Here is a 113942-nt window from a genome sequence, read left to right as displayed (position 1 = left end):
GACGTAGTCCGCGCCCTCGCCCCCGAAGAGGGAGTCGTCGTCGTCCCCGCCGTTCACCGTGTCGTCGCCGCCCGCGCCGTAGAGCTCGTCGTTCCCCGGCCCGCCGTAGATCGAGTTGCGGCCCTCGCTCCCCTCTGCGTAGTCGACCAGAACGAAGTCGGCGTCCGCCGGCCCCAGCCCGCCGCCGTAGACGGCCGACGCGTTGCGGATGATCTCGATCGAGATCAGGTCGGTGAGGCCGTCCGCGGCCGTGCCCCTGCGCGCGAGGCCCGGCGTCTGGAAGGTGACCACGCCGCCTTCGGCATCGAAGGTGTCGCGCCCCGCGCCCCCGTCGACGATGGCGTATTGCCCCGACAGCGGCATGACCGAGAACTGGTCGTCGCCTTCGCCCCCGAACAGCCGGTCGTTCCCCGTGCCGCCCCGCACCAGGTCGCGCCCGGCCCCGCCGTAGAGCGTGTCATCGGAATAGTCGTAGATGAAATAGATCCCCGGGGCGCCCGAGACGCGGTCGTCCCCCTCGCCGCCGTAGACGGTGTCGTCGGTGCGCTCGCCCCCGCCCACCACGTCGTTCCCGCCGTAGCCGCGGACCACGTAGGGCTCGTCGCGGTTCGCGGGATCGCCGACGAGCGTGTCGGGCCCTTCCCCGCCGGTCAGGGTGATGGTCATGGCGCGTCCCTCCCCAGGGTTTCCGTTACGATACCCAAACCCTCCCGAGAAATCGACCGTCCCCAACCTGCGGGCTTTGGTTCACGCCCGGGATCGGCCAGACTGGGGCTTGGGGAGGACGTGGCATGAGCATCGCAACGCAGCCGGTCGAGACGCTGGACGTGCTGATCGTGGGCGCGGGCCTGTCGGGCATCGGCGCCGCCTGCTGGCTGACCCGCGAGGCGCCGTCGAAGGCCTGGGCCATCGTCGAGGCGCGCGAGGCGCTGGGCGGCACCTGGGACCTGTTCCGCTATCCGGGCGTGCGCTCGGACAGCGACCTCTACACCTTCGGCTACGACTTCAAGCCCTGGACCTCGCCCAACGCCATCGCCGGGGCCGAGGAGATCCTGGCCTACCTGCGCGAGGCCGCCGACGAGCATGGCGTGACGCCGAAGATCCGCTTCCGCCGCCGCCTGCTGCGCGCCGACTGGTCCTCGGCCGAGGCGCTGTGGACCGTGCGCCTGCGCCACGAGGAGGACGGGAGCGAGAGCGTGCTGCGCGCCCGCTGGCTGTTCGGCGCGACGGGCTACTACGACTACGCCGAGGGCCACCGTCCCGCCTTCCCGGGCGAGGCGGATTTCGCCGGCCCGATCCTGCATCCCCAGTTCTGGCCCGAGGCGTTCGACGCGGCCGGCAAGCGCATCGCCGTGATCGGCTCGGGCGCCACCGCCGTCACCCTGGTCCCGGCGCTGGCCGAGACGGCGGCCCACGTGGTGCAGGTCCAGCGCACGCCGACCTACGTGCTGCCGATGCCCTCGGGCGATCCTCTGGCGAACCTGTTCCGCCGGCTGCTGCCCGCGAAGACGGCCCATGCGCTGGCCCGGCGCAAGAACATCGCCCGCCAGCGCTGGGTGTGGCTTCTGTGCCAGAAGTATCCGCAGACCGCGCGGCGGATCATCCGCTGGGCCAACCGCAAGTCGCTGCCCGCGGGCTACGACGTCGACCGGCATTTCAACCCGCCCTACGGCCCCTGGGACCAGCGCCTGTGCGCCGTGCCCGACGGCGACTTCTTCGAGGCGATCAAGGCCGGGCGCGCCTCGGTCGTCACCGGCGCGCTGGAGCGGATCACCCCCGCCGGCCTGCGCATGGCCGACGGGACCGAGATCGAGGCGGACGTGATCGTCGCCGCCACCGGGCTGAAGCTGAAGCTCTTCGGGGGGGCGGTCCTGTCGGTGGACGGCGCGCCGGTCGATCCCGCGCAGCGGCTGGTGTTCAAGGGCATGATGCTCGACGGCGTGCCGAACTTCTGCTTCGCGGTGGGCTACACCAACGCCTCCTGGACGCTGAAGGTGGGGCTGCTGTGCGAGCATTTCTGCCGCCTGCTCGCCCACATGGACGCGACCGGCGCCGCCGTCTGCACGCCCGTGCGGCCGGAGGGCGAGATCGACACGCGGCCCCTGCTCGACTTCAAGGCGGGCTACGTGCTGCGCGCGCTCGACGCGCTGCCGCGCCAGGGCGACCGGGCGCCGTGGGAGATGACCTTCAACTACCACGCCGACGAGAAGCTGCTGCGCCGCGGGCCCGTCGACGACCCCGCCCTGCGGTTCGAGCCCGCCCCCGCCGGGCCGCGCGCCGAGGAGCGCGCCGCATGAGCCGGTTCGAGGGGCGCGTCTGCGCGATCACCGGCGCCGGCTCGGGCATCGGGCGGGCGCTGGCGCTGGAGCTGGCGGCGCGGGGCGCGCGCCTCGCGCTGGCCGACGTCGCGCAGGCGGGACTGGACGAGACCGCGGCGCAGGCGCGCGAGCGGGGGGCCGAGGTCGAGACCACCACGCTCGACGTCTGCGATCCCGCCGCGCTCGCCGCCTGGGCGGAGGCGACCGAGGCCCGCTTCGGCGCGGTCCACCAGCTCTACAACAACGCCGGCATCTCCCGCGGGTCGGGCCCGTTCCTGGAGATGCGCCAGGGCGCGTTCGAGCGGATCGTGGAGGTGAACCTGTGGGGCGTGATCCACGGGACCCGCGCCTTCCTGCCCCGCCTGGTCGCCAGCGGCGACGGGGCGCTGGTCAACATCTCCTCGCTCAACGGGCTGATGGCGCAGGCGGGGCTGTCGGCCTACTGCGCCTCCAAGTTCGCGGTGCGCGGCTTCACCGAGGCGATCCGGGTGGAGATGCTGATGGCGAAGGCCCCGGTGCAGGTGGTGGTGGTGCATCCCGGCGGCGTGGCCACCAACATCGCGCGCGCCGGCCTCGCCGACCTGCAGGAGGCGCCGGCGGCCGAGCGCGCCCGCGCCGAGGCGAGCGTGAAGGTTTACGAGGAGAAGCTCCTGAAGATGCCGCCCGAGACGGCGGCGCGGGTGATCCTGGACGGCGTCGCGCGCGGCCGGACGCGCATCGTGGTGACGCGCACGGCGGTCTGGCTCGACCGCTTCATCCGCCTGTTCCCCGAGCGCTATCCCGTCCGCGTGGCCGCCGAGCAGGCGAAGCTGTTCCCCGACCGCGGATCGCCCGAGGGCTGAGCCCGCCTCCTGGGCGCAGCCCCGCCGCGGACGCCCCGGCGGCACGGCGTCCGTGGCCGTTGAACACCGTCTCGCCGGGTCCCATCGTGCAGGATGCACGCCGACCCTTCTTCCCGCGGAGCCAGGACATGACCCAAGCCACCGCCGCCGCCCCCATCGCCTACACCTCCGGCCAGAAGATCCTGCACTGGGCGGTGGTCGTTCTGATCGCCGCGCAATGGCTGATCTTCGACTCGATGGGCCGCCCGTTCCACGCCTCGATGGACGCGGGCGCCCCGGTTTGGAGCACGATCCCGGTCATTCACCTCGGGATCGGCGTCGCGGTGCTGGCGCTGGCGCTGGCGCGTCTGGGCCTGCGCGCCCGCCACGGCGCGCCCGAGGCGCCCGATGACGAGCCGGAGCTGTTCCGCACCGCCTCGAAGTGGGCGCATCGTGCGATGTACGCGCTGCTGCTGCTGATGCCGCTGTCGGGGCTGGTCGCCTGGTTCGGCCTGGTCGGCTCGGTCGCCGAGGCGCACGAGATCATGATGAACCTGCTGCTGGCGCTGATCGCGGCGCATGTGGCCGCGGTGCTGGTGCACCAGTTCGTGTGGAAGACCGACCTGCTTCAGCGGATGAAGTGAGCCGCGCCCGGGCGGGGAGACGCGGCGCGCAGGCTCAGCCCCGCGCGGCCTCGCCCCGCCCGTAGGCGCGCAGCAGCATGTCCACGGCGGCGGCGACGGTGCGCGCCACCTCCGCTTCGTCCACCGGGCCGTGCTGGCCGCAGAACAGGCGGCGCCGCCACAGGCCCGCGGTCGCCAGCTCGATGAACTGGGTCGCGGCCATCATCGGGTCCGGGACCGCCAGGCGCCCCGCCTCGACCTCGCGCGCCAGCGCCTCGGCCAGGCGCGCCTTCATGTGGCTGGGGCCGACCTTGTAGAAGCGCTCCCCCATCTCGGGCAGGCGGGCCACCGCGCCGATCACGATGCGCTGGGCGGCGACCACCTCGTCCGAGCACAGGATCCGGCACAGCGCCTCGCCGAAGCGGGTCAGCTTCTCGTCCAGCGGCAGGTCCTGCTCCAGCACCGCCGAGAGGCCGGCGAAGATCCGGTCGCGCTTGTCGGCGATCAGCGCCTCGAACAGCTCCTCCTTGTCGGAGAAGTAGACGTAGATCGTCCCCTTCGAGACGCCGGCCGCGCGGCGCACGTCCTCCATCGAGGCGGACTCGAACCCCTTGTCCAGGAACACCCGCGCGGCGCCGTGCAGGATCTGCGCGCGCTTGGCGGGATCGGCGCCGGCGGCATGGCGGCGCGCGGGCGCGCCCTCGCCGGCGCGCGGGGCGGAAGCGTCTGCGGCGGCGGTCGAAACGGTCATCGGAGCTCCAGGAGCGTGGCGTCGGGGTTCATATATAATCGAACCGAGCGGTTCGATGAAGTCTTGATCCGGGCGCGCCGACCCACTAGATGAGATCGAACCAGCCGGTTCGACGGCGGACCCGGGCGGCGTCGACGCCCCCTCCCTCCGCCTCCCGGCCTGACCGAGACACGCCCGCCCGCGGCCCGGCCGCGGCGCGGAAGACCCCGAGGACGCCGAGATGTCGAAGCACGATCCCAGGACGGCCGAGGCCGCGCGCGACGCCGTTCCCGTCGCGCCCGCCCTGCGCGACGGCGCCGAGGCGCCCGCCGCGGCGGCCCGCGCGCCCGAGCCGCAGGCGCCCGCGAAGCCGAAACGCTCCGGCCGCCGCAAGGCGATCCTCGCGGCCCTCGGCCTCGCCGCGCTGGGCGCGGGGGGCTACGAGGGCTGGCATTACTGGACCGTCGGCCGCTTCATGGTCGAGACGGACGACGCCTACGTGCAGTCCGACATCACCCTGATCTCCAGCCGCGTGCAGGGCTACGTCGCGGCCCTGCCGGTGGACGAGAACACCCATGTGAAGGCCGGCGACGTGCTGGTGCAGCTCGACGACGGCGACTATCGCATCGCGCTCGCGACGGCGCGCAGCCGGGTCGCCACCGCCGACCGCACGCTGGCGCGCATCGACGCCCAGATCGAGGCCGCCCGCGCCGCCATCGACCAGGCCATCGCTGGCCAGCACGCGGCCGAGGCGACGCTGAAGAACGCCTCGATCAGCCTCGACCGGGCGAAGGACCTCGTCTCGCGCAAGGTGGCCGCGCAGGCGCAGCTCGACGCGGCGACCGAGGCCTACGACACCGCCTCGGCCAATCTCGCCTCCACCCAGGCCGCGGTCGAGAGCGCCCGCGCCCAGGTCGACGTGCTGGCCGCCCAGCGCGCCGAGAGCGAGGGCGCCAAGCACGAGCTGGAGCTGGCCGTCGACCAGGCGGAGCGCAACCTCGACCTGACCACGCTGCGCGCCCCGGTGGACGGGACGCTCGCGAACCTCGCGGTCGAGACGGGCGACCTCGCCGCCCCCGGCGCGCGGCTCGCGGCGCTGGTGCCCGACGACGGCTACTACATCGAGGCGAACTTCAAGGAGACGCAGATGCCCGGCGTCGCGCCGGGCGAGCGGGTGGAGATCACCTTCGACGCCCTGCCCGACCGCAGCTTCGAGGGGACCATCGCCTCGACCGCGCCGGCCACCGGCTCGATCTTCTCGCTGCTCCCGGCGGAGAACGCGACGGGCAACTTCACCAAGGTCGTGCAGCGCGTGCCCGTGCGCATCGAGATCCCGATGGAGGCGCAGGAGAGCGGCGCCCTGCGCGCCGGCCTCTCGGCCATCGTCTCGGTCGACCTGCGCACCGCGCCCGGGGGCGACGCCGCCGCGGCACGCCCGGCCTCGGCCCCCGCGGGGACCCCGGATGCGGAGGCGGCCCGGGTCGCCTCCGCCCGCTGATCGCCCGGCGCCTCGCCGGCGATCCAGCGGAAGGGGGGCGTGCCGGCCCCCCGTTTTCTTCGCGCCGCGCGCCGCCCGTTTCCTTCGCGGCGCGCGCGCGCCGCCCGTCGCCCGCACCCCGCGCGCGGGCGCATCCGTTCAGGGCTCCGCAGACCGGGCCCGCCCTTCGCCTCGGCCGACGCGACGCTCGCCGACCGGGACGTTCCGCCAGAGCCAGGGAACGCACCGCATGTCCGCCGCCGCGACCTCGTCGCCCGCCCCCCGCGTCGCCGAACCGGAGCTGACGCCCCGCCGGGTGATCAGCTTCCTGGTGATGGTCTTCGGGATGTTCATGGCGATCCTGGACATCCAGATCGTCTCGGCCTCCCTGCCCGAGATCCAGGCGGGCCTGGCGGCCGGCCCCGACGAGATCAGCTGGGTGCAGACCTCCTACCTGATCGCCGAGGTCGTCATGATCCCGCTGTCGGGCTTCCTCGGCCGGATGATGTCGACGCGGCTGATGTTCACCGCCGCCGCGGCGGGGTTCACCTTCGCCTCCTTCATGTGCGCGATGTCCTCGTCCATCGGCGAGATGATCCTGTGGCGCGGCGTGCAGGGGTTCCTGGGCGGCGGCATGATCCCTTCGGTCTTCGCCGCGGCCTTCACGATCTTCCCCCCCTCCAAGCGGCCCATCGTCTCGCCGATGGTGGGGCTGGTGGCGACGCTGGCGCCGACGGTGGGGCCCACGGTCGGAGGGTATCTGTCGTTCCACCTGTCCTGGCACTGGCTGTTCCTGGTCAACGTGATCCCCGGCATCCTGGTCGCGCTGGGCGCCTTCCTGCTGATCGACTTCGACAAGCCGGAGTGGAAGCTCTTCGATCGCTTCGACTGGTGGGGGCTGCTGGCGCTCGCGGGCTTCCTGGGCGGCATGGAATACGTGCTCGAGGAAGGGCCGTCGAACGACTGGCTGCAGGACGAGGCGGTGGCGGTGCTCGCCGTGATCATGGTCGTGGGCGGGATCGTGACCTTCTGGCGGGCGCTGACGCGGGAGGATCCGATCGTCGACCTCTCTGCCTATTCGGACGTGAACTTCACCATCGGCTCGGCTTTCTCGTTCGTGATGGGGATCGGGCTTTACGGGCTGACCTATCTCTACCCGCTCTACCTCGCCTCGATCCGGGGCTACGACAGCCTGCAGATCGGCGAGACGGTGTTCGTCTCGGGCCTGGCGATGTTCTGCTCGGCGCCGCTGGCGGGCATCCTCTCGCGCAAGCTGGACCTGCGGGTGATGCTGCTGATTGGGTTCCTGGGCTTCGCCACCTCGACCTGGATGCTGACCGGGCTGACCGCGGACTGGGACTTCGACGAGCTGCTGGTCCCCCAGATCCTGCGCGGCCTGTCGTTGATGCTGTGCATGGTGCCGATCAACAACCTGGCGCTCGGCACCCTGCCGCCGGAGAAGATGAAGAGCGCCTCGGGCCTCTACAACCTGATGCGCAACCTCGGCGGCGCGGTGGGTCTGGCGGTGATCAACACGATCATGTCCGACCGCGCCGACCTGCACTACGAGCGGCTGCGCGAGTCGGTGACCTGGGCCAACCCCGAGGCGCTGCGCCAGATGCAGATGCTGGAGGGGAACCTGACCTCGCACGGACTGGACCCGGCGGGGGCGCTGGCGCAGATGGCCGGGCGGCTGCACGGCCAGGCGACGGTGATGAGCTTCATCGACATCTTCTTCCTGATCGCGATCCTGTTCGGGGCGCTGGCGATGGTGGCGCTGTTCATGTCGAAGCCGCCCGACGGCAAGACCGTCGACGCCCACTGAGGCCGGCCACGCAGAAACGCCCCGGGATCGCTCCCGGGGCGTTTCGCGTTTCAGGCGGTGCGGCCCTCAGACCCCGACGGCGAGATGCGCCTTGCCGCGGCCGGAGCGGGCGAGGCGGCGGCGCAGCATCGCCTCGGTCAGCCTCGCCACCAGCTCGGGCATCTGGGGGGCGAGGTTGGTGGTCTCCTCCGGGTCCGTCTCAATGTCGAAGAGCATCGGGGGGAGGCTTTCGGCGGCGAAGCGGACCAGGCGCCAGCGGCCCTCGCGCAGGATCACGGCGCCGGAGTCCTCGAGGCCCGTGCCCCAATGGCGCTGGAAGCGGGTGGCGCGGCCCTCGGGCTCGGCGAAGTCGATCTCCATCAGGGCGCCGGTGCGCCAGTCCGCAGGCGTCTCGCCGTCGAGCCACGGGGTGAGCGCGCGGCCGTCCCAGGGGGCGGGGGCCTCGCGGCCCGCCAACGTCAGGAGGGTGGGGGCGAGGTCGACGCTCTCGGTGAACGCCTCCACCCGGCGGCCGGCCTGCGCCTTGCGGCGGGGGTCGCGGATCAACAGGGGGATGTGGAAAGCCTTCTCGAAGACCGCGTGCTTGCCCCACAGGCGGCCGTCGCCCAGCATCTCGCCATGGTCGCCGGTGAAGACCACCACGGTCCGCTCCGCCTGTCCGGTGGAGTCGAGCCAGTCGAGCAGGCGGCCGACGTGGTGATCCAGCTCCGCCACGAGGCCGAGGTAGACGGCGCGCAGCTGCTGCGCCGTCTCGACCGGCAGGCCCTCGCAGTCGCCGTTGAAGCCCATCCACAGGCCGAAGGAGTTCCGCTCGGAGAACCAGGCCTCGGTGAACGGATGCTCGGCGCGGTCCTCGCCCGGCAGGGGGATCGCGTCGGGGGAGACGGCCTCGTTCCACGGCGCGGGGGCCACGAAGGGCGGGTGCGGGCGGATGTAGGTCAGGTGCGCCGTCCAGGGGTGGTCCCGGCGCGCGTCGAGATGGGCGAGGGTCAGGTCGGTCAGCAGCGCGGTGTCGCTGTCCTCGGCCTTGTAGAGGGCCGGGCCGGTGATCCGGCCGCCCTGCGGGAGATACAGCTCGAACAGGCGCTGGGGCAGCGGGCGGGGGAGGTCGTAGCCCTTCGCGATCAGGTGCGCGAGCCAGGTGTACGGGCTCTCGAACCGCATCTCGACGATCTCGCGGAAGCCCGGCAGCAGGCCCTCGTAGGAGGCGAGCGCGGGGTCGGCGGGGTCGAAAGCATCGGGATCGGGGGTGGCGTCGGTGTAGCCGAAGAGGAGGGGCTCGCGCCCCGCCTTCCGCCACTCCTTGGCGAGGTTCGTCAGGCTCGCGTCCAGGGGCGTGCCGTTGCGCAGGCTGCCGTGGTTGAAGGCGTAGAGGCCGGTCAGCAGGCTCGCGCGCGCCGGGCCGCAGGGGGCGGTGACGGTGAAGTGGTTGTCGAAGCTGACGGACTCGGCCGCCAGCCGGTCGAGGTTGGGCGTGGGGACCAGCCCCGCCAGCCGGCCCCTCAGCACGTCGGCGCGCAGCTGGTCGGCGGTGATGAAGAGGATGTTGAGATCGGAGGGGGCGAGGTCGCCCTCCCCGCCGCTCACCCCTCGGCCTCCAGCGTCTCGATCAGGGCGGGCAGGTCGGCGACCGTGTCGATGACGTGATGGGCGCCCGCCGCGCGCAGGATGCCGGCGGCCTTGGCCCGCAGGGCGTCGCGCTCGTCCTCGGGAAGGGCGGCGAGGTCCTCGGGCGTCAGGCCGGCGATATTGCCCGACAGCGCCACGCCCACGGTGACGGCCCCCACCGCCACGCCCTCGGCGATGCCCGGCTCGGTGTCGTCGACCTTGAGGACCTTCGCGCCCTCGGGCAGGCCCATCTGGGCGAAGGCGGCCTGCATCTGCTCGGGCCCCGGGCGGCCGCCGGTCACGTCGTCGGCGCAGACGATGCATTCCGGCGAGAACCCCTGCTCGGCGGCCACGGGGATCACGCCCTTCATGATCGAGCGGACGTAGCCGGTGGTGGAGCCGACGCGGATGCCCTTCGCCGCCAGCGCATCGAGCGTCGCCTTCGCGCCCGGAACCAGGGTGGCGTACTTGGGCGCCACGGCCTCGTTCATCGGCACGAAGATGGCGTAGACCTCGTCGACGTCGGCCTCGGTCGGGGCGCGGCCGTGCTCGGCCTCCCATTGGGCCCTGATCGAGGGCATCGCCATCATCGCCTGGATGTGGGCCCGCTTGGGAGAGCCCATGGGGCCGCGGGCCTCCTCGATGGTGGCGGTCACGCCGAACCTGGCGAAGGCCTCGACGAAGACGCCCATCGGGGCGAAGGAGCCGAAGTCGATCATCGTCCCGGCCCAGTCGAAGATGGCGGCGTCGAATTTCATGGGGCGGCTCCGAAGGTCAGGAAAACAGGGCGGCGACGGTCTCCTCGCCGATCGCGAACGAGGTCGAGGCGCCGCAGCCGGCGGTGACGATGCACACCCGCGTGGCGTCGTCGGGCGCGTCGGTCAGGCGCCAGCGGTCGGGCGCCGAGGCGTAGGTGCCCAGCCAGCGCTCGGTCACCGCGTAGGGGCCGAGGTCGAGGGCCGCCTCCATCTCCCCCAGCATCAGCTGGTCAACCTGGGTCGAGGAGAACGGGTCGGGCGTATCCGCGTAGTGGTGGCTGTCGCCGACCACCAGCGAGCCGTCCTCGGACTGCACCACGATCAGGTGGACGCCGTTGGAGCGGTGATTGGGCTGCTCGGCGTCGAGGATGGTCTTCAGGGCCTGCGCCTCGGGCAGCTCGGCGTAGCCGAGGTAGCGGGCGAGGCCGAGGTCGGACATCACCGCGGCGCCCAGCTCGAAGCGCCGCGAGGGCGCCACGCGCAGCATCTGCAGCTTGCAGCGCGTCAGGCCGTAGGGCTTCAGGCGCTCGGCGAAGGGGCCGGTGTAGTCGTCGCCGGGGCACAGGATCACCGTCTCCGCCTCGATCACGCCGCGGGAGGTCTCGATCCGCGGCGCCTCGACGGCGTGAACCTCGGTCAGCCAGCGGAACTCGACCCCGTGGGCTTGGGAGAGCCAGGCGGCCAGTTTTGGAATCGCGGTCTTGGACTCGACGCGGAACTCGAGCGGCGAGTGCAGCGCGGCGGTCACGCGGTCGGAGACGGGGGCGAGTTCGGCGGCCTCGGCGCGGGTCAAGCGGCGGCACTCGGCGCCCATCTCGGTGGCGAGGAAGGCGTCGATCACGGCCTCGGCCTCGGGGCGGCGGGCGGTGACCAGCATGCCGGGGTGGTGGATGCCGATGCCGGCCTGGGGGGCGACCTCGGCCCAGACGTCGCGGGCGCGGCGCGCCATGGTCCAGCAGTCGCCGGCCTGCTGGCCGTTCACGGTGACGAAGCCGAAGTTGCGGATCGAGGCGCCGTTGGCCTGGGCGTCGCGCTCGATCACCACCACGCGCTTGCCCAGCCGGGCGGCCGCCAGCGCATGGGCCAGCCCCAGGATCCCCGCGCCGACCACGGCGACGTCATAGCTCATGCTCAGGCCCGTTCGTACTTTTCGAGAAACGCCTCGACGGGGAGGCTGCGGAAGTCGTCGAGCCTAGCGCGGAGCGTGGCGTGATCCCAGTCCCACCAGGCGAGCGCCAGCAGGCGCTCGGCCACCCGCGCGGGGAAGCGGGGCTTGATCTCGGAGGCCGCCACCCCGCCCACGATCGTGTAGGGGGCGACGTCCCTGGTCACCACCGCGCCGGCAGCGACGATGGCGCCGGTTCCGACGGTCACGCCCGGCATGATGATGGCGTTGTAGCCGAACCAGGTGTCATGGCCGATGGTCACGCCGTTGCGCCTGCGTTCCTCGAACACCTCCGCCTCGTCCTGCGCGTCGTCCCAGTAGTTCGAGGCGCGATACATGAAATGGTGCAGCGAGGCGCGCTGGTAGGGGTGGTTGGTGGGGCAGATCCGGCAGCCCGAGGCGATGTTGGCGAACTTGCCGATGCGCGAATAGGCGATCTCGTTCCGGCCGGCGCAGTAGGAATAGTCGCCGAAGTCGACCTCCAGCAGCCAGGAGCCGGCCATCACCTCGGTATAGGCCCCGAGGCGGCTGTCGATCACCCGGCTGGTGGGGTCGATCCAGGGGCTCTCGCTCAGCCGCGCCATTCAGCTCTCCCGCGCCTCCTTGCCCTGGATCAGGCGGCGGCGGAGCCAGCCGGACAGGGCGTCCATCGCGAACACCACCAAGATCGTCAGGACGATGATGTAAAGCGTGTTCTCCCAGTCGCGGGAGGTGCGCATCGTCTCGACCAGCATCAGGCCGATGCCCCCCGCGCCCAGCGCGCCGATCACGGTGGCCGAGCGGGTGTTGGACTCGAGGTAGTAGAGCGCCTGGCTCAGGAACACCGGCAGGATCTGCGGCAGCACCCCGAAGCGGTAGCGCTGGAGCTGGGAGGCGCCGGTGGAATGCACCCCCTCGATCTGCTTGTCGTCCACGTTCTCCAGCGCCTCGGAGAAGAGCTTGCCGAGGGAGCCCGTGTCGGTGAAGGCGATGGCGAGCGCGCCGGTCAGGGGCCCGAGGCCGAAGGCGCGGATGAAGATCAGCGACCAGATCAGCATGTCGATGCCGCGCAGCAGGTCGAAGAGGCGCCGCACGCCGAAGCGGATCGCGAGGCTGGGGGTGAAGTTGGCGGCGGCGAGGAAGGCCAGCGGCAGGCCCACGAAGGCCGCTACCAGCGTGCCCAGCAGGGCCATCATGATCGTCTCGAGCAGGGCCTTGAAGACCTCGCCGTGCTGCCAGTCCGGGTTGCCCCAGAACTGGTCGAAGACGAAGGCGGCGTTGGACATCGCGGGGTCGATGCGATCCTCGGACCAAGCGAGCGACCACACCTCTCCGGCGGACATCCCCCAGAGGGGAGAGCGGAACGGGAACCAGAAGTTCTCCCAGCCCCAGTGGTAGCGGTGGATCTCGAACTTGGCGCGGGAGGCCTGGACGCGCTTGCCGATCTCGGGGCGCATGTCGAATTTCACCGGGTCGGTGCGAAGCCACTCGGGCTGCGGGCCGGCGGGCAGGTCGTAGACCAGCTCGCGCTCCTGCGCGGTGACGACGACGGTCCCGTAGCCGGGGATCTCGACCGTCATGCGGGGGCCGTCGAGGGCGACGAAATAGCCGTCGCCCAGGTCCACGTCCCAGGTCCCGCCCTGCACGCGCACCCAGTCGGGCAGCGCGTCGGGGGCGTAGGTGGCGGTGCGCTCGCCCTCGATGGCGACCTCGACCTCGCCGGTGCGCAGGCTCTCCTCGACATGGGTCTTGTACATGACCGAGTCGGTGGCGAGGATCGCCGCCCGCTCCGGCCGCGCCGAGGCGATCAGGCCCGAGACGTCGAAGGCGACCCAGGCGTAGGCGAGGTAGCCCAGCGCCAGCGCGGGCGCGAGCATGGTCAGCAGGGCGCGCCGGCGCACCATGGCGCGGGTGCGGGCGACGCGGTTCTCATGACCATGGGCGGTCTGGGCCTCGGTCTCCTCGCCCTGGCCCTGCCGGCCGGCGAGGCGGGCGCGGCCCCAGGAGCTCAGCTGGTCGATCAGGAAGATCGAGACGATCAGCAGCACGAAGAGCGCGATGGTCTCGTCGCCCGAGCCCTGGCCCCAGCCGATGGTGCGGCGCAGCTCGGTCCCGATGCCGCCGGCGCCCACGAAGCCCAGGATGGCAGAGGCGCGCACGTTGATCTCGAGCCGCAGCAGGAAATAGCTCAGCCAGTTCGGCGCCACCTGCGGGATCACCCCGTAGCGGATCCGCTGGAACCACGACGCGCCGGAGGAGGCGAGCCCCTCCATCGGCTTCACGTCGATGTTCTCGTTGACCTCCGAGAAGAGTTTTCCCAGCGCGCCGACGGTGTGGAAGGCCACCGCGATCATCGCCGGAACGGGCGAGGTCCCGAGGACGAAGATCAGGAACAGCGCGATGATCAGCTCGGGGAAGGCCCGCATCACGTCCAGCGTGCGGCGGATCGGAATGCGCAGCCAGGCCGGCGCGCCCAGGTTCGGCGTCGCGGCCAGCGACAGGACCGAGGCGCCGAGCCCGCCCAGCAGGGTCGCCGCCACCGCGATGTTCAGCGTCTCGATCAGCGCGGGCAGGAAGCCCCACATCAGCTCGAGCATGCCGACCAGCCCCGTCTCCCACGCCTCGGCGAGGAGCCCCGCGGGATAGTCGAAGAACTGCCCGATGCCGTTCCAGAAGGACCCGGAGTTCATCGAGTTCGACAGGTCGAACCCCGCGATCAGCACCGCGGCGACGATCAGGACCGCGAGGCCCGAATACATCTGCCGCCGGCGGGTCTGCCGGACGATCTCGGATTCCAGGTCCGCAAGGGTCATGGGGGCCTCGGGGCTGCGATGGTGGGAAGGGGGCGCCCCGGACGCGATCCGGGGCCGCTCGCGGCCGGCCCCGGGGAGCCCCGGGCCAGGCCCGGGGCGCCCGCGGGATGGGCGGCGCGCAAGAGACGAGGCCCCGGATGAGCTCCGGGGCCTCGGGATCAGGCCTGGGCCTGGATCACTCGGATTTCGACTTGCGGGCGTCGATGATCGAGAGATAGGCGTCGTGGGTGATCGGCATGAAGCCCTTCGCCTCGCCGGCCATCACGCCGTAGGCGCACTCGGGGTCCATCGACTCGAGCGAGGCCATCAGCGCGGTCATCTTCAGCTTCACGTCCTCGGGCAGGCCCTTGGCGAGCACGACCGGACCCTCGGGGATCTGCTTCGAGGTCCAGATCTGCACCATCTCGGTCATGTCGACGAGGCCCGCGTCCACCGCCTTGCGCAGGGCGCCGGAGTTGTAGCCGTCCTCCCACTCGCCCAGGCCGTCGGCCCAGGTCACGCCGGCGTCGATGTCGCCGTTGTACACCGCGACGATGGTCTGCTCATGCCCGCCGGTGAACACGACGTCCGAGAAATACTCGCCCGGCTTCATCGAGTAGCCCGAGGCGGGGATCTCGATGGAGGGGATCAGGTAGCCGGAGGTCGAGTTCGGGTCGCCGAAGCCGAAGGTCTTGCCCTTCATGTCGTCGAGCGAGGCGATGCCGCTGTCCGCCCGGGCGAAGCCGATGGAATAGTAGCCGTAGGAGCCGTCGTTGTTGACCTTGACCAGCACCGGCTCCACCGCCTCGGGGTCGGTGAGGTAGACCTTGGCGTAGCCCGAGGCGCCCAGCCAGGCCATGTCCAGGTTGCCGCCCAGCAGGCCCTCGATCACGCCGTTGTAGTCGGCGGGGGCGAAGAGCTTCGTGGGCACGCCCAGCAGGGCCTCGGTCTTCTCGCGCAGGCACTCGTTCGAGCGCATGCGGTCCGAGGCGTTCTCGCCGCCCAGCAGGCCGATGCGGAATTCGGTGATCTCCTGCGCGGAGGCGGCCGTGAAGGAGAGCGGGGCGAGCGTGGCGGCCGCGAGCGCGGCGAGCGCGATGGTCTTCATGGTCTGGTCCCTCGGAATGCGTCCCCGGCGGGGATCGTGCGGGTGGAGGTTCGGGTCTCGGGCGCCCTCGGGCCGCGGGCGCGGCGCAGGCTCAGCCCGGAACGGAGACGGCGCTGCGGCCGGCCTCCGATGGGAAGGGGGTCGAGAGGCTGGTCGAGGTCGTGGCCTCGGAGAACTCGGCCCCCGCCCCGTAGATCTCGCGGGCCATGGACTCGGTCAGCAGCTCGGCCGGCCCGTCGAAGACGATGCGGCCCGCGCGCATGCCGATCACCCGGTCGCAATAGCGCCGCGCGGTGTCGAGCGTGTGCAGGTTGCAGATCACCGTCAGCCCCTGCTCGACGTGGATGCGGCGCAGGGCGTCCATCACCACCTGGGCGTTGAGCGGATCGAGCGAGGCGATGGGCTCGTCGGCGAGCACGAACTTCGGGTCCTGCATCAGCGCCCGCGCGATGGCGACCCGCTGCTGCTGCCCGCCCGAGAGCGCCTCGGCGCGCTTGAGCGCGTGCTCGGCGATCCCCAGCCGGTCGAGATGCGCCAGCGCCTGGCGCACGTCGTCCTCGGAAAAGACGTTGAAGGCGGAGGCGAGCGCCGAATGCCCGTTCAGCCGCCCCAGCATCACGTTGGTCACCACGTCGAGCCGCGGCACCAGGTTGAACTGCTGGAAGATCATCGCGCAGTCGCGCCGCCACCGGCGCAGGGCCGCGCCCTTCAGGGTCAGGACGTCGGTCCCCTCGACCAGGATGCGCCCGGAGGTGGCGGGCGTCAGGCGGTTGATCATGCGCAGGAGCGTCGACTTGCCGGCGCCCGAGCGGCCGATGATCCCGATCATCGCGGGCTTCTCGACCTTGATCTCGGCGGCGTTCACCGCGGTCGCGGCGCCGAAGGTCTTGGTGAGCGACTCGATCTTCAACAGCATTCGCGGCTCCCGTTGCGCTGGGGGCCGTCTAAGGGCGTTCGGCGACAGTCGGCCGACGGTTCCGATTCAGTTTTGCGACAATCGCCCCCGCCGCCGCCCGCGCCCCCGCAGGTCTCCCTCGCGAAGCGCCTGTTCTCCGGAGCCGTCTCTCGCTGATGCCGTAAAGAGCGACTCGGCGGGAGGGGTCAGGGATCGCGAAGCGACCCGCGCTTGCGCGGGCTTGTCCTTGACCCCTCCCGACGAGTCGCTCAGGCATCTTCAGCGAGAGACGGATCCGGAGGACGGGCGCGGCCCTGTTCTTGGGTGAGTCAGGAGCCCGCCGGAGGCTCCCGCCCTCCCCGATCCGGGCGCGCCCCACGCAAGAGGCCCAAGCCCGCCCGCAGGGCGCCTCCGTCCCCGCCTCCCCGCGCCGCTCGTCAGCGCCGCCCGAACAGCTTCTCGATCTGGGCGAGCGTCAGCGTCACGTAGGTCGGGCGGCCGTGGTTGCACTGGCCCGACATCGGCGTCGCCTCCATCTCGCGCAGCAGCGCGTTCATCTCCGCCGCCCCCATTCGCCGGCCCGAGCGGACCGAGCCGTGGCAGGCCATGCGCGAGAGCACCGCGTCGAGCCGCGCGCGCACCGCCGCCGTCTCGCCCTCCTCGGCCAGTTCGTCGGCCACGTCGCGCAGCAGGGCGGCGGCGTCGGGGGTTCCGAGCTCCGCCGGCGTCTCGCGCACGGCGAGCGCGCCGGGGCCGAAGGGCTCGATCACCAGGCCCAGCTCGGCCAGCGTGTCCGCGGCGCCCAGCAGGCGCTCGGCGTCGTCTGCGGGCAGTTCGACGATCTCGGGGATCAGCAGGGCCTGGCGGCGCACGCCGGCCTCGGCCGCCTGGCGCTTCAGGCGTTCGTAGACCAGGCGCTCGTGGGCGGCGTGCTGGTCGACGATGACCATGCCGTCGCGGGTCTGGGCGACGATGTAGTTCTCGTGCAGCTGGGCCCGCGCGACGCCCAGCGGCAGGTCCTCGGCGGCCTCGTCCGGCTCGGGCGCGGGCTCGGCGCGGGCGGCGCGCCAGGCCATCGGGTCCTCGGAGAGGCCGGGCTGCGCCTCGGGGGCCGGCGGAGTCCAGCGGTTCTCCCACGCCGGCGTGGCGGCGGCCCCGGGCGCCTGGAAGTCGTAGGCGCGGCGCACTTCGGCGGCCGAGGGGCGGTCCATCCGCGGGCCCCAGCCGGTCAGGCGCGGGGCGGCGGGGCTCTCGCTCTCCGCGCGGAAGGCGCCCAGCGCGGCGTCGCCCACGGTCGAGGAGGCGCGATGCCCGCCCTCCGCCAGCGCATGGCGCAGGGCCGAGACCACCAGCCCCCGCGCCACGCCGGGTTCGCGGAAGCGCACCTCGGTCTTGGCGGGGTGCACGTTCACGTCCACGAGCTGCGGATCGCACTCGATGTAGAGCGCCGCGGCCGGGTGGCGGCCGGAGTGGAGCACGTCCATGTAGGCGGCTCTCAGGGCCCCGGTCAGCAGCTTGTCGCGCACCGGGCGGCCGTTGACGAACAGGAACTGCGCCACCGCCGCGCCGCGCGAATAGGTGGGCAGGCCGGCAAGGCCCACGAGGCGCAGCCCCTCGCGCTCGGCCTCGATCTCGAGCGCGTTGTCGGTGAACTCGCGCCCCATCACCCGCGCCAGCCGGGCCCGGCGGGCGAGGCGCGCCTCCCCCGGCTCGGGGTCGGCGCGGAACAGGACGCGGCCTTCGGGCGAGGCCTTGGCCGCGGTCTCGGAGACGTCGCGCAGCACGAAGCCGACGCCGGGCGCGGCCATGGCGAGGCGGCGGACCATGTCGGCCACCGCCTGGGTCTCGGCCCGGTCGGTGCGCAGGAACTTCAGCCGCGCGGGGGTGGCGTGGAACAGGTCGCGCGCCTCGACCACCGTGCCGCGGGCAAGCGCCGCGGGCGCCGGCGCGCCCAGCCGCCCGGCGTCGCAGCGCAGGGTCCAGGCCTCCTCCGCGCCCTCGGCCCGCGAGGTCAGCGTCAGGCGCGAGACCGCCCCGATCGAGGGCAGCGCCTCGCCCCGGAAGCCGAAGCTGCGGATGTCGAGCAGGTCCGCCCCGTCGGTCTTCGAGGTCGCGTGCCGCTCCAGCGCCAGCGCCAGCTGGTCGGCGGGGATGCCATGGCCGTCGTCGGTCACCCGGATCAGGGTGCGCCCGCCGTCGGCGATCGCGATCTCGATCCGCCGGGCGCCGGCGTCGAGGCTGTTCTCCGCCAGCTCCTTCACCGCGGAGGCGGGACGCTCCACCACCTCGCCGGCGGCGATGCGGTTCTGGGCGGATTCGTCCAGCCGCTGGATCGGTCGATTTTTCGAGATATAGGGGCTGGGAGCATTCATGCCCCAAGGGGTAGCATGACCGGGTCGAGTCGGGAAGCGGGCGCCGCCGGTGGGAGGGCGCCTGCGGACCGGCGCGGGCGTGGCGCACAGGGCGGGCCGTGCGGCTGGGTGGTCCGTGCGTGGTCCTATTTGGCGAAAGCCGGGCGGGGACCGCGCCGCGGCCCGTCGATGGCGAAGCCGTCGCGAGACCGGGTCCGAGCTTGCCTCGGACCGGGCGCAGAAAGCGCCCGGGAGGGGGCGAGTGCGCCGGCCGGCCTCCAGGAGCCCGAGGCCGACGGCCCCGCGCCCGACCCGTTCGATCTCCCCGGCACCCGATCCAATGCCTCGCCGGCCCTCCCCCGCGCGTCCGGCCCGCCGCCCCTCGCCATTCCGAGCGCCGCCTCTGCGCGTCCCGCCCGCCCGGCCATCCCCGCCGTCGCCCCCAGGCGCCCCGGCGCAACGCCCGCCGGCCCGCTTGAAGCGCCTGTTCTCCGGAGCCGTCTCTCGCTGATGCCGTTAAGAGCGACTCGGCGGGAGGGGTCAGGGATCGCGAAGCGACCCCGCGCAAGCGGGGCTTGTCCTTGACCCCTCCCGACGAGTCGCTCAGGCATCTTCAGCGAGAGACGGATCCGGAGGACAGGCGCGGGCCCTGTTCTTGGGTGAGTCAGGAGCCCGCCGGAGGCTCCCGCCCTTCCAGAACCGGGCGCACCCTCAGCCGCCGGCCCAAGCCCGCCCGCAGGGCGCCTGCTTCAAGTGCGCCCCGAACCGGGCGCCGTCGGCGGGCGTCAGGCCGGCATGGCCGTGCCCCGCACCCACTCGCCGATGGCGAGCGAGGAGGTCAGCCCTGGGCTCTCCATCCCGAAGAGGTTCCACAGGCCCGGCACGCCATGGGTCTCGGGGCCGTGCAGGGTGAAGTCGGCGAAGCCGCCGGGGTCCTCGCCGATCTTGGGGCGGATGCCGGCATAGGCCGGCGCCAGCGCCCCGTCGGGCAGGTCCGGCCAGTAGCTGCGGATCGCGTCGTAGAACCGCTCCCCCCGCGCCACGTTCACCGCGTAGTCGACCGTCTCGATCCACTCCACGTCCGGGCCGAAGCGCGCGCGCCCCTGCAGGTCGAGCGTGAGGTGCACGCCCAGGCCGCCCCGCTCGGCCGGGGCGGGGTAGATCAGGCGGGAGAACGGCGTCGCGCCGGTCAGCGAGAAATAGTTGCCCCGCGCCAGCGTCAGCTTCGGCAGCGTCTCCACCGGGTAGCCGCGCAGCGATCCCGCGATGGCGATGGCGTTCAGCGCCGCGCAGTTGACCACCGTGCGCGCGCGTAGGGTCATGCCGGAGGCCTCGATGACGATCCCCGCCTCGCCGACCTCGCCGCCGGTGACCGCGGCCCCCAGCGCCAGCATCGCGCCGTGGTCCTCGGCCTCGCCCTGGTAGGCGAGCATCAGGCCGTGGCTGTCCACGATCCCCGTCTCGGGCGAGAGCAGCGCGCCCTCGGCGCGGAGCGCCGGCTCCATCTCCAGCGTCTCGGCCTTCGACAGGATCCGCATCCCCTCGACCCCGTTCGCCTCGGCCTTGGCCAGCAGGTCGGCGAGCATCGGCAGCTGCTCGGGCTCCGAGGCGACGATCAGCTTGCCGCATTTGCGGTGGGCGACGCCGCGCTCCTCGCAATAGGCGTACATCCGCCGGCGACCCTCGACGCAGAGCCGCGCCTTCAGGCTGTCCCTGGGGTAGTAGATGCCGGCGTGGATGACCTCGGAGTTGCGGCTCGACATCTGGGAGCCGATCAGGGTCTCGGCCTCCAGCACCACCACCTCGCGCCCCGCCAGCGCCATGGCGCGGGCCACCGACAGGCCCACGACGCCCGCCCCGATCACGAGGCAATCGACCTCTTCCATCCGCATCCCCCTCAGGCGCCGGCGCTTCGTCCGGCGGCGGCCCACAGGCCCGAGGCGCGCAGCGCAGCCGCGCCCGCCTCGGCCGAGGCCATGGTTTCGTGAAGGCCGAAGCAGGTGGCGCCGCTGCCCGACATGCGGGCGAGGCGGCAGCCGGGCTGCGCGGCCAGGGTCTCGATCAGGTCGGCGACCGCGGGCGCGACCTCGCGCGCCGGCGGCTCGAGCATGTTGGCGGTGCCCTCCAGCCACGCCGCCAGCGCGCCCGGCGTGGCGAACCCCTCCGCCGGCAGGGCGCAGGGCGCGCCGTCGCGGCGGCGCAGGCGGGCGAAGACCTCGCCCGTGGGCGTGGGGACGCCGGGATTGGCGAGCACGAGGGCGAGCGGCGGGACGCCCGGCGCGGGGCGCACGTCCTCGCCGATGCCGCGCATCAGGGTGGGGACGGGGGCGCGCAGGCAGACCGGCAGGTCGGCGCCCAGCGCGAGGCCGATCTCCGACAGCCGCTCCAGCGACAGGTCCAGGCCCCATTCCCGGTTCAGCAGATGCAGCACGGCCGCGGCGTCCGCCGAGCCGCCCCCCACCCCGCCCGCCGCCGGCAGGACCTTCTCGAGGCTCAGCGCGACGCCCAGCGGCGCGGCGGAACCCGGCCCCCTGCCCGCGGCCTCGGCCAGCGCCAGCGCGGCGCGCAGGGCGAGGTTGCGGGAATCGGCCGGGGCGCCGGAGGCGAAGGGGCCCGTGACCTCGATCGTGAAGGTGCCCGGCGGGGCCGGACGCACGGTCACCCCGTCGGCGACGTCGGGAAAGACGCAGAGGGAATCGAGCAGGTGCAGCCCGTCGTCGCGACGGCCCAGCACGTGCAGGTGCAGGTTGACCTTGGCCCGGGCGCGCGCGGTCGCCGGCCCGGAGCGGGCCGAGCGCGCAGGCCCGCCGGCCGCCGAAGCGGATCCGGCGGCCTCGGGCGCGGGGGCGGAGGGGTCGGCGTCGGCGGGCGCCGTCGCCTCAGCCGCCATCCGCCTTCGGCGCCTCGGCCCCCGCGGTGCGCGGCGGGCCCGACGCCTCCTCGGAGGCGAGCACCGCGTCCAGCCCCTTGGCGAGCTTGGCGCGGATGCGCTGGGCGTCCTTCTCCTCGGGCTCGAAGGACAGGGCGCGGGACCACTGGAACTGCGCCTCGCGCTTGCGCCCGACCATCCACAGGGCGTCGCCGAGGTGGTCGTTGATGATCGGATCGGTGGGCGTCAGCTCCACCGCCCGCTCCAGGTGCGGCACCGCCTCCTCGTATTTCGCGAGGCGATAGAGCACCCAGCCCAGCGAGTCGGTGATGTAGCCGTCGTCGGGGCGCTGCTCGACGGCCTTCTCGATCATCGCCTGCGCCTCGTCGAGGTGCATGTGCATCTCCACCCAGGAATAGCCCAGGTAGTTCAGCACCAGCGGGTTGTCGGGCGACAGCTCCAGCGCCTTCTGGAAGTCGCCCTCGGCGTCGGGCCAGTCGCCGGCACGCTCATGGGCGATTCCGCGCTCGTAGAACACCGACCAGTGGCGCCGCTCGATCGGGTCGATCAGGGCGAGCGCGCGGTCGTAGGCCTCGGTCGATGCGGTCCAGCGCTCGGTCCGGCGCAGGGCGGCGGCGAGGCCGAGCTGGGCGTCGAGCTCCTGCGGGTAGGCGGCCGAGAGGCTTTCCAGAACCACCACCGCCTCGTCCTCGCGCTCCAGCGCCATCAGGCTGTCGGCGCGGCCGAGCTCGGCGGAGATGAACAGCGGCGAGCGGCGGGGGACGACCTGGTAGGCCTCGACCGCGGCCTCCTCCTGCCCCTGCGCGTCGAGCAGGCCCGCGACCAGCAGGCGCGCCTCGTGCAGGTCGGGGCGCAGGGCGAGGGCGATGCGCGCGTAGAGCAGCGCCACGGCCGCGTTGCGGTCCGAGCCCAGCGCCGCGGCGATCGAGAACAGCGCCTCCGCCGTGCCGGCGGCGGGCGTCTGCACCGGCAGGATCGCGGGCTCGCGCTGGTCCATGCGCGCCAGCGCGGCGGCGGCGGTGCGCTCGTCGCGGCTGGTGGCGACCATGCTTTCATAGAGCGCGCGGGCGGCGTCGGCGTCGCCCGTCATCTCCATCACCGCGCCCAGCGCGATGGCGGGGCGGCCGGTGACGGCGCCTTCCTCGCGGGTGCGCTCCAGCGCCTCGCGCGCGCCGTCGAGATCGCCGATCACCGCCCGGGCGAGGCCCAGGTGGTAGTTGCCGAAGAGCTCGCCCATCGCGTCGCCGTCGAGGGAGGAGAACGCCTCCTCCATCGCCTCGCGGTCGCCGCGCCCGGCCTCGGCCCAGCCGCGCATCAGGGCGCCGACCAGGGCGTTCACCCGGCTGGTCTCGTCGCCCAGGATCTCGGCCGCGCCGTCGAAGTCGCCCGAGGCGACGTCGTCGGCGGCCAGCGCCAGCTCGGCGAGCTGGGTGGCGGCGTCGTCCTGCACCATCAGCCGCGCGATCATCGCGGCCCCGCGCAGGTCGCCGGTCAGCAGCTTGAAGCTCATGGTCCGTTCGCGCAGACCCGGATTCTCGGGGTCGCGGGCCAGCGCTGCGGCGAAATAGCGCGCCGCCTCCGCATAGTCGTTGCGCGCCGCGGCGGACTGGGCCGCGAGGTAAGAGCCCGAAAGGGTGGCGGCGGAAGCCTGGGCGCCGAGGGCGACCCCGCATCCCGCCAGCACCAGGCCGATGAAGGCCCCGTTCAGCTTGGCTCGCATCAGGGCGGTCACTCCCATCGCCGGAGACTGGAAGAAGGTCATCGTCGGAACATATCCACGCCGGAGCGCCGCGCCAACTCGCGGAGGGCGCGAAATCTTGACCCGCGGCGCCTCCACGCCGAGGACTCGCCCAAATTTGAACACCGGCTGTCTGTCAGGTACAGGAAGAAACCCGAAGAGGGCGCGACGAACGCGTGACGACGAGGCCATGACCGCGACGAACCGATTCTTGATTGCACTGGCGGCGATAGCGCCGCTGGCGACGGCTCCGCCGGCTCCGGCCGCGCAGGATTCGTTCGTGACCAGCGCCGGGGTTGAGATCCATCTCACGCCGGCGGCGCAATTGTCGTGCAAGCAGCTGCTGGCGAAGATCGACGAGATCGACGCGACCAACTACAGAGGGCTGCGGGCGGGACCGCGCGATCCGCGCGACCGGCGGCTGTTCGAGTACGAGGGCCGCGTCTCCAACCGCTACTATTCCTCCTGCGCATCGTTCGGCGCGAATCCGGCGAGCGCGACCGAGATCCTGCGCGGCGGCTTCAAGCCGCGCGCGGCGAGCAACTGAGACGGCGCTCCGGCGCCGGCGCGAATACCGGAGGGCCCATGCGGGCTGGCGTCGTTCTGGCCGCGGCGATCGCGGCCTTCGCGCTGGATCAGGCTAGCAAGTGGTGGGTGCTGGAGGGGCTCGATCTTCGCGATCGCCTGAGCATCGACATCGCCTCGCCCTTCCTGCGTTTCGTCATGGCCTGGAACACGGGCGCCAACTTCGGCCTGGGGGCCGACGTGGGGCGCGGCGTGTGGATCGCGGCGGCCGTGCTCATCTCCCTCGGCCTCGCGATCTGGTCGCGCCGGATGTCGCATCCCTGGCGGCGGGCCTCGGTCGGGCTGCTGATCGGGGGGGCGCTGGGCAACGCGCTCGACCGCGCGGTGCACGGGGCGGTGTTCGACTTCCTCAACATGAGCTGCTGCGGAATCAGCAATCCATACGCCTTCAACGTGGCCGACGTGTGCATCTTCGCCGGCGCCGCCGGCTTGATCCTGCTCGACGGTTCTGACAAGCAGAGGGCCTGAACGGGCCCCGGCCTCGCCGCCCACGCGCGGCGAAGGCCCCGCCGGGCCGACAGGAGACCGCGGGACATGACTCTTCCGATCGCCCCTTCCGCCGCGCGGACGACGATCCCCGGCGGCGCGCGCCGCCCCCTCGCCGGCCGCCTGCCGCGCGCGGTCGCCCTGCTGGGCGCAGCCGCCGCGCTGGCCGCGTGCAGCGGCGGGCGCGAGGCGATCGGCGACGCGATGGGGCTGAACTACGAATCCCCCAACCCGTTCAACGTCTCGCCCCACGCGCCCCTGCGCCTGCCTCCGAGCTTCGAGACCCTGCCCCCGCCCCAGCCCGGCGAGACCAGCCCGCTGGAGCCGCGCCCGTCCGAGGCCGCGCAGGCCGCGCTGGGCGCCGGCCCCGCCGCGGGCGCCACGGCGCCGACCCCGGGCGAGCTCGCCCTGCTCGACGCCGCCGGGGCCGAGGCCGCGGACCCCACGATCCGCCAGCGCCTGGTGGACGAGGAGCCGCCCGAGAAAGAGAGCATCTACGCGCTCGACAGCATTTTCGGCTACAAGATCAACGATCCGCTGGCGGCCGAGACCCTGGACGCGCGCGACGAGGCCGAGACGCTGCGCACCCAGGGCGCCCCGGCGCCCACGCCGAGCCCCGCCCGGCCCGAGTCGCCCAGCAACGAGATCACCATCCCCCTCGGCGGCTGACCCCGAGCGGCAGGACGATCCCGACGGCCCGCGCCCTTCCCGGCGCGGGCCGTCGCCGTTCCGGGGACGCGCGCGCGCCGGCTCCCGCGGCGAAAACGGGGACGTGAAGCCTGCGCGGCGTCGCGAACCTTGCGCCCGCGGCCCCCGGGCCTAGGTTCGGTCGACCGCCGTCGCCGCGCGCCACCGCGCGCGGGCGGCCCGTTCCGACGCAAGGGGAGCCCTGCATGACCCTTCCCGCCACCGGGCCCGCGCGCCTGCGGTCCCGCGGCCTGCGCGCCGCGCCGGCGCTCGCCGTCCTGGCCTCCGCCGTCTCGCTGACCGCCGCGCTGGTCGCGGCCCCCGCCGGGGCGGAGCCCCGCACCACCACCTTCGAGCTCGACAACGGCCTGCGCGCCGTGGTGATCGAGGATCACCGCGCCCCGGTCGTGACCCACATGGTCTGGTACCGCATCGGCGCCGCGGACGAGCCGCCGGGCAAGTCCGGCATCGCGCACTTCCTCGAGCACCTGATGTTCAAGGGCACGGACGAGATCCCGGACGCCGCCTTCTCGAAGATCGTGGCGGCCAACGGCGGGCAGGACAACGCCTTCACCTCGCGCGACTACACCGGGTATTTCCAGCGCATCGCCGCCGACCGCCTCGGGCTGGTGATGAAGATGGAGGCCGACCGGATGCGCGACCTGGTGCTGACCGACGCCCAGGTCACGCCCGAACGCCAGGTGATCATCGAGGAGCGCAACTCCCGCACCGACACCAACCCCGGCGCGATCTTCGGCGAGCAGCGCGACGCGGCGCTCTACATGAACCACCCCTACGGCATCCCGATCATCGGCTGGCGCCAGGAGATGGAGGGGCTGACCCGGCAGGACGCGCTGGACTTCTACAAGACCTATTACGCGCCCAACAACGCGATCCTCGTGGTCGCCGGCGACGTGACGCCCGAGGAGGTCGAGCGCCTGGCGAAGGAGTGGTACGGCCCCCTCGCCCCCACCCCCGACCTGCCCGAGCGCGCCCGCCCGATGGAGCCCCCGCAGCTTGCCGAGCGCCGGCTGATCTACGAGGACGCCCGTATCGGCCAGCCCTACGTGATGCGCGAGTACCTCACCATCGCGCGGCGCGACGACCAGGCGAAGGCGGCCGCGCTGCAGGTGCTGGCCGACGTGCTGGGCGACGGCATCAACTCCCGCTTCTCCCAGGCGATGGTGGTGGGCGGCGGCGTCGCCCTGCAGGCCGGCGCCTGGTATTCGGGCGACTGGCGCGACTACGGCGAGTTCGGCCTCTACGTCGTCCCCTCCCCCGGCCATACGCTGCAGGAGGGCGAGGACGCGATGGACGCGACGCTGGCCGACTTCCTCGCCTCCGGCGGCCCGACCGAGGAGGAGCTGGCGCGCATCAAGATGGGCTACCGCTCGGCCGAGGTGTACCGCCAGGACAGCCAGATGGCGCTGGCCCGCGAATACGGCCAGGCGCTCGCCTCCGACTACACGCTCGAGCAGATCAAGGACTGGCCGGACCTGCTGCAGGCGGTGACGGCGCAGGACGTGATGGCCGCCGCGCAGGAGGTCTTCGACAAGCGCCGCTCGGTCACCGGCTGGCTGCGCAAGCCCGCCGGCGCGGACGCCGCCCAGGCCGCGCCCGTCGCCCCCGTCGCCAGCCAGGAGGAGCAGGGATGAGCCGCCTCGCCCGCATCGTCGCGCCCGCGCTGGCGCTTCTCGCCCCGTCGCTGCTGCCGCTGCTGCCGGCTCAGGCGGCGACCGACGTGCAGATCGTGACCTCCCCCGGCGGCATCACCGCCTGGCTGGTGGAGGAGCCCTCGATCCCGATGCTCGCCCTGGAGATCAGCTTCAAGGGCGGCGCCTCGCGCGAGCCCGAGGACAAGGTCGGGGTGACCTCGTTCCTGTCCTCGATGCTGGACGAGGGGGCGGGGGAGCTGGATTCGGCCGCCTTCTCCGCCCGCGCCGACCAGCTGGCGCTGAAATACGGCTTCGACGCGGGGCGGGATTCGTTCTCCGTCTCCGCGCGGATGCTGACCGAGACCCGGGACGAGAGCGTGGAGCTGCTGCGCTCGGCCCTCGTCGAGCCGCGCTTCGACCCCGAGCCGCTGGAGCGGATGCGCGCCGCGATCCTCGCCAACCTGCGCGACGCGGCGACCGACCCGCAGGCGATCCTCGGCGAGGCCTGGCGGAAGGCGATGTTCGGGACCGATCCCTACGCCCGCCCGCTGGAGGGCACGCCCGAGTCGGTGGCCGCCGTCACCGCCGACGACCTGCGCGCGGCGCGCGTCCGCGCCCTGAACCGCTCCCAGCTCGCCATCGGCGTGGTGGGCGACATCACCGCAGAGGAGCTGGGCCCCCTGCTCGACCGCCTGCTGGGCGACCTGCCGGCGGAGCCGTGGGATCCCCTGCCCCCCGCCGAGCTGGCCCAGGACCGCGGGCTCGAGGTCGTGCCCTTCGACATCCCCCAGTCCACTGCCGCCTTCGTGCAGGAGGGGCTGGCCCGCGACGATCCCGACTTCATCCCGGCCTACGTGATGAACCACATCCTCGGCGGCGGCGGCTTCACCTCCCGCCTGACCGAGGAGGTGCGCGAGAAGCGCGGCCTGACCTACGGCGTCTATTCCTACCTCGCGCCCTACGACCGGGCGGCGCTGATGGCGGGGGGCGTGTCGTCCTCCAACGACCGCGTGGCCGAGGCGATCGAGGTGATCAAGGCCGAGTGGGCCCGGATGCGCGACGAGGGCGTGACCGAGGAGGAGCTCGACGAGGCCAAGCGCTACCTGACCGGCGCCTTTCCGCTGCGCTTCGACTCGAACGCCAAGATCGCCGGCCAGCTCGCCGGCCTGATGGAGCAGGGCTTCACCCCCGACTACCTCAAGGACCGCAACGGCCTGATCGAGGCGGTGACGCTCGCCGACATCGACCGCGTCGCCAGGCGCCTGCTGGACCCCGCGAAGCTGAAGGTGGTGGTCGTCGGCCAGCCCGAGGGCCTGCCCGAGACCCCGCCCGCCAACTGAGCGCCCGCTCCCGGCCCCGCGCAGGACCGGCCGGCCCCGCAACGGGCCGGCCGTTCTCGTTCCCGCCGCCCGCCCCAGGCGCCCGCGCGCCCCAAGCCCCGCCGCAAGCGCCTGTTCTTCGGAGCCGTCCGTCGCTGATGCCGTAAAGAGCGAGTCGGCGGGAGGGGTCAGGGATCGCGAAGCGACCCCGCGCCCCGCGCGGGGCTTGTCCTTGCCCCCTCCCGCCGACTCGCTCAGGCATCTTCAGCGACGGACGGCTGCGAAGGACAGGCGCGGGCCTGTTCTTTGGTGGGTTCCCGAAGCGCCCCGGGCGCGCTTGCGCGCCCCAGCGCAGCTGCCAGCCGACGAGCCCCGCCTCGGAGGCCCCCCGCCGCCCTCAGCCGGGCCCCGCCCGATAGGTCAGCGCCGCGCCGGCGTCCTGCGACTCACGCTCCGCCGCCGCCGTCAGCGCCCCGCGGTGGGGCGAGCGCGAACACACCGGGTCGGTCGCCGCCGGATCGCCGGTCATGGCCATCGCCTGGCAGCGGCAGCCGCCGAAGTCCTTCAGCTTGCGGTCGCAGGAGCGGCAGGGCTCCTGCATCCAGTCGGTCCCGCGATAGGCCTGGAAGGCCGGGCTCTCGCGCCAGATCTCGCCCAGCGGCGTCTCGGGCGCCCGCTCGAACCGAAGACCGGGAATGGTCTGCGCCGCGTGGCAGGGCAGCACCGTCCCGTCCGGCGTCACGTTCAGCCCCGTCGAGCCCCAGCCCCCCATGCAGGCCTTCGGAAAGTCCGCGTGGTGGTCGGCGGGGACGTAGTCGATGGCGAGCACGCCCTTCAGGCGCCGGCGCGCCTCGCGGACCACGGCCGCGGCGCGCTCGGCCTGGGCGCGGGTGGGCATCAGGGCGCCGCGGTTGAGGCTCGCCCAGCCATGGAACTGGACGGTGGCGACCTCGAGCCTGCGCGCGCCCATCTCGACGGCCATGGCGATGGTCGCCTCGAGCCGGTCGAGGTTCCTCCGATGCATCACCGCGTTCAGCGTCAGCGGGATGCCCCGCGCGGCCACCCATTTCGCCGCCTGCATCTTGCGCGCGAAGCCGCCGCGATAGCCGCCGATCTCGTCGGCCGAATCCGCGTCCACCCCCTGCAGCGACAGCTGCACGTGGTCGAGGCCGGCGGCTTCCAGCGCATCCAGCCGCTTCTCGGTCAGCCCGATGCCGGAAGTGATGAGGTTCACGTAGAGGTCCACCGCCCGGGCCGCGCGCACCAGCGGCTCGAGATCCCTGCGCGACAGGGGCTCTCCCCCCGACAGATGCAGCTGCAGGACCCCGAGCTCCGCGGCTTGCGCGAAGATCTCGGTCCACTGGGTGGTGTCGAGTTCGGCGGCCTTGCGGGTCAGCTCCAGCGGGTTGGAGCAGTAGGGGCAGGCCAGCGGGCAGCGGTGGGTCAGCTCGGCCAGCATCGCCAGCGGGGGCGGCGGCGCGGGACGCTGAGCGGCGGCGGGAGAGGGGGCGAGCGCGGTCTCGGTCATGCGGCCTCCGCCATGCGCCGGTCGATCAGCGTCTGCAGGAAATTTCGCGCGTCGGCGGCGATCCGGGCGGGGGGCGCGTCGAAGCGGGCGGCGAGCGCGGCCACGATCTCGGCGAAGCTCCGCTCGCCGTCGGTCTCAGCCAGGATCGCGCAGCCGACGGGATCGAGGCGCAGCACCCGCTCGGGCGCCAGCAGCACGTCGGCGCCGCGCACCCGGTCGCGCTTGACCCGAACGCCGCGCAGCAGGCGGGGGCGCGCCTCGTCGGGGAAGCTCTTGCCGGCGGCGGTCACGACCGGGCCGCCAGCAGACCCTCGCCGGGCCGCCAGGCGCCGGGCGGGGCGTGGCCCTCGACATAGCCGTGCCACAGGGCGTCGAGCTGGGCCCACAGCACGTCGGTCTTGAAGGTCAGCGCCGCGGCGGCGGCGTCCTGCTTCTCGGCCGTGTCGGCGTGGTCCAGCACCCAGGCGAGGCCGAAGGCCACGTCCCTGGGCGCCTCGACCAGCCGGGTGCGGAAATAGGAGAGCGAGGTCTCGTCGGCGAAGGCGTAGTGGCGCAGCAGCCCCTCGATCCGGTCGGCGTGGATCTTGGGCGCGAACATCTCGGTCAGCGAGGACGCGACCGCGTCCAGCAGCGGCATGTCGCGCACGAAGCGCACGTAGGCGTCCACGGCGAAGCGGGTGGCGGGCAGCACGCCCCGGCCGGAGGCGACGTAATCCGGGTCCAGCCCCACCGCCTCGGCCAGCTTCAGCCAGCGGGCGATGCCGCCCGGCGCGCCGTCCGAGCCGTCGTGGTTCTCGATGCGCGAGCGCCATTCGCGGCGCAGGGCGGGGTCCTCGACCCGGCTCATGAAGGCGGCGTCCTTCATCGGGATGCGGGACTGGTACCACCAGCGGTTCACCACCCAGGCGCGCACCTCGTCGGGGGAGCACTCGCCGCCGTGCAGGCGGTGATGGAACGGGTGGCGGTCGTGGTAGCGCGCGGCCCCGATGGCGCGCAGGCGGGCCTCGAAGGCCTCCCGGCTCTGGGCCTCGCGGGCGGGAGCGGGGGCGGGGAACGATCCATCCATCATGCGCGGAACTCCATGCCGTCCTGGGCGAGCGTCCAGCCCGCCGCCTCCAGCGCCCGCCGCTCCGGCCCGTCGGGGCGGATGGCGGGGTTGGAGTTGTTGACGTGAACGTAGATGCGGCGGCCCACCGGCACCTCGGCCAGCGCCGCCATCGAGCCCTCGGGGCCCGACATCGACATGTGCCCCATGCGCCGGCCGGTCTTGGCGCCGAGCCCCATGCGGATCATCTCGTCGTCCTCCCACAGGGTGCCGTCGAAGAAGAGGAGGTCGCAGCCCTCGATCCGCGCGGCGAGCGCCGGCGTCATGCGGGCGCAGCCGGGGGCGATCACGGCGCGGCGGCCGGCGGCCTCGAGCAGGACGCCCACGGTCTGCTCGCCCTCGACGTCGGTCTGCAGGCCCTCGCCGTCGCCCTCGAGGTAGAGGGGGACCTTGCCGGGCGTGGCGAAGAGGGTGGCGGTCAGGCCGGGGAGGAGCGGGAACGGCTCTTCCAGCCGGGCCGTCCGGCGGGGGACCAGCGCGGGGTCCACGGCGCCGAAGACCGGGTTGTCGGCCAGCGCCCGGCCGATGTCGGCGGTGGCCCAGAGATCGAAGGGCTGCTTCTCCCGCAGGGTCAGCAGCCCGCCGACGTGGTCGATGTCGCCGTTGGTCAGCAGCACCGCCTTCAGCGGAGAGGTCCGCGGCCCCGTGGGGTGCAAGGCCGGGGTCGCGGCCATCTGTCGGCCGATGTCGGGCGAGGCGTTGACGATGGCCCAGTCGCGCCCGTCGGCGGAGACCGCGAGCGAGCTCTGCGTCATCGGGGGAAGCCGCCCCGCCCGTGCGGCGTCGCAATTGGCGCAGCCGCAGTTCCATTGCGGCAGGCCGCCGCCGGCCGCGGCGCCGAGCACGATGATCTCGAGTCCCGCCACGACCGGCCTCCGCGCCTCAGAACAGCTCGTCGGCTTCCCGGTCTTCGGCCGGGAAGTACATGTTGATCTCCATGCCGCAGGAGATCTCGTCGATCTTGGGGGTGGTCCAGGCCATGGTTTCCTCCGCTGGTTCATCGCGGTCCGGAGGCGTTCCGGACCCTGCGACAGTCTGGCGGAGGGGGCCGCGCGCGCAACGCGACCATGGTCGTAGGGGCGGGGCCGTCAGCCCCCCAGCAGGTCCATCGCGCCGCGGACGGCCGAGGCCGCGGCCATCGCCGCCAGCACCCCCAGCGCCACCTTGCGGTAGCCCGCGTCGGTGGTGCGCGCGAAGAGCCGCGCCCCGGCCGAGGTCGACAGGATCAGCACCGGCAGCGCGCAGACCGCCAGCGCCACGGTCGAGGCGCCCAGCACCCCGTTCCAAGCCATCATCGGCGCGGCGAAGACCGAGCCGATGAAGAAGAACACCATCAGGCTGGCGCGCATCACCGCCGGCCGGTGTCCGGCGCGCATGTACCACACGATCGCCGGCGGCCCGGCCATCGCCGCGAGACCGCCGAAGACGCCCGAGGCGAGCCCCGTCGGCAGCGCCCCCCGCGGCGCGCCGGCCGAGGGCTCCGCCGGGACCGGGACCTTGCCGGGGCGCAGCAACATCGCCAGCCCCAGCCCCACCAGCGCGGCGATGGCGAGCCGCATGGCCGCCGGGTCCAGCCACGCCAGCAGCGCCACGCCGACGGGCGTTCCGACCAGCGAGCCGACCGAGAGACGCGAGACGGACGCCCAGTCCACCAGCCGCCCCACCTGCACCAGGTCCCGGAAGCCCACCATCGCCTGCAGGCAGATCACCAGCGCCACCGAGGCGGCGGGGGCGAGGAACATCGACAGCAGCGGCACCGCGGCCAGCGCGAAGCCGAAGCCGGTCAGCCCCCGAAGCACCCCCGCCGCGGCGACGGCGAGGCAGGCGAGGACCAGCGTCCCCGCCTCCGGCGCCCAGGCCGACCAGAACTCCGCCAGGGCCTCCACGCCCTTACATGCCCGCCAGCACGATGGTCTTGTTGCGGGTGAAGTGGGCCAGCATCGCCTCGAGCGAGGCCTCCTTGCCCAGGCCCGAGCGGCCGAAGCCGCCGTAGCTCAGGTTCGGCTGGATGGTCAGGTTCTGGTTCACCTGCACGTAGCCCGCGTTCACCCGGCGCGAGGCGTCGAGCGCCACGCCGAGGTCCCGCGTCCAGATCGTCGCCGCCAGCCCGTAGCGGGTGGCGTTGGCGGCGGCGATCACGGCCTCGTAGTCGTCCCAGGCCTGGATCACGCAGACGGGGCCGAAGATCTCCTCCTGCACGCAGGGGCTGTCCTCGGGCAGGTCCAGCAGCAGGGTGGGCTGCATGAAGAGGTCGGGGGCGACCCCCTCCTCCGGCAGCTTGCCGATGCGCACGACCGTCGCGCCGGGGGTGGCCTCGGCGATGGCGACGTAGCGCTCGACGGTGGCCTTCTGGGTGACGGAGATGATGGTGCCGACGTCGGTCGCCTCGTCCAGCGGATCGCCGATCGCCAGCCCCTCCAGCTTCGCGGTCAGGGCGGCGAGGAAGGCGTCGTAGAGTTCGCGATGCACGTAGATGCGCGAGGCGGCGGTGCAGCTCTGCCCCTGGCGGGTGAAGCGCATGCCGGCGACCGCGCCGGCCACGGTCTTCTCCAGGTCCGCGTCGGCGCACACGATCATCGGGGACTTGCCGCCCAGCTCCAGCGAGACGGGGATGATGCGGTCGGCGCCGGCGCCGTAGACCGTCTCGCCGACCTCCTCCGAGCCGGTGAAGGTGATCTTCGCGATCTTGGGATGGTTGGTCAGCGGGGCGCCGCACTCCAGCCCGTCGCCGACCACCACGTTGACCACGCCGTCCGGCAGCACCTGGTCGAGGATCGCGGCGGCGACGAGTGTGGCGAAGGGCGCCTCCTCCGCGGCCTTCACCACCACCGTGTTGCCGGCGACCAGCGCGGGCGCGATCTTCAGCATCATCAGCACCAGCGGCACGTTCCACGGCAGGATCGCGGCGACGACGCCCAGCGGCTCCAGCGTGGTGACCGACAGGGTCTTCGGGTCGAAGGGAATGGTCTCGCCCTTCAGCTCGGAGCCGAGGCCGCCGTAGAACTCCAGCAGGTCGGCGGCGACCGCCAGCTCCCCCCGGCACTCGGTGCGCAGGGCCTTGCCGGTCTCGCGCGCCAGCAGGCGGGCGACGGGTTCGGCCTGGGCGGCGAGCAGGCGGCCCGCCTGCGCGACCAGCTTGCCGCGGGCGCGGGCGGGCATGGCGGCCCAGCCGGGCTGGGCGGCGGCGGCGGCCTCGACGGCGGCGTCCACCTCCTGCGGGCCGGAGGCGGCGGCGACGCCGAGCGGGCGCATCTGGGCGGGCTCGATCACCTCCATCCCCGCGGGCGCCGGGACCAGCGCGCCGGCGATCAGGTTGCGCCGCTCCACCGCGGCCAGCCAGTCGCGGGCGGCGGCGTCGGGATCCTGGGCCAGGGCTTCGGGGGCGGCGTCGAGCGGGGAGAGGGGCTTGTTCATCGGGATCGGTCCGGTCGGCTGCGCGCGGCGAAAGCGCGGAAAGGGGGCCGGCGTGAAGACGCACGGAGAGGGCGCGGTCGCCAGGGGCGGCCGCGGAGGGGGGTCCCGGCCCCTTTCGGGGCCGGGTCTGCGATGCGGATCAGGTGGGCCGGAAGACCGCGATCAGAGGGTCGCGGCGATCTCGGCGATGGCGCCCTCGACCGCGTCGGCGATGGCGTCGATGTCGGCCTCGGTGGCGATCAGCGCGGGCGACAGGCACAGCGTGTTGTTCAGGCCGGGGAGCGAGCGGTTGGTCATCCCGATCATCACCCCGCGGGCGCCGACGGCGGCGACCACCTTGGCGACGATCTTCTCGTCCAGCGGCTCCTTGGTCTCGCGGTTCGCCACCAGCTCGAGGCCCTGGAACAGGCCCAGGCCGCGGACGTCGCCCACGATCTCATGCTTGGCCTTGATGTCCTCGAGCCGCGCCATAAGCTGCTTGCCGCGGGCCTTGGTGTTCTCGAGCAGCTTCTCCTCCTCGAGGATCTTCATGTTCTCGAGCGCCGCCGCCGGGCCGGCCGTGCAGCCGCCGAAGGTGGAGATGTCGCGGAAGTAGTTCAGCGGATCGGAGCTGTCGTCCTTGAACATGTCGAAGACGCGCTCGGTCGTGACGGTGCACGAGATCGCCGCGTAGCCCGAGGCGACGCCCTTCGCCATCGTCACGATGTCGGGCTTCACGCCGAAGTTCTGGTAGCCGAACCACTCGCCCGTGCGGCCCATGCCGCAGACGACCTCGTCGATGTGCAGCAGGATGTCGTACTTCTCGCAGATCTCCTGCACCCGCTCCCAGTAGCCCTCGGGCGGGGTGATGACGCCGCCGCCGGCGGTGATCGGCTCCAGCACCAGGCCGCCCACGGTCTCGGGGCCCTCGCGCAGGATCACCTCCTCGATCGCGTCGGCGGCGCGGCGGCCGTAGTTCTCGACGTCCCACTGCTTGCGGTACTCGAGGCAGTGGGGGACCTGCACGAAGCCGTCGGGGAACGGCCCGTACTGCGCCGCCCGCTCGGGCTGGCCGCCGGAGGCGAGGGCTGCGATGGTGGTGCCGTGGTAGTCGCGCTCGCGGAACAGGATTTTGTACTTCTTGCCGCCGTACTTCTTGTGCGCGATCTGGCGGATCATCTTGTAGGCCTTCTCGTTGGCCTCGGATCCGGAGTTCGAGTAGTAGACGCGGGTCATGCCCGGCATCTTCTCGATCAGCTTCTGGGCGAAGAGCGCCCCGGGGATCGAGCCGGCGGCGCCGGCGAAGTAGTTCATCTTCACCAGCTGGTCGCGCACGGCGTCGGCGATCCGCTCGCGGCCGTAGCCGACGTTGACGGTCCACACGCCGCCCGAGACGGCGTCGATCATCTCGCGGCCGGTCGCGTCCCAGACGCGGATGCCCTTGCCCTCGACGATGATCTTGGGATCGACCGTCTCGAACATCGCGTGCTGCACCAGGTGGTGCCAGACGTTGGCCTTGTCGGCGGCGATGACGTCGGAGAGGTCGTTGGGATTGGCGGCGACGTTCATATCGGAACTCCTTTCATCCCCGGCAGGTGCGGCGGATGCATGATGCCGGCATATCAGCGCCGGGGGGCGGGTCATAGGACCAGGCTGGCGCGAGCCTAGGACCAGATGGGTTCAGCCTTCCAGAGGGAAATGGCAGGCGACCCTCGCGCCGTCGACGGGTCGCAGCACGGGTTTCTCGTCGGTGCAGCGGGCCTGCGCGCGGGGGCAGCGGGAGGCGAAGGCGCAGCCCTTAGGCAGGTTCATCGGCGAGGGCGGGTCCCCCTTCACCGCGCCCGCCCGCGAATAGCCCGCCGACTTGCGCCGCGCGAGCGAGGGGGCCGCGTCGAGCAGCGCGGACGTGTACGCGTGCCGGGGCGTGGCGAACAGCGTGGGCCGGTCGGCGTATTCCACGATCTCGCCCAGGTACATCACCGCGATGTCGTCGCAGATGAACTGCACCACGCCCAGGTCGTGGGAGATGAAGAGGTAGCTCAGCCCGAACTGGTCCTGCAGCCGGCGCAGCAGGTTCAGCACCTGCGCCTGGATCGCCACGTCCAGCGCCGAGACCGGCTCGTCGCACACGATCAGCTTGGGGTTCGTCGCCAGCGCCCGGGCGATGGAGATCCGCTGCCGCTGGCCGCCGGAGAACTGGTGGGGGAACAGCGCCATCTGGTCGGGGCGCAGGCCGACGAGGGAGAACAGCTCCTTCACCCGGTCGGCGCGGTCGGCCTTCTCGCCCACGTCCATCAGGTCCAGCGGCTCGCGCACGATGGCGCCGACGCGGTCGCGGGGGTTGAGCGAGGAATAGGGGTCCTGGAAGATCACCTGCATGTCGCGGCGCTGGCGGCGCAGCTCCTCGGGGCCCATCTTCAGGACGTCGCGGCCCTCGAACAGCACCGCGCCGTCCCAGGCCTCGGTCAGGCGCACGGCGGCCATGGCGGTGGTGGTCTTGCCCGAGCCGCTCTCGCCCACGATGCCCAGCGTGCGGCCGGCGTGGACCTTGAAGTTCACCCCGCGCACGGCGTGGAGGTGGTCGCGCTCCGCGAAGGGCGAGGCCTTGGGCATCGCGAAGCGGACCGAGAGGCCGACGGCCTCCAGCAGCGGCCGTTCGTCCGAGGGGGAGGCGCCGCCGGGGATCGCCTGGGCGTGTCCGTCGAAGCTCATGCGGCGATCTCCTTCTCGGCGGCGTGGCAGGCGACCGCGTGGCCGTGGGACATGCCGTGCGCCTCCAGCGCCGGGCGCTGGGCGCGGCAGCGGTCGTGGACCAGGGCGCAGCGGTCGGCGAAGGCGCAGCCCTCGCCCAGCAGGTGCAGCGGCGGCACCACGCCCGGGATCTCGGCCAGCGGCGGCAGACGCTCGGCCGAGGCCGCGGCCCGGCCCAGCGCCGGGATGCAGCCGATCAGGCCGCGGGTGTAGGGGTGCTGCGGATCGTCGAGGATGTCGTCGGCCCGCCCCTGCTCGATCACCCGGCCCGCGTACATCACGGCCACGCGGTCGGCCATCTCGGCGATGGCGCCCATGTCGTGGGTGATCATCACGATGGCGACGCCGAACTTCTCCTGGATGTCGCGCATCAGGTCGAAGATCTGGGCCTGCACGGTGACGTCGAGGGCGGTGGTCGGCTCGTCGGCGATCAGCACCTTCGGGCGGCAGGAGATCGCCATGGCGATCATCACCCGCTGGCGCATGCCGCCGGACATCTCGTGGGGGTAGGAGGCGGCGCGGCGGCGCGGCTCGGGGATGCCGACGATGCGCAGGAGCTCGACCGCCTCCTCCCAGGCCTCCTTCTTCGAGACGTCCTGGTGGAGCATGATCGCCTCGGCGATCTGGTCCCCGGCGGTGAAGACCGGGTTCAGCGAGGTCATCGGCTCCTGGAAGATCATCGAGATGTCGCGGCCGCGCAGCTGGCGCATGCGCTTGGGGCTGGCGCGGGTGATGTCCTCGCCCTCGAAGCGGATCTCGCCGCCGGTCAGGTGACCGGGAGGGTTGGGGATCAGGCCCATCATCGCCAGCGCGGTGATGGACTTGCCGCAGCCGCTCTCGCCCACGATGCCGAGCGTTTCGCCAGGCATCACGTCGAGCGAGATGCCGGCCAGCGCGGTCACGCGCCCGTGGCGGGTGTCGAACTCGACCTTCAGGTCGCGGACGCTGAGGAGGGGATCCGTCATGGCGCTCACCTCGACCGGAGCTTCGGGTTGAAGGCGTCGTTCAGGCCGTCCCCGATCAGCGAGATCGCGAAGACGGTCAGGAAGATCGCGAGGCCGGGGATCGTCACGGGCCACCAGGCCTCGAGCAGATAGCCGCGGTTCTGGCCGATCATCAGGCCCCAGGACATGGTGTTGGGGTCGCCCAGGCCCAGGAAGGACAGGCCCGCCTCGAACAGGATCGCCACGCCCACCGTCAGGGTCGCCGAGACGATCAGCGGCGGCAGCGCGTTGGGCAGCACCACGCGGAACATGATCCGCCCATTCCTCGCCCCGATCGAGCGGGCGGCGGCGACGTATTCCAGCTCCCGGATCCTGAGGAACTCGGCCCGGGTCAGGCGCGCGGTCTGCGGCCAGCTGACCACCCCGATGGCGATGGAGATCGTCACCAGCGAGGGCGAGAACAGCGTCACCAGCACCATCGCGAACAGCAGCGCCGGCAGCACCTGGAAGAACTCGGTCACCCGCATCAGCAGGTCGTCCACCCAGCCGCCGAAATAGCCCGACAGCGCCCCGACCAGGATGCCGATGAACACCGTCAGCAGCGCCGAGGAGGCGCCGACCGCCAGCGTCGGCCAGCCCCCGGTCAGCAGCCCCGCGAGGATGTCGCGGCCCAGGTAGTCGGTGCCCAGCAGGGCGTATTCCGGCGCCTCGAACGGGGCGGTCATCGGGGCCCAGACGATCTCGTAGGGATCGGCGGTCACGAAGAACGTGCCGTAGAGCAGGCCCAGCAGGATCAGGCCCAGGATCGCGGTCCCCACCAGCGCGGGGCGGTTCTGGAGGAATATCCGCCAGCTCTCGCGCAGGGGGCTGACCGCGTCGAGCGCGGGCCCGGCCGCGGCGCGGGCGGGCGCGGGGGCCGCGGCGGAGGCGGGGGGCGGGTTCGTGGCCACGTCGGTCACTTGCGGGCGCCTCCGGTTCGGATGCGGGGATCGGCGAGGCGATAGCTGAGGTCGGTCAGCAGGTTCGCGACCACGACCATCAGGGCCGCGAAGAACAGCACGCCCAGCAGGGTCGGGTAGTCGCGGCGCAGCACGCTGTCGAAGGCGAGGCGGCCCATGCCGGGCCAGTTGAACACCGTCTCGACCAGCAGCGCGCCGGAGATGAGGTTGCCGAACTGGATGCCGGCGACCGTCAGGATCGGCAGCACCGCGTTGCGCAGCGCATGCTTGAAGGTCACCTTGCGCTCGCTCAGCCCCTTGGCGCGCGCGGTGCGCACGTAGTCCGCCCCCAGCACGTCGATCATCGAGGCGCGCGACAGGCGCGCGTATTGCGCGAGGAAGATGATCCCCAGCGTCAGCGCCGGCAGGAACAGGTGGTGGAGGACGTCGATCGCATAGGCGATGTCGCCGCCGCGGAAGCGCGCGCTCTCCATCCCCTCGACCGGGAACAGGGGCAGCATCGAGGCGAAGAGGATGATCAGCATCAGCCCCGTCCAGAACACCGGCGCGGCGTAGCCGATGGTCGAGAAGACCGAGACGAAGGCCGACCAGGCGCCCTGGGGCCGGCGGGCGGCCAGCACGCCCATGCCCACGCCCAGGATGATGGCGATCAGCTGGGCCGCCACCACCAGCAGGATGGTGGGCACGATGCGCGCGCCGATCAGCTCGATCACCGGCTGGTTGAAGAAGTAGCTCTCGCCCAGGTTCCCGGTCGCGACGCCGCCCAGGTAGATGCCCAGCTGCACGATCAGCGGCTGGTCGAGGCCGTAGTCGGCCCGGATCTTCGCCATCATCTCCTCGGTCGCCCCGCCCATCTCGCCGGCGATCACCTCGGCCGGGTCGCCGGGGGCGGCGTGGATCAGCAGGAAGTTCAGCACGACCACGCCCAGCAGCAGAACGATGCCGTAGCCGAGACGCCTGAGGATGTAGCCGGATGCGCCCATCGGGGGGTCCTCCGCGGAAGTCGGGCGGACCCGGCCGCCGGGCCGGGTCGCGGGGGCGCGCCGCCCGGTCGGCCGGGCGGCGCGCAGGGGTCAGGCGGGGGTCAGCGGGGCTCGGCCCAGTAGACGTCGTCCATCGACTGCATCGGGCCCCAGATCGAGGCGGGCACGTTGCCCAGCCGCGCATCGGCCGCGGTGTGGTAGGGCGAGGCGTTGATCCAGTAGACCGGCAGCTCGTCGCCCACGATCATCTGGAACTCGTCGTAGAGCTTCTTGCGCTCGGCCTCGTCGGTGGCCACGGCGGCGGCGTTCAGCAGCTCGTCCACCTTCGGGTTGGCGTAGCCCTGCGTGTTCGACCACACCACGGGGCGGATGTTGGTCGACAGGTACGTGCGGTGCACGCCGATCACCGGGTCGCCCCAGTTGAACACCGTGTCCATCGACATCTGGAAGTCGCCAGCCGCCATGCGCTTGGCCCAGGTGGGGAAGTCGGGCGAGGCGCGGACCTCGATCGCGATGCCCACCTTGCCGAGCGCCGAGCGCAGGTACTCGGCCACGTTGCGCTGCTGCTCGTCGTTGCCGGGGATGTAGTCCACGGTCAGCGCGAAGCGGCTGTCGCCGTTCATCGGGTAGCCGGCCGCGTCCAGCATCGCCTTCGCCTTGTCGAGGTCGAAGTCGTAGGCGGGCATGTCCGGGTTGAAGAAGGGCGAGCTCTCGATGATCGGGCTCTTGTTGGGCTTGGCCACGCCGCGCATCAGCGCCTTGGTGATGAAGTTGCGGTCGATGGCGTAGCCGATGGCCTGCCGGACCTCCTTCTTCGACAGCGGCTCGACGCGGGTGTTGAAGGCGAGCCAGTTGATCGGCCCCACCGCGGCGTAGCCCTCGGAGATCACCTCGATCCCGTCGGCCTTGGTCATCCGCCCGATCCCCTGGGAGGTGGACAGGAACGGCATCATGTCGCCCTCGCCCGTCTCCATCGACAGGAGCGCGGCCGATTCATCGCGCACGATGCGGATGATGATGCGGTCGAGGTAGGGGCGGCCGGGGATGAAGAAGTCCTCGTTCTTCACCATCACGATCTGCTTGCCGGCCTCGAAGCTCTCCAGCTTGTAGGGGCCGGAGCCGACGGGATCGGCGTTGCGCGGATGCGAGGCCACGTCCTGCCCGTCGCCGTAGACGTGCTTGGGGATGATCGGGCACAGCGCGCCCGACAGCGCCAGCAGCAGCGCCGGGTGGGGCTGGCTGAGCTTGATGACCGCGGTGCGCGCGTCGGGGGTCTCGACCGTCTCGACCGGGGCGAACATGGTCTTGAACGGGTGGTTCGCCTTGATCGTCTCGATCGAGAAGGCGACGTCCTCCGAGGTGATCGGCTCGCCGTCGTGGAAGGTCGCGCCCTCGACCAGGGTGAGCGTCAGGGAGAGCTTGTCCTCCGACCACGCCCAGGCCTCGGCGAGGTAGGGATGGGGCTTCCATTCGCCGTCGAAGCGCAGGGGCGAGGCGAAGATCTGCGTGCCGGGCACGGCCGTCGCGGTGCCGGACTGGACGGCGGGGTTCAGGTGGCGGGGCACCTGGGTCGCGACGATCACCAGATCGCCGCCGGGCGTGGGCTCGGCCGCGAAGGCCGGCGTCAGACGGGTCGCGAGGGCGAGGGCCGCCGCAGATGCGAACAGGGTCCGGCGCGTGATGCTCATGTTCTGGCCTCGGTTCGGTTAATGCCTAAACCGAAGTCAGACGCCTCGCCGGTCGAAACGCAAACCCCAATGCGCCTGCACACGGGACTGGCACAACGGTTCTCCGCATCTGGTCCTAAGGCCCCGGCCGGCCCCCGGCGAGGGTGATCCCCGACGCCGCGCGCCCTGCCTCGCGCGCGGAAGCCCTATCCCTCGCGTCCCCCTGAGGAGCCCCCGGAAACCATGTCAGCCACCGTCGTCTACCGCGCCCGCAAGATCGTCACGATGGACCCGAACCGGCCCGAGGCCACCCATGTCGCGGTCCGCGACGGACGGATCCTCGCCGTCGGCGGCCCCGACTGCGCCGAGCCCTGGGGCGGGGGGACGCTGGACGAGCGATTCGGCGACGCCGTTCTGCTGCCCGGCTTCGTCGAGGGGCACGGGCACATGATGACCGGGGCGATGTGGCGCTACGTCTACGCCGGCGACCAGGACCGGGTGGACCCCGACGGGAACCTGCACAAGGGCATGCCCTCGGTCGAGGCGGTCGTCGCCCGCCTGAAGGAGGCCGCGGCCGAGATCCCCGAGGGCGAGCCGATCGTCGCCTGGGGCTTCGACCCGATCTTCCTGCCGACCGAGCGGCTGAACCGACGCCACCTCGACGAGGTTTCGACCGACCGTCCCGTGGCGGTGGTGCATTCCAACTTCCACCTGCTGACCGTGAACTCCAAGGCGCTGGAGATGGCGGGCTATTCCCGCGACACCAACGTCGAGGGCGTGGCCCGCTTCGCGAACGGCGAGCCCAACGGCGAGCTGCAGGAGATGGCGGCGATGTTCCCGATCCTGCGCCGCTGCAAGATCGACTTCCGGGAGCTGTCGCGCCGTGAACCCTCGGTGCGCGCCTACGCCAAGTCGGCGATGCGCTGCGGGGTGACCACGGCCACCGACCTCGCCGCCGTGCTCGAGGACGAGGACGTGGACGGGCTGCTGCGCATCACCGCCGCGGACGACTTCTCTCTGCGCATCGTCCCCACGCTGGTGTTCCGGGAGATGTCGCCGGCCGATTTCGTGGCCCGCGCCCAGGCGCTGGGCAAGCGCTCGACCGACATGCTGCGGCTGGGCTCGGTGAAGATCGTCACCGACGGCTCGATCCAGGGCTTCACCGCGCGCCTGAAGTGGCCGGGGCACCTGGGCGGGCAGCCCAACGGCATCTGGAACGTGCCGCCCAAGCAGCTGTTCGAGGTGATCGAGGCGCTGAACGCGGCGCGGGTGCAGATGCACATCCACACCAACGGCGACGAGGCGTCCGAGGTCACCCTCGACGCGCTGGAGGCGGCGCTGTGCAAGAGCCCCTGGCCCGACCATCGCCACACCCTCCAGCACGTGCAGATGGCGGGCGAGGACCAGTTCCGGCGCATGGCCGCGATGGGCGTGTGCGCGAACCTCTTCGCCAACCACATGTGGTACTTCGGCGATGCGCATTATGAGATGTCGATCGGCCCGGACCGCGCCCGCCGCATGGACGCCTGCCGCTCGGCCCTCGACCATGGCGTGACGCTGGCGATCCACTCCGACACGCCGGTCACGCCGATGGGGCCGCTGACCGTCGCCTGGTGCGCGGTGAACCGCATCACGCCGAAGGGCCGCGTGCTGGGCGCCAACCAGCGCATCACGGTGGCCGAGGCGCTGCACGCCATCACGCTGGGCCCGGCCCAGACGCTGAAGATGGACGACGAGATCGGCTCGATCGAGACGGGCAAGAAGGCGGACTTCGCGGTGCTCGCCGACGATCCGCTGGCCGTCGGCCCCTACGAGCTGCGCGACATCGAGGTGCTGGGCACCGTCTCCGGCGGCCGGGTGTTCATGGCATGAGCGCAGATGCGAGCAACGAGGGGGGCGGTCTCGCCCCCCTGCCCGTCCCCCCCCTGCCCGTCACCGTGATCTCCGGCTACCTCGGCGCGGGCAAGACCACGCTGGTCAACCGCCTGCTGACCGAGGCGCATGGCCGGCGCATCACCGTGCTGGTCAACGACTTCGGCGAGATCCCGCTGGACGAGAGCCTGATCCTGAACCGCGACGGCGACACGCTCTCGCTGGCGAACGGCTGCATGTGCTGCTCGATCGGCGGGGACCTGTTCGACGCCATCGACCGCATCCTCGAGGCGCGCCCGCGGGCCGAGCACCTGGTGATCGAGACCTCGGGCGTCGCCGACCCCGCCAAGGTCGCCCAGATCGCCATGGCCGAGCCGGAGATGGACCTGGCCCTGACCGCGACCCTCGTGGACGCGGCCAACTTCGAGGCGGGACTGGACGACCCCCTCCTCTCCGACACGCTGGTGCGCCAGGTGCGCGCGGCGGGGCTGGTGGTGATCTCCAAGGCCGACCATGCGGGCCCCGAGGCCGCCGCCCGCGTCGCCGCGACGCTCGCGGAGATGGCCCCCGCCGTGCCGCGCCTGGAGGCCGCCTTCGGCGCCCTGCCCGTCGAGATGCTGCTGGACCGGGGCGAGACGCCGGCGCCCGCCGACCACGTCTGCGGTCCGGACTGCGGCCACGACCACGATCATTCCCACGACCCCGCGCACGACCACGCCGCCCACTACCGCAGCTGGTCCTGGAGCGGGCCGGAAGCCCTCGACCGTGCGGCGGCCGAGGCGCTGGTCGCCGCCCTCGACCTCGGCCTCTACCGCCTGAAGGGCGTCGCGCGCACGCCCGGGGGCTGGGTCGAGTTCCACCGCGCCGGCGCCCAGACCTCCTTCCACCCCGCCGAGGCGCCCGCCGACGGCCTGTCGCGCGCGGTCGCCATCGGCTTCGCCGCCCGCTTCGACGCGGCCGCGCTGGATGCGCGCTGGCGGGCTCTGCTAGTCTGACCTCCGTCGCCGGCGGGCGGCGCGGCGCCTTGCGGCCCTGACGCAGGGTCCGGCTTGCCTCCCGCCCGGCGCCGCGGCATCCCCGCGGCGGAGGTCGTCGCATGCGCGATATGTTGATCCATGTGGAGCGGGCCGAGGGCGTCTCGCTCCAGGCCCAGATCCGGGAGCGGCTGGTCTCGGCGATCCTCGCCGGGCAGTTTCCGCCGGGCGCGGCCATGCCCTCGACCCGCGCCATGGCGCAGCGGCTGGGCGTGTCGCGCAACACCGTGATGCTGGCCTACCAGGCGATGGCCGACGACGGCTGGCTGGCGGCGCGGGAACGCTCGGGCTTCTACGTCTCCGACACCCCGCCCGAGGCCGCCGCCCCCCAGGCCCCCGCCCCGGAGCCCGAGGGCCGCGCCCCTGACTGGGCCGCGCGCTTTCGCGTCGCCCCCTCCGCCCAGCGCAACATCGTGAAGCCCGCGGACTGGCGGAAATACCCCTACCCGTTCCTCTACGGGCAGCTCGATTCCGACCTCTTCCCCCTGGCCGCCTGGCGCGACTGCATGCGCCAGTCGATGGCCCGCAAGAGCTTCGACGCCTGGTCCGACGACCGCTTCGCCGAGGACGACCCGATGCTGGTGGAGCAGATCCGCCAGCGGCTGCTGCCCCGGCGCGGCATCACCGCGAAGCCGGAGGAGGTGCTGGTGACGCTGGGCGCGCAGAACGCGCTGTTCCTGATCGCCCAGCTGCTGGTCGGCCCCGACACGCCGGCCGCGATCGAGAACCCCGGCTACGCCGACGCGCGCAACATCCTGGGGCTGGGCACCGACCGGGTTCTGCCGATCCCGGTGGACGCCGAGGGGCTGGACGTGGCGCGCCTGCCGGCGGAGGCGGCGCTCGCCTTCGTCACCCCCTCCCACCAGTCGCCGACCTCGGTGACCATGAGCATGGCGCGCCGCCACGCGCTGCTGGACTGGGCCGACGCCCATGACGGGCTGATCGTCGAGGACGACTACGAGTTCGAGTTCAACTACCGCGGCCAGCCCACGCCCGCGCTCAAGTCGATGGATCGCGCGGGGCGGGTGATCTACGTCGGCTCGCTGTCGAAGTCGCTGATGCCCGGCCTGCGCATGGGCTTCATCGTGGGCCCGGCGGCGTTCGTGGCCGAGGCGCGCGCCCTGCGCCGCCTGATGCTGCGCCACCCGCCCGGCAACAACCAGCGCGCCGTGGCGCTGTTCCTGGCGCTGGGGGCGCATGACGCCCTGATCGGCCGCCTGCACCGCAACTTCGCCGGCCGGTGGGAGGCGATGCACGCCGCCCTCGACGCCCACCTGCCCGGCTGGGCGCAGGGGGCGGTGTTCGGCGGCACCTGCTTCTGGGTGCGCGGCCCGGAGGGGATGGACGCCGCGGCGCTCGCCGCCGAGGCCCGCGCCGAGGGCGTGCTGATCGAGCCGGGCGACGTGCTCTTCGCCGAGCCGGGCCCCGGCGGCGAGCCGCGCCCGCGCAACTATTTCCGGATGGCCTTCTCCTCGATCGCCGAGGATCGGATCGCCGAGGGCGTGGCCCGGCTCGCGACCGCCGCGCGGCGGCTGGGCGCGCTCTAGCCCGCGCCGTGCAAGCTATTCAGGCAGCCGGAACAGGTAATCGGCGAGCCCCGGCTCGGGCTCCGGCTCGGCGGCGTCGAGGGTCAGGGCCACCGCGACGCCGCCGGCGCCCAGGGCCGCGAGCTGCTCGGGCACGCCCAGGCGACGCTCCAGGTGGCCCCGGCCGATCAGGCCCACCACCAGCGGCGACCCCGGCAGCGCCCGCGCCTCGACCAGGCGCTGGGCGAAGGCCCGGTCCCAGACCTGCTGGGCGCGCACGAAGCGGTCGAAGGCCGGATCCTCGGGCGAGGTCGCCTCGCGTCCCGGCCGCCGCCCGCCGGTCATCGCGAAGAGCTGGGCGCGGTAGGCGGCCGAGGCGGGGGCCGGCGGGCTCAGCCCCTCCAGCTCGGCGCCCGGCAGGTCATCCCAGCCCTGCGCGCCCACCCGGCGCACCAGGCTGCGCTCGACGTTCAGCGCCAGCAGGCGCAGGCCGCGGTCGCGCGCCAGTTCGAAAAGGGGGGCGTAAAGCTCGGGGTCGAAGCCCCAGACCCGCCGCCAGTCCGTCGCCTCGAGAAACGCCGGGAAGCTCGCCACGCCCGAAATCCAGGCGTCCAGCGCCCCCTGCGCCGAGCGCGGAAGCATCTCGAGCCCCACCACCAGGTCCGAGCGGAACGGCAGCAGACCCTCGATCACGTCGCGTTGCCAGCGGTGGATGTCGGCGCGGTCGTGGTACTCGCCCAGGCACAGGATCTCCGCCCTCGCCATCCGGTCCAGCGCCTGAAGCCAGGTCAGCCGCTCGCTCGCCCCGTCCGCCAACCACGGCGTCCGGTCGCTCTTCGTCGCCCAATCCGGCACGGATTCCGCTGCTCCTCCCTCAAATCTAGTCCGGACTATAGTTCATTCGTTTTCAGAACCAACCAACACCCCCGGCGGCCGGACGCGCCGACGCGGGGGGCCGGAGCCCGCCAGGAAGCTGGTTTTGCGAAGAGAATGCCGGGTCGCGCCAACCCGGGCGCCGCTGGGTCAGACGGATCGCCGCAGGCGCCGGGGCGGCGGACGGGGAGAGACGCCCCGCCCCTCCCCTCCGGTCTCAGTCGACGGGGACCCAGTCCTCGCCGGGATCGTAGACGACGATGGCCGAGGCCCGCTCGACCGTGTCCTCGCCGAGGTCGGCCTCCAGCACCACGCCGTTCTCGGCCACCAGGAAGCTCATCACCCCGCCGCGGCCGTAGTCCGCGGGGAAGGCCAGCAGGGCGTGCCCGGCCAGCATCTGCCCGTTGACGAGATAGCTCATCTCCCCGCCCGGGGCCGAGGGGCCCTGACCGTCCAGCACCCGGTAATAGTAGCCGAGGTAGGGCTCGGGCGACTCGACCGCGTCGCCCACCGAGTAGCCGTCCGCCGAGGCCCGGGCCATGAAGTCGCCGATGGGGCTGTCGGGCGCGCCCTCGGCCGGCGGCCAGTAGAGGCCGTCGCGCGCGTCGGCGTCGCTCAGCACATGGGCCGCGAACTCGAGCTGGCCGTCGCCGTCGTAGTCCACCTCCCGGAAGCGGGCCTGGGCCTCGACGTAGGCGTGCATCAGCGCGATCACGTCCAGTTCGTTGCGCCCGATCCGCTCCAGCAGCACGGCGTCGCGGGCCTCCTCGGCGTCGAAGGACCAGGTGCCGTCCTCGTTGCGGTAGAGGGGCGCGGGGAACGGGTGCTGATCCTCGCCGAGGTAGAACTTCGCCCAGCCCTGGGAGCTGACCTTCAGCCGGTGGGAGACGCGGTAGTTCTCCAGGAACCGGGCCCAGGTGCGGCGGTCGCGGGTCTCGTCCCCGGCGAAGACGACGTCCTCGTTCTCGGGGCCGAAGACGGCGAGCAGCGCCTGGGGGTCCTGCGCCTCGACGGCCGAGACGACGGCGGCCACCGCGTCCTGCGGGGTGGGGTAGGCCGCGGGCTCGGCCAGGGCGGGCGCCGACAGCAGCGCCAGGCCCAGCGGGATCGCGGCGAGGGATCGGGGAACACGGATCATCGGGGTCTCGCTCCGGCGGATCATCGACGCAGCCCTCCCGGACGGCCGCCGCCGCCGCGGGCGGCGCGCGACTTGGCGATGGGCAGCTTGGCGCGGCCGGCGCTGGCGGCGCCGCGGCTGGTCGCCTTGTGCACCGCGCCCGCCGATCCGCGCTGGGAGAAGATCCCCCCGCCCGCGGCCGGCTTGCGGCTGGGCAGCTTGGGCTTCTTGGCGGTGGGCGCGGGCCGCGAGGGACGCGCCGCGGCGCCGCCCTTGCCCGAGGATTTCTTCAGGGCCGACAGCCCCCCGGAGCCGGGCCGCGACCCGCCCCCCACGCTGGGCCGGTTGCGGCCGCCGCCGCCCAGCGAGGGACGGTTTCCGCCGCCCCCGCCCAGGCTCGGCCGGTTTCCCCCGCCGCCGCCGATGTTGGGACGGTTGTTGTTCCCGCCGCCGAGGTTGGGACGGTTGGCGCCGCCCCCTCCCGCGTTGGGACGGTTGTTGTTCCCGCCCCCGAGGTTCGGGCGGTCGTTGTTCCCGCCGCCCAGGTTCGGGCGATTGCCGTTCCCGCCGTCCAGCCGGTCCTTGATCGAGGACTCCAGGTTCGGGCGTCCCCCGGGCCGCCCGCCGCCCAGGCCCGGCCGGTTGTTCCCGCCAGGACGGCCGCCCAGCGTCGGCCGGTCGCCCGGCCTGCGCCCGGCCAGCCGGTCGAAGGCGTCGCCGCGCCGGGCGTCGCCCGGCCGCCAGCGGCCGTTGCGGTCCACGTCGATGTTGACCCGGTTGCCGATGTTCACCCGGTTGCCCACGCCGCCGCGGTTCGGCCCGCCGTACCAGCCGTTGCGATGCCAGGGCCGCGGATAGACCCCGCCGCCGCCCCAGCGGATCGGCGGCCGGCCCGGGCGCCAGTAGCCGTTCCAGTCGTCGTCGTCGTCGAAGATCTCGTTGACCAGCATCCCCGCCCCGAAGGCGATGCCCCCGGTCACCAGCAGGTCGGTCGAATCCCAGCCATCGTCGCCGTCGTCGTAGACCACGGTCTTGCCGCCGCTCGACCGGGTGTACACGGCCTCGCTGTCGTAGGCGGGGACGTAGACCACGTCCTCCGAGGTCGGCTCGATGTAGATCTGCTCGTTCTCGACCGTCACCGACTGGGCGTCGTTGCTCTCGAGGTTGCCGACCTCCTGCGCCTGGGCGCGCAGGCGCTGGATCGCGTCCAGCACGTCGTCGCTCTGCGCCAGCATCGCGTCGCCCATCGCCTGGGTCCAGTCGATGTTCTCGCTCATCCGCGTCACCAGCGTGGGGAAGCCGGCGGCGAGCGCCGCGACCGAGGGGTCCCACCCCTCCTCCGCCGTGGCCTCGTCGCGCTCGGCGGCGGCGATGTCCGCGTTCGCGTCGATCCAGCGCGAGGCCTTCACCACGTCCAGCGGATAGGTCGAGGCGACCAGAACCTGGGTCAGCAACGCGTCGGGATAGAGCGCGACGGGCGCCGCGAGGTCGTCCAGCTCCTCGGCGCTCAGCAGGTCGGCGTCCGCCTGCGCCGCGGCCTCGTCGCCCGCGTCCTCGGCCTGCGCGGCGTCCGCGCCGGTCTGGGCCCGGGGCGCGTCGGGCGCCGGCGCGAAGGCCAGGGCCGCGGCCAGCAGGCCGCCTCCGGCCAGCCGCGCGAGCGTTCCGCGCAGGGCGGTCGAATCCAGCATGAGCCATCCTCCCGTCGCCCAGGCCCCACCCGGCGTCCCGGCCGCGCCCGCAGGACACGACCTGGCCGCGAGCGCGCGGTCCGTCGGGCGACCCCCCGGGACTCGCGCTCGGGGGGAGAGTAGCACGCGCCGCGGCGCCGACATCCTTTTTCTACACGGAGTTGCGGGCCGATCGCGCGTCGGCCGATCCGGTCCGCGCCGGCGCGGGCGCAACCCAGGCGCGACCTGTCCGCGTCTCCGCCGTCCTGGCCCGCAGGGGCGCCGCGGGGCAGCGATCCCGGGCGCCGCAGGGGCGCCGATGCAGAAACGCCGCCTCCCCTTGATATTCGCGAATCGGCGGCTAGCCCGTCCGGTGACGCTTGGATAAGGTCCGCTCGATGGAGGCGGATTCCAGATCAGCGACGCGCCCATTCGACGCCGGCGCGACGGGATCCGCGAGGGGATTGTCGAGGCCGATGATGACCACGTTCTGCGACCGCGCGCGACCGGGCGCCCATGCCATGAGGCGGGGAGCCGCCGCGCTCCGGGCCGCGCTGTTCCTCGTCCTCGCGACGCTCGTCCTGGTCTCGCCGCCCGCCTCCGCGCAGGAGACGGCGGCGCCCGAGGCCGCCGCCCCCGCCCTGCCCGACCCGCTGACGCCCGAGGCCGCCCGCGCCCTGGTCGCGGGCCTCTCGGACGAGGACGTCCGCCACCTCCTGCTCGAGCGGCTCGACGCCGTGGCGCAGGAGGAGGCCGCCCGGTCCGAGGCCGCCGTGCCGGGGATCGAGGCCGCCGGCGCCGCCGTGGGCGCGCACCTGATCGACCAGGTCCTCGACGCGGGCGCACGCTTCCGCGCGCTGGGCCGCACCTTCGCGGCCTTCGGGGCCGAGGGCGGGCTGGGGGGCGCGCTGCTCCTGCTGGTGCTGATCGCGGTCGGCGCGGCGGTGGGCTTCGCGGCCAACTTCGTCGTCCGGCGCATGGTCGCCTCCGCCTGGCGCGAGCCCTCGCTCTACGTCGCGGTCGAGCGTCCGGCGCCGGCGCCGGTCGAGGCCGCGCCCGAAGCCGTCGCGGCCGCCGCCGCCGAGCCCGCCCCGGCCCCCGAGGCCGCCCCCGAGGCCGCCGCATTGGCCGCGCCGCCCGCCGCGCCGGAGCCGCAGACGCCGCCCGAGCCGGTGATGGTCGTCTCCTCCTCCCGCCGCCTGCATGCCGCGCTGCGCCGCTTCGCGATCTCGGTCGCGGGCATTGTCGGCTTCGCCATCGCCGCGGGCCTGCTGCTGCGGGTGGTCTTCCCGCTGGTCTTCGAGACCGAGTTCCCCCGCGCCGCCGCCTGGCAGATCCTGGCCGCCATCGGCATCAACGTGCCGCTCTTCGCCGCCGCGCTGACGCTGGCGCTGTCGCCCGACCGGCCGGAGCTGCGGCTGCTGTCGGCCACCGACGCCGACGCGACGCGCGCCTGGCGGGGCTATTTCGCGCTCGCCATCCTGATGGCCGTGCTCACCCGCCTGTCGGCGATCATGGCCCTGGCCGGCGAGGATCCCGCCGAGGGCTGGTTCTTCTGGCTGGCGCTGATCTTCGTGGTCGCCGCCTGCTGGTTCACCTGGCGCGAGCGCGACACCCTCTCGGGCATGATGGCCGCGCCGAACGAGTCGGTCGTCCCCGGAACCTGGCCGCATGTCTGGCCGCGGCTGGCCATCGTGCTGATCGTGGGCCAGTGGCTGATCGCCGAGCTGATCCTGGCGCTGAACCCCGGCGAGCCGCTGGGCGGGCAGGCGCGGCTGGGCGTGTCGCTGGTGCTGGTGCTGCCGGCGATCGACAGCCTGATCCGCGCCATCGCCCTGCGTCTCGCCCCGGGCACGACCGGCTCGGGCGAGGCCGCGCAGGACGCGGGCGGGCGCGTGGCGCGGGCCTATCTGCGCATGGGCCGGGTCTTCGTCTACGTGGGCCTGGTGCTGCTGCTGGCGAAGCTGTGGGGCCTCTCGCTGTTCGGCCTCGCGGCCTCGGGCGTGGGGGCGGGCGTCGCCGCCGGCGCCATGCGCTTCCTGACCATCGCGGCGGTCGGCTACATCCTCTTCGAGCTGGTCAACATCCAGTTCCTGACGCGCCTGAGCCGCGAGGCCACGGGCGAGAAGGCCGAGCCCGGGGCCGAGGACGTCGAGGGCGGCGGCGCCGCCGCCTCGCGGCTCGCGACCGTGCTGCCGCTGATGCGCTGGGCGGCGCTCAGCTTCGTGGCCGTCTTCACGATCATGCTCGCGCTCTCCCAGGCGGGCGTGGACATCGCGCCCCTGATCGCGGGCGCCGGCGTCTTCGGCCTCGCCATCGGCTTCGGCGCGCAGAAGCTGGTGTCGGACGTGGTCTCGGGCCTGTTCTTCCTGGTCGACGACGCCTTCCGCACCGGCGAGTTCATCGACGTCGGCGGCACCTTCGGCTCGGTCGAGAAGATCTCGGTCCGCTCGGTGCAGCTGCGCCACCACCTGGGCGCAGTCCACACGATCCCCTACGGCGACATCTCCAAGGTCACCAACTACAGCCGCGACTGGGTGATCATGAAGCTGAAGTTCACCGTCCCCTTCGGCACCGATCCCAACAAGATCAAGAAGATCTTCAAGCAGATCGGCAAGGAGCTGTGGGAGATGCCCGAGTATCGCGCCGACATGATCGAGCCGTTCAAGAGCCAGGGCGTGCTGGAGTTCGACGACGTCGGCATCGTGGTGCGCGGCAAGTTCATGGCCAAGCCCGGCCGCCAGTTCGTGGTCCGCAAGGAGATCCTGAACCGCGTGAACAAGGCCTTCTCCGAGGCGGGGATCGAGTTCGCCCGCCGCGAAGTGCGGGTGCGCGTCACCGACGAGGACGGCGAGGAGATCCCCGCCGACAGCGCCAAGGGCCAGGCCGCCGTCGGCGCCGCCGCCCAGGCCGCGGCCCAGCAGACCGAGGGCGGAGGAACCCCGGCCGACGCCCGCTGAGGCGAGCGTCCGACCCAGGCCTTCCCGCCCCCGCGCCCGCCCGGCCGCTCGTCGACCCGGGCCGGCGCGTCCCCGCCGGGCCCCGGCCGGCCGCCGCCACGGCGCGGACGTCCGGGCCCCGACGCCTCCGGCGCGCTCCGCGCGGCGCGCCTCCCCGCCCCGGCCCGTCCGGGGCCCGCGCCCCAGCCCCTTCCGGGGGCCGCGACGCGCCCGAGGATCCAGCCGGCCCGGCGCCCGTCGGACCGGCGCGCGGCCCTCGCGACCGCCCCTTCCGGCCCTCCGGCCTTCGGGGCGGCGGCGAGGGCCGCGCAGCCCGCACTCCTCCCCGTCGGCGTGTCGCCGGCCGGGACCGAACCACCGGAGGCTCCGCCTTGGCAGATCCGACCCCCGCCGCGTCCCCCGGCGCGGCCCTCGCCGACACGCACGGCGTCGTTCTCGAACACGTGCCCTATTTCGTGACGCCCCCGGGCCAGCCCGACCAGATGCTGGTGGTGGTGGGCCTGTTCCTGCTGGCGGTGATCGTCAGCATCGGGCTGGTGTATTTCTACATGCACGCCCTGCCCGAGAAGATGGCCCACCGGGCCAGCCACACCCAGTTCCAGCTGGTCGGCATCCTCGCGCTGCTGGCGCTGTTCACCCACAACTCGGTGTTCTGGGTTGGCGCGCTGCTGCTGGCGGCGCTGAACATCCCCGACTTCCTGTCGCCGCTGAACAAGATCGCCGACGCGCTCTCGGTCGCGGCCCGGCGGCTCGATCCGCAGCCGGCGAGCGAGCGCGACGCGCCCGAGACCGCGGCGCCGGCCTTCTCCGCCGCGCCCACCCCCTCGCCCGAGGCGTCCGCCGGGAAGGAGACCCGCGATGTTTGAGCTGCTGTTCTGCTCCTCGGTCACGATCCTTCCCGACTACCTGTTCCGCCGCTACGTGCAGGGCAAGCGCCTGGGCCACGAGATCACCCTGTTCTCGGTCTGGTACGAGCTGCGCTGGGGCCTGACGCTGTGCGTGCTGCTGACGGTGTCGCTGATCACGCTGGTGTTCTACTTCCACCCGTCCTCGACCAACGTCACGGCGATGTTCCGCACCGTCTCGATCCTGCCCGAGCGCAACGGCCGGGTGTCGGAGGTCTACGTCGGCATCTCCGACGAGGTGAAGGAGGGCCAGCCGCTGTTCAAGCTGGACGACACCGCCCAGCAGGCCGCGGCGGCGACCGCGCGCAGCCGGCTGGCCGAGCTCGACGCCAACGCCCAGCTCGCCGAGGCGCAGATCGACGCCGCCCAGGCCCAGCTCGACGCGTCCAACAGCGCCCTCGACCTCGCCAACATCGAGTACGACCGCAACGTCGAGCTCAACAAGCGCAACCCCAACGTGGTCGCGCAGCGCGAGCTCGACCGCCTGCAGGCCCAGGTGAAGAGCGCCCAGGGCCAGGTCGACGCCGCGAAGGCGCAGCTCGAGACGGCGCGCAAGACGCTGCAGGTCCAGATTCCCGCGCAGAAGGCCTCGGCCCAGGCGCAGCTGGACGAGGCGCAGGTGCAGATCGACAAGTCCCTGGTGACGGCGGGCACCGACGGCCAGCTCCAGCAGTTCACCCTGCGCCCCGGCGACGTGGTGAACCCGATGCTGCGCCCCGCCGGCATCATGGTGCCCGCGGGCGCCGGGCGGAACCAGTTCGTGGCCGGCTTCGACCAGATCTCGGCCGAGGTGCTCAAGGTCGGCATGATCGGCGAGATCACCTGCCCCTCGCGCCCCATGGACGTGATCCCGGTGTTCGTGACCGAGGTGCAGGACGTCTACGCCTCGGGTCAGTTCCGCTCGACCGACAACCTGGCGGACGTGACCACCAACCGCCAGCCGGGCACGGTGCTGGTGTTCATGGCCCCGATCTACAAGGCGGACGAGGGCAAGATCACGCTCGGCAGCCGCTGCGTGGCGAACGCCTACACGTCGAACTACGAGAAGCTGGAGGACCCCGACCTCGGCCTGGGGACCTTCGTGTTCTACCACGTGGTGGACACGGTCGCGATCATCCACGCGGCCATCCTGCGCGCGCAGACCCTGCTTCTGCCGGTCCGCACGCTGGTTCTGGGCGGTCACTGACCGCGCGCCCGCGCCGCGCGGGCCCGGGCGCCGGCCCGGGCCCGTCGGCGCCTGAAGGGGGAGGAAGACGATGAACAGACGCAAGGCGCTCGCCGCTGGCGCCGCCCTGGCGCTCGCCGCCGCCGCGGGGCTCTCGCCCGCCGCGCCGGCCCGCGCCCAGAGCCTGCCCGAGCTCGAGGCGATGGCCGACCAGACGATGCAGCGCCTGGTCGCCACCCAGCCCGTCACGCAGGAGATGTTCGACCGCGCCGCCGGCCTGCTGATCTTCCCCGAGATCGTGAAGGGCGGCCTGCTGATCGGCGGCTCGACCGGCAAGGGCGTGCTGCGGGTGAACGGCGAGACGACGGGCGTCTACCGCTCGGCCTCGGTCTCCTACGGCCTGCAGGCGGGCATCCAGCGCTTCGGCTACGTGATGGTGTTCATGACCGAGGGCGCGCTGAGCTACCTCGACGATACCGACGGGTGGGAGGTGGGCGTGGGCCCCTCGGTGGTGGTGGCCGACGACGGGATGCTGGCCGGGCGCCTGTCGACCACGACCTACCAGGACGGGGTCTACGTGTTCTTCGTCGACCAGAAGGGCTATTTCGCCGGCGCCGGGATCGAGGGCACCAAGATCACCCGCATCGGGGAGTGAGCGCCTCCGAAGGATCGGGGGCGGGCAGCCCGCCCGCCCCCTGCCGTCCCGCGGCTCAGTAGGCGTCGCAGACGCCGTCGCCGTTGTTGTCGACGCAGGTGTTGTCGGTATCGCCGGAGTTGGCGATCGCCGCCCCCACGCCCAGGCCGACCACGCCGCCGATCAGCGCCCCCGCCAGACCGTCGTTGTCGTCGTCGTCGTAATAGACGCGGCCGCCCGCGCCGTAGTGGCGATAGTTCGGCCGCCCGCGGTTCACCACGATGTTGTTGCCGCTCTTGTAGTTGACGCCCGAGCCGTGGCGGCTGCCCGCCCCGATCTTGGGCTTGCGCGCCGGCGCGCCCGCGCGCTTGCCCGGCATCTTGGGCTTGCCCGACTTCTTCGCCATCAGCATCGGCGCCTCCTGCGAGGCGGGGGCGCCCGCCAGGCCGGGGATCGCGAGCGGCTGGATCAGGCCGGAGGGGGCGGGCGAGGCCGTCGCCCCCGTCGCCGGCAGGCCGTCCGACGGGGCCGCTCCCGCCGCGCTCGCGGCGAGGCAGGCGGCCGCGGCGGCCAGGACCAGGGACCTCATTCCTCGGCCTTCAGGTCGTAGTCGGTGCGGATGCCCTCCCACTGCTCCAGCATCGCCGGGCAATCGATCTCGGCCGCCGGCACCGCCGAGCCGTAGCCCAGCCCCGTGGCGTAGAGGAACGCGATGTCCGAGCCGACGTCCTGCAGGATCAGGTCGAACAGGTGGTGCGCCTCCTCCTTGAAGGTGGGGCGGTCGGCCTCGTCCGTGCAGGCGTAGGCGTTGCCGATGGCGATGGACAGGCCCCGCACCTTGTCGGCGATCGCGCCCTGATCGTCGGACTGGGCCTGCGCCGCGGGGGCCGCGGCCAGCAGGCATCCCGCCAGGATCGCAATGGTTCTTTTCATCGAATCTCTCTCCCTGTGGGCCGCTGGGCGCGGCCGGCCTGCGACAGAATAGCCGCAACCGGGCCGCCCACCAATGAACCATCGCGGCTTGTCGCGCCGACCGCGGACGGCGGGCGCGGCATCGGCGTCGCGCAGGGGCGCGCGATGCAGGCTTCGCGGCGAAGGACCCATCGCCTATGAATGCTCGATTGCAACGCGAGCCGGCGCCCCTCGCCGCCCGCAGAAGGAGTTTCGACCATCCCCCGCATTCACGTGCCCTCGACCGGCCCCGACGATTGGAAATCCCTGCTGGCGGACCCCGCGACCCAGTGGAAACGCGGCCATTCCGCGATGGCGGCCGCCCTGTCGTGGGAGGCCGCCGCCGACGGCCTTCCCCCCGAGATCGCCGCGCTGTTCGACGACGAGCCCGAGCTCCTGCTCGCCCTGCCCGAGCACAAGGTCGCCCTGCCCGGCGGCCGCGCCAGCCAGTGCGACGTGTTCGCCCTGGTCCGCACCGGAGGGCAGACGCTCGCCCTCGCGGTCGAGGCGAAGGTCCACGAGCCCTTCGGCCCCTCCGTCGGCGACTGGCTGCGCGACGCCTCCACCGGCAAGCTCGCGCGGATGCGGTTCCTGTGCGATCTGCTGGGCCTGTCGGACGCGCCGCCGACGGGGCTGCGCTACCAGCTCCTGCACCGGACCGCAGCGGCGGCGCTGGAGGCGGAGCGGTTCAAGACCGACCGGGCTGGGATGATCGTGCAGTCCTTTTGCCAGAACCACCGCTGGTTCAAGGACTTCGAGGACTTCGCCCGGCTGATGGGGGCCGAGGCCGCGCCCGGCGCGGCGAGCGTGGTGCGCCTCCCCTCCGGCCGTCCGCTGATGCTGGGCTGGGCCGTCGGCTCGAAGGACTTCATCTAGGCGGAGGCCCCGGCGGGGCCGTCCGCGCAAGACGCCCGGGGCGCGGCGGCGGCCGCCGCCGCGCCCCGGGCGCGTCGCCTCAGCGCCGCGCGCCGGCGGTCGAGCCGCCGTCCACCTGGTAGAGGCCGCCGGTGCAGAAGCTCGCCTCGTCCGACAGCAGCCAGCAGACCAGCGCCGCGACCTCCTCGGGCTCGCCGTAGCGGCCCATCGGGATCGCGGCCTTCAGCATCTCCGCCGCCCGGGCCGGGTCGCCCTTGCCGTAGCCCTCCTCCAGCGCGTGGATCATGCGGGTGTCGATGGGGGCGGGGTGCACGGTGTTGACCCGGATGCCGTGGGGCGCGCCCTCCAGCGCCGCGGTGCGCATCAGGCCGATCACCGCGTGCTTGGACGTCGTGTAGCGCGACAGCCCCGTCGCCCCCCGCAGGCCCGCGGTCGAGGAGGTGATGACGACCGAGCCGCCCGTCGCCTTCATCGCCGGGAACAGCGCCGCGAGGCCCACGAAGGGCCCGCGCACGTTCACCCGCATCACCTGGTCGAAGGCGTCCACGTCGCCCTCGTCCAGCGGCCGGATCGGGCCCTCGACGCCGGCGTTCAGGAAGGCCGCGTCGATCTTGCCGAAGGCCTTCATGCCCTGGTCGACGGCCGCCTGCATCACCGCGGGCTCGGCCACGTCGCCCGGCGTGATCTCGGCGCCCCCGATCTCGTCGGCCAGCGCCTTCAGCTTGCCCTCGTCCAGGTCCTGCAGCACCAGCTTCGCGCCCTCGGCCGCCATGCGGCGGGCGGTGACGGCGCCGATGCCGCCGGTGGCGCCGGTGATCAGCGCGATCTTGCCTTCGAAACGAGCCATGGTCTTCCTCCCGCCCGGATCCGGCCGGGCTCCGGCCCGGCGCGGCCGGGCGGTTCTGGTTGTTCGTTGGGACGTCCCGCGCCCGGAGCGCGGGCGCGGGACGGATCCTGGCGCGGGGGCCTGCTTTCGGCCCCCGCCGCGGCCGGGCCTCAGCCCGCCCGCTTCCACACCTGCAGGGGCGCGCCGCCGTCGGGGGCGGGCTCTGTCCCCGGCACGATCTCGCCCGCGGCGCCCACCGGCTCCTCTGCGCCGTCGGTCAGCCAGGCGATGGCGGCCGCGTCCCCGGCCGGCACCGTCGCCACCGTGCGCCGCCCGTCCTGGGTGCGCGCCACGATCACCCCGTTCCGCGGGGCGCCGTCGCGGCCGTAGAAGACCGTGTAGGTCTCGACCGTGGCCGGGCCTGCGTAGTCCTCGACGAGCTCGGGAACCTCCTCGCGGATCGCGTCCGCGTCGGCCTGGTGGTCGAACGAGGCGGGAAAGACCGCGCCCGGGATCCGCTCGCGCCCCAGCACCACGGTGCAGCTGTAGGTGGCGTGGCCGCCGTTGGCGAAGACCAGGCCCAGCTTCGCGCCGTCGCGGATGCGCCCGACCATGGCCGCGATCGCGTGGCTCATCACGTTGCCGATCGGCCCGCCCCCGAAGGTCAGCCCGCCGTAGACGGTGGCGGGCTTGTCCGCCGGCCAGCCCAGCACGCGCCGCGCCATCTTCGGCACGCAGGGGAAGCAGGAATAGAGCTCCACCGCGTCCAGGTCCCTGGCCGAGACCTTGTTCTTCTCCAGCGTCTTGCGGATCGAGACCTCGATGGTCGCGGTGCGGTCGTAGCGGTCGCGCCGGAGCACGTCCGCATCCTCCTGCGCGCGGGCCGAGAGGCCGATGTGAACCAGCCGGTCGTCGGGGATCCCCGCCTCGCGCGCGGCCGCGAGGCTCGCCACGATGAACCCCGCCCCCTGGTTGACCGAGCCGTTGGCGACCATGAGCTTCGAGTAGGGGAAGGCGATGGGCCGGTTGCCGCCCTCGGGCGAGAGGATGTCGGCGGGCTCCAGCGGCTTGCGCAGCCAGGCGTCGGGATTCTCGGCCGCGACCTTGGACATCAGCGACCAGATCTCGGCGCTCTCGGCCTGGCCTTCGGCGAGGGTCTGGCCCCAGGCGGCCCGGCAGCCGTTCTCGTAGAGCGGGTAGACGTCGACCGGCGCCGTCAGCCCGTAGCGGGCGCGCAGCATCCCTTTCGAGCGTCGCTCGGAGGAGGCGCGCGAGGCGTTGGCGTCGCCGGCCCCCTGCGCCGCGGCGCGCCGGGCCGCGGTGCGCAGCGCCTCGCCCCCGGTGACGGCGGCGACCTCGACCTCGCCCGCGCCGATCAGGTTGGCGGCCTCGGCCAGCAGCGTCACCGGCCCGTCGCCCATGGGGCCCGCGGTGACCTTGCGGTGCGCGGGAGCGGCGCCCAGCGCCTCGGCCGCCTTGTCGGCGAGGTCGGTCAGCCCGGGGAAGGAGATCTGGTCGACGATGGCGATCGAGCCGAGCCGCGCCAGCCAGCCGCCGCCCGCGTCCGCATCCGCGCGCCGCAGCGCCTCGACCATCAGGCCGAGCGAATCGAGCCCCTGCAGGGGGTCCTCGGGCCGGTCGTTCACCTGCCCCACGCCGATGATGACGGGTATCCGCCGCGGGTCGTCGCTCACGCACGCCCCTCCTTGCTGTGCGCTCCGCGCCCGCCCCGCAGGGCCGCGCCGGAGCCTCCTCCACCGCTCGCGACGCTATTTGCCGGTCGGCCGGTCGTCAATCGGCGCTCCCGACGACGCCGGCGCGCTCGCCCCCTGCCCTGACGTCGCCCCAGCAGGCGCCCCTCCGCCCCAAGCCCCGCCGCGAGCGCCTGTTCTTCGGAGCCGTCCGTCGCTGATGCCGTGAAGAGCGAGTCGGGGGGAGGGGTCCAGGATCGCGAAGCGACCCCGCGCAAGCGGGGCTTGTCCTTGACCCCTCCCGCCGACTCGCTCAGGCATCAACAGCGACGGACGGATCCGAAGGACAGGCGCGGCCCTGTTCTTGGGTGGGTTCTCGAAGCGAAAAAGCCCCCGCCGAAGCGGGGGCCCTGAGGCCCGCAAGGGCCGAGGCATAGGAATGCCCGCGTCAGCGGGCGCCGTTCGATCGGCGGCTCAGAAGAACGCCTGCAGCCCGGTCTGGGCGCGGCCCAGGATCAGCGCGTGGACGTCATGCGCGCCTTCGTAGGTGTTCACCGTCTCCAGGTTCATCGCGTGGCGCATCACGTGGTACTCGGCCGAGATCCCGTTGCCGCCGTGCATGTCCCGGGCCATCCGCGCGATGTCCAGCGCCTTGCCGCAGTTGTTGCGCTTGATGATCGAGATCATCTCGGGCGCCGCCATGGCGCGGTCCATCAGACGCCCCACGCGAAGGGCGGCCTGCAGGCCCAGCGCGATCTCGGTCTGCATGTCCGCGAGCTTCTTCTGGAACAGCTGCGTGTTCGCCAGCGGCCGGTTGAACTGCTTGCGGTCGAGCCCGTACTGCCGCGCCCGGAACCAGCAGTCCTCGGCCGCCCCCATCACCCCCCAGGCGATGCCGTAGCGGGCGCGGTTGAGGCAGCCGAACGGACCCGTCAGGCCCTCGACGTTGGGCAGGAGCGCGTCCTCGCCGACCTCGACCCCCTGCATGGAGATCGAGCCGGTGATCGAGGCGCGAAGCGACAGCTTCTGCTCGATCTTCGGCGCCGACAGCCCCTTCATCCCCTTCTCGAGCACGAAGCCGCGGATCTTGCCGCCGTGGGCGTCGGACTTGGCCCAGACCACGAAGACGTCGGCGAAGGGCGCGTTCGAGATCCACATCTTCTCGCCGGTCAGCCGGTAGCCGCCGTCGATCTTCTCGGCGCGAGTCTTCATGCCGCCGGGATCGGAGCCGGCCTCCGGCTCGGTCAGCCCGAAGCAGCCGATCAGCGTGCCGGCGGCGAGGCCCGGCAGGTACTTCTTGCGCTGCTCTTCCGAGCCGTAGGCGTAGATCGGGTACATCACCAGCGAGCTCTGCACCGACATCATCGAGCGGTAGCCCGAATCCACCCGCTCCACCTCGCGCGCGATCAGGCCGTAGCTCACGTAGCCCGCGCCGATCCCGCCGTATTCCTCGGGGATGGTCGAGCCGAGCAGCCCCATCTCGCCCATCTCGGCGAAGATCTCGGGCTCCGAGGTCTCCTCGAGGAAGGCTTTCGTGACGCGGGTCGCCAGCTTCTCCTGCGCGAAGGCGTGGGCGGCGTCCATCAGCGCGCGCTCGTCCTCCTCCAGCTGGTCGGCCAGCAGGAACGGGTCCTCCCACACGAACGACGCCTGCGACGGGCGGTCCTTGGGCTTCAGCTGCGCGCTCATGGCGTCCTCCTCCAGTTGCGGTTTGCGTCTCAATACCGGCTTCCGGCCCCATCTCAAAATTTGTTTCCCGCATGAATTCATGCAATATCCACAAGAATGAGCCATCCTCGCCGCCTCTACCCCTCGATCACCGCCCTCTGCGCCTTCGAGGCCGTGGCGCGCCTGGGCAGCTTCACCGAGGCCGCCGCCGAGCTGTCGCTGAGCCAGAGCGCCCTGTCCCGCCAGATCGGCGCGCTGGAGGATCAGCTCGGCCGCCGGCTGCTGGAGCGCTCCACCCGCCGGGTCGCCCTGACGCCCGAGGGGGCGGCCTACGCGCGCGAGGTGGCGCCGGCGCTCGCCCGGATCCGGGACGCGACGCTGGGGGTGATGACCGACTCGGGCCGCCGCTCGCTGACCATCGCGCTGCTGCCGACCTTCGGCGCCCGCTGGCTGATGCCGCGCATGCCCCGTTTCGCCGCCCTGCACCCGGAGGTGACCATCGCCTTCGCCACCCGGATCGGCCGCTTCGACCTGGCGGCCGAGCGGATCGACGCCGCGATCCACCACGGCGCCGACGACTGGCCCGACGCCCGCCTGACGCCCCTGATGGCCGAGACGGTGATCCCCGTCGCCTCCCCCGCCTTCCCCGGCGCGGCCGAGGGCCTCTCGCCCGAGGCGGTGCGCGAGGCGCCGAAGCTCCTGATGCGATCGCGCCCCCACGACTGGCAGGACTGGTTCGCCGCCCACGCGCTGCCCGCCGCGCCTGCGCAGGGCATGGCCTTCGAGCAGTTCGCCCTGGTGATCCAGGCCTGCCAGGCAGGTGTGGGGCTGGCGCTCGCACCCGACTTCCTGGTGCGCCCCGAGCTCGCCGACGGCCGCCTGGTGCAGGTGGGCCGCGGCATCCGCTCCCGCGGCGCCTACTGGTTCGCCGAGCCCGCCGAAGGCCCGGCCCGCGAGTCCACCCGCCTGTTCCGCGACTGGCTCCTCGCCGAAGCCGCCGCCGGCGCGCACGCCCCCTGAGCAGCCCCCCAGCTCCCCCGGCGGCCATCCCCCCGTCGCCCGCCCGGGCGCCCCGGCGCGCGGCCTGCGGCCCTCGCATAGCGCCTGTTCTCCGGAGCCGTCTCTCGCGGATGCCGGAAAGAGCGACTCGTCCTCCCCCGTCAGGGATCGCGAAGCGACCCGCGCTTGCGCGGGCTTGTCCTTGACCGGCGGGGGCGAGTCGCTCAGGCATCCATCGGCGAGAGACGGCTCCGGAGGACAGGCGCGGGCCCTGTTCTTGGGTGAGTCAGGAGCCCGCCGGAGGCTCCGACGCCCGCCCCTCCTGGCACGCCCTTCGACAGGGGCCCAAGCCCGCCCGCAGGGCGCCTCCGTCCCCCGCCGCCGCCGTCAGGCGGCGGTCTTCAGCGCCTCGGCCGCGCCGCGCCGCGCGAGGGGGTCGAGCCCCGCGCCCCCGGCGTCGAGATGCGCGCGCAGGCCCGCCCGCATCCGCGGATCCCAGAACTGGCGGATGTGCTCGGCGACGCCGTCGACCGCCTCCTCCTCGGGATAGGCCTGGAAGAAGGCGGCGATCTGGTTGGCCATGCGGACCAGCTCGTCCGTCTTCATGTCCGTCCCTCCCCTGGGTCCGCGGGATCGAAGACCATCAGCGCCTCGCCCGCCAGCCCCGCCACCCGCAGCCCCGCCTGCGCCGCCACCCGCAGCGCCAGCGCCGAGGGGGCGGAGACCGCGGCCAGGAACGGCGCGCGCATCATGCAGGCCTTCTGCACCATCTCGACGCCCACTCGGCTCGACAGGATCACGAAGCCGGCGGAGGCGTCGCGCCCCTCGCGCGCCAGCGCGCCGGCGAGCTTGTCGAGCGCGTTGTGGCGACCGACGTCCTCGCGCACCCGCTCCACCGTCCCGTCCATCGCGCAATAGGCGGCGGCGTGGGTGGAGCGGTTCTCGGCCTTCATCCGCTGCGCCTCGGGGAAGGCGGCGAAGGCGGCCAGCACCGCCGCGGCCTCCGGCAGGCGGCCCTTCACGCGGGGCGGGCGGGGCACGGCGGCGGCGATGGTCTGCGCGCCGCAGATCCCGCAGCCGGCGCGGCCGGCGAGCGTGCGGCGGCGATCCTCGGCCGCGGCCACCCGGCCGGGGTCCAGCACCAGGTTCGCGACGATGCCGTCGGCGGCCTCGGCGAGGCGCAGGGAGGCCAGGTCCCCGGCCCGCTCGATCAGCCCCTCGGTCAGGGCGAAGCCGACGCAGAAATCCTCGAGGTCCGCGGGCGTCGCCATCATCACCGCGAAGCTCTCGCCGTTGAGCAGGATCGCGACCGGCGTCTCCTCGGGCACCGCCCAGGCGGCGGGACGCTCGCCGTCGGGACCGACCAGCCGGCCGGGGGCGGCGGGCGAGACCGAGCCGTCGGAGACGTCGAGGCGCAGGATCTCCATCACTCGGCCGCCGGGACCGCGACGCGGTGGTGGACGTCCTCCATCTCGCGCCGCCACTCCTGCCAGTCCGACGGGCCGTTCGAGGGCGTCACCTGCACCGCCGTCACCTTGTATTCCGGGCAGTTGGTGGCCCAGTCGGAGTTGTCGGTGGTGATCACGTTGGCCCCCGAGGTCGGGTGGTGGAAGGTGGTGTAGACCACCCCCTGCGGCATCCGCTCGGAGATCTCGGCCCGCAGCATCGTCGAACCCGTCCGCGAGGCGACCGAGACGAAGTCGCCGTCGGCGATCCCCCGCTCCTCGGCGTCGTGGGGGTGGATCTCGAGCACGTCCTCCGCGTGCCAGCGCGAGTTCTCGGTGCGGCGCGTCTGGGCGCCGACGTTGTACTGGCTGAGGATTCTCCCAGTCGTCAGGATCAGCGGGAAGCGGCGGTTGGCGCGCTCCGAGGTCGGCACGAACTCGGTCAGCATGAAGCGGCCCTTGCCGCGCACGAAGCCGTCGACATGCATGATCGGGGCGCCGTTCGGGAAGGCCTCGTTCACCGGCCACTGGAGGGACGGCCCCGCGTCCAGCCGCGCGAAGCTGACGCCCGCGAAGGAGGGCGTCAGGCGGGCGATCTCGTCCATGATTTCCGAGGGGCTCTCATAGGCCATGTCGTAGCCCATGGCGCGGGCGAGCCGGCAGACCGCCTCGGATTCCGAGAGGCCGGACTTGGGGGCCATCACCGGGCGGACGCGGTTGATGCGCCGCTCGGCGTTGGTGAAGGTGCCGTCCTTCTCCAGGAACGAGGTTCCGGGCAGGAAGACGTGGGCGAAGGCGGCGGTTTCGTTGAGGAACAGGTCCTGGACGACCACGCAGTCCATCGCGCGCAGGGCCTCGTGGACGTGCAGCGTGTTGGGATCGGACTGGGCGATGTCCTCGCCCTGCACGAAGAGGCCGCGGAAGCTCCCCGCCAGAGCCGCGGCGAACATGTTGGGGATGCGCAGGCCCGGCTCGTCGAGCAGGGGGACGCCCCAGTCGGCCTCGAACTCCGCCCGCGCGGCGTCGTCGGAGATGTGGCGGTAGCCCGGCAGCTCGTGCGGGAACGAGCCCATGTCGCAGGAGCCCTGCACGTTGTTCTGCCCGCGCAGCGGGTTCACGCCCACCCCCTCGCGCCCGATGTTGCCGGTCGCCATCGCGAGGTTCGCCATGGCCATCACCATGGTCGAGCCCTGGGAGTGCTCGGTGACGCCCAACCCGTAGTAGATCGCGGCGTTCCCGCCGGTGGCGAAGAGGCGGGCGGCCTCGCGCAGGGTGTTCGGATCCGTGCCGATGGTCTCGGCCAGCGCCTCGGGGGAGTTGCGCTCTTCGGCCACGAAATCGCGCCAGCGCTGGAAGTCCTTCGCCTCGCAGCGCTCGGCGACGAAGGCCTCGTCCACCAGACCCTCGGTCACGACCACATGGGCCAGCGCGTTCATCACCGCCACGTTGGTCCCGGGGCGAAGCTGGACGTGGTGAGCGGCCTGCACGTGCGGGGTCCGCACCAGGTCGATCTTGCGGGGATCAAGCACGATCAGCTTCGCGCCCTCGCGCAGGCGCTTCTTCATGCGGCTGGCGAAGACCGGGTGCGCGTCGGTGGGGTTGGCGCCGATCAGCAGGATCACATCCGCGCGTTCCACAGACTTGAAATTCTGGGTGCCGGCCGACGTCCCGAACGTCTGCTTCAGCCCGTAGCCGGTCGGCGAGTGGCAGACGCGCGCGCAGGTGTCGACGTTGTTGTTGCCGAAGGCCGCGCGGATCATCTTCTGGACGACGTAGACTTCCTCGTTGGTGCAGCGGGACGAGGTGATGCCGCCGATCGAGCTCTTGCCGTGCTCGGACTGGATGGCCTTGAAGCGGGCGGCGGCGAAGGCGATCGCCTCGTCCCAGCTCACCTTGCGCCAGGGGTCGGTGATCGCGTCCCGGATCATCGGCTCGGTCTGGCGGTCCTTGTGGGTGGCGTAGCCCCAGGCGAAGCGGCCCTTCACGCAGGAGTGGCCCTCGTTGGCGCCGCCGGACTTGGAGGGGACCATGCGGATCACCTCGTTCCCCTGCATCTCGGCGCGGAAGGAGCAGCCGACGCCGCAATAGGCGCAGGTGGTGTCGACGTGGCGGGTCGGCGTGCCGTGCGCGACCACCGACTTCTCGACCAGCGTCGCCGTCGGGCAGGCCTGCACGCAGGCGCCGCAGGAGACGCAGTCGGAGGAGAAGAAATCGTCGAAGGCGGCCCCCGCCGAGACGCGGCTCTCGAAGCCCCGGCCCTCGATGGTCAGCGCGAACGTCCCCTGAACTTCCTCGCAGGCGCGCACGCAGCGGGAGCAGACGATGCACTTCGAGGAATCGAACTGGAAGTAGGGGTTCGACAGGTCGATGGGGGCGGCGTGGGCGGCGTCGTGGTGGTTGTCGCCGTCCATCGCGTAGCGGACTTCGCGCAGGCCCACGGCGCCGGCCATGTCCTGCAGTTCGCAGTCGCCGTTGGCCCCGCAGGTCAGGCAGTCGAGCGGGTGGTCGGAGATGTAGAGCTCCATCACCCCCTTGCGCAGCTTTTCAAGGCGCGCGGACTGGGTGGTGACCCGCATACCCTCGCGCACCGGCGTGGTGCAGGAGGCGGGGGTGCCCTTCACCCCCTCGATCTCCACCAGGCACATGCGGCAGGAGCCCCAGGCCTCCAGCATGTCGGTGGCGCAGAGCTTGGGAATGTCCCGCTCCACGTGCGAGGCGGCGGCCATGACGGACGTGCCCTCGGGGACCGAGACCGGCTCGCCGTCGATCCACAGCGTCACCGAGGCGCCCTCGCGGGCCGGGGTGCCGCGGTCGATTTCCTTCATGAGGCCCATGTCGATCTCCTCACTCGGCGGCCTGGGCGGGCGCCCGGTCGAAATCCTCGGGGAACAGGCGCAGGGCCGAGAGCACCGGCATCGGCGTCAGGCCCCCCATGGCGCAGAGCGAGCCGTCGCGCATCAGCTCGCACAGGTCCTCGACCAGCACCATGTTGGCGGCGACGTTCTCGCCGCGCAGGATTTTTTCCACCGTCTCCCGGCCGCGGGTGGCGCCGACCCGGCAGGGGGTGCACTTGCCGCAGCTCTCGATCTCGCAGAACTCGAAGGCGAAGCGGGCCATGGCGCCCATGTCCACCGTGTCGTCGAAGACCGTGATCCCGCCGTGGCCGAGCATCGCGCCCGCCTCGGCCAGCGCCTCGTAGTCCATCGGCAGGTCCAGCTGCTCGTCGCAGACATAGGCGCCCAGCGGCCCGCCGAGCTGGGCCGTGCGGAACGAGCGGCCAGAGGCGGTTCCGCCGCCGAAGCCCTCGATCAGCTCGCGCACGGTGACGCCGAAGGCTTTCTCGATGAGGCCGCCGCGGGCGACGTTGCCGCCCAGCGTGAAGGGCTGCGTGCCGGTAGAGCGGCCCATGCCGAAGTCGCGGTAAAACTCGGGCCCCTTCGACAGGATCAGCGGGCCGGCGGCCAGCGTCAGGACGTTGTTGACGACGGTGGGCTCGCCGAACAGGCCCTGGATGGCGGGGATCGGGGGCTTGGCGCGGACCACGCCGCGGCGGCCCTCGATGCTGTTCAGCATCGAGCTCTCCTCGCCGCAGATGTAGGCGCCGGCGCCGCGGCGGACCCGCAGGCGGAAGGCGCGGCCGGAGCCGCCGACGTCCTCTCCCAGCCAGCCGGCGCGCTCCATGACCTCGATGGCCGCGGTCATGCGGGCGATGGCCTCGGGGTATTCGGACCGGATGTAGATCCAGCCCTCCGTGGCCCCCGTGGCGAGGCCTGCGATGGCCATGCCCTCGATCAGGAGGAACGGGTCCCCCTCCATCAGCATCCGGTCGGCATAGGCGCCGCTGTCGCCCTCGTCGGCGTTGCAGCAGACGTGTTTTCGGGAGGCCGTCTGCTCGTGGACCGTCTTCCACTTGATGCCGGTCGGGAAGCCCGCGCCGCCGCGGCCGCGCAGGCCGCTGTCGAGCACCGCGGCGCAGATCGCCGAGGGCTCCATCCCCAGCGCCGCGCGCAGGCCGGCGAGGCCGCCGTGCGCCTCGTAGGCCGCCAGGTCCAGCGGCGCGATGATCCCGCAGCGGGCGAAGGTCAGGCGCTCCTGATCCGCGAACCAGGGCAGGTCCTCGGGGCGGCCGAGGCGCAGGGGGTGCGGGCCGGCGGAGGGCAGAACCTCCGCAAGGCCGGGCGCGTCGTCGGGCGTCGCCGGGCCGTAGGCGATGCGGCCCTCGGGCGTCTCGACCTCCACCATCGGCTCCAGCCACAGGGCGCCGCGGGAGCCGGTGCGGACGATCTCCGCGCCCGGCAGGCGGGCGGCGAGCGCCGCCGCGACCTCATCCGCGCCGACCGAGCGGGCGGCGCTGTCGTCGGGCACGTAGAGGCGGATCATCGCACGGGCTCCGAAAGGGCGGCGTCGAGCGCCGCGTCGATCCGCTCGGGCGAGGCGCGGCCGACCAGCCGGCCGTCCACCCGGGCGGCGGGGGCCAGCGCGCAGTTGCCCAGGCAATAGACCGGCTTGATCGTGACGCCGTCGGCCGAGGTCTCGCCCAGCGCCGCGCCGCGGCGGGCGCAGACGGCGGCGATCAGGGCCTCGGCCCCCATCGCCTGGCAGGACTCGCCGCGGCAGAGCTGCAGCTCGACCCGGCCTTCGGGGGCCTGGCGGAAATCGTGGTAGAAGGTCAGCACGCCATGCACCTCGGCCCGGCCCAGGTTCAGGGCGCGGGCGATCTCGGGGACCGCCTCGGGGGCCACGTGGCCCTCGGCCGCCTGGAGGTCGTGCAGGATCTCGATCAGCGCCGCGGGCTCGTCGCCGTGGCGCGCGCAGATCTCGCGCGCGACCTCGTGCGCCGCGCCGCGCAGCGGCAGGGGAGAGGCGTCGCCCGAACGGGTCGGCCTGGCTGGATCCGGCATTCGGGGCGTCCTCCCTATGCGCGCTGGCTCGGCGTTTCGCGCGCCATTGTGACGCCCGGGCGTCAGGACTTCAAATCGGGCGTTTCTATCGCTTGATCGGTCGCGTCGATCATCGCGGCCGCCACCCCTCCCGCGGCCTGCATCAGCCCCTCGACCAGCAGGGGCAGCGGGTCGCGGTCGAGCGTCGCGAGCCCCACCGGGCGCGAGACGGCGGGCGCGACCAGCGGGATCGCCTGCAACCCCTCGCCCCCCGCCACCAGGTCCCCGAACCGCTCGGGCAGGGCCGCGCAGAAGCGGCCCGTGCGGACCAGCGCGCAGAGCGAGATCATGGAATTGCTCTCGACCTCCGGCACGGCCGCGGCGCCGGCCTCGGCGAAGGCCGCGTCGATGATCCGGCGGTTGCGCATGTCAGGCGTCAGGGCGCACAGCGCATGCGCCGCCGCCTCCGCCCAGCCGACCGCGGCGCGCCCCGCCAGCGGATGGCCCGGCGCCACGAACAGGCGGTAGCGCTCGGGGTAGAGGGGGCGGGTCAGGAACGGCGAGGCGGCGTCGTCGAGATAGGTGACGCCCACGTCGATCTCGAAATCCTCCAGCCCCTGCGCGATGCGGGCGGAGGAGCGCGACAGCACCTCGAACCGCACCCGGGGCCAGCGGTCGCGCAGGGCGGTGATCAGCCCCGCCACCGCCGGCAGGGCCGAGGGGATCACGCCCAGGCTCAGCCGCCCCTCGGGGCCCCCGTCGCCGACGGCGAGGTCGTCGCGCAGCCCCTCCCAGTCCTCGACGATGCGCCGGGCCCAGCGCAGCACGCGCTCGCCCTCCGGCGTCAGGCCGTGGAAGCGCTGGCCGCGGGCGACGAGGGGGGCGCCCAGCTCCTCCTCCAGCTGGCGGATGCGGGCCGAGAGGGTGGGCTGGGTGACGCCGCAGGCCTCCGCCGCGCGCGAGAAGTGCTTCTCCCGCGCGAGCGCGATCAGGTAGCGCAGCTGGCGGATGTCCATGGCGGGCCTCCAGTCCCCTTCGCCGCGCACCCTAGGGGTTTCGCGCCGGCCTCGCCACGCCAGCCTGACAGCCGAGGGAGAGGGGACGCCCGCTCGACGCCCCCGCCGACGGGCCCGGCTTGACCACCCCGGCCGACGCGCCCCGCTTGACCGCCGCGGCGGGCGCGGCGAGGCTGCCCCCGGTCCGACGCCGCGCGAGGTCGCCATGTACCGCCTCTACTCCGCCACCCCCAGTCCCTTCGCCCGCAAGGTGCGCATCCAGCTGCTGGAGAAGGAGATCCCCTTCGAGCTGGTGACCGAGGTCCCCTGGAACGCCGACGCCGAGGTCCCCGCGGTGAACCCGCTGGGCAAGGTCCCCGCGCTGGTGCTGGAGAGCGGCGAGGCGATCTTCGACAGCCGCTACGTGAACGAGTGGATCGAGGCGAAGCACCCGTCCCCGCCGCTGGTCCCCGAGGCGCTGGACGACCGCCTGGCGGTGAAGCGCTACGAGGTGCTTGGCGACGGCATCTGCGACGCGCTGGTGCTGATGTTCTTCGAGAAATCCCGCGCGCCCGAGAAGTTCAGCCAGGAATGGTTCGACCGCCAGCTGCGCAAGGTCGACGGGGGCCTCGCCGAGCTCTCGCGCCTGGTCGGCGAGGGCGAATGGGCCTGGGGCGACCGCTTCACCCAGGCGGACATTTCCACCGGGGCGGCGCTGAAATACCTCGAGGTGCGCTGGCCGGACTTCCCCTGGCGGGCGCGGCATCCCAACCTCGCGGCCCTGTCCGACCGGCTGGAGGCGCGTCCCTCCTTCGCCGCCACCGTCCCCACGCCCCAGGCGATCCGCGACCGCGTCGCCTGATCCCCCTCCCGGAGCCGCCCATGTCCTTCTCCCCGACCGAGCCCCGCCTGCTGCCCTGCTGGGAGGCGCATGTCGACATCGCCCCCACGCAGGACCATGGGCCGGGCCCGGACGGCCATCGCTTCGTGGTGCCGATCCTGGGCGGTCGGTTCGCGGGGCGGCTCGCGCCCGAGACCGACGCGCCGCGCCCCTTCGCGGGCGAGATCCTGCCCGGCGGCTTCGACCTCCAGCGCCTGCGTCCCGACGGGCGCAAGGAGCTGGAGGCGATCTACCACATGCGCACCGACGCGGGCGACGCGATCGAGGTCCGCAACCTGGTGCTGATCGACTACGCGGCGGACGGCTCGCTCGCCTACGCCCGCTCCCGTATCTTCGTCTCGGCGCCCGAGGGGCCGTGCGGGTGGCTGAACGCGCGGGTCTTCGTGGGAACGCTGGAGGTGGTGCGCCCGCAGGAGCAGGTGCTGATCCGCGCGTTCCTGCTGGCCTGAGCGCGGGCCGCCGTGGGCGCGGCGGCGGCTTTCGCGGCGGGCGGGCGGTCGGCTGCGGCGGCGCATCGGGATGCGCCCTACGCCTGCTTGCGCAGCTCGGTCTTCAGCACCTTGCCGTAGGCGTTCTTCGGCAGCTCGTCGAGGAACCGCCAGTGTTTGGGCTTCTTGAAAGAGGCCATGCGCGCGCGGCACCAGGCGTCGAGCGTCTCGGGCCCGCAGTCCGCGCCCGGGTGCAGGACCACGAAGGCCAGCACGTCCTCGCCCCACTCCGCGCTCGGCACGCCGATCACCGAGACCTCGGCGACCCCGGCGTGCGCCAGCAGCGTCTCCTCGACCTCGCGGGGGTAGATGTTGGTCCCGCCCGAGATGATCACGTCCTTCGAGCGGTCGGTCAGGGTCAGGAACCCGTCGGCGTCGAGCCGCCCGACGTCGCCGGTGCGCAGCCAGCCGTCCACCAGCGTCTCGGCGGTGGCCTCGGGGCGGTTCCAGTAGCCCTTCATCACCGTCGCGCCGCGCACCACGATCTCGCCCGGCGCGTCCACGGGCACGTCGGCCATCGCCTCGTCCACCACCCGCACCTCGACGCAGGCCTGGGCGTAGCCGACCGAGCCGCGCCGCGCCTCCGCCCGCGGGTGGGCGCGGTCGGCGACCATGTCCCGGGGCAGGACGGTGATAGTCATCGGGCTCTCGCCCTGGCCGTAGATCTGCACGAAGCGCGGGCCCATCAGGTCCACCGCCTCGTCGAGATCGGCGAGGTACATCGGCCCGCCCCCGTAGATCACGGTGCGCACCCCCTCGCCCCGCCAGCCCGAGGCGCGGGCATGCGCCACCAGCCGGCGGATCATGGTGGGGGCCGCGAAGAACACGAGGTCGCCCAGCGCGCGGGCCAGCGCCTCGATCTCCGCCGGATCGAACCCCTGCCCCGGCGGGATCACGTGGCAGGCGCCCAGACGGATGTAGTGGAAGGTGTAGAGGCCCGCCCCGTGGGACATCGGCGCCGCGTAGAGGGGATGGTCGCTCGCCCGCGCCGGGTCGACGTCGAGCGGGTAGGTCATGGCCATCGCCCGCAGCGCGCCGTGGGTCAGCATCACCCCCTTCGGCCGCCCGGTGGTGCCGGAGGTGTAGAACAGCCAGGCGAGGTCGTCCTCGCGCGCCTCCCGCGGCGGCGTTGTCCGGTCCCCGGGTCCCGGCGTCGCGGCCTCGGCGAAGTCCCCGGAGTGCAGCCCCACCTCCAGGCAGTCCGCCGGCCAGTCGGGCCGGGTCGAGAGATCGCCCGTCTCGGTCACCGCCAGCCGGGCGCCGGCGTCGGCGACGATCCAGGCGGCCTCGGCGGGGTGGAGCTTGTGGTTCACCGGCACGATCGCCGCCCCGATCCACAGCGCCGCGTGCATCACCGCCAGGTAGTCCGGCCCGTTCTTCGCGAACAGCACCACCCGGTCGCCCGGCCCCACGCCCCTCGCGGCGAAGCCCCGCGCCAGCGCCCGGGTGCGGGCGGCGTAGTCGCCATAGGTCGCGTGCAGCGCCTCGCCCACCCTCACGGCGGGGGCCTCGGGGCGGCGCGCGGCGGTCTGGTGCAGCCAGAGGGCGATGTTCATCTCGGGGTCCCGGTTCCTGCGTCCTGCTCCGGTTCTAGCGCAGCCGGCGCCTTGCGCGCGACACCTGCCGTCGGCGCAGGTCGCATCCGCTATCGCCAGCGCGCCCGTCCCGCGCCATGCTGGGCGCAAAGACAAGAGACGGGAGGATTCAGATCATGACGACCGACACGCAGGCCGAGGCGGCCGAATTGCTCAGCGGCGCCCTCGACCTCGCCCCGATGGAGCGGGTGGTCTTCGGACGCCCCGCGGCGGAGGCGGTGGTCGAGGAGATGGCCCGGGCCGGCCTGAAGCGGGCCTTCGTGACCTCGACCCGCTCGCTCGCCCGGGCGGAGGGCGGCCCGCTCGCCCGCGTGATCGCGGGCCTGGGCGACGCCTGCGTGGGGATCTACGACCACGTCTCGGCCCATTCGCCCGAGGCGGAGGTGATCGAGATCGCCCGCGCCGCGCGCGCCGCCGGCGCCGACGTGCTGGTGCCGGTGGGCGGCGGCTCGGTCATCGACACGACCAAGGCGGTGCAGATCTGCCTCGAGGAAGGCGTCGACACGGTCGAGGGGCTGCGCGCCCAGGCCGACCGCTGGAAGCCCTCCTCCGACCTGCGGCCGAAGGGGGAGATCCGGGCGATCTCGGTCTCGACCACGCTGTCGGCGGCCGAGTTCACCGGGATCGCCGGCATCTCCAACCCCGAGGCGGGGGTGAAGCACGGCTTCTCCAAGCCGGTCCTGATCCCGCGGGTGGCGGTGCTGGACCCGGCCTCGACCGACACGACGCCGCTGGAGCTGCTGGTCTCGACCGGCATGCGGGCGATGGACCACGCCTGCGAGGCGTTCTGCTCGCCCACAGCCAACCCGATGACCGACCTCTACGCGCTGGGCGCCGCGCACCGGCTGTCGCGCGCCCTGCCCGCGATCCGCGAGCGGCCCGACGACCTGCTGGCCCGCCAGGACGCGCAGTTCGGCATGTGGCAGGCGATCCTGGCGCTGACCGGGGGCGCGGGCTCGGGCGCGAGCCACGGCATCGGCTACGCGCTGGGGGCGGGCTTCGGGGTGCCCCACGGGGTGACGAGCTGCGTGATGCTGCCCGCGGTGATGCGCTGGAACGCGGCGGTGAACGGGGAGCGGCAGCGCACCCTCGCCGCCGCGCTGGGGGACCCCGGCCGCGCCGCCGGCGACCTGCTGGCCGAGCTGGTGCAGGTCCTCGGCGTGCCCGGCAGCCTGCAGGCGGCCGGCCTGACCGAGGCGGACCTGCCCACGCTGGCCGAGAAGGCGATGGGCTACGGCCCGGTGCGCCGCAACCCCCGCAAGATCGCGGGGCCCCAGGACGTGCGGGAGATCCTGGAACTCGCGTTCTGAGACCGGAGGGCGGGGGCGCAGGCGCCCTCGCCCGCCTCGCCGGGAAGTCCGGGGCAGGAGGGCGGGCTGTAAGAACCAAACGTCGCGCTCCGCTTTCGCGAAAGTCGACGGAACCGCAGCGCGCCCCGAAATAGGGCGCGATCGACGTTCGCGCTGATGTTCACCTTACTTTACTGAAATAATTAGAAAACAATTTGGGTCAGGGCGCCGTCCCTCCAAGCGACGGCTCCGGCCCGGCGCCCCGCCTGTAGCGCCTTCGCCGGGGCCGCCCTCCCCCGCGCCGAAGGCGCGAGGCCGCGCGCAGCGCGGCCCGGCGCCCGGCGTCAGCCTATTCCGCGGCCTTCGCCTCTCCACCCAGCGCCGCCGAGAAGCCCTTCGCCCCGGAATAGGGATGCGAGGACGACAGCCCCCCGTCCACCACCAGCGCATGGCCGTTCACGTAGCTCGACAGCGGCGAGGCGAGGAACAGCGCGGCCGAGGCGATCTCGTCCGGCACGCCGCCGCGCTGCAGCGGGTTCATCATCCCGATCGGCACCTCGATCCCCTGCTTCTGGGCGTATTCGTAGATCGGGCGGGTCATCTCGGTGGCGATCAGGCCCGGGCAGATGCAGTTCACCCGCACGCCGGTCCCCGCCAGCGCCTGCGCCGCGGTCTGCGTCAGGTTCACCACCCCCGCCTTCGAGGCGGAGTAGCCCGCCGGCCCCGCGTTGGCCCGGATGCCCGCCACCGAGGCGGTCATGATGATCGAGCCGCCGCCCCGCGCCGTCATCTTCGGCGCCGCGTGGCGGATCGCGAGGTAAGGGCCGATCAGGTTCACCCGCAGCACCTCGGCCCAGACGTCCGGGCCCGCGTCCAGGAACTCCCGCACGCCGCCGGTGATGCCGGCGTTGGCGAATACCACGTCGAGCCCGCCGAACTCCGCCTCCGCGGCCTCCATCGCGGCGGCGACGTCGGGCTCGTTCCCTGCGTCCATCCGCCGGGCCGAGGCGCGGCCTCCCGCGGAGCGGATCTCCTCGGCCACGCCCTCGACCGTCTCGGCCCAGTCGCAGCAGACCACCGCCGCGCCGGCGGCCGCGAACATCAGCGCGCTCGCCCGTCCGATGCCCGAGCCCGCGCCGGTCACCACCGCCACCTTGCCCGACAGGTCCACGCCTTCCTGCGGCTTCATGCTCTCTCCTCCCTTTCAAATGGGCGGGGCGCGCTCGCCGGATGGACGGCGCCCCCGCGCTCTTGCTATTTCGGGACCATGACACTGGACGCCCCGCAGATCACGGATCCATCCGACCGCTGGCGCAAGAAACGCGAGCGGATCCTCGACGCGGCCGACGAGCTGATCTCGTCCCGCGGGCTGAAGGGGCTGACCTTCGGGGCGGTGGGCGAGGCGGTGGGGCTGAACACCACCTCGATCACCTACTACTTCAAGCGCAAGGAGCAGCTGGCCGCCGCCGCGCTCGACCGCGCGGTCGCGCGCCTCGACGCCGCCGCCGAGGCCGCCGGCGCCGCCCCCGATCCGCGCGCGCGCGTCGCGCTGTTCATCGCCCAGCGGCTGGAGCAGGAGCGGCGGGTGCGCGCCGGCGAGGATCGCCACATCGCCATCCTGTCGGAGATCCGCGCCCTCGACGATCCCGTGCGGCAGGAGCTGATCGACCGTTACAAGGCGATGCGCGCCAAGACGGCGGGCTTCTTCGCGCCCGGCCCCTTCGATCCCGCCGCCGCGGCCCGCACGCCCGCGCCGCCCCGCGACGTGGCCTGCGCGCAGGTGCTGCTGGACGTCACCCACTGGATGCGCGCCTGGCTGCACCATTACCGGACCGAGGATTTCGACCGCATCGGCGCGCGGATGGTGGACATCCTGTCCGACGGGCTCGCCGCCCCCGGCGGCGGCTGGGCGCCGCGCCCGCTGGAGATCGACCCGCCCGAGGTCGACGGCCCCTCGGGCGAGCCGGGGCCGGAGGCGTTCCTGCGCGCGGCCACCGTGCTGGTGAACGTGCGCGGCTACCGCGGCGCCTCGGTCGAGCGGATCGCGGCGCAGCTGGGCGTCTCGAAGGGCAGCTTCTATCACCACCTCGAGGGCAAGGACGACCTGGTCCTCGACTGCTTCGGGCGCAGCTACGAGCGGGTGGCCCGCGCCCAGACCCTGGCGATGGAGCTGCCGGGCACGGGGTGGGAGCGGCTCGCCGACTGCGTGGGCGCGCTGCTGGCGCGCCAGTTCGACGCCCGCTTCCCGCTCCTGCGCATCACCGCCCTGCACGCCCTGCCCCAGGACCTGCGCGCCCGCGCCCTGCGCGGGGCGGACCGCATGGCGCGGCGCTACGCGGGCATGATCTCGGACGGGATCGCCGACGGCTCGGTGCGGCCGGTGGACCCGATGATCGCCTCCCAGTGCCTCGCGGTGATGATCAACGGCGCCTACGACGTGCATCCCTGGGCGCAGGCCCTGCCGATGCCGCGGGACGAGGCGATCGCCCTCTACGCCTCGGTGCTGGCCTTCGGCATGTTCCGCGGCGCGACGCCCGAGGGCTGACGCCGGACGAAGGTCCTGACGCTGGAGGTCGTCGAGGCGGAGGCAGCCTCGCGGACGGGCGCTCCCGCCTCCGCGGTCCCGCGTCGCGCCTGCGGTGGACCGCGCCTGCAATCGTTTGCACCGAAACCCGCATCACCCATGGAACGGCCGGCTCGACGCCTTCCCGCCCCAACGCCCAAGGCTGGCCGCGCGGCAGCGGACCTCCGTCCGCCTCGCCGGTCCAATCCGGCCGATAGGACGAAGGATCGTGCAGGAAGCTATTTTAATCCGGGTTAAAATATGCGACACGAGCCTCCGGGGGAGCGCGCCGGCGCTGGACCGCGCCGCGGGCGCCTCCCCCGCGACGCAGGCAAGGAGACCCCGAATGCCCCTCGCGACCGCCAACGGCGTCCGCCTCCACTACGCGCTCTCGGGCCCCGAGACCGGCGAACCGCTGCTTCTGATCTGCGGCCTGGGCATGCAGGCGATCCGCTGGCCGGAGGGGTTCCTCGACGCGCTCGCCGCCCGCGGCTTCCGCACCATCGCGATGGACAACCGCGACGTCGGCCTGTCGCAGGGCTTCGACGAGGCCGGCGTGCCCGACCTCCAGGCCATGGCGGCCGAGCGCAACGCCGGCCGCTGGCCGCAGGCGCCCTACGACCTCTCGGACATGGCCGCCGACTGCGCCGGGCTGCTGGACGCGCTGGGGATCGAGGCGGCGCATGTCATGGGCATGTCGATGGGCGGCATGATCGCCCAGCTGGTCGCCTGCGATCACCGGGCGAAGGCGCTGTCGCTGACCTCGATCATGTCGACCACTTCCGAACCCGGCCTGCCCCCCGGCACGCCCGCGGCGATGGAGGCGCTGTCGACGCCCCGCCCCCATCCCGACGACGACCTCGAGACCTTCCTGGCGCTGTCGGCGAAGGTCTCGCGCGCCATCGGCTCGCCCGCCTTCCCCGCGCCGGAAGCCGAGATCCACGCCCGCGCCCTGGCCGACGCCCGCCGCGCCTGGCGCCCGCAGGGCTTCGCGCGCCAGTACGCCGCGATCATGGCCTCGCCCGGCCGGGCGGCGAAGCTGGCCGCGCTCGACCTGCCGGCGACGGTGATCCACGGCGTGCAGGATCCGCTGGTCCCGTTCGAGGGCGGCAAGGCCACCGCCGAGGCGATCCCCGGCTGCGAGCTGGTCGCCATCGAGGGCATGGGCCACGACCTGCCGACCGAGCTGCACGAGCGCATCGCCGACGCCATCGCCGCCGTCGCCGCCCGGGCCAGGACGGCCTGACGCCGGCCGCCCGCGCCGTCGGCCATGTCCCGGCCGCATCCCGTCCGGATCGCGTCGACCTCGCCCGCCGCGGGCGAGGCGACGCGGCTCCGGCCGCCGGCGGGGGCGGGGGCGGGCCGGCGGCGGTCGGCCGCGATCAGGCGGGACGCTTCTTGAGCAGGTACTTGTGGAACCCCTCCAGCACCTTGGTCCCGTCCTGGTTCCACACCGTCGCCTCGCAGGTCATCACCCCCGTGGTGCGGCCGGGCTTCAGCTCCGAGATCTTCAGCTGCGGATAGAGCGTGTCGCCCGCGTAGACCGCGCCCAGGAACTTCGAGCCCTGCTCGAGGAACGCCACCAGCGCGTCGCCCATCACGTGGGGCAGCTGGCCCGCGCCCGCGCAGGTCTGGATCACCACCTGGTAGCCATGGGCCAGCAGCTCGCGGTGACCGTGCGCCGCGCACCAGTGCCGGTCGTAGTGGATCGGGTGGTTGTCGCCCGAGGCGAGCTGGAAGGCCGAGAACAGCGCGTCGGTCATGGTGCGCGAGGGGATGTAGAAGACCTCCCCCACCTCGTAGTCCTCGAACCAGCGGGTCTCGCAGAGGCGAAGGGACATCGGGTCGATGCGGTCGGGGGTGTCGGCCATCGGAGGCTCCTTGGGACAGGGCGGGCGCGCAGAGCGCGGCGGGCGCCGCGAGGCCCCGGGTCGAGCCCGGGGCGCCAGACCCGGGGGCCGCGCGGTCGCCGGACAGGGGGAAGGACGGCCCGCCGCTCGGGCGGGCCGCGGACGCTCAGTCGAGCACCAGTCCGAATTCCTCGGCCAGCGCCGCGGTCTGCTGGCCGGCCTCGGGCGAGGGCGCGTCGAACGGCTGGCGGGAGGGGGTGCGGGGCACCGGCAGGCTCGCCGCGCCCAGGTCCATCACCGGCGAGGCGCGCATCGCCACCACCTGCGGGTCGCTCAGCCAGTCGCCGTAGTCGTTGACCGGCCGGGCGAGGATGCCCTGCGCGGTCAGCCGCTCGCTCCAGACGTCGGCGGTGTCGGTGGCGAAGATCGCCTCCATCGCCGCGCGCATCTCGTCGTAGTTCGCGTTGCGCGCGGCGAAGCTGTTGAAGCAGGGATCGTCGATCCACGCCTCGCGGTCCAGCGCCCGGCAGATGCCGGCCCACTCGATCTCGCGCACCAGGGTCAGCGCCAGGTGGCGGTCGGAGGCCATGTAGATCCCCGCCGGCGGGTTGATCGACAGGACCCGCCCGCCGGTGATCTCCCACTCCAGCACCTTGGGCGCCATCAGGGCCGCGGCCGACTGCACCAGCGACACGTCGAGCCGGCGCGCCTCGCGCTTGCCCTCGGTGGGGAACAGGGCGGCGAGCGCGGCCTGCGCGGCGTAGAGGCCGGTCACCGCGTCCACCAGCGGCTGGCCGAAGCGCACCGGCTGGCCGCGGTCGTCGCGGGTGATCGACATCATGCCCGTGTAGGCCTGAGCGTAGGTGTCCACCATCGGCTCGGGCGCGCGCGGCCCCTCCAGCCCGAAGCCGGAGATGGTCAGGTAGACGATGCCGGGGTTCAGCGCCTTCACCGCCTCGAACCCCAGGCCCATCTTCTCGGTCACGCCGGGGCGCCCGCTCTCGATCAGCAGGTCGGCCTGGGCGGCCAGCTTCAGCGCCGCGTCGAGTCCGGCGCGGGACTTCAGGTCGAGCGTCAGGCTCTCCTTCCCGCGGTTGTAGTAGAGCGAGAAGGCCGTCGCCCCGGGCGCTGCGGCCGCGCCCAGGTTGCGGATCCAGTCGCCCGCGGGGGGCTCGACCTTGATCACCCGGGCGCCGAGCTCGGCCATGGTCATGCCGCAGGACGGGCCCGCGATGCCCTGGCTCAGGTCCAGCACCAGGCGGCCCTTGAGGGGGAGCGCATCGCTCATCGCCCGAGCCCTCCGAGCACGGCGGCCTTCAGCGCGCGCAGGATCTGGCCCAGCGCGACGGCCAGGGCGTTCCCGCCAGCCGGCAGACGCATGTCTTTCCTCCCAACCGGATTTCGGTTCTCGTGGTTTGACCCGGGATCGGCCGCGTGGTTGTCTTTCGGCCGACAGGTAAGGCCAGCATAAGGCCGCGACTGCGGGAGGCAAGAGATGCGAGACGAGGTCGACCCCGCGGCGGGTCGCGAGGCAGGCGCCCCCGCGGCGGGACGCGACGCCGACGACTGGGCGCGGGACCCCGCCGCCCAGCGCCTGTGCGAGGCTTGGCGCCGCCACGGCTGGCGCGCCGCGCGGCTCGATCCGCTGGGCCTGGCCGCGCCCGAGGCGCCGCCCGCGCTCGACCTTCCCGGCCCCGAGCCGCTGCGCGCCGCCCTGCGCGCCATCTACGGCGGCGGCCTGGGGTGGGAGATCGGCCACGTCCAGGACCCCGCCCGCTTCGACTGGCTGGCCGCCGAGGCCGAGATCGCCGAGCCCCCCTCCGACGCCGACCGCGCCCGGGCGCTGGCCCTGATCGCCTCGGCCGAGCTGCTGGAGGGCGACGTCAAGCGCCGCCTGCCCACCACCAAGACGTTCGGAATGTCCGGCGCAGAGGGCTTCGCGCTGCTGATGGACGAGGCGATCCGCGCCTCGGGCGCCCGCCGGGTCGTGGCGGGGGGCATGCACCGCGGCCGCATCACCCAGATGGCGCTGGTCCTCGGCAAACCCCTGACCCGCGTCGCGGCGGAGCTGCGCGGGGCGCCGGACCTGCCGGCGTCGCTCGGCGCGGCCTCGGACGTGCCCTATCACCTCGGCTTCGACGGGGTGCGCGAGGACGGGGTCGAGGTCTGGACGGCGCCGCATCCCTCGCACCTCTCCATCGTCGGCCCGGTCGCGCTGGGCCGCGCCCGGGCCGAGGGGGCGGGGCGCGATCCGGCCGTCCTGCCGATGGTCCTGCACACCGACGCCGCGCTCGCCGGCCAGGGCGTGAACATGGAGATGCTCCAGCTCGCCCGCCTGCCCGGCTACTCGGTCGGGGGCACGCTGCACCTGCTGCTCGACAACCAGGTGGGCTTCACCACCGACGGGCCCGAGGCGCGCTCCGCCCGCACCGCCGCCGACGTCGCCAAGATCACCGAGACGCCGATCCTGCACGTGAACGGCGACGACCCCGACGCGATCCTGCTCGCCGCCCGCGCCGCCGCCCGCTGGCGCGCCCGCTGGGGCGAGGACATCCTCGTGCGCCTGATCGCCTACCGCCGCCGCGGCCATAACGAGATGGACGAGGCGCGCTTCACCCAGCCGCGCATGTACGCCGCCATCGACGCCCTGCCCCCGCTTTCGGAGCGCTTCGCTGCCGCCGCCGGCCTGCCCGCCCCGGACCTTTCGGCCCTGCGCGCCGAGCTCGACGCCGCCTTCGCCGCGCCCCCGGCCACCCCCAACGCCCCCGAGGCGCCGGGCCTGGCCGCAGGCGCCGAGGCGCCGATGCTCGCCCACCACGACACCGGCGTGGCCCTCGACGAGCTTCAGCGCCTCGCCCGCGCCCTCGCCCAGCCGCCCGCGGGCATGACCCTGCACCCCAAGATCCAGCAGTTCCTGACCAGGCGCCGCAAGATGGCCCGCGGCGAGGCGCCCGTGGACTGGGCCTTCGCCGAGGCGCTGGCCTTCGCCTCGCTGCTGGCCGAGGGGCGCCCCCTGCGCTTCTCCGGCCAGGACGCCGTCCGCGGCGCCTTCGCCCAGCGCCACCTGCGCCTGCACGACCAACAGACGGGCGAAGTCCACCACAGCCTCGCGCAATTCGGCGAGGCGGAGGTCTTCAACTCCCCCCTCATCGAGAACGCCGCGCTGGGCTTCGAGTACGGCTACGCCACCGCCGCGCCGGGCCTCGACGTGTGGGAGGCGCAGTTCGGCGACTTCCTCAACGTCTTCCAGCCGATGTTCGACCAGTACCTGACCGGGGGCGAGGACCGCTGGCTGCTGACCTCGCGCCTGACCATGCTGCTGCCGCATGGCTGGGACGGCGGCGGACCCGACCACTCGACCGGCCATGTCGAGCGGGTGCTGGCGCGCTGCGCCAAGGCCAACCTGATCGCCGCCAACCCCTCGACCCCGGCGCAATACTTCCACCTGCTCCGCCGCCAGATGGCGCTGCCCAGCCCCAAGCCGCTGGCGGTGTTCACCCCCAAGCTGCTGCTGCGCCTCGCCGCCTGCACGTCGGCGCCCGAGGAATTCGCCCCCGGAACCGGTTTCGCGCCGGTGCTGGCCGAGGACGTCTCGGGCGCCCAGCGCATCCTCCTGTGCTCCGGCAAGGTCTACTGGCTGCTGGCCAAGGCCCGCGCCGACCGGGGCCTCGAGGGCCGCGTGGCGCTGGTCCGGCTGGAACAGCTCCACCCCTTCCCGGCCGAGGCGCTGGCCGCCGCCCTCGCCGGCGCGCCCGGCGAGCTGGTCTTCGTGCAGGAGGAGCCCGAGAACCTCGGCCCCTTCCCCTGGCTCGACCGCCGGATCGAGCGGGCGCTGGGCCGCCCCGCGCGCCTCGTCTCCCGCCCCGAGGCCGCCTCCCCCGCCGTCGGCTGGCACGCCTGGCATGACGCCGAGGAGAAGACCCTGATCGACGCCGCCCTGGACCTGGAGGCCTCCGCATGACCCGCGTTCCCGACGAGGTGCTGGACAGCCTCCGCACCCTCGCCACCCCCACGCTCGCCAACGCCATCGACGAGACCGGCGCCGGCGGCGTGATGCTGGGCCTGCACGCCGCCGGCCCCGGCCTGCGCTGCGTCGGCCGCGCGGTCACCGCGCGCGAGGTCACCGGGCCCAAAGGCTCCTTCCCCACCTCCGACTTCAAGGTCGGGCACATGATCGACGCCGCCGGCCCCGGCGACGTGATCGTGGTGGCGAACGGGGGCGCGCCCGTCTCCACCTGGGGCGGCATGGCCTCCTACGCCGCCAAGCTGAAGGGGATCGAGGGCCTGATCGTCGACGGCGGCGTGCGCGACCGCGAGGAGATCCTCGAGTTCGGCTTCCCCGTCTTCTCCGCCCACATGGTCCCCACGCCAGGCAAGACCCGCATCCGGGTCGAGGCGATCAACGAGCCGATCGTCGCCGCCGGCATCCCCGTCTCCCCCGGCGACGTGATCGTCGCCGACGGGACCGGGGTGGTGGTCCTGCCCGCCGACCGCGCCGAAGAGATCGCCGAGCTCGCCCTCGGCTACGCCCGCGACGACGCCCGCGCGATGGAGGAGATGCGCAACGGCCTCTCCTTCCGCGACGCGCTGCAGAAATTCGCCAAGATCTGAAAGACCAAGATGGACGACCGTCTCTATCCCCTGCCCGGCGCCGCCCCCGTCCCGCCCGAGGTGATCGCCCGCCTGAAGGCCGCCGTCGGCCCGAAGGGCTTCACCGAGGACCCCTCCGCCCTCGACGGCCACGTCACCGCCTGGCGCGACGGCTGGAAGGGCGAGGTCCCGCTGGTGATGCGCCCCGAGTCCACCGCCGAAGTCGCGGCCATCGTGAAGATCTGCGCCGAGACCGGAACCCCCATCGTCCCCCAGTCCGGCAACACCGGCCTGACCGGCGGCGGGCAGCCGCACATGGGCCGCTCGGAGATCATCCTCTCCCTCGCCCGGATGAACCGCATCCGGGAGGTCGACCCGCTGAACGACTCGATGACGGTCGAGGCCGGCGTGGTCCTGCAGACGGTGCAGGAGGAGGCCGCGAGGCACGACCGCCTGTTCCCCCTGTCGCTGGCCGCCGAGGGGACCTGCCAGATCGGCGGGAACCTCTCGACCAACGCCGGCGGCGTGCAGGTCCTGCGCTACGGCAACGCCCGCGCGCTGGTGCTGGGGCTGGAGGTGGTGACCGCGCAGGGCGAGATCTGGGACGGCCTGCGGGCGCTGCGCAAGGACAACGCCGGCTACGACATGAAGCAGGTGTTCCTCGGCTCGGAGGGCACGCTGGGGATCATCACCGCCGCCACGCTGAAGCTGTTCCCGATGCCCAAGGACAGCGCCGTGGCGCTGGTCGCCGTCCCCTCCGCCAAGGCCGGGATCGAGCTTCTGGCCCTGATGAAGTCGGCGATGGGCGAGACCGTCACCGCCTTCGAGCTGATGCACGAGATCTGCTTCACGCTCGCCGCCCAGACCATGGGCCACGAGGATCCGATGCCCGGCTCCGAATGGCGCGTCCTGCTGCAGGTCGACGGCCCCGGCCCGCAGGGCAAGATGGCGGAGGCGCTGGAGGCCGCGCTGGGCGAGGCGCTGGAACAGGGCATCGCCACCGACGCGATCCTCCCTTCCTCGGTCGAACAGGCGCAGAAGCTCTGGCGCATCCGCGAGGACCAGGCGGAGGTGCAGCAGCGCGCCGGCGCCGGGATCAAGCACGACATCTCGGTCCCCGTCTCCCGCATCCCCGAGTTCGTCGAGAAGGCCGACGCGGCGCTGGAAGCCGTCTACCCCGGCTTCCGCCCCTGCACCTTCGGCCATGCCGGCGACGGCAACCTGCACTACAACCCGATCCGCCCCGAGGACTGGACCGACGCCGACTGGAAGGCCGAGACCCACGCCATCAACCGCATCGTCCACGACCTGGTGGCCGAGATGAACGGCTCGATCACCGCCGAGCATGGCGTCGGCCGGTTGAGGATGCACGAGATGGCTCGCCTGAAGGACCCGGTCGAGATGGCGCTGATGCGCCGGCTGAAGGCCGCGATGGACCCCGACGGCCTCCTCAACCCCGGCAAACTGCTGCCTTGAGACAAGGACTTGGCCCGAATCCGGCGCCCCGCGGCGGGTTCGGGCTGAATGGCGGCTGACGACGGTTGACTTGGCCCCGCCGGCCTGTCTCTCCTGACGTTCGGACAGGGCGGCGTCGCCGCCCGCCATGCCATCCAAGGCGCCGAAAAGAGCGCCCCGGACCGACACAGGGAGGTGTCATGACCCACCGCCGCAACCTGCGGAAGGGCGCGAAAGCCGTCCTCGCCGCCGCCGTTCTCGGCCTCGTCGCGCCTTCGGCCGCCTCGGCCGCCAACGTCGACGGCCCCAGCGTGTTCTGGAAGTTCTCGATGTGGGGCAACCCCCGCGCCTTCTCGGCGGGCGTCGAGCACATGGCCAAGCGTCTCGAGGAGGAGACCGGCGGCCAGTTCAAGATGCGCATCTTCTACGGCGAGCAGATCTCCAAGGCGAAGGAGAACCTCGACGGGCTGAAGGCCGGCGCGTTCGAGGCCGCCGCCTACTGCAACTTCTACCACCCCGGCAAGAACCCGGCGAACATGGTCATGACCATGCCGTTCCTGCCGATCCCCGACTTCGACACCGCCTGGAAGGTCCGCATGGGCCTTTACGAGCATCCGATCCTGGTCGACGAGATGTCGGCGTGGAACGCGATGTACTACGTGACCACCAACCTGCCGCAGTACGAGTTCATGGGCGCCGGCGATCCGCCGCTGAAGCCCGAGGACTTCGCGGGCCTGCGCGTGCGGGCCGGCGGCGGCGTGGGCGAGGCGATGGAGAAGCTGGGCGCGATCCGTCAGTCGATGCCCGCGACCGAGGTCTACACCGCCCTGCAGCGCGGCACGATCGACGCCGAGAGCCTGCCCTACACCTACGCCCACGCCTCCTACAAGATCCAGGAAGTGGCCGACTGGTTCACCTCGAACATGAGCCCCGGCACCTCGGACTGCCCGGTGGTGATCTCGAAGACGGCCTACGAGGCGCTCCCCGACCAGTACAAGCAGCTGCTCGAGGACCTGAAGCCCGAGATCAAGGACGTCTACAAGGCGGCCTACGAGGAGGCGGACGCCAAGAACCTGCCCCTGTTCCGCGAGACGCTGACCGAGGTGACCTACACCGAGGAGCAGCTCGACGCCTTCCGCAAGGTCGCCGGCAAGCCGGTGTGGGACGAGTGGGTCGCCGCGAACCAGGACAAGTTCGACGCGCAGGCCGTTCTCGACCTGGTGATGTCGCTCGCCAAGGGCGAGGGGAGCTGACGACCTGAGCGCCGGGGCCGGCGCGGGGACCGGGCGGGGCGCGCCGCGCCCCCGCCCCTCCCGCGCCGGCCCCGGCGCGCCGCTTTCCGCAATCTCCGGCCGCCTCGCCGCCCCCGCGCCCCTTGCGGGCCCGGCCGCGGCGCCACCGGCCGGAGCGCAGAACTTCATTTTCCAGGAACGCCCCGCCCACCGGCCGCCCCGCGGCCCGGCGCCGGGGTCTTTCCTCGGCGCGGATGCGAAAGGAACCCCATGGCGGGCGTGGGCACGGTCGGGAGCCATCCCGGCGGAACGGACGGCGGAGGTCCGCTGGGCGCGATCTCGGGGCTGCTGGCGCGGCTCGAGGACGGGCTGAACATCTTCGCGGCGGTGACGATCTTCGTGCTGATGATCGGCACCACGATCTCCATCGCCAGCCGGATCGCGGGGTTCCCGATCACCGGCTACCTCGACATCTCCGAGCAGGCGATCGCGATCTTCGCCTTCCTGGGCGCCGCCTACGCGCAGCGCCTGGGCGCCCATATCCGCATGGAGCTGATCATCGGCGCCCTGCCCGGCCGCCTGCGCTGGCTGGTCGAGGCGCTGGCCACCTTCGCGGGCCTGTGCCTGGTGGTGGTGCTGATCCGCTATTCCTGGGAGTTCTTCCTCAACGCCTACGAAATCGGCGACTCCACCGTCGACATCGAGTTCCCGACCTGGCCCGCCAAGCTGCTGGTGCCGATCGCCTTCTCGATCTGGGCCCTGCGCCTGGCGATCGAGACGGTCGGCTACCTGCGCCTCGCGATCTGGCCCTCGCTCGAGCCCGTGGCGGTGCCCCTGCAGCTGACCCCCGCCCAGGAGGCCGAGCGCGAGATCCGCGAGGCCGGGATCGAGCGCGACGACGACGCCCTGGTGCATGAGCGCGAGCTCCATGCCCACGAGAGGGAGGGCCGCCGGTGAACTTCCAGGCGCTGATCGACGGCCAGCCGGAGGCGATCTTCGGCATCGGCTACATGAACCCAACCGAGGTCGGCGTGCTGTGCATGGCGCTGCTGCTGATCCTGGTGGTCCTGGGGGTGCGGGTGGTCTTCGCGGCCGGCATCGTGGGGCTGGTCGGCCTGGTCGAGCTGATCGGCTGGCACGGCGCTGCCTCGGCCGTGGGGCAGATCCCGTTCTCCAAGTCCGTCAGCTTCGTGCTGGGGCTGCTGCCGATGTTCATCCTCATCGGCTACCTGGCCTTCCACGCGGGCATGACGCGGCAGCTCTTCGCCGCCGCGCGGGCCTGGATCGGCTGGGTGCCGGGCGGCCTCGCGGTGGCGTCCGTGTTCGCGGCGGCGGGCTTCGCGGCGGTCTCGGGCGCCTCGGTCGCGACGGCGGCGGTGTTCTCCCGCGTGGCGATCCCCGAGATGCTGGCGGCGGGCTACAACAAGCGCCTCGCGGCCGGCGTGGTGGCGGCGGCGGGCACGCTCGCCTCTCTGATCCCGCCCTCGACCATCCTCGTGATCTACGCGGTCATCGTCGAGGAATCCGTGGGCGCGCTGCTGCTGGCGGGCTTCCTGCCGGGCATCTTCTCGGCCGTGGTCTACGCGGGCATCATCATCGTGTGGTCGATGATGAACCCCGACGCGGGCCCCGCGATCAAGGGCATCTCCTGGGGGGAGCGGTTCCGTTCCCTGCCCGGGCTGTTCCCGATCATCGCGGTGGTGGTGATCATCGTCTCGGCCGTCTACGGCGGCTGGGCGACGCCGACCGAGGCGGGCGCGCTGGGCGCCTTCGTGGTGCTGGTGGTGGCCTGGATCAACGGCATGCGCTGGGCCTCCCTGCGCGCGGCGCTGATGGAGACCTCGAAGCTCGTCGTGATGATCTTCTCGCTGATCTGGGGCGTGCTGATCTTCGGGCGGTTCCTGGGCTTCTCGGGCCTGCCCGAGGCCTTCGCGACCTGGATCCTGGGCTTCGACGCGGACCCCTACCTGATCCTCGGCGGCATCCTGATGGGCTATGTCGTGCTGGGCATGTTCATGGACGCGATCGGGCTGCTGCTGCTGACGCTGCCGGTGGTCTACCCGGCGGTGATCGCGCTGAACGGGGGCCCGGACGTCTCGGCCGCCGACAGCGCCTTCGGGATGACCGGGGCGCAGTGCTCGGTCTGGTTCGGCATCATCGTGGTGAAGATGGCCGAGGTCTGCCTTATCACGCCGCCCATCGGGCTGAACTGCTTCGTGGTCAACGGCGTGCGCCCCGACATCCCGCTGTCGGACGTGTTCAAGGGCATCTTCCTGTTCTTCATCGCCGACGCCCTGACCATCGTGCTGCTGATCGTGTTCCCGCAGATCATCACCTGGCTGCCGGACCTGATGTACGGCTGATGGAACGACCGCAGATGCAGGCCGGCCCCGCGGCGTCGCCGCGGGGCGCAGGGCCGGCCGGGTCTCCCCCGGCCGGCCCGTCCGTTCCCGAGTTCCAGGGGCGCGAGATGGCGGGCGCGGGCCTCGCCGTCGTCGCGTTGTGCTTCGCGATGAACATGATCGCCCGCGGCCTGGGCGAGAGCTTCGCGGTGTTCCTGCTGCCGGTGACCGAGGACCTGGGCTGGAGCCGGAGCGAATTCTCCTCGATCTACGCCGTCTACATGATCGCGCAGGGACTGGCGGCGCCGCTGGCGGGCGCGATGTTCGACCGCCACGGCGCCCGCGCGGTCTGGGTTCCGGGGCTGATGCTGTTCGGCGCGGGGCTGCTGATCGCCTCGATGATGACCGAGTGGTGGATGGCGGTGCTGGGCCCCGGCGTGATGGTCGGCTTCGGCGTCGCCGGCGCCGGCATGGCGGTGGGCGCGGGCCTGATCGCGCGCTGGTTCCGGGGCGAGCTGACCATGGCCATGGCCGGCGCCTACGCGGGCCTCTCGGTGGGCATGATCACCGTCGCCCCCCTGGCCGCCGCGATCATCGAGGCCGAGGGCTGGCGCTTCGCCTACCGGCTGATGGGCGGCGCGCTGCTGGTCGCGGGCCCGGTCCTGCTGGTCGCCCTGCCCTGGCGGCGGCTGAGCGCTGGGCGCTGGCCCTCGGCCCCCCGCTCGCGCTCCCTGTTCCCGCCGAAGCGGATCCTGGTGGAGAAGGAGTTCCTGGGCCTCTTCGTGGCGCTGATGATGACCGCGGTCTGCACCTGGTCGGTGCTGCTGCAGCTCGTCGCCTACCTGACCGAGCTGGGATATTCGCCGCTCGCCGCCGCGACCGCCTACGGGGTGGTGGGGGGCCTCTCGATCGTCGGCATCCTCGCGACCGGCTGGCTGGCGGACCGCTTCGGGCGGCGGCCGGTGCTGACCGCCTCCTTCACGATGAGCGCGCTGGGCGTGGTGGTGCTGTGGCTCCTGCAGCTCGCGCCCGGTTTCGCGCTGCTGGCGGGGTTCGTGGCGATCTTCGGCTGCAACATGGGCTCCCGCGGACCGGTGGTGACGGCGCTGGTGGCGCGGCTCTACCCGCAGAACGTGGGCGCGGTGTTCGGGATGATCACCATCGGGCTCGGCATCGGCTCGGCCGTCGGGGGCTTCGCCTCGGGGCTGCTGCACGACCTGACGGGCGGCTACGGGGCCAGCTTCGTGCTGGCGATGGTCGCGGCCGGGCTGGGGCTCGCGCCCTTCTGGCTGGTCCGCTCCATCGCCACGGGGCGGCGGGACGACGAACCGTCTCGGGACGGCACGGCCTGAGCGCCACTTACCGGACGACAGGCTTGACCCGGCGACGCCCTCCGGCCTAGCGTCCTGACGCTCGTCAGTCGGTTCAACCGGGGACGCTCAGGATCCGCCGGAGCCGCGACGCGCCAAGGGGAGGAGAGACCGACCGCCATCCGCACCGGAGGGTCCGCGCCCGCGCGCGCCGCCTCGTCCTTCCCCGACCCGCTTTCCGCGTCCGCGCGGGGCCGACGCGACGTCGTCCGCCCGCCGGCGCATCCGATGGAGCCTTCGCCCATGACCGTCGCCGACCTGACCGCCGCCGATCCCAACAAGGAGGCGCTGAGCGCCTACATCGCCGAGGCCGGCCGCAAGACCTGGGTGATCGACGGCCTGCCCGCCGGCCTGCCCCTGCGCAAGGTCGAGAAGGTCGGCGTCATCGGCGCCGGCACCATGGGGGGCGGCATCTCGATGAACTTCGCCTCCGCCGGCATCCCGGTGACGATCCTCGAGACCCGGCAGGAGGCGCTGGACCGCGGCCTGGGCGTGGTGCGCACCAACTACCAGCGCAGCGCCGACCGCGGCCGCTTCCCGCAGGAGGAGGTGGCCGAGCGCATGGACCGCCTGACCGGCACGCTCGACATGGCCGACCTCGCCGACTGCGACCTGATCATCGAGGCGGTGTTCGAGGACCTGGAGCTGAAGAAGAAGATCTTCGCCAACCTCGACAAGGTGATGAAGCCCGGCGCGATCCTCGGCACCAACACGTCGGGCCTCGACATCGACGCCATCGCCGCCCAGACCTCGCGCCCCGCGGACGTGATCGGGCTGCACTTCTTCTCGCCCGCCAACGTGATGAAGCTGCTCGAGATCGTGCGCGCGGACCAGACCGCGGACGACGTGGTCGCCACCTGCATGGACATCTCCCAGAAGATCGGGAAGGTCGCCTCGCTGGTGGGCGTGTGCCCCGGCTTCGTGGGCAACCGCATCCTGCGCGCGCGCCAGGTGCAGGCCAACAAGCTGGTCTACCAGGGCGTGATGCCCTGGGACGTGGACGCCGCGCTGAACGCCTTCGGCTTCAAGATGGGGCCCTACCAGATGTCGGACCTCGCCGGCCTCGACATCGGCTGGTCCAAGGGCGCCAAGACCCAGAACCCGATCCGCGACGCGCTGTGCGAGATGGACCGCCGCGGCCAGAAGACCGGCGCGGGCTATTACGACTACGACGAGAACCGCAAGGGCTCGCCCTCCGAGGTCACCGCGAAGGTGATCCGCGAGGTGACGGGGGCCGAGCCCTCCTCGATGGGCCGGGACGAGATCATCGAGACCTGCATCTTCCCGATGATCAACGAGGGGGTGCGCATCCTCGAGGACTGCAAGGCGCAGCGGCCGTCGGACATCGACGTGATCTGGCTCAACGGCTACGGCTGGCCCTCGGACAAGGGCGGGCCGATGTGGTTCGGGGACATGGTCGGCCCCAGGGCCGTGCTGGCGCGGATGGAGAAGCTGGGCGCCGACGACCCCGCCTTCGCCCCCGCCGAGACCCTGAAGAAACTCGCCGCCGAGGGGGGCCGCTTCGTGGACCTCGACCTGGGCGGACTGAAGGTGGGTGAGGAGAAAGTCGCCTGATGACCTACGAATTCTGCAAGACCGAGCGCCAGGGGAACATCCTGCTGGTCACCCTGAACCGGCCCGAGGTCTACAACGCCATGCATGGCCCCATGCATGACGAGCTGGCGAAGGTGTGGGACGACTTCCAGGCCGACCCGGACCTGTGGGTCGCGGTGCTGACCGGCGCCGGGGACAAGGCGTTCTCGGCCGGCAACGACCTCAAGGCCACCGCCTCGGGCGCGCCGCTCAGCCAGAACCCCGCGGGCTTCGCCGGCCTCGCCACCCGTTACGACCGCACCAAGCCGATCGTGGCCGCCGTGAACGGCTTCGCCATGGGCGGCGGGTTCGAAACCGCGCTCGCCTGCGACGTGATCATCGCCGCCGACACCGCGACCTTCGCCCTGCCCGAGGTCAAGGTCGGCCTCTTCGCCGGCGCCGGCGGCGTGCAGCGCCTGTCGCGCCAGATCGGCCGCAAGCTCGCGGTCGAGATGATGCTGACCGGCCGCCATGTCTCGGCCGAGGAAGGCGCGCGCCTGGGCTTCGTCAACCAGGTGGTCCCCAAGGCCGAGCTGATGGACGCGGCGATGAAGAAGGCCAAGGAGATCGCCTCGGTCTCCCCCTCCTCGGTCCGCGCCACCATGGAGGTGCTGGTCGCCATGGACGAGATCGAGCGCTTCAAGGAGGCGATGGCCGCCTCGAAGCCGGTGATGAACGAGCTGAAGAACACCGAGGACTTCACCGAGGGCGTGAAGGCCTTCGTCGAGAAGCGCCCGCCCCAGTGGAAGAACCGCTGAGGGCCTGAGCCCGAACCGGAGGAGACGCCCATGGCCATCCACCTGCGCCAGGTCTGCACCGTCGCGCACCAGCTCGCGCCGGTGATCGACGACCTCTGCGCGACCTTCTCGCTCGAGCCCTGCCACGTCGATCCGGCGGTGGGCAAGTACGGGCTCGAGAACACCCTGATCGCCGTGGGCGCCCGCTTCCTGGAAGTGGTCGCCCCGGTGCGCGAGGGCACGGCGGCGGGGCGCTACCTCGACCGCCGCGGGGGCGACGGGGGCTACATGGTGATCTGCCAGGTCCCCACGCTCGCCGAGCAGGCCGCCGTGCGCGCCCGCGCCGCCGAGACCGGCGTGCGGGTGGCGCACGAGATGGACATGAAGACCTGGAACATCATGCAGCTCCATCCCGGCGACCTCGCGGCCGCGTTCCTCGAGGTGGACTGGGACGAGAAGGCCGACGTCGCGGGCAACTGGATGCCCGCCGGCGGCGAGGAGTGGCGCCCCCACGTGAAGGACGAGGTCATCTCGGACATCACCGGGGTCGAGCTCCAGGGCGAGGACCCCGACGCGCTGGCCGCCAAGTGGGCCGCGGTCTGCGGCCTGCCGGTGGAGCGCGAGGGCGGCCTGCCGGTGGTGCGCCTCGCCGACGCGCTGATGCGCTTCGTCGAGGCGACGGACGGCCGGGGCCCGGGCCTGTCGGCGGTGCGGCTGCACGCGGTCGACGCGGCCCGCGCCAAGGAGCAGGCGAAGGCGCGCGGGGTGCTGACCCCCGCGGGCGACATCGTGATCGGCGGCGTGCGCTTCGACCTTCGGGACTGATCCCGGGAAGCGAGACGCGCCGCGACGGGGCAGGACCGGCGCCAAGACCGGCCGCCCGCTTATGGGAGGAGATTCCGCGATGGTGGAGACCCGACTTTTCGACCTGACGGGGAAGGTGGCGCTGCTCACCGGCGCCTCGAAGGGCATGGGCAAGGCGATGGCCGGCGCGCTGGCCGCCCACGGCGCGACGGTGGTGATCTCGTCGCGCAAGCAGGACCAGCTCGACGCCGCGGCGGCCGAGATCAACGGCGCGATCGGGGCCGAGCGCGTGCACGCCATCGCCGCCAACGCCGGCCGGCACGAGGAGCTGGAGAACCTGGTCGTCCAGACCCGCAAGGTCGCGGGCCCCATCGACGTGGTCGTGGGCAACGCCGGCGTGAACATCTTCTACGGCAAGATCTCCGAGATCCCGGACGCGGCCTATGAGAAGACCATGGCCACGAACGTGCAGGCGAACCTCTGGCTCGCCCGCCTGGTGGTCCCGGACATGATCGCCAAGGGCTCCGGCTCGATGATGTTCACCTCCTCGGTGGGGGCCTTCAAGCCGTCGGCGACGCTCGGGCTCTACGGCGTCTCGAAGCTGGCGCTGATCGGGCTGGTGCGGAACCTCGCGGCCGAGTTCGGGCCCCAGGGCGTGCGCGCCAACGCCATCTGCCCCGGCCTGATCCGCACCGACTTCGCCAAGGCCCTGTGGGACAACCCCGCGGCCGAGAAGCGCGCGAACGAGGACATCCCCCTGCGCCGCCTGGGCGAGCCGGACGATTTCGCGGGCCTCGCGGTCTACCTCGCCTCGGACGCCAGCCGCTACATGACCGGGCAGGCGCTGACCGTCTGCGGCGGCTCCAACATGTGGACCTGACGGGTCCCCACGACACGCGGGCCCGAAGGCCCCGATAGGGAGAACAAGCATGGACGTGAAGGACCGCATCGTGGTCGTCACCGGCGCCGCCGGCGGCATCGGCAAGGCGCTGGCCGAGCGCTTCGCCAAGGCCGGCGCCAAGACGGTGGTCTGCGCCGACCTCGACGAGGCCGGCGCCAAGGCCACCGCCGAGGGCATCGGCGGGATCGGGCGCAAGTGCGACGTCTCGAAGGAGGCCGACATCCAGGCGCTGATCGAGGAGGTCGAGGACCAGGTCGGCCCCATCGACCTGTTCTGCGCCAACGCCGGCATCATCCAGCGCGGGGGCCTCGAGATCCCCAACGAGGACTGGCAGAAGATCTGGGAGGTCAACGTGATGCATCACGTCTGGGCCGCCCGCCACCTGGTCCCGCGCATGGCCGCGCGCGGCGGCGGCTATTTCCTCAACACCGCCTCCGCGGCGGGGCTGCTCAGCCAGGTCGGCTCCGCCTCCTACGCCGTGACCAAGCACGCGGCGGTGGGCTTCAACGAGTGGCTGGCCCTGACGCATGGCGACGACGGCATCCGCGTCTCCCTGCTCTGCCCGCAGGCCGTGGACACCAACATGGTGCGCGGGAACGAGGGCGGCGTCGCCTCCCAGGACGGGCTGCTGCCGCCAGAGAAGGTCGCCGACGAGTGCCTGCGCTGCATCGAGGCGGAGACCTTCCTCGTCCTCCCGCACCCCGAGGTGCTGGAGTACATGCGCAACAAGACCGCGAACTACGACCGTTGGATCGGCGGGATGAAGAAGCTCAACCGCCGCTTCAACCCCAGGAAGCCGGCCGCCGCCGAGTGAGCGCCTGCGCCGCGGAGACGCGGCGCAGCACCCCCCACGCCGCGACCAGGCTGCAGATCGCGGCGAAGAAGCACCACACCGACGGCAGGGTCTTCACGTCCCAGCTCAGTGCCGTCACGGCGAAGGAGGCGGTCAGCGCCCCCCCGAACAGCCGCGCCTCGCGGTGGGAGGACGCCAGCAGCGCGCCCGCGGCGACCGCGAGGTAGACGAACTCGATCCCCGCGGGATAGTCGACGCCCGCCAGGTAGACGAGCCGCCCGCCCACCGCCTGCGGCACGACCGAATGCGCCAGCGCCCGGCCGAAGAGATAGACCCCCAGGCCCGCGCCCAGCGCCGTCAGCCCCGTGAAGAGCTGGGCGCGGCGCGGCTCCGTCTCGATCAGCCGCCCCGTCAGGGGGCCGGCGACGGGCCAGAACAGCAGCGCGAAGAACAGGAAGCCCGCGGTCGTCCAGGGCGCCAGCGCGGGCGGCAGCCGCCCCTCCAGCCCCAGCCACACCAGCCCCTCCAGCGCCTGCTGAAGGGCGAAGATCAGCGGGAAGGCCGCGAAGACGATCCATCCGGCGCCGAGCCGGCCGCGGATCGCCCCCGCCAGCGCCACGGCCCCGGTCGCGCCCAGCACGCCCGCCGCCGCGAAGCTCGCCGTGGCCGAGAAGCACATGGGCGATCCTCCCTCGGCGCTCAGCTTGGCCGATGCAGGCTCGCGCCGCAATCGTCGGACGAGCCGCGGCCCGCCCCTTCGCCCGCTCGCCGCTCGGAGCAACGGGACGGGCTCGCCCCACGGCCTCTCCCGACCTCGCCGCCCGTCCGAGGCGCGAACGCGCGCTCGACCGTCCCCGCCCGGCGCCCGTGGACGCCGCGCGCGGGGGCACCCCTCAGGGCAGGTAGGCCATCCGCGAGCGGCCGAGCTGGCGCACCAGCACCCGCTGCGCCTCCTCGACGAACTCGCAGATCCGGGCGCGGGTGTCGCGGGGGTCGATCAGGTCCTGGCCCGTCGCCTCGGCCGTGCGCAGGGGGTTGGCGATGGCGTTCAGCCGCGCCTCGATCTCCTGCCGCTTGGCCTCCGGGTCCGGCGCCGCCTCGATCTCCGCGCGATAGGCCGCCGAGACGCCGCCCGCGATGTGCATCGAGCCCCAGTTGGCCGAGGGCCAGGCCATGCGCTGGAACATGCCCGAGGCGCGGTGGTGGCACTGCCCCGCCACGCCGTAGAGCCGCCCCATCACCACCGTGCACCAGGGCATCGTGGTCAGGCAGACGGTCGAGACCATGCGCGCGCCCGCCCGCTCGATCCCCTGCTTCTCGCTCTCCAGCCCCACCAGGAAGCCCGGCTCGTCGGCCAGCGAGATGAGGGGCAGGTTGAACAGGTCGCACAGCTGCATCAGCCGCATCGCCTTGGCGCCTGCATGGGCGTCCGTCGCCCCGCCCAGCGCGCGCGGGTTGTTGATCATGATGCCGACGGGGTAGCCGTTGAACCGCGCCAGCCCGGTGATGCGGGAGCGGCCGTAGAGCGGCGCGATCTCGAAGAACGAGTCCCGGTCCACCACCGAGGCGAGGATCTTCTTCGCGTCGTAGACCTTGCGGCGGTCGCGGGGCATCGCCTCCAGCAGCCAGTCGTCGCGCCGCTCGGGGTCGTCGTCGGTCTCGACGCGCGGGGCCATCTCGTCGCGCGACTGGGGCAGGTAGCTCAGCCAGCGGCGGATCATCTCCATCGCCTCGGCCTCGGTCGCCGCCACGTTGTCGATGCAGCCCGAGACGCGGGTGTGGATCTGGTCGCCGCCCAGCTCCTCCTTGGTGATGTCGAGGCCGAAGGCCGCCTTCACCACCGGCGGGCCGCCCGGGAAGATCTGGGAGATCCCCTTCACCATCACCGAGAAATGCGACATCGGCGCCTGCACCGCCGGCAGACCGGCGACCGAGCCGAGGACGGCCGAGGCGACCGGCACCTCCTGCAGCAGCTCCACTTCGGGGGCGATGTAGTCGTTGCCGTCGGGCAGGTAGGTGCGCCCCAGCGCCTCGAACCCGCGGACCGAGCCGCCGACCGCGTCCAGCAGGCGGATGTAGGGCAGGCGCCACTGCAGGGCCTTCTTGGCCGAGCCGATCTCCTGCCCCAGCCCGCCGCGCGTGCCGCGCCCCGAGCCGCCCTTCACGGTGAAGTCGCCGGCGGTGACCACGACCTTGCGCCCGCCGACCTTGCCCGAGCCCTCGATCAGGCCCTTCGGCGTGAACTCCACCAGGTCCGCGCCCTCGTAGACCGCGTCGGCGGAGAAGGGGTGGATCTCGCGGAAGCTGCCAGCGTCGATGAACATGTCGAGCCGTTCGCGCGCGGTCAGCTTCCCGCGGGCGTGGTGGCGGGCGATGTTCGCCTCGCCCCCCATCTGGCGCATGCGGGCGCGGCGGGCGTCCAGCGCCTCGACTTCCGGGGCCCAGCCCACGGCCGGCTTCTCGTCTTTCGGCATGGGTCTCTCCCTCACCAGGCGTCCACGAAGGGCCGCTTGCGCCCCGACATCGGCGGGCGAACGCGCGCCGTGCGCAGGCCGCCCAGGATCCACTGCCGCGTCTCCACCGGGTCGATCACGGCGTCGACCTCCAGCGTCTCGGCCACCCGCACGGCCTTGCCCTGCTGGTACATCTCGTCGAGGAGCTTGTCGTAGAGGGCCTGCTTCTCCGCCTCGTCCTCCACCGCGTCGAGCTCCTTGCGGTAGCCCAGCCGCACCGCGCCCTCGAGGCCCATGGGCCCGAACTCGCCCGTCGGCCAGGCGATGGTGAAGAAGTCGTCGTAGGTGCCGCCCGCCAGCATCGCCTGGGCGCCCAGCCCGTAGCACTTGCGCAGCACGATCCCGAACAGCGGCACGGTGATCGAGCGGGCGGTGACGAACATCCGGCAGACGTGGCGCACCAGCGCGGTCTTCTCCGCCTCCGGCCCCACCATGAAGCCGGGGCTGTCGCAGAGGCTGACGATGGGGATGTCGAAGGCGTCGCAGAGCTGCATGAAGCGGCTGGCCTTGTCGGCCGCCGGCGCGTCGATGGCGCCGCCCAGGTGCTTGGAGTTGTTGGCGATGACGCCGAAGGGCTTGCCCTCGATCCGGATGAAGGCGGTGACGATGCCGATCCCGAACTCGGGCCGCAGCTCCAGCACCGAGTCCACGTCGGCCATCCCGTGGATCGCGTCGCGCACCTCGTAGGAGCGCAGGCGGTTCTCGGGCACCACGTGGCGCAGGGCGCGGGCGTCGGGCGCCTCCCAGGTCTTCACCGGCCCCTGGAAGTAGGAGAGGTACTTGCGCGCCATGGCGCAGGCCTCGGCCTCGTCCTTCACGCGGATGTCGACGACGCCGTTCTTCGACTGCACGTCGATGGGCCCGATCTCCTCGGGCTGGTAGATGCCCAGGCCCCCGCCCTCGATCATCGCGGGGCCGGCCATGCCGATGTTGGAGGACTCGTCGGCGATGATCACGTCGCAGCAGCCCAGGAACGCCGCGTTGCCCGCGAAGCAGCGGCCGGAGACGACGCCGACGATGGGCACCTGCCCCGACAGTTCCGCGAAGGCGCTGAAAGTCCGGGTCGAGATGCCGGCGTAGGTCGCCCGCTCGGTGTCGCCCGGCCGCCCGCCGCCGCCCTCGGCGAAGAGGACCATGGGGATCGTCCACTCCTTGGCGAGGTGGAAGATGCGGTCGAGCTTGCGGTGATGGCGCTGCCCCTGGGTGCCGGCCAGCACCATGTAGTCGGCGATGGCGAAGGCGCAGCGGCCCAGGTCCTCGCCGACCTCGTCGGAGTTCACCAGCCCGATCCCGGTCAGGATGCCGTCGCCGGAGGTGTTCTTGCGCAGATCCTCGAGGCTGCGGCGCTGGCGCTGGGCGGCGATGGCGGTCTCGCCATACTCCAGGAACGTGCCCGGATCGCAGACCTGGGCGAGGTTCTCGCGCCCCGTCTGGTGGCCCCGCGCGCGGCGCTTGGCGACGGCCTCGGGGCGGTTCTCGTCGCGCCCGAAGCCGCGGCGCTCAAGGGCTTCGGCGAGGTCGGGGCGGATCAGGTCGAGGTCGATCTCCTCCTCCGCCGCCACCGCGTCGCCGGCGTCCTCGGAGCGCTCGATCACCAGGATCGGGGCGCCGTCCATCAGGGTGACGCCGGGCTGGGCCATCACGCGCCGGACCGTGCCGGCGTAGGGGGCGACGACGACATGCTCCATCTTCATCGCTTCCAGCACCGCGACCTGCTGGCCGGCGGCGACCGCGTCGCCCGCCGCGACCCCGATGGACAGCACCGTGGACTGCATCGGCGCCGTCACCGCGCCCTCGGGGACCGAGCCGGGGGCGGCGTCGGCGGCCTCGGCCAGGCCCGGCTCGCTCTCGAAGAACAGGGGCGGGGCGATGCTCTGGGCGGCGGCGTGCAGGGCCGCGGCCTCCGCCTCGATGAAGCGGGTGGTGACGGCGTTGGCCTTCACCTCCGGCCGGGCCAGCAGCGCGCGCAGCCAGGGCAGGTTGGTGTCGATCCCCTCGATCCGGAACTCGGCCGCCGCCCGCTCGGCCCGCGCGACGGCCGAGGCCCAGTCGCCGGGGGCGTGCACGATCACCTTCGCCAGCAGGCTGTCGAAGCCGGTCGAGGTCTTGAACCCCGCGTAGGCGAAGCCGTCGACCCGCACGCCCGCGCCCGCCGGCGGCTCGTAGACCCGCACGGTGCCCGAGGCGGGCTTGGCGGCGGCGGTCGCGTCCATCCGCTCCATGTTCACGCGCAGCTGGATCGCGTGGCCCCGCGGCGCGGGAACGGCCGCCTGCGTCAGGCCGAGGTCGGCCAGCGTCCGGCCCCGCGCGATCTCGATCTGCAGCGCCACGAGGTCGAGGCCCGTCACCGCCTCGGTCACCGTATGCTCGACCTGGATGCGGGGATTGGCCTCGATGAAGAAGATCTCGCCCGTCTCGGCGTCCATCAGGAATTCGAAGGTGCCGAGGCTGCGGTAGTCGGCGGAGGACGCCAGCTTCAGGGCGTGGGTGCAGAGCGCTTCGCGGGTCTCGGCCGGCAGGGTCGGGGAGGGGGCGATCTCGACCACCTTCTGGTGGCGGCGCTGGAGGGTGCATTCCCGCTCGCCGAGGTGGATGCAGGTGCCGGTGCCGTCGCCCAGCACCTGCACCTCGAGGTGTCGCGCCGCGGGCAGGAACCGCTCGACGTAGACCGCCGGATCCCCGAAGGCGCCCTTGGCCTCGGAGCGGCAGCGGGTCCAGGCCTCCTCGATCTCGGCGCGCTCGCGGACCACGCGCATCCCCCGCCCGCCGCCGCCGGCGACGGCCTTGATCAGCATCGCGGCGCCCTCGGGCAGGCCGTCGAAGAAGGCGGTCGCGGCGGCGAGGTCGGTGTCCTCCGCCGTGCCCGGCAGGATCGGCACGTCGAGCTCCTTCGCCCGCCGCTTGGCCGAGACCTTGTCGCCCAGCAGCGCCAGCGCTTCGGGCGTGGGGCCGACGAAGACGAGGCCCGCCGCCTCGACCGCGCGGGCGAAGGCGGCGCTTTCGGACAGGAACCCGTAGCCGGGGTGGACCGCGTCGGCGCCGGTGGCGCGGGCGGCCTCGATCACCGCGTCGACGTCGAGATAGGCCCGCGCGCCCACGCCCTTCAGCGCGGCGGCGGCGTCGGCGCGGCGCACGTGGAGCGACTTGGCGTCGTCCTCGGAATGCACCGCCACCGTCGCCACGCCCAGGTCGGCCGCCGTGCGCTGGATGCGCAGCGCGATCTCGCCGCGGTTGGCGATCAGCAGGCGGTCGATGGCGGGCGCGGCGGAGGCGGCGGCGGGCTGGGGCGCGGGCATTCGGGGGGATCTCCTGGAAACGGGGCCGGCGCGCCCCCGCGGGAGGGGCGGGGCGCGCCGGGACAGGTCGGGGCTCAGCTCTTGGCCGAGGTGGGGTCCATCGCCTCGCGCAGGCTCTCGCCCAGCGTGTTGAAGGCAAGCGCGGTCGCGAGGATCGCGAGGCCGGGGGCGTACATCTGCTCGGGCGCGATCTGCATGTAGAGGTAGGCGCGCGCGATCATGCCGCCCCAGGACGGCTCGGGCGGCTGCATCCCGAGGCCGAGGAACGACAGCGACGCCTCGGCCAGCAGGGCGACCGCCATCAGCAGCGTCATCTGCACCAGCACCGGCTGGATGGCGTTGGGCAGCACGTGCTTCCACAGGATCCGCGTCGGCGAGGCGCCGAAGCAGCGGGCCGCATCCACGTAGAGCTCCTGCTTCAGGACCAGCGCGCGGGCGCGGGCGAGGCGGGCGAGCTGCGGGGCGAAGACGATGCCGACCGAGATCATCGCGTTGGTCAGCCCGATCCCCAGCACGCCGGTCACCGCGATGGCGAGCACGATGGCGGGGAACGACAGGAACGTGTCGATGATCCGGCTGATCGCGTCGTCGACCCAGCCGCCGGCGTAGCCCGCGATCAGGCCCACGGGGATGCCCAGCACCGCCGCCACGCCGACCGCGAGGAAGGCCGCGTAGACGGAAGCCGAGGCCCCGTGGATCAGGCGGCTGAGCACGTCGCGGCCCAGGTCGTCGGTGCCCAGCGGATACTCGGGCGAGGGCGGCATCAGGATCTTGCCGTAGTCCTGGAAGGTCGGGTCGTAGGGCGCGATCCAGGGCGCGAAGATCGAGCAGGCGACGATCGCCAGCAGCACGATCAGCGCGCCGACGGCCAGCGGATCGTCCGCTCCCCAGTCCCGGACCTTGCGGCCGAAGGAGCGGCGGACGGGCGCCACGTCGGCGATGGAGCGGGCGGCCGGCGCCTTGCCCGCCGCCGCGGTCGCGCCGGGGGAGGCCTGCCGCGCGGCGGCGACGGCCGAGGGGGCGGGATCGGGGCGCGGGGCCTCGGGCGCCGCGTCAGGCGCGGGGGCGGGTCGGGGAGCGGAGGTCATTTCTGGCCGATCCTCGGGTCAAGCACGCTGTAGAGCATGTCGGTGATCAGGTTCACGGTGATGACCGTCAGCACCATCATCAGCACCACCCCCTGCACGACCGGGAAGTCGCGCTGCAGCGTGGCGTTGACCATCGTGGTGCCCATGCCGGGAATGGCGAACACCGCCTCGACCACCACAGTGGCGGCCAGCGTCCGGTTCACCAGCAGCGAGATGACGGTCAGCAGGTTGACCGAGACGTTGCGCAGCCCGTGCCGCCACAGCATCGCGCGCGGGTGCAGGCCCTTGGCGTGCAGGGTGCGGAAGTGCTGCGACTGCAGGATCTCGACCAGCGAGGAGCGCAGCTGCCGCGCCACCTCCGCCACGCCCGAGGCCGCCAGGGCGACGGCGGGAAGGGTCGAGTGGGAGATGGCGGCCCACAGATCCTCCTGCGGGGGGACGAAGCCGGTGGCGGGCAGCCAGGCGCGGTTCAGCGCGAAGGCGCCCACGAAGATCATCGCCAGCCAGAAGTTCGGCAGCGCGACCCCCACGGACGAGAAGGTCATCACGAACTTGTCGACCCAGGTGTTGGGCCGGCTGGCCGCCAGCACGCCCAGCGGCACGCCCAGCACGATCGAGATCAGGATCGCGTAGGCCACGATGAACATCGTGTTGGGAAAGACCCGGGCGATGGTGGTGCCGATCTCCTCGCCCGAGAGCAGGGATTGCGACAGGTCCCCCTGCAACGCCCCCAGCACCCAGTCGCCGTATTGCACCAGCAGCGGGCGGTTCAGCCCGTAGATCTCCCGGATCTCGGCGATGCGCTCGTCTGTGGCCTGCTCGCCGGCGAGGACCACCGCCACGTCGCCGGGCAGCAGCTTCATCAGCATGAAGACGGAGAAGGTGGCCAGGAACAGCACCGGGATCGCCTGCAAAAGGCGGCGGCGCAGCATCCGGCGCTGGAGCGGGTTGAGCACGTCGAACCTTCCGATCGCTGGGGGACAGGGGGCGCCGCGCGGAGGGCTCCGCGCGGCGCTGTTTCGGCCTCAGCCGACCTTCACGTTGCGGAACTTGGGCTTGCCCAGCAGGTTCGGCTCGAAGCCCGAGACCTTGGTGGTGGCCACGTCGACCTCGTAGCGGACCGAGAGCGTGATCGCCAAAGCCTCGCGCATGACGATGGTCTGCAGCTTGTCGAAGGCGGCCTTGCGCTTGTCCTGCTCGGAGGTGGCGCGGGTCTCGGCGAGCGCCTCGACGAAGCCCTCGGGCGGCGGGGTCCGGCCGGGGTTGTAGAACGAGTTCTCCGAGAACAGCAGGTCGTAGGTCTGGGTCGGATCCGGCCGCCCGGTCCAGGCCGAGAGCATCGAGTCGCCCGACTTCTCCTTGCCCATGAAGCGCGAGACGATGTCGGGGACCGGCCCGTTGCGGAACGTCCCGGTCACGTTGATCTTGGAGAGCTGCTCGAGCACCACCTCCTGGCGCTGCACGAAGGCCTGGTCGGTGTAGCTGACGAAGTCGATCTCGAAGCCGCTTTCGAGCCCGGCCTCCTTCATCAGGAACTTGGCCTTGTCGAGGTCGAAGTAGACATGCTCGGCCGCGTTCTCGGAATAGGCCCAGTGGGCCTGCGGCAGGAACATGCGCGCCGGCTCGCCCACGCCGGCCTGGGTGGCGGCGACGTAGGCCTCCCGGTCGATGGCGAGCTGCAGGGCCTGGCGGACCTTCGCGTCCTGCAGCGGCCCGCGGGAGCGGTTGAGGTAGAGCTGGTAGATGTAGACCGTCGGCCCCTCGATCAGCTTGAGGTTGGGCAGCCGCTCGATCAGCGTCTTCTGGGTCTCGGCCAGGGAATAGGCGAGGTCGGACTGGCCCGACTGCACGGCGCGCATGGCGGTCGCGCGCTCGGGCGTGATGGTCATCAGCAGATTGTCCATCGCCGGCTGGCCTTCGCGCCAGTAGTTCTCGTTGCGCGTGCCCTCGACCTTGTCGTGGTCGGTCCAGGAGACGAACTTCCACGGGCCCGCGCCGACCGCGTTGCGGTTGACGTTGGCCTCGGGGTCGTTGCCCAGCGCGGTGGGCGAGACCATCATGCCCGCGCGATCCGACAGGATCAGCGGCAGGGCGGTGTCGGGCTGCTTGAGGCGGATGGTCACCTCGAACTCGCCGGTCGCCTCGGTGCTCTCGATCGTGGCGAGGTCGGGCTTCACGTTCGAGGTCTCGGCCGAGCGGTTGCGCTCGAGGTTGAAGACCACCGCCTCGGCGTTGAAGGGCGAGCCGTCATGGAAGGTCACGCCTTCCTCGAGGGTCAGCACCAGGGTCTGGGGATCGGTGAACTCGAACGCCTTGGCCAGGCTCGGGATCGGGGCCAGCGTCTGGAAGTCCCACTCGATCAGCGTGTCGTAGAAGTTCCACAGATAGACGTGGTCGCCGCCGTTGCCGCCGATCGCCGGGTCCATCGAGGAGGGGTTGGTGTAGCTGGAGATGCGCAGCGTGTTCCCCGACTGGGCGGCCGCCATGCGCGGCAGGCCCAGCGCGCCGACGCCCGCGGCGGCGGCGGCGCCGGCCAGGAACTGGCGGCGGCGCAGGGGCGGCAGATGCGCGAGCATCCCCTCCAGTTTCATCTTCTTCAGCTTGTCATCCATCGATCGTCCTCCCTGTGGGGCGCCCCGGCCGTCTTCGCGACCGTGTCGGGCGAGGTCTGCGCGCCCGGGAACCGGGCGCGCGGGTGGGGTCTCGTCGGCGGGCCTCAGCCCAGGCCGACGTGCAGGAACTTCGGCTTGCCCAGCAGGTTGGCCGAATAGCCCTGAACCTTGGTCGACAGCGCGTCGACCTCGTAGCGGATGCTCAGCGGGATGGTCAGGGCGGCGTCCATCACCAGCTCCTGCGCGCGTCCCAGCGCCTCTGCGCGCTTGGCCTGGTCGGCGGAGGCGCGGCTGTCGGCCATCGCCGCCTCGAACCCCTCGGGCGGGGCCACGCGGCCGGGGTTGTAGTAGGAGCTTTCCGAGTAGAGCAGCGAGTAGGTCAGGCTCGGGTCCGGCCGCCCGGTCCAGGCCGAGAGCAGGACGTCGCCCGCCTTCTCCGCCGAGAAGAAGCGCGACGAGGTCTCGGCGATGGTGCCGTTGGTGAAGCGCCCGGTGATGTTGAGCTTGCCCAGCTGCTCGAGCATCACCTCCGAGCGCTGCACCGAGGCCTGGTCGGTGTAGCCGCGGAAGTCGAGCTCGAAGCCGCCCTCGACGCCGGCCTCCTTCATCAGCGACCTGGCCATGTCGAGGTCGTACTGCGTGTGCTTCGCCGCCGCCTCCGACCAGGCCCAGTGGGCCTTGGGCAGGTTCATGTGCGCGGGCTCGCCCACCCCGGCCTGGGTCGCCTTCACCCAGGCGTCGCGGTCGATGGCCATGGTCATCGCCTTGCGGATCCGCGGATCCGACAGCGGCCCGCGGGAGGCGTTGAGATAGAGCTGGTAGACGTAGAGCGTCGGGCCGAAGGCGAGCGCCAGCGTCGGCATCCGCTCGATCAGCACCTTCTGCTGCTCGGCGATCTGGTAGGCGATGTCGGCCTGGCCGGACTGCGCCGCGCGCAGCGCCGTGGCGCGCTCGGGGATGATCTGAAGCTCGATGCTTTCGACCTTGGGGATGCCGTCGCGCCAGTGGTCGGGGTTCGCCTCGCCGGTCACCTTCTCGCCGTCGGTCCAGCCGGTGAATTTCCACGGGCCCGTCCCCACCGGCTCGCGGTCGACCTTGGCCTCGGGATCGTTGCCCAGCGCGGCGGGGGAGATCATCATTCCCGCGCGGTCCGACAGGATCAGCGGCAGCGCGGTGTCGGGGGCCGAGAGCCTGAGGGTCACCTCATGCGCGCCCGTCGCCTCGACGCTCTCGACGCTGCCGAGGTCCTTCTTGATGTTCGACAGCGCGGCGGAGCGGTTGCGCTCCAGGTTGAAGACCACCGCGGCGGCGTCGAAGGGCGTGCCGTCGTGGAAGCTCACGCCCTCGCGCAGCTTGAAGACCAGGGTCTGGGGATCGGTGAACTCCCAGCTCTCGGCCAGGCCCGGCTGGGGGGCGAGGGTCGCGAAGTCCCAGTCCACCAGCGTGTCGTAGAAGCAGTAGAGGAAGACGTGATCCGAGCCCGCGCCGCCCGTGGCGGGATCGAGGCTCGAGGGGTTGGCGTTCGCCATCACCCGCAGGTTGCCCGAGGGCGCCGCGCCCGCGCGCAGCGGCACCCCGGCCGCGCCCAGCGCCGAAAGCGCCGCCGCGCCGGCCAGGAACTGGCGGCGTCTCAGCGGGGGCAGATGGGCCAGCACGCCCTGTTTCTCGAACCTGTCGGTCACGTCGTCTTTCCTCCTCCGGGGTCCGCATCGGCGCCTTTCGCGACGCTCTCGCGGGGGTCTCGTCGTCGGGCGGGGGGCCGCTCTCCCCCGCCCGGCGTCGCGTCCTGGTCGTCAGTCGTCCGCCTGGGTCATCGCCGTCTCGATCCCGTCGGGACCGGCGAAATGGCAGGCGACGTAGTGGTCGGGGCGCAGCTCGCGCCAGTCCGGGACCTCGGCCGCGCAACGCTCCTGCGCCCAGGGGCAGCGGGTGCGGAAGCGGCAGCCCGAGGGCGGATCGACGGGGCTGGGGATCTCGCCCTTCAGGTCGATCCGGCGCGCCTCGCGCAGGTGGGCGGGCAGCGGGCGCGGCTCGGCCGACAGCAGCGCGGTGGTGTAGGGGTGCAGGGGCCTCTCGGTCACCGCCTCGGCGGGGCCGACCTCCATGAAGCGCCCCAGGTAGGTCACCGCGATCCGGTCCGAGACCTGGGCCACCACCGCGATGTCATGGGCGATGAAGGCGTAGGCGATGCCGAAGTCGCGCTGCAGGTCGGCGAAGAGGTTCAGCACCTCCCCGCGGATCGACACGTCGAGCGCGGCCACCACCTCGTCGCAGACGATCAGGCGGGGGTTCAGCGGCAGCAGGCGGGCGATGTTGGCGCGCTGCTTCTGGCCGCCCGACAGCTCGTGCGGATAGCGCGCCAGCATCTCGGCGCGCAGGCCCACGCGCTCCATGCTCTCCTGCGCGAGGCGGCGCATCTCGTCCTCGGCAACGCCGCCGCGGATGCGCAGGGGCTCGGTCAGGCTCTCCATCAGGGTCATGCGCGGGTTCAGCGCGGCATGGGGATCCTGGAAGACGATCTGGTAGGCCTGGCGCACCTTGCGCCGGTCCCGCCGGGGGACCGAGTCCAGCGTGCGGCCGTCGAGCTCGATCACGCCTTCCGTTGCATCGAGCAGCCCCACCAGCGCCCGGCCGATGGTCGATTTGCCCGAGCCGCTCTCGCCGATGATCCCGAAGGTCTCGGCGGGGCGGATCTCGAAATCGACCCCGTCCACGGCCTTCACCGTGTCGGAGCCGTCGAGCGAGGGGAACAGGATCCGCAGGCCCGCGACCCGGACGACCGGCGTTTCGGTCCCGGCGGAAACGGCGGAGGCGGCGGCGGGGGAAGGGGCGGCGCTCAATCGACGGCTCCCGGAAGGGTCAGTTCGGAGGTGCGGCGGCAGCGGGCCCGGCGGCCGGGCGCCACGTCGTCGAGGACCTGCGGGCGTTCGCAGCCCGCCTCGGCGTAGGCGCAGCGGTCGCGGAAGCGGCAGCCCTCGGGCATCGCCATGGGCGAGGGCACGCGGCCGGGGATGAAGGCGAAGGAGCGTCGCCCGTCCTCGTCCAGCCCGCGGTTGAGCTGGGGAAGCGAGCGCAGCAGCCCCGAGGTGTAGGGATGGCGCGGGCGCATCAGCGCCTCGTCCACCGGCGCGTCCTCGACCACCTGGCCCGCGTACATGGTGATCATGCGGGTGCAGGTCTCGGCCACCACGCCCAGGTCGTGGGTGATGAACAGAAGTGCGGTGCCCGTCTCCTCCGACAGGCGCGCCAGCAGGTCCATGATCTGGGCCTGGATGGTGACGTCGAGCGCGGTCGTCGGCTCGTCGGCGATGATCAGCTCCGGCCGGCAGACCAGCGCCATGGCGATCATCGCGCGCTGGCGCATGCCGCCCGACAGCTGGTGGGGGTATTCCTGCGCCCGGCGGGCGGGGGCGGGGATGCCGACCTCGGCCAGCGCCTCGATCACCCGCTCCTTCTCCTCGGCCTTGGAGACGGTCTTGTGGATGCGCAGCGCCTCGCCGATCTGCTCGCCGATGGTGAACACGGGGTCGAGCGCGGTCATCGGCTCCTGGAAGATCATCGCGATCTTCGCGCCCCGCATCCGCCGCATCCGCGAGGCCGAGGCGGTCAGCAGGTTCTCGCCGTCCAGCATCACCCGGCCGTCGATGCGCGCCGAGGGCGGCAGCAGGCGCATCAGGGCGAGGCCGGTGACGGTCTTGCCGCAGCCGCTTTCGCCCACCAGGCCCACGCGCTCGCCGCGGGCGATCTGGAAGTCGACCCCCTCGGTCACGCGCACGCCGCCGAAGCCGCGGCGCGGGCCGAAGGCGATGCCCAGCCCCTCGACCGAAAGAAGGGGGGCGGAGGCCGCGTCGGTGCGCGCGGCGGCGGAGGGGCGGGGGGCGAGTCCGGCCTCGACGCTCATGCGGCGGACAGGCCCCGGCCGACCGGAAGACGGGTGATGATGGCGCGTCCGCAGACGGCCGCTCGCTGCGCGTCGCGGACCGGCCGCGCGCGCTCGCGTGTCGCCACGCTCATGTCGTTCTCCTCCCGCAGTCCGCAGGGTTGACCCCTGTCTGGTGCGCGCCGCCGACCCCGGAACGATTCCTGACGGTCGACAGGCTGACGCTTGTCAGGCTACAGAGGGCGCCTTGGAGCGTCAAGCCGCCTGCCGGCCGGTCAGCAGAATCGGTCGCACCCGGGCGGCGCGCGCCCGGCGCCTCGCTTGCGCCGCCTCCGGGCGGCCCCTAGGCTCGGCCGCCGGGGACATCGGAGAACGTTCGCGTGACGGCGAAGCAGTCGAAGACCGGGGGCAGGACCGGCGCAGGGCGCAAGCCGCGCGCCGAGCTGGCGGAGGCGGTGGTCGAGGGGATCCAGAACCCCGACCTCGTCCAGATCCGCCGCGACCAGATCTGCGACGCCTCGCTGGAGCTGTTCCTGGAGAAGGGCTTCGCCTCGACCACGATCCGGGACATCTGCGCCCGGTCAGGCGTGAACCAGGCCAGCATCTACGACTACGTCGCCAACAAGCACGACATCCTGCGCCGGCTGCTGAACAAGCTGTGGTTCCGCACCGACGCCCCCACCCTGCCCGAGATGCTCGACGCCCGCCCGGACGAGCCGCTGGAGGAGGTGCTGGTCGACTACCTGCGCCAGCTCTGGGGGACGAACGGCAAGGGAATCATGCTCTCTTACCGCGCGGTGCCCCACCTGCGCGACGCCGACCGCCGCGCGATGATCGCGCGGGAGCGGCGGATGATGGCCGACCTCGCCGTGCACCTGCGCCGCCTCGCCGGCGTGCCCGAGGACGATCCCCACGCCGAGATCATGGCCAACCTGATGGTGTTCATGACCGCCTTCGGCCCCATGCGCGACCGGCTGAACCGGGGCGTGGACCCCGAGGTGGTGCTGCGCACCGTCGCCTTCTCGATGGCCGCGATGGTCGAGCGGCTGGCGCGCGAATCCGCCGCCCGCGGCGACGCCCCCGCGAGCGGCCCGTCCCAGGCCGCGGCCGGCGCCGGCGCGCCCGTCGCCGGGGCCGAGGCCGCGCGGCGAAGCTGAGCCGCAGCGCCGGCGCCGCCGCGCCCGCATCCCCCCGCCCTCGCCTCCGGATCGCAAGGCAGGCTGATCGTCGGCCTTGATTCCTGACAGCTGTCAGGCCTACGCTCGCGCGAAGAATCCGCCCCCCGTCCGCCCTCCCCGCGGACAGGAGAGGGCGGACGCAGACAACGATCTGGGAGGATCCCCATGATGCGGCCCGCACCGCAGTCGCGCCCCCTGGGCGCGCGCGCCCGCCTGACCCCCGCCTCCGCCGTCCGTCCGGGTCTCGCCCGATGAGCGGCGCGCAGACCTCCCGCCCGGGCGCGGGCCCGCTCGCCGGCATCCGCGCGGTCGAGATCGGCGGCGGCGTCGGCGGCGCCTGGTGCGGGCGGATGCTCGCCGACCTCGGCGTCGAGGTGCTGCGGGTCGAGCCCGAGGGCGGCGATCCCCTGCGCCGGCGCCGCGAGATCGCCGACGATCCCCGCACCGAGGGCCTGCTCCACGCCTGGCTGGACCACGGCAAGACCGCGGCCGAGGGCGACCTCGACGCGCTGGTCGCCGACGCCGACCTGCTGATCCTGGGCGAGGAGGCGGCGCGCCCCGCGCTCGCCTCCCGCCCCCGCGCGGCGACCGTCGACCTGCGCTGGTTCGCGGCCCAGGGCCCACGGGCGACCTGGGCGGGCTCCGACGCCGTGGTGCAGGCGCTGATCGGGATGATCTACGTGGTCGGCCCCAAGGATGGCCCGCCCCAGCAGCTCGGCGACCTCCAGGCCTCGATGGTGGGCGGCGTCTTCGCGCTGCACGCGGCCCTCGCCGCGCTCTACGCGGGCGGGCGGCATCGGGGGTTCGAGGTGGGGATCCTCGAATCGAACCTGTGCCTGTCCGAGCTCGCGATGGCCGATTCCATCGTCTACGACCGCAAGTGCGAGCGGCTGGGCGTGAACCGGTTCTTCCCGACCTGCCCCGTCTCCTCCCACCTCTGCGCCGACGGGCGCTGGCTGGGCATCACCGTGCTGACGCCCGCGCAGTGGGCCGCTTTCTGCGAGATGCTGGACCTGCCGGAGTGGGCGACCGACCCCGGCCTCGCCACCATCCAGCTGCGCGGCGAGCGCGCGGACGAGATCGAGGCCGAGATCGACCGCCGCCTGAAGGCCAAGACGGCCGAGGAATGGGCCGCGCTGGGCCGGAAGATGCGCGTGCCGATGGCGGTGATCCCGGACGCCGAGACCCTGATAAACCACCCGATCTTCGGCCCCCGCGGCCTGCTGCAGACGATCGAGGCCGGCGGGCGCGGCCTGGTCGCCCCGCGCAGCCCGATCCGCGTCGCCGACACCGGCGGCGGGGGCGAGCCGCTCGACACCTCCGCCGCGCGCGACGCCGCCCCCGGCGCGCCGCTGACCGGGCTTCGGGTCGCCGACTTCTCGATGGGCTGGGCCGGGCCGCTGATCACCCGCATCCTCGCCGACCTCGGGGCCGAGGTGATCAAGATCGAGGCCGGCCGCTATCCCGACTGGTGGCGCGGCACGCTGTGGGACGCCGAGTCCATCGCGCGCCGCCAGTACGAGGAAAGCCGCCGCTTCACCGCCCTGAACCGCGGCAAGAAGAGCGTAAGCCTCGACCTGACCACCGACGAGGGCAAGCGCCTGGCCAAGGCCCTGGTCGACGCGAGCCAGCTGACGGTCGAGAACCACGCCGCCTCGGTCATGGACCGGCTGGGCATGGGGTGGGAGTCGCTCTCGAAGGGGCGCGACGACCTGGTGATGATCTCCGCCTCGGCCTTCGGCGGGCGCAACGAGTGGTCGGACACCCGCGCCTACGGCTCGACGCTCGAACATGCCTCGGGCCTGCCCTCGTTCCGGGGCGATCCGTCCTGGCCGCCGACGATGGGCCACATCGCCTATGGCGACCCGATCGGCGGCCTCTACGGGGCCGCGGCGGCGCTGGCGGCGCTGGTGCACCGCAAGCGCGGCGGCAAGGGCCAGTGGGTGAACATGAGCCAGGTGGAGTGCCTGGTGCCCTTCGCCGCCGCCGCCATGCTGACCCGCGGCGCGACCGGGGCCGAGCCGCCCCGCATCCGCAACCGTCACGCCGTGATGGCCCCGCACGGCATCTATCCCGGCGCGGGCGAGGATCGCTGGATCCACGTCGCCGCCCAGGACGACGCCGCCTGGGCGACGCTCGCGCGGACCATCGGGCGCGAGGATCTCGCCGGCCTCGACCTCGCCGCCCGCCGCGCGCGGGAGGACGAGCTCGACGCCGCCGTCGCCGCCTGGACCGCGACGCAGGACATCCTGGACGCCGCCGAGGCGCTGCAGGCCGCCGGCGTCGCCGCCGCCCCGGTGCTGACGCCCGAGGAGACGCTGGAGGACGCGCATCTCGCCGCCGTCGGCGCGCATCTCGACATCGAGCGGCCCCACGTGGGCGTGCAGCGGCAGTTCTCGCTCTCAATCCTCGAGGACGGGGCGCGCAAGCCGCCCTTCGGCCCCGCGCCGCTGCTGGGCGCCGACACCCACGACGTGCTGACCGGCATCCTGGGCGTCGAGGAGACGGCCTACCAGGCGCTGGTGACCTCGGGCGTGATCAGCCTGCGCCCCACCGCCCTGCGCGCCGCCGCCCCCGCGGCCGAAGCCGCCGTGCCCGCCGAATGACCTTTCCCCTTCGCTCGCCCGCGCCCCGCCCGGCGCGGGCGGGCGCCCCCGCCTTGCAGGAGACGCTCCGATGAGCTTCCAGGAAATCCTCGTCTCGACCGCCGACGACGTGACCACCATCACCCTCAACCGGCCCGACCGGCTGAACGCCTACACGCCCACGCTCGCCGACGAGCTGCAGCAGGCCGTCGTCGCCGCCGGCGCCGATCCCGCCTGCCGGGTGATCGTGATCACCGGCGCCGGCCGCGGCTTCTGCGCGGGCGCCGACATGGGCGTGCTCGAGAACGCGGTCGCCTCCAAGGGCACGTCCGAGCGCAAGGCCGCCCCGACGCCGAAGCCCGATTCCAGCTTCGCCGGCGCGCCCGGCCCGTCGCTGGGCACGGTCTACGACGGGCGCTTCGGCTACCTCTACAGCTGCCCCAAGCCGGTGATCGCCAAGATCAACGGCCCCTGCGCGGGCATCGGCCTGATCCTCGCGCTCTACTGCGACCTGCGCTTCGCCGCGGACGAGGCCAAGTTCACCACCGCCTTCGCCGCCCGCGGCCTGGTGGCCGAGCACGGCATCGCCTGGCTGCTGCCCCGCCTGGTGGGCGAGGCGCGCGCGCTCGACCTGCTGTTCACCGCCCGCAAGTTCACCGGGGCGGAGGCCGAGGAGCTGGGCCTCGTCAACCGCTCGGTCCCCGGCGACGCGCTCGACGCCCATGTCGAGGGCGTGGCGCAGAGCCTCGCCAAGGAGGTCTCGCCCCGCTCCATCGCGGTGATGAAGCGGCAGGTCCGCGCCTCCTATTTCCAGAGCTTCGGCGAGTCGCTCGCCATCGCCGACGACGAGATGAGCGCCAGCTTCAAGGCTCCCGACTTCGGCGAGGGCGTGAAGAGCTTCGTCGAGCGCCGTCCCCCCGCCTTCCCCGCCGTCGCCGCGAAGTGAGGGGGCGATGAGCGTGGCCCAGGCCCCCCGCCCCTCCGCCGCCTCCCCGCAGGGAGACGGCGACACCCCCCGCGTGCAGGCGCCGAGCGAGATCCACCGCTTCGACGCCGACGCGCTCGCCGCCTGGTTGACGCCCCACCTGCCCGAGGCGGCGCAGGGGCTGGAGGTGCACCAGTTCCAGGGCGGCATGTCGAACCCGACCTTCCTGCTGACCGGCGCCGGCGGCAGACGCTGGGTCCTGCGCAAGAAGCCGCCCGGCAAGCTGCTGCCCAAGGCCCATGCCGTGGACCGCGAGTTCCGGGCCATGGCGGCGATGGAGCATACGCCCGTCCCCGCCCCGAAGATGATCGCCTATTGCGACGACCCGGGCGTGATCGGCGCCGAGTTCTACGTGATGGAGCATGTCGAGGGCCGGGTGATCCCCTCGGCCGCGCTCGCGCCCATGAAGCCCGAGCACCGGCGCGAGGCCGCCTTCGCCCTGATCGACGCGCTGGCGGACCTGCACGCCGTCGACTGGCGCAGGGACCTCGAGGGGTTCGGCAAGCCCGGCGGCTACCTGGTGCGCCAGACCGCCCGCTGGGCGGGCCAGGTGGAGGCGTCGAAGGACGTGCTGCCGGCCGACGTCGACTATTCCGACCTCGACTGGCTGCGCGGCTGGCTGGAGACGCACGCCCCCAACGCCGTCGACGAATCCACCGTGGTCCACGGCGACTACCGGCCCGGCAACGTCATCATGCACCCGACCGAGCCGAAGCTGCTGGCGATCCTGGACTGGGAGCTGTGCACCATCGGCCACCCGCTCTCGGACCTCGCCTACCTGCTGCGGCCCTGGTCGATGCCCCCGGGCGCGCCCGACCGGGTCGACCCGGAGGCCGACGGCATGCCGACCGAGGCCGAGATGCTCGAGCGCTACCGCGCCCGCTCGGGGCGGGAGCGGATCGACGACTGGCCGATCTACGTGGCCTTCTCGATGTTCCGGCTGGGCGCCATCGCCATGGGCGTCGCCGCCCGCGCGGCCCAGGGCAACGTCAGCTCGGCGGGCGTCGACCCGCGGGCGATGTGCGAACGCGGCCAGGTGATGGCCGCCGCCGGTCGCCGCGTGGCCGAGCAGGCCGACGCGGCCGCGGGCGGCTGAGGCCCCCCGCCGCGTCTCGCGGACCGGCGCGGCAGCCGGTCCGCGGGGCGTTCCGACCCGGCCTTCGACCGCCTGCGGCGACACGGCTTGCCAACCGGCCGACAGGCAACTTGACGGCGAAGGCGGCGCCCCCTAGCGTCGCATCCGACGTCCCCCGGGGCCCCTCGACAAGGCCCGTCCCGGACCCGCCGCAAGGCGCGGTCCCAACACTCGAAAGCGCCCCGCGACGGCGCCCATCTCTGGGAGGAGACCCGTGAAGCATTCCCTGCCCCATCAGGACATCAACGACCTCACGATGTCCGAGAAGGTCCGCCCGCTGCTGGACAAGGTGATCCGGCACGTGCGCGACAACTGCGACCCCGTGCTCGAGGAATTCCAGAGCCTGGACGCCCAGAAGTCCGACCGCTGGACCTGGCATCCCCGCCAGCTCGAGATCATGGAGGACCTCAAGAACAAGGCCAAGAAAGACGGCCTGTGGAACTTCTTCCTGCCCAACGCCGAGACCGGCGAGGGCCTGTCGAACCTCGACTACACCTACATCGCGGTCGAGCTGGGCAAGAACCCGCTGGCCTCGAAGTCGCTGAACTGCTCCGCCCCCGACACCGGCAACATGGAAGTGCTGGAGCGCGTCGGCACGCCCGAGCAGAAAGAGAAGTGGCTCAAGCCCCTTCTGAACGGCGAGATCCGCTCCTGCTTCGGCATGACCGAGCCGGACGTCGCCTCCTCCGACGCGCGCAACATCCACACCCGCGCGGTGCTGGAGGGCGACGAGTGGGTGATCAACGGCGAGAAGTACTACATCTCCGGCGCCGGCGATCCGCAGTGCAAGATCATGATCTGCATGGTCCTGACCGACCCGGAGGCCGAGCCCTTCCGCCAGCAGTCCCAGATCCTGGTGCCGATGGACACGCCCGGCGTGAACATCGTGGGCCCGATGTGCGTCTTCGGCCATGACGACGCGCCCCACGGCCACATGCACATC

At 72.7% G+C, this 113942-nt stretch carries 94 protein-coding genes (2 of these 94 cut by a window edge); 41 read left to right on the top strand and 53 right to left on the bottom strand.

Features of this window, described 5'->3' with window-relative positions:
• On the bottom strand, nt 1-666 hold the start of the coding sequence (locus tag P2H44_RS14280) for a calcium-binding protein (RefSeq protein ID WP_275764426.1). The gene continues 2694 nt to the left of window position 1, outside the view; only the first 666 of its 3360 coding nucleotides appear in the window; the start codon lies at nt 664-666; its stop codon lies off the left edge, out of view.
• A 125-nt stretch (nt 667-791) separates the two neighbouring features.
• Between P2H44_RS14280 and P2H44_RS14275 the strand changes: the two genes are divergently transcribed.
• From P2H44_RS14275 to P2H44_RS14265, 3 genes are all read left to right on the top strand, one after another.
• Nucleotides 792-2297 carry a flavin-containing monooxygenase gene (locus tag P2H44_RS14275; RefSeq protein ID WP_275764425.1) on the top strand — a complete coding sequence of 502 codons (1506 nt, stop codon included), beginning with the start codon at nt 792-794 and terminating at the stop codon, nt 2295-2297.
• Nucleotides 2294-3160, top strand: a complete 867-nt coding sequence (locus P2H44_RS14270; RefSeq protein ID WP_275764424.1) for an SDR family NAD(P)-dependent oxidoreductase — start codon at nt 2294-2296, stop codon at nt 3158-3160. The genes P2H44_RS14275 and P2H44_RS14270 overlap by 4 nt, the downstream gene beginning before the upstream one ends.
• A gap of 128 nt (nt 3161-3288) precedes the next feature.
• A complete protein-coding gene (locus tag P2H44_RS14265; protein WP_275764423.1) occupies nt 3289-3783 on the top strand; it encodes a cytochrome b in 495 nt (164 codons plus the stop codon).
• A gap of 34 nt (nt 3784-3817) precedes the next feature.
• Here P2H44_RS14265 and P2H44_RS14260 read toward each other — a convergent pair whose 3' ends face one another.
• Nucleotides 3818-4513: a TetR/AcrR family transcriptional regulator gene (locus P2H44_RS14260; protein ID WP_275764422.1), complete on the bottom strand. Its 696-nt coding sequence runs from the start codon at nt 4511-4513 to the stop codon at nt 3818-3820.
• A gap of 220 nt (nt 4514-4733) precedes the next feature.
• On the opposite strand from P2H44_RS14260, the gene P2H44_RS14255 reads away from it, so the two are divergent.
• The gene (locus P2H44_RS14255) at nt 4734-5990 is read left to right on the top strand and encodes an HlyD family secretion protein (RefSeq protein ID WP_275764421.1); all 1257 of its coding nucleotides are present in this window, start codon (nt 4734-4736) and stop codon (nt 5988-5990) included.
• 229 nt (nt 5991-6219) lie between these two features.
• The gene (locus tag P2H44_RS14250; RefSeq protein ID WP_275764420.1) at nt 6220-7794 is read left to right on the top strand and encodes a DHA2 family efflux MFS transporter permease subunit; all 1575 of its coding nucleotides are present in this window, start codon (nt 6220-6222) and stop codon (nt 7792-7794) included.
• 66 nt (nt 7795-7860) lie between these two features.
• Here the strand turns inward: P2H44_RS14250 and P2H44_RS14245 are convergent, their stop codons facing one another.
• The 11 genes from P2H44_RS14245 to P2H44_RS14190 form a co-directional block, all read right to left on the bottom strand.
• Complete coding sequence (locus P2H44_RS14245; RefSeq protein ID WP_275764419.1) at nt 7861-9381, bottom strand: sulfatase-like hydrolase/transferase; 1521 nt, start codon at nt 9379-9381, stop codon at nt 7861-7863.
• Nucleotides 9378-10160: a phosphonoacetaldehyde hydrolase gene (gene phnX, locus P2H44_RS14240; RefSeq protein ID WP_275764418.1), complete on the bottom strand. Its 783-nt coding sequence runs from the start codon at nt 10158-10160 to the stop codon at nt 9378-9380. The genes P2H44_RS14245 and phnX overlap by 4 nt, the downstream gene beginning before the upstream one ends.
• 16 nt (nt 10161-10176) lie before the next feature.
• A complete protein-coding gene (locus P2H44_RS14235; RefSeq protein ID WP_275764417.1) occupies nt 10177-11289 on the bottom strand; it encodes a TIGR03364 family FAD-dependent oxidoreductase in 1113 nt (370 codons plus the stop codon).
• A gap of 2 nt (nt 11290-11291) precedes the next feature.
• Nucleotides 11292-11909, bottom strand: coding sequence for a DapH/DapD/GlmU-related protein (locus tag P2H44_RS14230; protein ID WP_275764416.1), 618 nt, complete (start codon nt 11907-11909; stop codon nt 11292-11294).
• The gene (phnE, locus tag P2H44_RS25500) at nt 11910-14117 is read right to left on the bottom strand and encodes a phosphonate ABC transporter, permease protein PhnE (RefSeq protein WP_345798997.1); all 2208 of its coding nucleotides are present in this window, start codon (nt 14115-14117) and stop codon (nt 11910-11912) included.
• Nucleotides 14118-14292: 175 nt separating this feature from the next.
• On the bottom strand, nt 14293-15204 hold the full coding sequence (gene phnD, locus P2H44_RS14215; protein WP_275764415.1) for a phosphonate ABC transporter substrate-binding protein: 912 nt from the start codon (nt 15202-15204) through the stop codon (nt 14293-14295).
• Nucleotides 15205-15295: 91 nt separating this feature from the next.
• The gene (gene phnC / locus P2H44_RS14210) at nt 15296-16117 is read right to left on the bottom strand and encodes a phosphonate ABC transporter ATP-binding protein (protein WP_275764599.1); all 822 of its coding nucleotides are present in this window, start codon (nt 16115-16117) and stop codon (nt 15296-15298) included.
• A 419-nt stretch (nt 16118-16536) separates the two neighbouring features.
• Entirely contained in the window at nt 16537-18471 is a 1935-nt protein-coding gene (gene mutL, locus P2H44_RS14205; protein WP_275764414.1) for a DNA mismatch repair endonuclease MutL, read from the bottom strand.
• Between the two features lie 764 nt (nt 18472-19235).
• Entirely contained in the window at nt 19236-20336 is a 1101-nt protein-coding gene (locus P2H44_RS14200) for an NAD(P)/FAD-dependent oxidoreductase (protein WP_275764413.1), read from the bottom strand.
• Between the two features lie 11 nt (nt 20337-20347).
• Nucleotides 20348-21340 (bottom strand): 4-(cytidine 5'-diphospho)-2-C-methyl-D-erythritol kinase, encoded by a 993-nt coding sequence (locus tag P2H44_RS14195; RefSeq protein ID WP_275764412.1) that lies wholly within the window; start codon nt 21338-21340, stop codon nt 20348-20350.
• Complete coding sequence (locus P2H44_RS14190; RefSeq protein ID WP_275764411.1) at nt 21330-23102, bottom strand: tetratricopeptide repeat protein; 1773 nt, start codon at nt 23100-23102, stop codon at nt 21330-21332. The genes P2H44_RS14195 and P2H44_RS14190 overlap by 11 nt, the downstream gene beginning before the upstream one ends.
• 166 nt (nt 23103-23268) lie before the next feature.
• Between P2H44_RS14190 and P2H44_RS14185 the strand changes: the two genes are divergently transcribed.
• The 5 genes from P2H44_RS14185 (at nt 23269) to P2H44_RS14165 (ending at nt 27831) form a co-directional block, all read left to right on the top strand.
• On the top strand, nt 23269-23625 hold the full coding sequence (locus P2H44_RS14185; protein ID WP_275764410.1) for a hypothetical protein: 357 nt from the start codon (nt 23269-23271) through the stop codon (nt 23623-23625).
• A gap of 38 nt (nt 23626-23663) precedes the next feature.
• Nucleotides 23664-24131 carry a signal peptidase II gene (gene lspA / locus P2H44_RS14180; protein ID WP_275764408.1) on the top strand — a complete coding sequence of 156 codons (468 nt, stop codon included), beginning with the start codon at nt 23664-23666 and terminating at the stop codon, nt 24129-24131.
• A 66-nt stretch (nt 24132-24197) separates the two neighbouring features.
• Nucleotides 24198-24818: a DUF3035 domain-containing protein gene (locus tag P2H44_RS14175; RefSeq protein WP_275764407.1), complete on the top strand. Its 621-nt coding sequence runs from the start codon at nt 24198-24200 to the stop codon at nt 24816-24818.
• Between the two features lie 224 nt (nt 24819-25042).
• Nucleotides 25043-26491 carry a M16 family metallopeptidase gene (locus tag P2H44_RS14170; RefSeq protein ID WP_275764406.1) on the top strand — a complete coding sequence of 483 codons (1449 nt, stop codon included), beginning with the start codon at nt 25043-25045 and terminating at the stop codon, nt 26489-26491.
• A complete protein-coding gene (locus P2H44_RS14165; protein ID WP_275764405.1) occupies nt 26488-27831 on the top strand; it encodes a M16 family metallopeptidase in 1344 nt (447 codons plus the stop codon). The genes P2H44_RS14170 and P2H44_RS14165 overlap by 4 nt, the downstream gene beginning before the upstream one ends.
• A 376-nt stretch (nt 27832-28207) precedes the next feature.
• Here the strand turns inward: P2H44_RS14165 and pqqE are convergent, their stop codons facing one another.
• The 13 genes from pqqE to P2H44_RS14100 form a co-directional block, all read right to left on the bottom strand.
• A complete protein-coding gene (pqqE, locus tag P2H44_RS14160) occupies nt 28208-29338 on the bottom strand; it encodes a pyrroloquinoline quinone biosynthesis protein PqqE (RefSeq protein WP_275764404.1) in 1131 nt (376 codons plus the stop codon).
• Nucleotides 29335-29628: a pyrroloquinoline quinone biosynthesis peptide chaperone PqqD gene (gene pqqD / locus P2H44_RS14155; RefSeq protein ID WP_275764401.1), complete on the bottom strand. Its 294-nt coding sequence runs from the start codon at nt 29626-29628 to the stop codon at nt 29335-29337. Before pqqD ends, pqqE begins: the two co-directional genes overlap by 4 nt.
• A complete protein-coding gene (gene pqqC / locus P2H44_RS14150; RefSeq protein WP_275764400.1) occupies nt 29625-30407 on the bottom strand; it encodes a pyrroloquinoline-quinone synthase PqqC in 783 nt (260 codons plus the stop codon). Before pqqC ends, pqqD begins: the two co-directional genes overlap by 4 nt.
• On the bottom strand, nt 30404-31309 hold the full coding sequence (gene pqqB, locus P2H44_RS14145; RefSeq protein WP_275764399.1) for a pyrroloquinoline quinone biosynthesis protein PqqB: 906 nt from the start codon (nt 31307-31309) through the stop codon (nt 30404-30406). Before pqqB ends, pqqC begins: the two co-directional genes overlap by 4 nt.
• A 16-nt stretch (nt 31310-31325) precedes the next feature.
• A complete protein-coding gene (gene pqqA / locus P2H44_RS14140) occupies nt 31326-31424 on the bottom strand; it encodes a pyrroloquinoline quinone precursor peptide PqqA (protein WP_275764397.1) in 99 nt (32 codons plus the stop codon).
• A gap of 107 nt (nt 31425-31531) precedes the next feature.
• Nucleotides 31532-32329, bottom strand: a complete 798-nt coding sequence (locus tag P2H44_RS14135; RefSeq protein WP_275764396.1) for a sulfite exporter TauE/SafE family protein — start codon at nt 32327-32329, stop codon at nt 31532-31534.
• Nucleotides 32330-32333: 4 nt separating this feature from the next.
• Nucleotides 32334-33857, bottom strand: coding sequence for an aldehyde dehydrogenase family protein (locus tag P2H44_RS14130; protein WP_275764395.1), 1524 nt, complete (start codon nt 33855-33857; stop codon nt 32334-32336).
• Nucleotides 33858-34019: 162 nt separating this feature from the next.
• The gene (locus P2H44_RS14125; protein WP_275764393.1) at nt 34020-35405 is read right to left on the bottom strand and encodes an aminotransferase family protein; all 1386 of its coding nucleotides are present in this window, start codon (nt 35403-35405) and stop codon (nt 34020-34022) included.
• A gap of 111 nt (nt 35406-35516) precedes the next feature.
• Nucleotides 35517-36548 (bottom strand): ABC transporter ATP-binding protein, encoded by a 1032-nt coding sequence (locus P2H44_RS14120; protein WP_275764391.1) that lies wholly within the window; start codon nt 36546-36548, stop codon nt 35517-35519.
• A complete protein-coding gene (locus tag P2H44_RS14115; protein WP_275764389.1) occupies nt 36545-37552 on the bottom strand; it encodes an ABC transporter ATP-binding protein in 1008 nt (335 codons plus the stop codon). The genes P2H44_RS14120 and P2H44_RS14115 overlap by 4 nt, the downstream gene beginning before the upstream one ends.
• Before the next feature lie 5 nt (nt 37553-37557).
• A complete protein-coding gene (locus P2H44_RS14110; protein WP_275764598.1) occupies nt 37558-38394 on the bottom strand; it encodes an ABC transporter permease in 837 nt (278 codons plus the stop codon).
• Between the two features lie 92 nt (nt 38395-38486).
• Nucleotides 38487-39473: an ABC transporter permease gene (locus tag P2H44_RS14105; protein WP_275764388.1), complete on the bottom strand. Its 987-nt coding sequence runs from the start codon at nt 39471-39473 to the stop codon at nt 38487-38489.
• Between the two features lie 101 nt (nt 39474-39574).
• Entirely contained in the window at nt 39575-41161 is a 1587-nt protein-coding gene (locus P2H44_RS14100; protein ID WP_275764386.1) for an ABC transporter substrate-binding protein, read from the bottom strand.
• 222 nt (nt 41162-41383) lie between these two features.
• On the opposite strand from P2H44_RS14100, the gene P2H44_RS14095 reads away from it, so the two are divergent.
• From P2H44_RS14095 to pdxR, 3 genes are all read left to right on the top strand, one after another.
• Complete coding sequence (locus tag P2H44_RS14095; protein WP_275764384.1) at nt 41384-43012, top strand: amidohydrolase; 1629 nt, start codon at nt 41384-41386, stop codon at nt 43010-43012.
• Nucleotides 43009-44007 (top strand): CobW family GTP-binding protein, encoded by a 999-nt coding sequence (locus P2H44_RS14090; RefSeq protein WP_275764383.1) that lies wholly within the window; start codon nt 43009-43011, stop codon nt 44005-44007. The genes P2H44_RS14095 and P2H44_RS14090 overlap by 4 nt, the downstream gene beginning before the upstream one ends.
• A gap of 101 nt (nt 44008-44108) precedes the next feature.
• Nucleotides 44109-45593, top strand: a complete 1485-nt coding sequence (gene pdxR, locus P2H44_RS14085) for a MocR-like pyridoxine biosynthesis transcription factor PdxR (RefSeq protein ID WP_275764382.1) — start codon at nt 44109-44111, stop codon at nt 45591-45593.
• Nucleotides 45594-45608: 15 nt separating this feature from the next.
• On the opposite strand, the gene P2H44_RS14080 is transcribed toward pdxR, so the two are convergent.
• The 3 genes from P2H44_RS14080 to P2H44_RS14070 form a co-directional block, all read right to left on the bottom strand.
• Nucleotides 45609-46427 carry a ChaN family lipoprotein gene (locus P2H44_RS14080; protein ID WP_275764381.1) on the bottom strand — a complete coding sequence of 273 codons (819 nt, stop codon included), beginning with the start codon at nt 46425-46427 and terminating at the stop codon, nt 45609-45611.
• A gap of 235 nt (nt 46428-46662) precedes the next feature.
• Nucleotides 46663-47583 (bottom strand): DUF2950 family protein, encoded by a 921-nt coding sequence (locus P2H44_RS14075; RefSeq protein WP_275764380.1) that lies wholly within the window; start codon nt 47581-47583, stop codon nt 46663-46665.
• A gap of 20 nt (nt 47584-47603) precedes the next feature.
• Nucleotides 47604-49250 (bottom strand): DUF3300 domain-containing protein, encoded by a 1647-nt coding sequence (locus tag P2H44_RS14070; RefSeq protein WP_275764378.1) that lies wholly within the window; start codon nt 49248-49250, stop codon nt 47604-47606.
• A gap of 500 nt (nt 49251-49750) precedes the next feature.
• On the opposite strand from P2H44_RS14070, the gene P2H44_RS14065 reads away from it, so the two are divergent.
• The 4 genes from P2H44_RS14065 to P2H44_RS14050 all read left to right on the top strand — a co-directional run bounded on the left by P2H44_RS14065 (nt 49751) and on the right by P2H44_RS14050 (nt 54914).
• Nucleotides 49751-52189 carry a mechanosensitive ion channel family protein gene (locus tag P2H44_RS14065; RefSeq protein ID WP_275764377.1) on the top strand — a complete coding sequence of 813 codons (2439 nt, stop codon included), beginning with the start codon at nt 49751-49753 and terminating at the stop codon, nt 52187-52189.
• A gap of 371 nt (nt 52190-52560) precedes the next feature.
• Complete coding sequence (locus tag P2H44_RS14060) at nt 52561-53055, top strand: hypothetical protein (protein ID WP_275764376.1); 495 nt, start codon at nt 52561-52563, stop codon at nt 53053-53055.
• Complete coding sequence (locus tag P2H44_RS14055) at nt 53048-54280, top strand: HlyD family secretion protein (RefSeq protein WP_275764375.1); 1233 nt, start codon at nt 53048-53050, stop codon at nt 54278-54280. Before P2H44_RS14060 ends, P2H44_RS14055 begins: the two co-directional genes overlap by 8 nt.
• Before the next feature lie 70 nt (nt 54281-54350).
• Nucleotides 54351-54914, top strand: coding sequence for a lipid-binding SYLF domain-containing protein (locus P2H44_RS14050; protein WP_275764373.1), 564 nt, complete (start codon nt 54351-54353; stop codon nt 54912-54914).
• A gap of 55 nt (nt 54915-54969) precedes the next feature.
• Here P2H44_RS14050 and P2H44_RS14045 read toward each other — a convergent pair whose 3' ends face one another.
• Together P2H44_RS14045 and P2H44_RS14040 are read right to left on the bottom strand one after the other, a co-directional pair.
• The gene (locus P2H44_RS14045; protein ID WP_275764372.1) at nt 54970-55482 is read right to left on the bottom strand and encodes a hypothetical protein; all 513 of its coding nucleotides are present in this window, start codon (nt 55480-55482) and stop codon (nt 54970-54972) included.
• Nucleotides 55479-55826 carry a hypothetical protein gene (locus P2H44_RS14040; protein WP_275764371.1) on the bottom strand — a complete coding sequence of 116 codons (348 nt, stop codon included), beginning with the start codon at nt 55824-55826 and terminating at the stop codon, nt 55479-55481. Before P2H44_RS14040 ends, P2H44_RS14045 begins: the two co-directional genes overlap by 4 nt.
• 180 nt (nt 55827-56006) lie before the next feature.
• Here P2H44_RS14040 and P2H44_RS14035 point away from each other — a divergent pair, with 180 nt between their 5' ends.
• A complete protein-coding gene (locus P2H44_RS14035; protein ID WP_275764370.1) occupies nt 56007-56720 on the top strand; it encodes a DUF6946 family protein in 714 nt (237 codons plus the stop codon).
• Nucleotides 56721-56799: 79 nt separating this feature from the next.
• Here P2H44_RS14035 and P2H44_RS14030 read toward each other — a convergent pair whose 3' ends face one another.
• The 3 genes from P2H44_RS14030 to P2H44_RS14020 form a co-directional block, all read right to left on the bottom strand.
• Complete coding sequence (locus P2H44_RS14030; RefSeq protein WP_275764367.1) at nt 56800-57567, bottom strand: SDR family NAD(P)-dependent oxidoreductase; 768 nt, start codon at nt 57565-57567, stop codon at nt 56800-56802.
• A 149-nt stretch (nt 57568-57716) separates the two neighbouring features.
• On the bottom strand, nt 57717-59240 hold the full coding sequence (locus P2H44_RS14025) for a hypothetical protein (RefSeq protein WP_275764365.1): 1524 nt from the start codon (nt 59238-59240) through the stop codon (nt 57717-57719).
• Between the two features lie 471 nt (nt 59241-59711).
• Complete coding sequence (locus tag P2H44_RS14020) at nt 59712-60926, bottom strand: acyl-CoA dehydrogenase (RefSeq protein ID WP_275764364.1); 1215 nt, start codon at nt 60924-60926, stop codon at nt 59712-59714.
• A 96-nt stretch (nt 60927-61022) separates the two neighbouring features.
• On the opposite strand from P2H44_RS14020, the gene P2H44_RS14015 reads away from it, so the two are divergent.
• The gene (locus P2H44_RS14015) at nt 61023-61925 is read left to right on the top strand and encodes a LysR substrate-binding domain-containing protein (RefSeq protein ID WP_275764362.1); all 903 of its coding nucleotides are present in this window, start codon (nt 61023-61025) and stop codon (nt 61923-61925) included.
• 366 nt (nt 61926-62291) lie between these two features.
• Here the strand turns inward: P2H44_RS14015 and P2H44_RS14010 are convergent, their stop codons facing one another.
• From P2H44_RS14010 to P2H44_RS13985, 6 genes are all read right to left on the bottom strand, one after another.
• Nucleotides 62292-62510, bottom strand: a complete 219-nt coding sequence (locus P2H44_RS14010; RefSeq protein ID WP_275764361.1) for a formate dehydrogenase subunit delta — start codon at nt 62508-62510, stop codon at nt 62292-62294.
• Nucleotides 62507-63331 (bottom strand): formate dehydrogenase accessory sulfurtransferase FdhD, encoded by an 825-nt coding sequence (gene fdhD, locus P2H44_RS14005; RefSeq protein ID WP_275764359.1) that lies wholly within the window; start codon nt 63329-63331, stop codon nt 62507-62509. Before fdhD ends, P2H44_RS14010 begins: the two co-directional genes overlap by 4 nt.
• Nucleotides 63331-66183, bottom strand: a complete 2853-nt coding sequence (gene fdhF, locus P2H44_RS14000) for a formate dehydrogenase subunit alpha (protein WP_275764358.1) — start codon at nt 66181-66183, stop codon at nt 63331-63333. The genes fdhD and fdhF overlap by 1 nt, the downstream gene beginning before the upstream one ends.
• Before the next feature lie 10 nt (nt 66184-66193).
• Nucleotides 66194-67726, bottom strand: a complete 1533-nt coding sequence (locus P2H44_RS13995; RefSeq protein ID WP_275764597.1) for a formate dehydrogenase beta subunit — start codon at nt 67724-67726, stop codon at nt 66194-66196.
• Nucleotides 67726-68250: an NADH-quinone oxidoreductase subunit NuoE family protein gene (locus P2H44_RS13990; protein ID WP_275764356.1), complete on the bottom strand. Its 525-nt coding sequence runs from the start codon at nt 68248-68250 to the stop codon at nt 67726-67728. Before P2H44_RS13990 ends, P2H44_RS13995 begins: the two co-directional genes overlap by 1 nt.
• A 62-nt stretch (nt 68251-68312) precedes the next feature.
• Nucleotides 68313-69245, bottom strand: coding sequence for a LysR family transcriptional regulator (locus P2H44_RS13985; RefSeq protein WP_275764354.1), 933 nt, complete (start codon nt 69243-69245; stop codon nt 68313-68315).
• 205 nt (nt 69246-69450) lie between these two features.
• On the opposite strand from P2H44_RS13985, the gene P2H44_RS13980 reads away from it, so the two are divergent.
• Nucleotides 69451-70086, top strand: coding sequence for a glutathione S-transferase N-terminal domain-containing protein (locus tag P2H44_RS13980; protein ID WP_275764353.1), 636 nt, complete (start codon nt 69451-69453; stop codon nt 70084-70086).
• A 20-nt stretch (nt 70087-70106) separates the two neighbouring features.
• Nucleotides 70107-70574: a DUF3237 domain-containing protein gene (locus P2H44_RS13975; protein WP_275764351.1), complete on the top strand. Its 468-nt coding sequence runs from the start codon at nt 70107-70109 to the stop codon at nt 70572-70574.
• Nucleotides 70575-70651: 77 nt separating this feature from the next.
• Here P2H44_RS13975 and P2H44_RS13970 read toward each other — a convergent pair whose 3' ends face one another.
• Nucleotides 70652-72169, bottom strand: coding sequence for a class I adenylate-forming enzyme family protein (locus tag P2H44_RS13970; protein ID WP_275764350.1), 1518 nt, complete (start codon nt 72167-72169; stop codon nt 70652-70654).
• A 155-nt stretch (nt 72170-72324) separates the two neighbouring features.
• Here P2H44_RS13970 and P2H44_RS13965 point away from each other — a divergent pair, with 155 nt between their 5' ends.
• A complete protein-coding gene (locus P2H44_RS13965; protein WP_275764349.1) occupies nt 72325-73518 on the top strand; it encodes an iron-containing alcohol dehydrogenase in 1194 nt (397 codons plus the stop codon).
• A 328-nt stretch (nt 73519-73846) separates the two neighbouring features.
• Here the strand turns inward: P2H44_RS13965 and P2H44_RS13960 are convergent, their stop codons facing one another.
• Nucleotides 73847-74686, bottom strand: coding sequence for an SDR family NAD(P)-dependent oxidoreductase (locus P2H44_RS13960; RefSeq protein WP_275764348.1), 840 nt, complete (start codon nt 74684-74686; stop codon nt 73847-73849).
• Nucleotides 74687-74764: 78 nt separating this feature from the next.
• Between P2H44_RS13960 and P2H44_RS13955 the strand changes: the two genes are divergently transcribed.
• Nucleotides 74765-76042 (top strand): TetR/AcrR family transcriptional regulator, encoded by a 1278-nt coding sequence (locus P2H44_RS13955; protein WP_275764347.1) that lies wholly within the window; start codon nt 74765-74767, stop codon nt 76040-76042.
• Between the two features lie 364 nt (nt 76043-76406).
• Complete coding sequence (locus P2H44_RS13950) at nt 76407-77306, top strand: alpha/beta fold hydrolase (RefSeq protein WP_275764345.1); 900 nt, start codon at nt 76407-76409, stop codon at nt 77304-77306.
• A 136-nt stretch (nt 77307-77442) separates the two neighbouring features.
• Here P2H44_RS13950 and P2H44_RS13945 read toward each other — a convergent pair whose 3' ends face one another.
• Together P2H44_RS13945 and P2H44_RS13940 are read right to left on the bottom strand one after the other, a co-directional pair.
• Nucleotides 77443-77931 carry a MaoC family dehydratase gene (locus P2H44_RS13945; protein WP_275764344.1) on the bottom strand — a complete coding sequence of 163 codons (489 nt, stop codon included), beginning with the start codon at nt 77929-77931 and terminating at the stop codon, nt 77443-77445.
• A gap of 145 nt (nt 77932-78076) precedes the next feature.
• Nucleotides 78077-79198 carry a CaiB/BaiF CoA transferase family protein gene (locus P2H44_RS13940; protein ID WP_275764342.1) on the bottom strand — a complete coding sequence of 374 codons (1122 nt, stop codon included), beginning with the start codon at nt 79196-79198 and terminating at the stop codon, nt 78077-78079.
• 207 nt (nt 79199-79405) lie between these two features.
• Between P2H44_RS13940 and P2H44_RS13935 the strand changes: the two genes are divergently transcribed.
• From P2H44_RS13935 to P2H44_RS13880, 12 genes are all read left to right on the top strand, one after another.
• Nucleotides 79406-81871: a thiamine pyrophosphate-dependent enzyme gene (locus P2H44_RS13935; RefSeq protein ID WP_275764341.1), complete on the top strand. Its 2466-nt coding sequence runs from the start codon at nt 79406-79408 to the stop codon at nt 81869-81871.
• Nucleotides 81868-82521, top strand: coding sequence for an RraA family protein (locus P2H44_RS13930; protein ID WP_275764340.1), 654 nt, complete (start codon nt 81868-81870; stop codon nt 82519-82521). The genes P2H44_RS13935 and P2H44_RS13930 overlap by 4 nt, the downstream gene beginning before the upstream one ends.
• A 9-nt stretch (nt 82522-82530) precedes the next feature.
• Nucleotides 82531-83976 carry an FAD-binding oxidoreductase gene (locus P2H44_RS13925; protein WP_275764338.1) on the top strand — a complete coding sequence of 482 codons (1446 nt, stop codon included), beginning with the start codon at nt 82531-82533 and terminating at the stop codon, nt 83974-83976.
• Nucleotides 83977-84155: 179 nt separating this feature from the next.
• A complete protein-coding gene (gene dctP / locus P2H44_RS13920; protein WP_275764337.1) occupies nt 84156-85208 on the top strand; it encodes a TRAP transporter substrate-binding protein DctP in 1053 nt (350 codons plus the stop codon).
• Between the two features lie 249 nt (nt 85209-85457).
• A complete protein-coding gene (locus P2H44_RS13915) occupies nt 85458-86144 on the top strand; it encodes a TRAP transporter small permease (RefSeq protein ID WP_275764336.1) in 687 nt (228 codons plus the stop codon).
• A gap of 53 nt (nt 86145-86197) precedes the next feature.
• On the top strand, nt 86198-87550 hold the full coding sequence (locus P2H44_RS13910) for a TRAP transporter large permease (RefSeq protein ID WP_275764596.1): 1353 nt from the start codon (nt 86198-86200) through the stop codon (nt 87548-87550).
• Between the two features lie 107 nt (nt 87551-87657).
• Nucleotides 87658-88881 (top strand): MFS transporter, encoded by a 1224-nt coding sequence (locus tag P2H44_RS13905; protein WP_275764335.1) that lies wholly within the window; start codon nt 87658-87660, stop codon nt 88879-88881.
• A 261-nt stretch (nt 88882-89142) separates the two neighbouring features.
• Complete coding sequence (locus tag P2H44_RS13900) at nt 89143-90474, top strand: 3-hydroxyacyl-CoA dehydrogenase (RefSeq protein WP_275764334.1); 1332 nt, start codon at nt 89143-89145, stop codon at nt 90472-90474.
• Nucleotides 90474-91250, top strand: a complete 777-nt coding sequence (locus P2H44_RS13895; protein ID WP_275764332.1) for an enoyl-CoA hydratase-related protein — start codon at nt 90474-90476, stop codon at nt 91248-91250. The genes P2H44_RS13900 and P2H44_RS13895 overlap by 1 nt, the downstream gene beginning before the upstream one ends.
• 30 nt (nt 91251-91280) lie before the next feature.
• Nucleotides 91281-92054, top strand: a complete 774-nt coding sequence (locus P2H44_RS13890; RefSeq protein WP_275764330.1) for a VOC family protein — start codon at nt 91281-91283, stop codon at nt 92052-92054.
• Nucleotides 92055-92133: 79 nt separating this feature from the next.
• Nucleotides 92134-92913 carry an SDR family NAD(P)-dependent oxidoreductase gene (locus P2H44_RS13885; RefSeq protein WP_275764329.1) on the top strand — a complete coding sequence of 260 codons (780 nt, stop codon included), beginning with the start codon at nt 92134-92136 and terminating at the stop codon, nt 92911-92913.
• 49 nt (nt 92914-92962) lie between these two features.
• On the top strand, nt 92963-93748 hold the full coding sequence (locus P2H44_RS13880) for an SDR family oxidoreductase (protein ID WP_275764328.1): 786 nt from the start codon (nt 92963-92965) through the stop codon (nt 93746-93748).
• On the opposite strand, the gene P2H44_RS13875 is transcribed toward P2H44_RS13880, so the two are convergent.
• The 9 genes from P2H44_RS13875 to P2H44_RS13835 form a co-directional block, all read right to left on the bottom strand.
• Nucleotides 93717-94406 carry a DUF6629 family protein gene (locus P2H44_RS13875; RefSeq protein ID WP_275764327.1) on the bottom strand — a complete coding sequence of 230 codons (690 nt, stop codon included), beginning with the start codon at nt 94404-94406 and terminating at the stop codon, nt 93717-93719. The two genes, P2H44_RS13880 and P2H44_RS13875, sit on opposite strands and share 32 nt — an antisense overlap.
• A gap of 214 nt (nt 94407-94620) precedes the next feature.
• A complete protein-coding gene (locus P2H44_RS13870) occupies nt 94621-96201 on the bottom strand; it encodes an acyl-CoA carboxylase subunit beta (protein WP_275764326.1) in 1581 nt (526 codons plus the stop codon).
• 11 nt (nt 96202-96212) lie between these two features.
• The gene (locus P2H44_RS13865; protein WP_275764324.1) at nt 96213-99536 is read right to left on the bottom strand and encodes an acetyl-CoA carboxylase family protein; all 3324 of its coding nucleotides are present in this window, start codon (nt 99534-99536) and stop codon (nt 96213-96215) included.
• A gap of 74 nt (nt 99537-99610) precedes the next feature.
• Nucleotides 99611-100624 (bottom strand): ABC transporter permease, encoded by a 1014-nt coding sequence (locus P2H44_RS13860; protein ID WP_275764322.1) that lies wholly within the window; start codon nt 100622-100624, stop codon nt 99611-99613.
• The gene (locus P2H44_RS13855) at nt 100621-101580 is read right to left on the bottom strand and encodes an ABC transporter permease (RefSeq protein WP_275764320.1); all 960 of its coding nucleotides are present in this window, start codon (nt 101578-101580) and stop codon (nt 100621-100623) included. The genes P2H44_RS13860 and P2H44_RS13855 overlap by 4 nt, the downstream gene beginning before the upstream one ends.
• Before the next feature lie 69 nt (nt 101581-101649).
• On the bottom strand, nt 101650-103236 hold the full coding sequence (locus tag P2H44_RS13850; RefSeq protein WP_275764318.1) for an ABC transporter substrate-binding protein: 1587 nt from the start codon (nt 103234-103236) through the stop codon (nt 101650-101652).
• 104 nt (nt 103237-103340) lie between these two features.
• A complete protein-coding gene (locus P2H44_RS13845) occupies nt 103341-104918 on the bottom strand; it encodes an ABC transporter substrate-binding protein (protein ID WP_275764316.1) in 1578 nt (525 codons plus the stop codon).
• 111 nt (nt 104919-105029) lie between these two features.
• Nucleotides 105030-106076, bottom strand: a complete 1047-nt coding sequence (locus P2H44_RS13840) for an ABC transporter ATP-binding protein (RefSeq protein WP_275764314.1) — start codon at nt 106074-106076, stop codon at nt 105030-105032.
• Entirely contained in the window at nt 106073-107137 is a 1065-nt protein-coding gene (locus P2H44_RS13835) for an ABC transporter ATP-binding protein (RefSeq protein ID WP_275764313.1), read from the bottom strand. The genes P2H44_RS13840 and P2H44_RS13835 overlap by 4 nt, the downstream gene beginning before the upstream one ends.
• Nucleotides 107138-107496: 359 nt before the next feature.
• Here P2H44_RS13835 and P2H44_RS13830 point away from each other — a divergent pair, with 359 nt between their 5' ends.
• The 5 genes from P2H44_RS13830 to P2H44_RS13810 all read left to right on the top strand — a co-directional run.
• Nucleotides 107497-108273 (top strand): TetR/AcrR family transcriptional regulator, encoded by a 777-nt coding sequence (locus tag P2H44_RS13830; protein ID WP_275764311.1) that lies wholly within the window; start codon nt 107497-107499, stop codon nt 108271-108273.
• Between the two features lie 272 nt (nt 108274-108545).
• A complete protein-coding gene (locus P2H44_RS13825) occupies nt 108546-110900 on the top strand; it encodes a CaiB/BaiF CoA-transferase family protein (protein ID WP_275764310.1) in 2355 nt (784 codons plus the stop codon).
• A 70-nt stretch (nt 110901-110970) separates the two neighbouring features.
• Nucleotides 110971-111825, top strand: a complete 855-nt coding sequence (locus tag P2H44_RS13820) for an enoyl-CoA hydratase (protein WP_275764309.1) — start codon at nt 110971-110973, stop codon at nt 111823-111825.
• 7 nt (nt 111826-111832) lie between these two features.
• Nucleotides 111833-112960, top strand: coding sequence for a phosphotransferase family protein (locus P2H44_RS13815; RefSeq protein WP_275764307.1), 1128 nt, complete (start codon nt 111833-111835; stop codon nt 112958-112960).
• Nucleotides 112961-113255: 295 nt separating this feature from the next.
• Nucleotides 113256-113942, top strand: partial view of an acyl-CoA dehydrogenase family protein gene (locus tag P2H44_RS13810; protein WP_275764595.1) — the 5' portion only. It continues 582 nt past the right edge of the window; the window shows 687 of its 1269 coding nt (coding positions 1-687); its start codon is at nt 113256-113258; its stop codon lies beyond the right edge, outside the window.

It is taken from the genome of Albimonas marina (assembly GCF_029223255.1).
Taxonomy (GTDB): Bacteria; Pseudomonadota; Alphaproteobacteria; order Rhodobacterales; family Rhodobacteraceae; genus Albimonas.
This window is presented reverse-complemented; position numbering and strand designations above follow the sequence as displayed.

Excerpts from the sequence above, each read along its gene's own strand:
- P2H44_RS14275 (WP_275764425.1), top strand. The coding sequence starts at position 792 with ATGAGCATCGCAACGCAGCCGGTCGAGACGCTGGACGTGCTGATCGTG.
- P2H44_RS14270 (WP_275764424.1), top strand. The coding sequence starts at position 2,294 with ATGAGCCGGTTCGAGGGGCGCGTCTGCGCGATCACCGGCGCCGGCTCG.
- P2H44_RS14265 (WP_275764423.1), top strand. The coding sequence starts at position 3,289 with ATGACCCAAGCCACCGCCGCCGCCCCCATCGCCTACACCTCCGGCCAG.
- P2H44_RS14260 (WP_275764422.1), bottom strand. The coding sequence starts at position 4,513 with ATGACCGTTTCGACCGCCGCCGCAGACGCTTCCGCCCCGCGCGCCGGC.
- P2H44_RS14255 (WP_275764421.1), top strand. The coding sequence starts at position 4,734 with ATGTCGAAGCACGATCCCAGGACGGCCGAGGCCGCGCGCGACGCCGTT.
- P2H44_RS14250 (WP_275764420.1), top strand. The coding sequence starts at position 6,220 with ATGTCCGCCGCCGCGACCTCGTCGCCCGCCCCCCGCGTCGCCGAACCG.
- phnX (WP_275764418.1), bottom strand. The coding sequence starts at position 10,160 with ATGAAATTCGACGCCGCCATCTTCGACTGGGCCGGGACGATGATCGAC.
- P2H44_RS14235 (WP_275764417.1), bottom strand. The coding sequence starts at position 11,289 with ATGAGCTATGACGTCGCCGTGGTCGGCGCGGGGATCCTGGGGCTGGCC.
- P2H44_RS14230 (WP_275764416.1), bottom strand. The coding sequence starts at position 11,909 with ATGGCGCGGCTGAGCGAGAGCCCCTGGATCGACCCCACCAGCCGGGTG.
- phnE (WP_345798997.1), bottom strand. The coding sequence starts at position 14,117 with ATGACCCTTGCGGACCTGGAATCCGAGATCGTCCGGCAGACCCGCCGG.
- phnD (WP_275764415.1), bottom strand. The coding sequence starts at position 15,204 with ATGAAGACCATCGCGCTCGCCGCGCTCGCGGCCGCCACGCTCGCCCCG.
- mutL (WP_275764414.1), bottom strand. The coding sequence starts at position 18,471 with ATGAATGCTCCCAGCCCCTATATCTCGAAAAATCGACCGATCCAGCGG.
- P2H44_RS14200 (WP_275764413.1), bottom strand. The coding sequence starts at position 20,336 with ATGGAAGAGGTCGATTGCCTCGTGATCGGGGCGGGCGTCGTGGGCCTG.
- P2H44_RS14195 (WP_275764412.1), bottom strand. The coding sequence starts at position 21,340 with ATGGCGGCTGAGGCGACGGCGCCCGCCGACGCCGACCCCTCCGCCCCC.
- P2H44_RS14190 (WP_275764411.1), bottom strand. The coding sequence starts at position 23,102 with ATGACCTTCTTCCAGTCTCCGGCGATGGGAGTGACCGCCCTGATGCGA.
- P2H44_RS14185 (WP_275764410.1), top strand. The coding sequence starts at position 23,269 with ATGACCGCGACGAACCGATTCTTGATTGCACTGGCGGCGATAGCGCCG.
- lspA (WP_275764408.1), top strand. The coding sequence starts at position 23,664 with ATGCGGGCTGGCGTCGTTCTGGCCGCGGCGATCGCGGCCTTCGCGCTG.
- P2H44_RS14175 (WP_275764407.1), top strand. The coding sequence starts at position 24,198 with ATGACTCTTCCGATCGCCCCTTCCGCCGCGCGGACGACGATCCCCGGC.
- P2H44_RS14170 (WP_275764406.1), top strand. The coding sequence starts at position 25,043 with ATGACCCTTCCCGCCACCGGGCCCGCGCGCCTGCGGTCCCGCGGCCTG.
- P2H44_RS14165 (WP_275764405.1), top strand. The coding sequence starts at position 26,488 with ATGAGCCGCCTCGCCCGCATCGTCGCGCCCGCGCTGGCGCTTCTCGCC.
- pqqE (WP_275764404.1), bottom strand. The coding sequence starts at position 29,338 with ATGACCGAGACCGCGCTCGCCCCCTCTCCCGCCGCCGCTCAGCGTCCC.
- pqqC (WP_275764400.1), bottom strand. The coding sequence starts at position 30,407 with ATGATGGATGGATCGTTCCCCGCCCCCGCTCCCGCCCGCGAGGCCCAG.
- pqqA (WP_275764397.1), bottom strand. The coding sequence starts at position 31,424 with ATGGCCTGGACCACCCCCAAGATCGACGAGATCTCCTGCGGCATGGAG.
- P2H44_RS14130 (WP_275764395.1), bottom strand. The coding sequence starts at position 33,857 with ATGAACAAGCCCCTCTCCCCGCTCGACGCCGCCCCCGAAGCCCTGGCC.
- P2H44_RS14125 (WP_275764393.1), bottom strand. The coding sequence starts at position 35,405 with ATGAACGTCGCCGCCAATCCCAACGACCTCTCCGACGTCATCGCCGCC.
- P2H44_RS14120 (WP_275764391.1), bottom strand. The coding sequence starts at position 36,548 with ATGAGCTTCGACGGACACGCCCAGGCGATCCCCGGCGGCGCCTCCCCC.
- P2H44_RS14115 (WP_275764389.1), bottom strand. The coding sequence starts at position 37,552 with ATGACGGATCCCCTCCTCAGCGTCCGCGACCTGAAGGTCGAGTTCGAC.
- P2H44_RS14105 (WP_275764388.1), bottom strand. The coding sequence starts at position 39,473 with ATGGGCGCATCCGGCTACATCCTCAGGCGTCTCGGCTACGGCATCGTT.
- P2H44_RS14100 (WP_275764386.1), bottom strand. The coding sequence starts at position 41,161 with ATGAGCATCACGCGCCGGACCCTGTTCGCATCTGCGGCGGCCCTCGCC.
- P2H44_RS14095 (WP_275764384.1), top strand. The coding sequence starts at position 41,384 with ATGTCAGCCACCGTCGTCTACCGCGCCCGCAAGATCGTCACGATGGAC.
- P2H44_RS14090 (WP_275764383.1), top strand. The coding sequence starts at position 43,009 with ATGAGCGCAGATGCGAGCAACGAGGGGGGCGGTCTCGCCCCCCTGCCC.
- pdxR (WP_275764382.1), top strand. The coding sequence starts at position 44,109 with ATGCGCGATATGTTGATCCATGTGGAGCGGGCCGAGGGCGTCTCGCTC.
- P2H44_RS14075 (WP_275764380.1), bottom strand. The coding sequence starts at position 47,583 with ATGATCCGTGTTCCCCGATCCCTCGCCGCGATCCCGCTGGGCCTGGCG.
- P2H44_RS14070 (WP_275764378.1), bottom strand. The coding sequence starts at position 49,250 with ATGCTGGATTCGACCGCCCTGCGCGGAACGCTCGCGCGGCTGGCCGGA.
- P2H44_RS14065 (WP_275764377.1), top strand. The coding sequence starts at position 49,751 with ATGAGGCGGGGAGCCGCCGCGCTCCGGGCCGCGCTGTTCCTCGTCCTC.
- P2H44_RS14055 (WP_275764375.1), top strand. The coding sequence starts at position 53,048 with ATGTTTGAGCTGCTGTTCTGCTCCTCGGTCACGATCCTTCCCGACTAC.
- P2H44_RS14050 (WP_275764373.1), top strand. The coding sequence starts at position 54,351 with ATGAACAGACGCAAGGCGCTCGCCGCTGGCGCCGCCCTGGCGCTCGCC.
- P2H44_RS14045 (WP_275764372.1), bottom strand. The coding sequence starts at position 55,482 with ATGAGGTCCCTGGTCCTGGCCGCCGCGGCCGCCTGCCTCGCCGCGAGC.
- P2H44_RS14040 (WP_275764371.1), bottom strand. The coding sequence starts at position 55,826 with ATGAAAAGAACCATTGCGATCCTGGCGGGATGCCTGCTGGCCGCGGCC.
- P2H44_RS14035 (WP_275764370.1), top strand. The coding sequence starts at position 56,007 with ATGCTCGATTGCAACGCGAGCCGGCGCCCCTCGCCGCCCGCAGAAGGA.
- P2H44_RS14030 (WP_275764367.1), bottom strand. The coding sequence starts at position 57,567 with ATGGCTCGTTTCGAAGGCAAGATCGCGCTGATCACCGGCGCCACCGGC.
- P2H44_RS14020 (WP_275764364.1), bottom strand. The coding sequence starts at position 60,926 with ATGAGCGCGCAGCTGAAGCCCAAGGACCGCCCGTCGCAGGCGTCGTTC.
- P2H44_RS14015 (WP_275764362.1), top strand. The coding sequence starts at position 61,023 with ATGAGCCATCCTCGCCGCCTCTACCCCTCGATCACCGCCCTCTGCGCC.
- P2H44_RS14010 (WP_275764361.1), bottom strand. The coding sequence starts at position 62,510 with ATGAAGACGGACGAGCTGGTCCGCATGGCCAACCAGATCGCCGCCTTC.
- fdhD (WP_275764359.1), bottom strand. The coding sequence starts at position 63,331 with ATGGAGATCCTGCGCCTCGACGTCTCCGACGGCTCGGTCTCGCCCGCC.
- fdhF (WP_275764358.1), bottom strand. The coding sequence starts at position 66,183 with ATGGGCCTCATGAAGGAAATCGACCGCGGCACCCCGGCCCGCGAGGGC.
- P2H44_RS13990 (WP_275764356.1), bottom strand. The coding sequence starts at position 68,250 with ATGCCGGATCCAGCCAGGCCGACCCGTTCGGGCGACGCCTCTCCCCTG.
- P2H44_RS13985 (WP_275764354.1), bottom strand. The coding sequence starts at position 69,245 with ATGGACATCCGCCAGCTGCGCTACCTGATCGCGCTCGCGCGGGAGAAG.
- P2H44_RS13980 (WP_275764353.1), top strand. The coding sequence starts at position 69,451 with ATGTACCGCCTCTACTCCGCCACCCCCAGTCCCTTCGCCCGCAAGGTG.
- P2H44_RS13975 (WP_275764351.1), top strand. The coding sequence starts at position 70,107 with ATGTCCTTCTCCCCGACCGAGCCCCGCCTGCTGCCCTGCTGGGAGGCG.
- P2H44_RS13970 (WP_275764350.1), bottom strand. The coding sequence starts at position 72,169 with ATGAACATCGCCCTCTGGCTGCACCAGACCGCCGCGCGCCGCCCCGAG.
- P2H44_RS13965 (WP_275764349.1), top strand. The coding sequence starts at position 72,325 with ATGACGACCGACACGCAGGCCGAGGCGGCCGAATTGCTCAGCGGCGCC.
- P2H44_RS13960 (WP_275764348.1), bottom strand. The coding sequence starts at position 74,686 with ATGAAGCCGCAGGAAGGCGTGGACCTGTCGGGCAAGGTGGCGGTGGTG.
- P2H44_RS13955 (WP_275764347.1), top strand. The coding sequence starts at position 74,765 with ATGACACTGGACGCCCCGCAGATCACGGATCCATCCGACCGCTGGCGC.
- P2H44_RS13950 (WP_275764345.1), top strand. The coding sequence starts at position 76,407 with ATGCCCCTCGCGACCGCCAACGGCGTCCGCCTCCACTACGCGCTCTCG.
- P2H44_RS13945 (WP_275764344.1), bottom strand. The coding sequence starts at position 77,931 with ATGGCCGACACCCCCGACCGCATCGACCCGATGTCCCTTCGCCTCTGC.
- P2H44_RS13940 (WP_275764342.1), bottom strand. The coding sequence starts at position 79,198 with ATGAGCGATGCGCTCCCCCTCAAGGGCCGCCTGGTGCTGGACCTGAGC.
- P2H44_RS13935 (WP_275764341.1), top strand. The coding sequence starts at position 79,406 with ATGCGAGACGAGGTCGACCCCGCGGCGGGTCGCGAGGCAGGCGCCCCC.
- P2H44_RS13930 (WP_275764340.1), top strand. The coding sequence starts at position 81,868 with ATGACCCGCGTTCCCGACGAGGTGCTGGACAGCCTCCGCACCCTCGCC.
- P2H44_RS13925 (WP_275764338.1), top strand. The coding sequence starts at position 82,531 with ATGGACGACCGTCTCTATCCCCTGCCCGGCGCCGCCCCCGTCCCGCCC.
- dctP (WP_275764337.1), top strand. The coding sequence starts at position 84,156 with ATGACCCACCGCCGCAACCTGCGGAAGGGCGCGAAAGCCGTCCTCGCC.
- P2H44_RS13915 (WP_275764336.1), top strand. The coding sequence starts at position 85,458 with ATGGCGGGCGTGGGCACGGTCGGGAGCCATCCCGGCGGAACGGACGGC.
- P2H44_RS13910 (WP_275764596.1), top strand. The coding sequence starts at position 86,198 with ATGAACCCAACCGAGGTCGGCGTGCTGTGCATGGCGCTGCTGCTGATC.
- P2H44_RS13905 (WP_275764335.1), top strand. The coding sequence starts at position 87,658 with ATGGCGGGCGCGGGCCTCGCCGTCGTCGCGTTGTGCTTCGCGATGAAC.
- P2H44_RS13900 (WP_275764334.1), top strand. The coding sequence starts at position 89,143 with ATGACCGTCGCCGACCTGACCGCCGCCGATCCCAACAAGGAGGCGCTG.
- P2H44_RS13895 (WP_275764332.1), top strand. The coding sequence starts at position 90,474 with ATGACCTACGAATTCTGCAAGACCGAGCGCCAGGGGAACATCCTGCTG.
- P2H44_RS13890 (WP_275764330.1), top strand. The coding sequence starts at position 91,281 with ATGGCCATCCACCTGCGCCAGGTCTGCACCGTCGCGCACCAGCTCGCG.
- P2H44_RS13885 (WP_275764329.1), top strand. The coding sequence starts at position 92,134 with ATGGTGGAGACCCGACTTTTCGACCTGACGGGGAAGGTGGCGCTGCTC.
- P2H44_RS13880 (WP_275764328.1), top strand. The coding sequence starts at position 92,963 with ATGGACGTGAAGGACCGCATCGTGGTCGTCACCGGCGCCGCCGGCGGC.
- P2H44_RS13875 (WP_275764327.1), bottom strand. The coding sequence starts at position 94,406 with ATGTGCTTCTCGGCCACGGCGAGCTTCGCGGCGGCGGGCGTGCTGGGC.
- P2H44_RS13870 (WP_275764326.1), bottom strand. The coding sequence starts at position 96,201 with ATGCCGAAAGACGAGAAGCCGGCCGTGGGCTGGGCCCCGGAAGTCGAG.
- P2H44_RS13865 (WP_275764324.1), bottom strand. The coding sequence starts at position 99,536 with ATGCCCGCGCCCCAGCCCGCCGCCGCCTCCGCCGCGCCCGCCATCGAC.
- P2H44_RS13860 (WP_275764322.1), bottom strand. The coding sequence starts at position 100,624 with ATGACCTCCGCTCCCCGACCCGCCCCCGCGCCTGACGCGGCGCCCGAG.
- P2H44_RS13850 (WP_275764318.1), bottom strand. The coding sequence starts at position 103,236 with ATGGATGACAAGCTGAAGAAGATGAAACTGGAGGGGATGCTCGCGCAT.
- P2H44_RS13835 (WP_275764313.1), bottom strand. The coding sequence starts at position 107,137 with ATGAGCGTCGAGGCCGGACTCGCCCCCCGCCCCTCCGCCGCCGCGCGC.
- P2H44_RS13825 (WP_275764310.1), top strand. The coding sequence starts at position 108,546 with ATGAGCGGCGCGCAGACCTCCCGCCCGGGCGCGGGCCCGCTCGCCGGC.
- P2H44_RS13820 (WP_275764309.1), top strand. The coding sequence starts at position 110,971 with ATGAGCTTCCAGGAAATCCTCGTCTCGACCGCCGACGACGTGACCACC.
- P2H44_RS13815 (WP_275764307.1), top strand. The coding sequence starts at position 111,833 with ATGAGCGTGGCCCAGGCCCCCCGCCCCTCCGCCGCCTCCCCGCAGGGA.